Below are 115,343 nucleotides of genomic sequence, written 5' to 3' on the forward strand. Positions count from 1 at the left end.
AGATTCAGGTATGCATTCAGGTTTAATGAAGGATTCATGTTCATGCGTGATCACTCCTGATGATGGGATACGTTGCGTTATCTGCGGAATAACCAGGCTGCTACTGTTCAACTCATTAAGATCCTGCAAGAGCCGTAGCGGAAGGTTTGGGTTCTCTGAACATTACAAAGTACATCAGTGATGAAATAACGTATAGACAGCCTGTGATGCTGAAAGTGATCGCGTAACCCCAGTACGTTCCATATGTGGTGACCAGATAGGATTGAACAGGTCCCATGGTCGCCCAACCAATCATGAACGAGGTCTGCATCAGTGAATTGGCAATGCCGCGGCGTTTGTCCGAGATCCGATCCACCAGTATGGCTGAATGAATGGGATTGGCTGCGTTCATCAATGCTTGTCTGAACAAGAAACTGAGCGAAGCGATGAACAACAGATTAGTGAAGCCTGTTAATAGAAGGAAGGGCAGCGACATGACCTGGAAAATGACAACGGCTCTTACGCTTCCGACCTTTGCTGCCAGGGTAGGACCAATCAGCATGGATACAATCGTCATAATCTGACCAAGTGCAATCAGTAAGCTCATGCCGCTCAGAGAAACCGAGAACCGGTTGGTGAAATACAGATTCAAATACGGTACAACCAGTCCGGAACCTAATCCAATTAACAACTGAGTCACTATAAACTGACCAATCAGTCGGGAATCTTTTTTCTTGGTGATCGAATCATTCGTGTTGGCGGTATTCGTCAAACTTTCTTTTAGATTTGTATTGGGTTGAAGATCTGATTGTGCCGGAATGGTTGTCTGCGGAGCAGCCTTGCCTTCGGTTACAAATAACAGTGGAATAAACGCAGCCAGTGTTGCTGCACCACCGACAAATAAAACCGTCTGCAATCCGGTCACTTTGGCGAGTCCTGCCGTATGTAACAAATCTGCAAATACGCCGCCACCCAGGCTACCAAGAACCTGGGAAGCGAGCACAAGGGATGAATAATAACTGAACATCTTCAGCCGCTGGCTTTTTTTGACGTTTTCCGCCAGATAAGGAATGGCCAATACTTGGAATACCCCAGCGAAAAGGCCAGAAAATACCGCGAACCAAATCAGTCCTGTAGCTGAATAATCGAAGGAGCGTCCGATTAGAAAGATTCCGCTGAATAACGCCCCGGTAATGAGTAATCGCTTGCGGCTGAACAGATCACCGCATAGACCGATAGGAACAAACATAATGGCTGTTGCGAGTGATTGAATACTTACAATCTGGCCGTTCATTGTATCATTATAGCCCAGACCCTGAATGTACAGATTGTACAAGACAGAGAACATGCCATTTCCGATCTGATACAGAATGCTAGCCAGGAAAAACAGTTGAATATTGCGGGACCAGCCGCGAATTTCATCATTAATATGTTGTAAAACTCTCAAGTGGTTCCCCCCAGTCTGCCTGTGCAGTGATTCCAGTTTAACAGGAAAGGGGAATTTGCGGAAGAATTGACCACTGTTTATTTTGGTTCAGGGGCATCAATCACACGAGCAATGACGAATCCATCGTAACCTTTGCTACCGACGGTTTGCAGTGCTGTAGCTTCAAGCCGAGGGTGATCCGCGATCAACTGCAGGAATGATCGAACGCCTTGAACTCTAGGGTCTGTGCTGTCTGTGCGGATCACTTCACCGTCCCTGACGATATTATCACCAATAATAAGACTCCCCGGCCGAGTCAGTCGCAGGGCCCATCTCAGATAATCGGGATTACTCGGTTTGTCAGCATCGATGAAGATCATATCAAACGGTTCCCTGTATTCTTCCTGAACATCGGGAAGGGTGGTTAGGGCAGGACCAACTCTCAGGTCAACCTTGTGCATCAGTCCTGCTCGTGTGAGATTGGCTCGGGCCAAGTCTGCATGGTGTGATTCGGATTCCAGTGAGACGATGCGTCCGTGTTCAGGCAGCGCTCTTGCCATCCAGATGGTACTGTATCCACCCAATGTGCCGATTTCAAGTACACGGGATGCACCTTGGATTTGCAGCAGGAGCTGAAGCAGCTTTCCTTGATTTGGTGTTACGTCATGAGCAGGGAGTCCAGCTTCGGCATTGCTTTGCAGTGTATGTTCCAGCAGGGAATCTGATGGTACCAGCAGATCATTCATGTAGTCGTCAACTTGAGTCCAGGTATGCTGTAGTTCGGTCGTATTTATATTTTTCATCTTCACATGTTCCTTCCTTGTTTCTTGTATTGGATTTCATATTTCAACTATAAATGGAGTGGATATATAAATAAAATATATATTATGTATGATAATATAACTTTAGATTATGTATTTGACGGGGAAGAGGTGTAACATATGAATCTGCATGGATTACGATTATTTCATGCCATTGTGAGATATGGCGGGGTCACTCGTGCCGCAGAGGAACTGAATATTAGTCAGCCTGCGGTATCTTCTCAGGTGAAGAAATTTGAACGTGAATTAGGAATCCAGCTTTTTGTTTCGGAGGGAAGAAGACTGGTGCTTACGGATGCGGGGATACAGTTGACAGGATATGCGGAACGTCTGTTCATGCTGGAGCAGGATGTCGAGAATTTTGTGCAGGATTTTCGGGAGGGCAAGAAAGGACTGATCCGTCTTACGGCAACCTACTTGCCTTCGAATTTTCTGTTACCGGGCTGGATTGCGCGGTTTAAGCAAATGCACGAGGATGTGGAGATTGTTGTGAGCACAACCAACACCCGGATGGCTTTTGACCAATTACTTCGTTATGAGGCAGAGATTGCAGTGTATGGTGGAAGTGGCATTACGCATGCGGGTGTCCAATGGGATGAATTGTTTGACGATGAGATGTGGTTTGTTGTGCATCCTGACCATCCGTACGCGGGAAAAGAAATCGAGCTGCATGAGATGATGGCAGAACCGTTCATCATGCGCGAAGAAGGCAGTGCTACACGTGAGAGACTCGTTTCCCTTTGCACAACAAATAACATGGCCGCTCCCCGCATTGCGCTTCAGTTCAACGGGCTGAACGAAACGATCAGTGCGGTGAAGGCAGGTTATGGGGCCAACTTTATATCTTCTTTGGTTGTGAACGAAGATGTGCAGCAAGGCAGGCTGGCACGTGTGTTTGTTCGAGGTATACAGCTGAGAAATACGGTTGCTGTATGTACACGAGCCGGGGAGGCATTATCACCTGCTGCACAGCATCTTGTCAAGCTTATCCGCCAAGAGGCGTCTTTGATGAAATAAATAGCGTGATTGTACTTAAAATAACTTAAAATATGTGTTTAAAAAGACCAGTTTTCAGTACCCTAAAGCGGACTTTTGAACAGCCTTTTAAAAATGAATGGGTTGCTTCTTCAACTATTAACTTTCGCTTTGTTGTGATGTTCCCCATGCATGTAATCGGGCGTAAAGGGTTACGCCGCCAATGATCAGGACAGGAATCCAGACTGCAATCATGGGCACACGGTGGAATAACAATGCGGCTGCAATGACGCCGATCAAATAGATGACAACAGCACCTGCACGAAGGTAGGAGTCTGTGGACAAGGCTTTGGCTAACGATCGGATATTGGCATGTCGCAGCTTTTTGAGGATGCTTACGGTATCCTCAACCACAGCAGCCAAATTATTGGTGAGCACGGTTGTTGAGATGCCAGCAATTCCAATGCGGCGTGCCGCAGTTGTTTGCATCCCCATTGCAACGGCTAGGATGACAATTAACAGATAAGACAGTTGTTCTGAAAATGGACTAATCATGGCGATTGCGAACAGCAGGAGCAATATGCTTTCAATAGTAAATACGGCTGTGACCTTGGAGGACCAGCCATTTTTGGTCTGCACATGTCCAACCATATGTGCTGCAATGGCATTGCCGGCAATAAAACCAATGAGAGCAAGCAATGACCGAATTACAACAAATTCCTGAGCACGGGCAATGGCAATACCCAACAAAACAATATTTCCCGTCATATTGGCTGTGAGCACATGCCCCAGTCCCAGATATCCGATCAGATCCACCATTCCGGCAGACATGCAGAGAAGCAACATGGCGTATTTTTGGAGGGTGCTTTGATTCATCCTATCCGTCCTTTCAAAAAAACGTAGCCCCTCTAGTATACAGCCATAACCCATGCTTCTTCAAAATGAATTCATAGTGCAAGATTTAAGGTGCAGCGAGCCAATCAAACATATTGTTCACTGCTGACTCATGTATTTTCTCGTGAAAATGATGATCCTGCCCGCCATAAGCGTGAAATGTGACATCCGCACCTCCCCGCTTAAGCCAGTGATACATTCGGGTTCCGTGACTATAATTCACCTGTGTATCTGATGTACCATGCATGATTAGCACGGGACAAGATAACTTGTTCGCTTTCGACAAGGGAGAACGGGCGAGATAAGCTTCCGGCACTGCGCGTGGTGAGCCACCCAGCACCCGTTTCAATGTGCGCCTCAGGTCGGTTCGCTCATGGTAAGTGCGTTCCACATCGGCGACACCGCTCCAAAGAACTAACTTATGTACTTTGTCCGGTCCCTCATTATAGGCAGTTGCGGTATGTACAGCATTAATGGCTCCACGGGAGAACCCCATTAACGATATCCGAGTTGGGTCGACAAAAGGTAAACGCTGCATCAACCGATAAGCGGCATGCACATCTTCGGCATCTCTTCCGCCATACTCGTCACGCCCCTCACCGCCTTCGTTGCCACGATAGGATGGGGCGAACACGATATAACCTTTATGTACAAATTGCTCAAGCCAAACAGTATTTACCCCGCCATAGCTGCCAAGTCCGCCGCGACAATAGATCAGCACAGGCCACTGTTCCTGTGTGTGTGCGATATCATGCATTTTTGCAGCAGGGTAATGGCTGGCAAGTGGTTGCAAATGTAGAGATGTATGTATGGAAGTGAATTCCGGAAAGGCAGAGGAGACAGAGGCGGGATGAGAAGTTTCATATGTCGTGATATCTGGTAATGAACAACCTTGTGGCAGGTATAAATAAGCTTTAACCCGAAGTGTATCGGATGAATACGTCACTTGATAGAGCAGGAAAATCAACCTCTTTCATCGGTTATAACAGGCCAAATGACAGGGATGCTTCTATAGGATGCGCGTAAAATAAGTTCCCATACCTTCCAGGCAGAATAGCCAGCCCGAATGTGAGAAATTCGTTTATTGGCTCCATATGATTTATAATGGTTCAGGAGGCATATGCATTGACCGCTGTCCTCATTTTTATAAAACTAATTTTAGTGTGCAGAAAGAAAGGGAGAAAGCTATGATGAACGCTCCACATCCAATTGATCAATTCAAGAAATTCAAATATGAAATTACCAGATTTATGATGATCTATAAATTTGCTCTGGATCAAATGGAGACCAAGATTGAAGTCCTGAAGGAAGAATTCCAGTCTTTGCATGATTACAGTCCAATTGAGCATACAAAGTCCAGACTGAAATCACCTGAGAGCATTATGAACAAGATGTTCCGCAAAAATCATGAGTTAACATTTGAGAGCATCAAGCAAAATATCAAGGATATCGCCGGGGTACGGATTACATGTTCCTTTATCTCGGATATCTATCGCATTAAGGATATGCTGTGCAACCAGAGTGATCTGCGTGTACTGGAGGTCAAAGACTACATCGAGAATCCGAAGCCAAACGGCTACCAAAGCCTTCACCTTCTGGTGGAAGTGCCTGTGTACATGTCCAATGGTGAGGAACGAGCATGTGTGGAGATCCAGATCCGTACAATCGCGATGGATTTCTGGGCAAGTCTGGAGCATAAGATTTTTTATAAATACAATAAGGATGTTCCCGAGCATTTGACCAAGGAACTGAAAAGTGCGGCAGACTCCGCAAATGCACTGGATCAACAGATGGAACGACTTCACCGTGAAATTCAGGAGATCAAAGATGCCGAGAACGAGCGGGATGAAGAAGAACTGCGCCGTATTATTATTAACAATCAACAGTTCACACTGCCGTCCAATCTGCTCAAGCTGCTGGGTAGCGGGGAGTAGTATTTGATGAAAAGTACAACAGCTTCATTGAACACAAACTCCACATCTCGTGTACGGATGGCTTTAATTCTGGGGACATTGTCGGCCTTCGGGCCGTTGTCCCTGGATATGTATTTACCCGCATTGCCCACGCTGGCTGATGAGTTTGGTTCATCTACTTCGTATGCTCAACTCAGTCTGACGGCGTGTATGATTGGACTTGCGGTTGGACAGTTGCTTGCCGGACCTCTAAGTGATGTACGTGGTCGGCGAACACCGCTCATTGCAGGGCTTGTGCTCTATACTATCGCCTCCATACTTTGCCTGGTCAGCCCTACGATGGGCTCTTTTGTTGTGCTGCGGTTTATTCAAGGTGTAGCTGGAGCGGCAGGGATTGTCATCTCGCGCGCAATCGTCAGAGACGTTTACTCGGGCCCGGAACTGACACGGTTCTTCTCTTTGTTAATGCTGATAAACGGCGTAGCCCCGATTGCTGCACCGATCATTGGTGGACAATTGTTGACGTATACGTCGTGGCGCGGCGTATTTATTTTGCTTAGCCTCATCGGAATACTGACGCTGTTGGCTGTCATTTTCGGTCTTGGAGAGACATTACCTTCCAATCGTAGATCAAGCGGGGGATTGAAGCAGACCCTGATTACGTTTCGTCAAATCGCAGGGGATCGTCAGTTTATGGGTTATGCGTTGACCCAGGGGTTTGTAGCGGCTGGCATGTTTGCCTACATATCCGGTTCACCGTTTGTGCTTCAGAAGATATACGGGGTATCCCCACAAATGTTTAGTGTTTGCTTTGCCATAAACGGGCTTGGCATTATTCTGGCTAGTCAGGTTGCAGGCAGACTTGCAGGTAAGGTATCTGAGACCCGGCTGTTAATCGCGGGACTGTTAACTGCGGCGCTCGGAGGAACTTCACTGCTCATCGCGATTCTGGCTGGAGGTAATCTAATCTCTGTACTGATTCCGTTATTTCTGGTGGTATCCAGTGTTGGGTTGGTCAATACCGCGTCCTTTGCCTTGGCGATGGCCAATCAGGAGAAATCGGCAGGCAGTGCGTCTGCGCTTATTGGAGTGATGACGTTCCTGTTCGGAGGTATTGTCGCTCCCCTCGTAGGTCTCGGGGGAGAAGGCACAGCTGTGCCAATGGGAATCGTTATTGCGTGTGCTGATCTCGGTGCCTTGGTGATTTACTTCCTAATGGTCAGTAAAGGCAGGAAGCGCCAGAACGATCAAGTGTTCAGTTAAATGTACTGATTCTGCACACCATGCGTTTATGGAATCATAATAGTATAAAGATACATCTGGATAAAAGAACGAGCAAGAGCCTCACTTGGAAGGAATCATGCTTCCAAGTGGGGCTCTTGCTGTAGGTAAGGACAGGTTTAACAGAGCGCAAACAAAATCTGTGTATTGGACAGTATACCTGGCGTGAGGAATGGATAAAAGTACCCCACCACAAAACCAAACAGATTAATGGCAGGCCACATCAGGTAGACATCATTGTATGTGAAGACAAGGGACCATCGGTTGTAGCAAAAGTTGGGCAGCGCACGTTCTTCGTTATCTCGTGGTGCCGCTGCACCAGTCTGTGCAAATTGCACCGCTTGAGTGAGGCTTTGCGGTTGTTGCTGGAGGAAGAGCGGAAGCAGACCCGGGCTGCTTTTGATCAGGTTATACAGAAAAAGCATTTCTGCCGGAGGCTGACCTACCGGACGAGGATAGGCACTAAGCAGGGTGGGCAGATTGCCTTGAGTCAGCTGCGCAGGTACGCCCGGTGCTGTACCCGGGATTGTACCTGGAATGCCTCCAGGGATATATGGACCGGGTCCTCCACCTGGAATGTATGGAGGGTAGGAGCCTTGACCGCTAGGTATACCAGGAAACGTCGGACCACCCGGTGTGCCGCCACCGCCACCTCCTGGGAACAGTGGAGGCAATTGAAAGGAACGGTCTTCTCCATAACTTAGATAAGGGTTATATTCGTAATACATGTACAGAACATCCTTCCTGTCGTCGTATTCTGCATTCAGCATATGGCGGCATCCGCCTATATGTGAGTGCCGCCAAGAAGATTTTATATGATCTATATAGTTGAACTAATCATTTACACAAAACGGAGAGAATAGAAAAAACTGAAAAAGCGAAGCGGTCGCCTAAAAGCTTTCTGAAAGAAAGCTGCATCGGAAGCATACGCTATCCCCGGTTTTTCCCTTAGAGAAAAGGGAATCGAAAAAAATCTGGGGATAACAGCGATTGGAAGGTTGTTCTATCATCGTAGTGTCAGTGTAAATAATTCTTAGTTCAACTTTATAGCGCAGAGCAAAATCGAATTGACAACTGGACTGATAACAATTATCATTGTCAATGGAAATGGTCAAATGTACATACGGATATTATATGTATCAATAATAGTATCATTTTTTTGAACGTAGATATCTGTCACAATAACGAGGACTACGTTTCCATATTGAAAGGGGATAATAAATTGTTTAAGAGAAATAGAAAGATGATCATACTTCTGATTACGGTGATGGTCATGTCCATCTGGTTGGCAGCGTGTGGAGCGAAGCCGGCAGAGAACGGAGCAGCAGGAGAGAACGATACAGCAACGGAGACAGAGACGCAAACAGAAGCCCCGACAGAACGCACATTGACAGATGCAATGGGACACAAAGTAACCATCCCGGCTAATCCGGAGCGTGTCATCGCGTCTTATCTGGAAGACAATTTGGTAACACTAGGTGTTAAGCCAGTTGCACAGTGGTCGGTAGCCAACGGAATCCAGGAATATCTGCAAAAAGATCTGAATGGTATCCCAACGATTGCTTTTGATCTGCCTTTTGAAGCGGTAACAAGTTTTAACCCGGATCTGATTATTGTTGGTTCTGAAAGTGTGGTTGAAGGAGAAAAATACGAACAGTACAGTAAAATTGCACCTACTTATGTACTTGGCGATGAGATCAATAGCGACTGGCGTAAAACGTTGCTTAAAATCGGTGAGATTTTGAATAAGAGTGATGAAGCGCAAAAAGCGCTGGATGATTACGAAGTTAAAGCTACAGAAATCAAGGAAAAGATCAACAACGTTACAGGTGGAACAAAATCAGCAGCGGCCATTTGGTTGGTTAGCGGCAAGTTCTTTATTGTAAGTGACAACGTATCAAGTGGAGAAGTAATGTACAAAGAACTTGGACTTCTAGAGCCTGAAGTTGTAAAAGAAATCTCTGCCAATGCAACAGGTAACTGGTCTTCCATCTCTATGGAGAAGCTGGCGGAAATGGATGTAGACTACTTGTTCTTTGTTAATAGTGATGCAGGTACTGGAGCGGAAGCACTGAAAGATCCAGTGTGGCAAAGTATCCCGGCTGTGAAAAATGGCAATTTGTTTGAATTCACCCGGTCCAGCAGCTGGTTGTACAGCGGAGTTCAAGCGAACCTTCAAATTATGGAAGACATTCAGAACAGCATTGTTAAATAAGAATTAGTCGATATGAAAAAGCATGTTTCTACTTCCTGGTGCAATGGGCACCAGGGAGTTTTTTTTGTTAATTCAGCATTTTACGTTATATAATAAATATGAGTGTGTGATCGTGTCTTGAAGTGAAATTGACACTTGTTACACGAGCAGGGAAGGGGATATTTACATATGTATACATTGGATCCACGCGAAATAACGGGAAGAGACAACTATAAACTAATGAGTGGTTCGGTGGTGCCACGTCCAATTGCTTTTGTGACAACACGTTCAGATGAGAACGATGTAATCAATGCAGCGCCTTTCAGTTTCTTCAATGTGGTCAGTTCGGACCCACCGCTGTTATCCATATCCATTGCACGTAAAGACGGCATTATGAAAGATACTGCGCGTAATGTACTTGCTCATAAAGAGCTGGTCGTGCATATATGTGATGAAGCAATCATAGCAGAAGTAAATGAGACAGCAGCTATCCTTGAACCCCATGAAAGTGAGCTTGAACGGACGAAACTGACTACAGTGCCAAGTACAAAGGTCACCGTGCCAGGAATAAAGGAAGCACTTATCCGGATGGAGTGTGAGTTGTATCAGCACATTCCCATTACCAACGATGATGGCAAACCGATGAGTGATCTGTTGCTGGTACGCATAGTGCAGTATCATTTCAGCGAACAAGTCTACAATCCGGACAAGGGCTATATCCTGATGGATCATTTGAAACCAGTCAGCCGACTGGCGGGTAATGATTATGCCAAGCTCGGAGAGAGATTCACCATAATTCGACCTGAATAGTTATGAAAGATCCTATATGTAATTTGTGAAAGGGTTTAACCCTGTTGATAAAGGCGGACAACACATGCGAAACTCGCATAGGTTGTCCGCCTTTTGTTGTGATATGAACATAAACGGGACAGGAAGTGAATAGACTTGTACTATATCCTGCACATTTCTATATGAACCTATTTGATATATAGGATGTTTAAAAAGCCCACTTTTGATTACGAAAGACAAGACTATATAGGGGGTTAAGCCGATGAACCAGCTTGAGGAAAGTACAGGGGCAAGTATTATGGGAATAGGAACGGCGTGGCCTGCCCACCGTATTGAGCAAAAGGATGTATCTGCCCGTCTCGCGCAAGCGCTGGAACATGAGCCAGATGCGAGAAGATGGGCCAAACGAATCTTTAATCAGTGCGGTGTGGAAACTCGGTATACATGTGAACCGAATCTGCTTGAGCCTGTTGATTCTTGCCGATATTTACCCTTTACCAATGCGGAGGAGGTCCCGACTACAGCCGAGCGTATGGCAAAATACAAAGCTGCTGCTGTTCCACTTGGTCTGGAAGCGGCCGGACAGGCCCTTCAGGATGCAGACATATCCTCAACGGAACTTACACATCTCATTACGGTGAGTTGCACGGGGCAATTCCTGCCCGGACTTGATGTTCGGCTGATCCAGCAGCTTGAACTTTCACCGCAGATCAACCGGATTCCACTGGTGTTTCAAGGATGTGCAGCCGGTCTGAAGGCGATACAACTGGCGAATTCCATTGTAACGACAGATCAGAAGGCTACGGTTCTCATCGTGTGTGTGGAACTATGTACACTTCACTTTCAGCCATCTGCCAAACGGGACGACCTGTATGCTGCATCGTTCTTCGGAGATGGCGCCTCTGCCTGTGTTATTGGTGCGTCTGGAACAGACCGCAATGAATGTTTTCGACTGGCCCGAGGGCACTCAACGCTGCTCCCGGATTGTGCAGAAGAAATGATCTGGGAAGTGGGCAATACAGGCTTTGATCTCTACCTGTCACCACAGATTCCGAAGCTGCTTGGTTTGCATCTCGGTCCAGAGGTAGAGCGGTTGCTGGAGGGTAGCAGTTTACCGGAAATATGGGCGATCCATCCGGGAGGCAGAGGCATCGTGGACGCCGTTCAGAAGCTGTATCAGTTGACAGATGAGCAGGTCTCCTACAGCCGAAACATCCTGCGGGATTATGGCAACCTGTCGTCCGTGACGATTCTTTTTGTTCTTCAAGCCATCCGTGAGGATTACAGACAGAAGGAAGAACAATCCATTGGGATAGCGCTGGCTTTTGGCCCGGGACTGACAGCAGAGTTACTTCCTTTTACATACATCCCTGCCCCCATAGCGAACAGAACACCTGTGAATCATGGTATCCAATAGTTCATGAACCCGAGTGAAGGAGATATGCACCGCAAGTGGTTGAATGTGCTTATGATCTTACCCTTACCGATGAATATAATCGAATGACTAATCTGATCGCAGAGGAGCTTAGGTATGGGTTATCGCAGACTTGCTGCCTTCATCAGCCGATATCCGCGGTTCATTATTCTCTGCTGGGTATTTATCATCGGGATGTCAGCGGTCTGGGCGTGGAGATTGCCTGACGTTGTCCAGGACCACGGATTGAAAAGGGTCCACGGGGATGCGCAAGCGGTTGAGCTTGTTCTGGAGGATGAATTCGCTTCTCCTGCCAATCCGGTTATTCTGGTTTTTGAGAAAAAGGAAAATACCTCGCCGTTAGAGTTCCGTCAGTGGATCAGGGAGCGTCTGACACAGGTTCAAGTGTTGCCTGCGGTGACCTCTATCACGTTCCCTCTGGATGCTAGCGAAAGGCTGACGCTGCAAGATCACAGGGCATATGCCCTTGTGAAGATGGATGTGCCCCCGCATCAGATGGGTCCTCCCATTGAGCAGTTGCGCGCCGTGCTGGCTACAGACGGTCCGGGTACGGTCCAATTGACCGGCAAGGCCGTCGTACAGCAGGATGTGAATCATCTGAGCTTTCGTGACCTGGAACGGGCAGAGATGGTGGGGCTGCCGATTGCCCTGATCGTTTTGTGCTTCGCTTTCAGGGGGCTATATGCCGCGTTGATTGCTGTCATGATGGGGATCAGTGCTGTGATTACCGCTATGGGAGTCACGTCACTCCTTGGTTACCATCTGGAATTGTCCAACTTCATCATCAACGTCATTCCCATGGTGGGCATGGCACTCAGTATAGATTTTGCCCTGATCATCCTGAGCAGGTACAGGGAAGAAGTTCAGCGGGCCTATGAAGATGAAGGTGCAGCTAATGTTCTAGGAAGAAGTCTGGATATGCAGAGCAAGATTCTTCAGCGAACATTACGTACAGCAGGCAGAGCAGTGTTGTTCTCGGCAGCTTGCGTACTCCTTGGGCTGCTGGGTCTACTCTGGATCAGGCTGCCGATGTTTCTGAGTGTCTCCTTGGGGGCTGTCATTGTTCTGCTCCTATCGCTACTGTTAAATGTTACGCTGCTGCCAGCACTACTGTCACTGTCTGCGGATCGAGTCTTCAGGCAAAATTCAGTCCATTCGTTACCTAGAGGTTCAGTGTGGCACAGATGGTCAGCAATGGTCATGAAACGACCAGTCAGCATGGCAATCGGAGGAACGGTTGTGCTGCTCCTGTGTGTCTATCCAGTGACCCGGCTGGAACTGTCCGTCCCGGATGCCTCTTCACTACCAGCCAGAATGGAGTCCCGACAGGCAGCAGAGCTGTTGCAGCATGATTATGGTCAAAAGAATACCTCCACCATCGAGATCTTGATTGGCGGACAGCAGGAGCGGTTGACTGCCTCTCACTGGCAGATGGCCCACAACAAAGCCCGTCAGCTACTGCAGGACTCAGGCGTATTGAGCATTGTTTCACCATGGGGCCTATTACAGCCGAATCAAACTGGCTCGCAAAGTCTTTTTCGGATCCCACCGTCGTCGCTCACTCCTTCCATAGAAGGCAAACAGTCAACAAGGACGGCATGGCTACGTTCAACGGTCTCTGATCATTCCATACGATTGATAGCCACCGTGCACGGGGAGCCTGGTTCGGAACAGGTTGCAGACTGGCTGGAACGAATGAGGAATAACGATCATGCACCAGGTTCCAACAACGTAAAACTACGTTATGGTGGGGAGGCTGCCAAGCAGTATGAAATAATGCAGGAAGTTACAAGTCAACTGCCCAAAGTGCTGGTATTTGTAGTGGTCACCAATTATCTTGTGTTACTGGCGGCATTCCGATCGATGCTCATTCCAATCAAGGCAATTCTGATGAATCTGCTCAGCTTAGCTGCTTCATTTGGCATATTGGTGTGGGTGTTCAATGAAGGACATCTGGGTATGGAGCCGTCGGCCATTGCCATTATGATTCCTGTATTCATTGCAGGATTGGTGTTTGGCATATCCATGGATTATGGTGTGTTTATGCTGAGCCGTATTCAGGAAGTGTATAGACGAAGCGGAGACAGTGATGTGGCTGTCCAACAGGGATTGGCTTCTACAGGCCGTCTGGTTACCTCCGCAGCGGCCATTCTGCTTGCGGTGACTGTGCCGTTTGCTTTTGCTGAAGTCGCAGGTGTGAGGCAGTTAGGGATCGGAATCACGGCAGCGGTGTTGATTGACGTTACGTTGATCCGGCTAATACTGGTACCTGCATTGATGAAATTAATGGGCAGGTGGAACTGGTGGTTGCCAGGGCAGATAAAATGAAGGGTATTTCCGTAACCTGTCTTCAGGTTGGAGATATCCTTTTTTTGGCTAGAAATCGTGTGATTCCATTCAAAACAGGCAAACATGTTCAATTCATGGGTGACATAGATGTTCTATAATGGATGGGATTAATTCCATATGACAGTCTTATATCTACGTTATCCTACGAAAAACAGGAGGGACACAGGCCCATGTCTGATATTGAAGCCTATCTACAACAACAAACGAATCTTCGTGGTCGTTCCGCGTATCATGAAGATCAACCCCTGGAGTTATGGCGCAATCAGTTACGTACACGTGTGAAAGAACGGCTGGGCGGTTTTCCCACGATGGCGGCCGCACTGAATCCTGTCTTACTGGAGCGCATTACATGTGATGGATATATTCGGGAGCGAATTGAAATTACGACCTATGCAGGACTTCGCATGCCTGTGTATTTATTGATTCCGGGTGATGGAAGCATTACCGAAAACAAGAGACCTGCTATCGTTGCTTGTCATGGGCATGGCTACGGTAGCCGAGAGATATCGGGTATGGAACCGGATGGGTCGCCACGGACAGGAGAGCCCGGATTACACAAGGACTTTGCTGTAGCGCTTGTGAAGCGTGGTTATGTGGTTGCGGCTCCAGAGCTGCTCGGATTTGGTGATCGAAGATTGGAAGAGGACCGCGATGCGCCACCAGGGGCAAGTTCCTGTACGAAGATTGCTGCGCATCTGCTCATGGTGGGGAAGACCCTCGCCGGTCATAGGGTGTATGAAACAACACGTGTACTGGATTATGTATCGACTCGGCCAGAAGTAGATTCGGAGCGAATTGGAAGCATGGGTATCTCGGGCGGTGGGCTGGTGACTGCATTTACAGCCGCGTTGGATGAACGGTTCCGGGCAACTGTAGTAAGTGGCTATGCTAGTACATTCCAGGGCAGCATACTGGATCGGAACCATTGTCTGGATAACTATGTACCAGGTATCCTGCGTGAAGCGGAGTTGCCGGATCTCATCGGCCTGATTGTGCCTAGGCCACTTTTTATTGAAGCCGGAAGTGATGATCAGGTGTTTCCAATTCATGCAGCGAGAGAAGCGTATGCCCGTTTGACACACATATATGAGCAGGCGGGAGCATCAGAATCACTGGATGCGGATTTCTTTACAGGTGGACATGAGATTAGCGGAGCTAAGGCTTATGACTGGCTTGATCAAGTTCTGTGAAGCTGAGGCTTATTACCATCTATATAAGTTGAACTAATCATTTACACGATAACGGAGAAGATAGAAAAAACCTAAAAAAGCGAAGCGTTCGCCTAAAAGCTTTCTGAAAGAAAGCTACATCGGAAGCATACGCTATCACCGGATTTTCCCTTGAGAAAAGGGAATCGAAAAATCTGGGGATAACAGCGATTGGAAGGTTATTCTGTCTTCGTAGTGTCTGTGTAAATAATTTTTGTTCAACTAATATAATTCTGATTCGAGAGGAGAATTCAGTGATGAAATGGTCAATATCGGTAAAGCTTCTGCTCTGTTTTGTTCTGTTTGCGAGTACAATGGGCATCGGTCTGGGAAGCAATGAAGGGCAAGTCGCCGAAGCGGCAACGGATAATTACAGATTTGATTTTGGTTCGGGCGCCGTTGAGAGCGGTTACACAGGCGTGTCCGCAGGAGATGCCTATACGCCTACGAAAGGTTATGGCTTCAACACACCTGCACAGATGAGGAATGTGTCTGCCTCAGGAAGCGGGGTTAAGAGTGACGCTGTGCAGTTTCTGACGTACGGTACCAAGAGCACCAATACCTTCAATGTGAATCTGTCCAATGGACTATATGAAGTTAAAGTGGTCCTGGGCAATACTTCCAGAGCCAGCGTGGCTGCAGAAGGTGTCTACCAGATCATCAATATGACGGGCAACGGGGCAACGGATCAGTTTCAAATTCCGGTGACTGACGGGCAATTAAACCTGCTGGTTACGGAAGGAAAGACAGGTACGGCCTTCACACTTAGTGCACTCGAAATCCGGAAGTTGTCCAATCAGACCGTTACCAACCGCACGATCTACATTGGTGGTGATTCAACAGTCTGCAATTACTATCCGCTGGGTAGCAGTGTACAAGGAGGTTGGGGACAGCTGTTTCCGTCCTATGTGAACAATTCTACCTTCCAGGTTCGAAATATGGCGTCAAGTGGCCAATTTGCGAGAGGTTTCCGCGATGATGGTCAGATGGAAGCGATTCTGAAGTATATCAAGCCGGGAGACTATTTTATTCTGCAATTCGGAATTAACGATACCAATGCCAAGAACAATACAACGGAGGCGCAGTTCAAGGAGATCATGCGGGATATGGTGCGCCAGGCGAAGAACAAAGGAGCAACAGTTATCCTCTCCACGCCTCAGGGCCGGGCAACTGACTTTAATACAGCCAATGTACATCAAGCGGAGAACCGCTGGTACAATCAATCAACCCGTGCACTTGCTCAGGAAGAGGGAGTCATCCTGGTTGAACTGAATAAGTTAAGTTCTGCCTATTTCACTTCAATTGGTCCTGCGGCAACACTTGCTCTGTATATGACAGGGGATAGTCTGCATCCGAATCGTCAAGGGGCTGCGGAGCTTGCACGTATTGTGGCTGCGGATCTAAGAAGACAGGGACTGAATGGATTCTGACTTTACTACTTAATCAGTCTGCATAATCAGTGTTGATCCGTGTATGAAAAATAAAAAAATACCCCCGGGAACATGCCGCGAAACGGGCGGCTGATCCTTGGGGGTATTTGTTATGCCCAGGCTGGGGATTACTCCATCATGTCCTTGGCTTCATGGTTCACCTTTTTACCTTTTAACAAGGGTTCCAGTTCATCTTGAACGCTCTGCTCCCAGAGTGGCACATCTGTGCGATAGGCGGCCCGTCCGTTCAGATGTCCGGCGACAGGAGCCGTAATGAATACAAACAGAATACCTAGCAACAAACGGGCACTGATATAGTTATCGAAGTACCAGAAGTAGAAAAATGTAGCGCTTAGTACACAGAACACTCCAAGTGTCATACTTTTGGTTGCGGCATGGGCACGTAGATATACATCAGGCAGACGGATAAGTCCGAATGCACTGAGTGCACTGAGTAGTGCACCGAGCAGTACGAGTAAACCTATAGCGGTTTCAGTGGTTACCTTAACGATCTCCATCATTTTTGAATACCGCCCCCCGTTCAATATAACGTGCAAATGCCACTGTACTTAGAAAAGCCAGGATGCCAATCAGCAAGATGATATCCAGATAGGCCTGGGTTTGCAACATCATCGACAGTACGGCAACGATAGCAATCACATTGATACCAATGGTATCCAATGCTGTAATCCGATCAGCCATGGATGGTCCCCGAAGCACCCTGTACAAGCACCCTAGTATGGCTAAGGAGAGAATGAGCAATGAGATGAACAACAGTGAGGATAACATTAACGCGTCACCTCCATAATTGCTTTTTCGAATGTGTTTTGAATATTATCTCTCATTTTCTGTTCATCCTTGATATCCAGCGCGTGGATAAACAGTTTGCGTTGATTACCCGAGATCTCAAGTGGCAGAGAACCTGGTGTTAATGAAATAAGCAGACAGAGCAGGGTGACCTCCCAATCCGAGGACAATTGAGTTTTATACGTAAAAATACCGGGCCTTATGTCGAGCTTGGGCTTGATAATCTGGCGTATAACCTCAATGCTGGCTCGCACCAGTTCCTTGAACAGCAGTGCAATCAGTTTGAAGATGGCCCAGACTCGAACAATATAGAAGCGCTGGGGGAAGAATCTGCGCATCCCCCCGATGAGAAGCAGTCCGAGCAGGTAACCTATGAGAAAACCAACACCATTCCAGGCGTTGTTCAGAAACATCCATACAAAAGCAATGATAAGATTCAGTACAATCTGAAAGGCCATAGACATCTACTCCTTCAATACGGCATCAATATAAATATTGGGATGCAGTAGAATATCGCCTGCGCGGGAGGTCAATTGGAACATGCCTTCAGCCCCCACACCCATTACGATGATGAATACAAACAGAATTCCGGCAGGAATCAGCAGGCCGTTCACCGCGTAAGGGCGTCTTACAACCCCGGCAGGCGGTTCACCCCAGAAAGCTTGTATGAAGATGCGCAGTACCGAATATAACATTAATAAGCTGGAGAGCACCGCAATGCCGGTCAGACCATACAAGCCTGCCTGCAAGCCACCTTCAAAGAGAAGCAACTTCCCCGGAAAACCACTGAATGGCGGCAAACCTGCCAAGGCAAGTGCACTAATGAAGAACATCCAGCCGAGCAGCGGATAGCGATGGATCAGCCCGCCCATGTTGTCCAGTTTGGATGTTCCGGCAACCGCAATCAAGGCTCCTCCGAGAAGGAAGAGCAATGTTTTGATCAACATGTCATGCAGCATGTAGAAGAGCAGACCTTCCAGCGCAGGACGACTGGCCGAAGCCATACCAAAAGCGACAAAACCTACACCTGCGACCACGTTGTAGATGAGAATTTTGTTCACATCGCGGTAGGAGATCGCACCGATGACACCCAGGACCATCGTTGCACCAGCCATCCATCCGATCAGTGCATGGAAGAAATCAGGATCATGATAGAAGATCAGTGTGAATGTTCGCACAATGGCGTACAAGCCAACCTTGGTGAGCAATCCTGCGAACAATGCAGTGACAACAGCAGGTGGTGCCTCATAAGAGCCAGACAGCCAGAAGAACAGGAACAGTCCGGCCTTGATGCTAAATACGATCAGGAAGAGAACGGCAATTAAGGTAATGACCCCGCTCTGTCCCACTTCAGCAATTTTTACGGATAAATCTGCCATGTTCAGTGTGCCAGTAATGGAGTAGAGGAAGCCAATAGAAGCGACAAACAGTGCTGAAGAAACGATGTTAATCAAGACATATTTGATCGTTTCACGAAGCTGTCTTTCCGTACTTCCCAATACGATCAGTGCATAGGAAGAGATGAGCATCAGTTCAAAGCAAACAAATAGGTTGAACAAATCTCCGGTTAGGAATGAACCGTTAACTCCTGCGATCAGAAAATGAAAGAACGGATAGAAGTGGTGTTCTTCCCGCTCCTTGTTCACACTGCGGAACGCATACAGCAGACACGCCAGTGCAATGATGGAAGCGGCGACGACAAGTAGCGCCGATACCATGTCCGCAACAAGCACAATACCATAAGGAGGTGCCCATCCACCCATATTAAGCGTTAGAACTCCAGTCTGAGCTACCCGTGTAATGAGTATCGTTGAGATCACTGCTGTAAACAACAGTCCAATGACACTAATGATCCGCTGGATATTTGTTTTCCGGAAAAATAGCAGAGACAGAACACCTGTAATTAAAGGCAACAGAATCGGCAGAACGACTAGATTATTCATATGGGCGCCCCCTTACTTCTTCCATATCGTCTGTTTTTAACTTCAGATAAGATCGATAAGAGAGAACAAAGAAGAACGCAGTGAGTCCGAAATTAATTACAATTGAAGTTAGTATCAAAGCCTGAGGAAGAGGATCGACATAGCGTTCAGCCATCTCCCCAAGCAGGGGTGGGGCCCCTGTTTTGAGACGTGACATGGTGATCAAGAGTAGATGCACACCATGGGTTAGTATGGACATGCCAAGTACGATTCGGAGCAGGCTCCGCGACAAGATTAAAAAGACGGCAACCGCAAACAGAATGCCAACGGCTACACACATCAATATTTCCATATCAGCGATCCTCCCCGATCTGTAGAATGATGGTCATGGTGACACCCAGGACAGCGAGATACACGCCAAGATCAAACAGCATGGCCGTGGCGAGTTCTGTTTCTCCCAGCAAAGGAAGTTCGAAATAACCGAAGGTTTGGCTTAAGAATGGAACTCCGAATATAAATGAACCTGCACCTGTCAGTAACGCTATACCCAATCCGATCCCTGTTAGAACACGGAAGTCAACGGGTAACGCTTTGCGTATCGTATCCGTACTGAATGCCAGGGCAATCAATACGAGTGCTGCCGCTGTTACCAAGCCGCCGATAAAACCTCCGCCCGGATTGTGGTGTCCTGCAAAGAACAGGTGCATGGCAAATGTCAGAATGATGAACACAACGACCTTGGTGGTCGTTTGCAGCAATACATCATTACTCTGCAAGGGTACAGTATCCCAGGAGGATGAGCTCCGTTCCCGGTTACCATACTTTTTCGTATTGTCCGCTTCATCATCCAGAGCAGGTTCGGAATCCTGACTTTCGTCCTTCTTACGGAACTTCAAGCGAGCTCCCAGATCTTTTGCTTCGAGGTTCAGATTAATCATGGAGTAGATGGATAATGAAGCAACGCCAAGCACCATAATCTCCAATAACGTATCGAAGCCACGGAAATCAACCAATAAGACGTTCACGACATTTTTACCACCCGCAGACTCATACGCTTCCTGAAGGAAAAAGGTAGAAATGCTGTCCAGTGATGCTGTTCCGCTTGCAGCTAGAGCTACAAAGGTCATCACAACACCGACTGCAATCGCTACGATCATATTTACCGTGAGATAACTGCGGCTTGATTTGCCACGTTGCAATTCAGGCAGATGGTAGAAGCAGAGCAGGAACAATGCAACGGATACGGTCTCAACAATCATCTGTGTCAATGCCAGATCCGGCGCCCGGAAGAGTACAAACAGCAGGGTTACGATGTAACCAACCGCGCCCGTCATAATGACTGCCGACAGTCTGTTTTTGGCAAAAGGAATTGAAACCGCAGCACCGATGAGCGTGACCAGCAGAACGACCTCATAAAATGAGAAAGGTGCATTGCCCTGCAGATTCCAGGTGATATTCTCTCCTGAACGGAAGAAGGCATAGACCAACAAGGCGACCGTGAATGAAAAAATGTAAACCAGATAATTACGGACCGAGCCATTCATATAGGCTTCCGTCCATTTGCGTGCATAATGCTGGAGATTATCCAATACAACATGGTACATATTGTTAATGGTTAATCCTTGTGGATAGTGCTCATAAATATTCCTCCATCGTGGCAACAGCTTGTAGAGAGTGATTCCGAGAATCACAACTCCGATCGTCATAATCAGTTCCGGAGTCCATCCATGCCACAGGGAGAAATGTACATCGAAGCGCTCATTCCCATCTAAGAGCGATGGAAGCACAGCAGCCATTGCCGGTTCAATCAGTGATCCGGCCAGCAGATTCGGGAAAAGTCCGAATACAACGACAAGAACACCTAGAACAACGGGCGGAATGAGCATACCAGCGGGCGCTTCGTGCAGCTTCTCGGCAGGGATCTCGCTTTGGCTACGACCGAGGAATGTTTTGAACACGATAATAAGCGCATAGATCAGGGTAAACACACTTGCAAGCCAAGCCAATATTGGCAATAGAACACTCCAGGACCCAAGTCCAAAGATTCGCAGATGCGTGACTTCGACCATCGCCTGGAAGAATAACTCCTTGCTCAGGAATCCGTTGAACGGCGGTATACCTGACATAGCAAGTGATCCGATCAATGCTACGGTGAATGTAATTGGCATGAATGAAGCAAGTCCACCAAGCTTTCGGATGTCACGTGTACCCGTTTCGTGATCGACAATGCCTACGACCATGAACAGAGCGGCCTTGAAGGTCGCGTGATTAAACAGGTGAAGCAGTGCAGCGGTTATTGCCACGGTGTACATCGCAGAGGATTCGCCATATCCGAAGTAGAGAGCAGCAGATCCAACCCCTAAGAGGGACATGATCAGACCAAGTTGAGAGATGGTCGAATAGGCGAGAATCGCTTTGAGATCGTTTTTTTTCACCGCCAGGAATGATCCATAACACAAAGTTAGAAGACCAACGCCGGTTACGAGCCAGAACCAGAGTCCCTGTCCACCAAAGATCGGTGTAAACCGGGCCACAACATACAGTCCGGCCTTGACCATTGTGGCTGAATGCAGATAGGCACTGACAGGTGTAGGAGCTTCCATGGCATCCGGCAACCAGATATGGAACGGGAATTGAGCTGACTTGGTGAAAGCCCCAATCAGGATCAAGACAAGTGCAGGCAGAAACAGTGCGCTTTCCTGAAACTGACCCAATCCTGTAATGGTTGCACGAATACTGAATGTGCCGGTAATGAGATACATCATCATGAAACCGGTAAGCATGGCGAAACCGCCAAATACCGTAATCAGGAAAGATTTTTGTGCTCCTGAAGTGGAAGCTTTACGTTTGTAATGAAATGCAATCAACAGGAATGACGCAATACTGGTCAATTCCCAGAATCCGTAGAGCACGATCATATTATCAGACAGCACCACGCCCAACATGGCTCCCATGAACATCAACAGATACAGGTAGAAACGGTTCAGCGCTTCTTTCATATCCATGTAGAAGATGGAGTAGAGAACAACGAGGACACCGATTCCGGTGATTAGCAGTGTCAACATGAGGCTCAGACCGTCCAGATACAGGTTAAATCCAATGTCCAGTGAAGGAATCCATGGGATATTTCCGGCTACGGTATTGCGCTGTGACACAGCGGGTATGAGACTCGCAAAGTATACAAATAATAGTGCCGGGACAAGGAGAACCGGCCATCCCAAATGTAATTTACGGAAGAAACGATGCAGCATGGCAAGAAGAATGCCAGCGGCAAAAGGCAGAATAACAGCAACATGAAGCAGGCTCAACATTACACCCCCAATGTTTAGTATTTCGATTACTCTCTCTGTGACATACAGGCGCATGATCCTTTGAAGGATATGCTTGCTCTCTATATTCATAACCCAAGTATGTATATACAGAATCGTGTCTATTCTTTGAATGGAAGAAACACGGTGAAGATTTCAGTATAATATTGTATGGGCATGTATAATAAAAAAACACACAAGTTCCGATAAATATGAAAACGATTAGGTGACATTCCGTGTACTCTTTACAGCATAGTTATGTTGAAAAGCAAGATGGTTTCACCGTGTAATGGAGGAAGTAATGTCATTCAAAATTAGAACTGTGCTTACAGTCATCTTTGCTGTGTTATCCTTGCTGGTTACCCTGACGATTGGGTCTATTTTTAGCCAAAAGTCATTTGTTGCTGTCGAGACTGAGATTGGTCACTCGCTTACAGGCACGGCCTCACAGGCTTCGGACAAGCTGGATCGATTCATGTCCGCTCGCGCGGGTGAACTGGACCTGCTGGGCCGAATGGCTTCGTTGGAAGATGGATTTCAACCTGATGAGATTCAGATGCTGCTGGATCAGTTACAAGATAGCTTTCCCTCATTCTCATGGGTTGGATTCATGGACCCGAAGGGAAAAGTGTTAGCTGCCACGGATGGTATCTTGCTTGGGGAAAATTTATCAGAGCGACCTGTGTATCAGGAGGGAATCAAGGGTAAATTCATTGGAGATGTGCATAATGCAGTACTTCTTGCCAAGCTGCTTCCGAATCCAACGGAAGAGCCGTTGCAATTTGTCGATATCAGTTTTCCGCTGAAGGATAGCAAGGGACATATTCAGGGTGTGCTCGCTGCACATTTAAGTTGGGAATGGGCGAAGGAAGTCGAAGAGTCCGTGCTTGCCCCATTGAAAAGGGAAGAAAAAGACATTGAGTTCTTTATCGTAAGCAAAAAGGAACGTACAGTGCTGCTGGGGCCGAAGGAATGGATCGGTAAACCGTTGGCATTGCCCGGCATCGAAGAGGCCCAGCGCAACAAAAGCAGCTGGTCCATTGAAGAGTGGCCAGATGGTAAGGAATATGTGACAGGATTTGCCTACAGCCAGGGTCATCAGGATTATCCCGGATTAGGCTGGACCGTAGTCATTCGTCAAGTCAAGTCGACTGCTTTTGCTTCTGTATTTGACCTGATGTGGTTTAATGTGTGGGCGGGACTTGCCGTTACCGTGCTATTTGCACTGATTGGCTGGTTTGTCTCACGTCTGATCTCTGCCCCACTTGTGCGTCTTACCAGAGTAGCCAATCGACTGCGTGCAGGGGAAGAGCTTGAAATTCCTGCGATTAAGGGGATAAAGGAGATTGAAGTGTTGTCCCGTTCGCTTCGGGATATGCTGACCTCTCTTATGAATAAAAACTCGGAACTGGTCGTGATGCAGAATCTGGCGCATTTTGATCAGTTGACTAGTCTGCCGAATCGCACTGCCCTAGAAGTGTATCTGGAGGAGTCTCTGGAGACTGAAAGTGAAAATCACACGCTGACTTTTCTCTATCTGGATCTCGATGGATTCAAACGGGTCAACGATACACTTGGACATCAGACTGGAGATGTGCTGCTACAGAAAGTGGCCCAGCGACTGTCTGCTCTTGGTCAGGAGAAGGGTATAACGGTCCGATTGGGCGGAGATGAATTCCTGATTGTACTTCAGTCTGTTGGAAGTCATCCGAGGGAAGAAGCCATGGCTTATGCAGAAGCCATCATTCAAAGTCTGAACAAGCCGTTTATTATCGAATATGAGCGAATTCGAATTGGATGTAGCATTGGAGGTGCTGAATATCCAACCAACAGCGACAATCCAAGTGAGATTATCCGGATGGCGGACGAAGCTTTGTATGAGTCCAAACGTGCGGGCAAGAACAGAATGACATTTTATTCCGAGTTGAAGCAGGATCGTTAGCGTATAATAACATTAGCTGGGTTTATCCCAATCACCTTTGTACGAATGTGCGTATAGACAAGGAGGGGTGAAATGTCTGGAAAATATACAACTGTACCTTACGGTTATGAAACACCTGCGGCCAGCCGCAAAGGCACACTGACTTTTTATGACTCGTTTGAACATGTGACCGATGAGCAACTTGAACGCGCCGCTGCAACGGCGGACACCCGTTCATTCATACAGCTTGTGCTGTATCCTTTACACGAGAGCACGTTTAAACGAATGAGCAAGGATACGATACAGGCATATTACAAAAGAGAAGACCGCCTGCATGATTGGCGGCGGGAACATCCAACTTCACGTATACGTGTGGAGGGGCTTGAGGGCAAGAGAAAGAAATATACGCCTGTGGATAGCGCGCTGCGCCATATCACTGCGGAATATCCAGCCCCTCATTTTCTTTATTTGACGATAGAGATGGCAAATCTGTTTGCTTCATTTGATTCCTTCAAGGATTGGATCAAGGAGCTGCGTCTCATCATTGACGGACCATCAGGTGATCTTCATCCCAGGCTGGAGCAAAATCGTCATCGCTGGGAATGGGCGGAATGAAAAATAACGTATGAGAGCATCAGCCTGCTGATGCTATGCAAACCCAAAAAAAGTTGTGTTGTACAAACCGGGATTCCGGTGTACAGCACAACTTTTTTATTTATATTTTCTCTACGAAGGACGAAGCCAGATCAAGTGATGTTACGGTTTTATTTTTACCTGTTCGTTTGGCGGCATACAGACAGGCATCCACTTCCTCGAACAATTTGTCTTTGGTTAGATTGGGACTGTAGCTTTTGAGACCGATACTCACCGTGATGGAAGCTCCTTCAAGTTCCAGATGGCCCATCAGGGCAATCTTCTGACGAATCTGTTCCACCAAGGCATAGGCCTGCTCGAAAGATTGCTCAAACATCAATAAGGCGAACTCTTCGCCCCCGTACCGTGCTGCAATATCACTTGAGGTAATGGTTTCCTGAATGATCAGGGACACTTTCTCCAGAATGATGTCTCCAACCCGATGACCATACGTATCATTAATGGATTTGAAGTCATCAATATCGATCAGGGCCAGATGCAGACTCATGCCACTGTTGGCATACTCAAATGCTTTTTCATAATAATCCTTGAATGAGCTTTGATTATAAAGGTTGGTTAAACCGTCTGTTTTGGACTGTTTGGTCATGATGGCATTTCGCACAATAAGGTCCTGCTTGGCAAGCATGCTGGCCTGAAGATCATCAAGCACCTCAACGCCGCTGGTTACGATAACCTGTGCTACATATGTACCTAGGATTAGAAAAGCAGGAATGGATACCATGTCAAATGAAGACAGGTACAATCGGTAGGCCGGATCGAACAAAACTAGAAGGTAACCAGTCATCTGCATCAGAAAGACAATCCAGACTCTCTTTTTACTGAAGAACAGCACCGAAGCAAAGATGGGCAACAGACAGATTGCTAATATAATCCGAATGTCATAATTGACATGAATAATCGTCCAGGCGATAACCGTGCTGGCTATAGACATGGTGTAAAAGGAATATGAACTGAAGCGCTGATCAACCCAACTTGCGAACAAAATGCATGAACTGCTGACGGCCGTAGGCCAGAAAAGCACATTCATCAAGAAATCTATCGGTGTGCGATCATACTCCAGAAACAGGAAACAGCCAATCTGAATGGCGAAATGTGCAATGATGACTATCCAGTAGGCATGGAGCATTTTTTGAATCCATTTGGAATGTTTGAACTCGTACTCTGTTGGAATGTGGCTATTGTGCGTATGGAAACCTCTCATATATCACCGCTGACTGCATCATAATGGTACGACAGAATTACTCTCGTATAAGATAATTATAAATCACAATGAACAAAACGCAAATGTATTTAACTGTTATGTGAGAACAAGACTCACATAAGTTTCGAGTTGTCACAAACTTTTTATGGAGGACAAACAAAACTCAACAATACACTCATAGACTATATACATGGCTCCGTTCCATATGTAGGAAATCATTGATGAAGGGGAGGTGATCTTCATTCCTCTTGTCGTTCGTTCAACCGTTAATGCTACGGGAGCAATTACGTTTACAGGAAATACGCTTGGACTGAGTCGTTCGGAAACAGCGGGGGTACCCGGAACACAGGACAGTATTGGCGGTTTTATCACAACCAACACCAGCCTCCAGTACGGCACCTACCCACTGGGAACTACAAGCTTGTATCAGAGCAACAGTTCAGCAGCTATTCTTACACTGCCTGCTGGAAGTACCGTTCTGTATGCAGAATTGATCTGGGGCGGCAGTTACATCAATGGTACGGTCAATCTGAGTGCTGCCATCAACAATCCGGTTACGTTTATTACTCCAGCAGGGACTTCCAGTGTAACCCCTGATCCACTTACCTATAATCAATTCGATCTGGGGAATAATGCTGCTGGATATGTCCGCTCGGCCAATGTAACGACATTAGTTCAGAATGGTGGGGCAGGTACATACATAACCGGAGCCGTGGTAGGGACTATTGTTATTACAAATGATTCCACGGCCAATCATGCGGGATGGACACTTGGGGTTATCTATCAGAATCCCAATCTCCCTTTTCGCAACATGTCTTTGCGTGCAGGCGGTGTACTTGTTCAATCCACTTCACCACCGGTCGTAACGACACTGACAGGATTCGCAACCCCACTCTCTGGTGTACTCGGAGGAAGAGCGCTGTTCAGTGCGCAGGAAGGTGATGCGAATCGAACAGGAGATCAGGCATTATTCGGGCCAACCTCAGCTACATCGGTTGCTTTGTCCGGGCCCAATAATCTGGCTGCGAACTTTTTTGCTTCTCAGATTAACGGAGATACCGGAGCGCTTAATACAACCGGAACGTTTGGGACACGAAATCAGATCAACGGGGCTCCAGGTACCAATATTATCGGTGGACGTCAAGGCTGGGATATTACCAATGTGGATGTTTCTGCAAGACTGATCAATAACCAGTCATCTGCGGTGTTGACATTAACGACCTCGGGGGATGCCTACATTGTCAACGCCAATGCAATTCAAGTTGATATTAATGCGCCCAAGATCACATTGGCTAAGGCAACGGTCGCCGCCGGTGCAGTTGCCGGGGATAGTATTCTATATTCGGTTACCGTTACCAATGCAGGCACTGCGAGTGCGGCAAGTGTTGTTTTATCCGATTCACTTCCTGCAGGGCTTACCTTCATTCCAGGGAGTGTAACAGTCGCAGGGATACCCCGCCCAACCCTCGATGTGACCGCAGGCATTCCGCTGGGTTCGTTAACTTTATCCAGCAGTGTTGTTGTAACCTATCGAGCACTCATCGGTCAGGATGCAAGCATCCTGCAACTGGTGAATTCGGCCAATGCAGCCTTTACATTTCAAAGTGTAGCAGGGGGGCCAGTCATTACCGGAGTTATTCCGTCCAATAACTCCACCCTTACTGTTTATTCGCCAAACCTGTCCATTGTGAAATCGGCGAGTACCACCAATGCCACGGTGGGTGACCTGGTAACCTATACACTCCAAGTGAACAACGGAGGAAATGTTGCTGCCAACGTTACATTGAGGGATAACATACCAAGTGGTAGCTCATATGTAGCAGGCAGCTTTCGTCTGAATGGAAATGTGATTGCTGGCGCCAATCCAGTTACCGGCGTTAATCTGGGGAGCCTCGCGGCAGGAAGTGCCAATACCGTGACCTTTCAGGTGCTTGTAACAAGCTTGCCGACACCGCCGACTCTTGTGGATCAGGCTACGGCTTCTTATTCCTTTAATTCACCTGATGGTCGGACGATCACGGGAAACATCGCCTCGAATACCTTAACGATCCCGGTAACATTGCCCAATGTGACCACGGTAAAATCAGCATCCGTTACCGATGTTGCAGTCGGGGAGACCTTCACGTACACCGTAGTTACTACCAACAGCGGTATTCAGGTGATTAACAATGTGGTACTTACAGATGCGCTCCCTGCCGGAACAACCTTTGTTTCTGGCAGTGCAACCGTAAGGGGAACTGTCGTACCGTCTGCGAATCCGAGCAGTGGCATCTCTATTGGGACGTTGGCGGCCGGAAGTTCTGCAACGGTGACGTTTCAGGTGAATGTGCAGTCTCTGCCTGCTTCAGGTTCTTTAGTTAATCGAGCGGTAGTGTCCTATAGCTCTGGTTCTTTCACGGGCATTTCCAACTCCAATTCCATTACAACCCCTGTATACCAAGCCGTTGTCGGTATCAACAAGTCGGCAAGCCAAACCAATGCGACACTGGGGGATCAGATTGCATACACACTTGCGGTCACGAACAGTGGAAACATAGCGACTCAAGTGAGTGTGACCGATACGATTCCAGCGGGGCTGACGTTTGTCCCGGATTCGGTAACCGTGAATGGTACTGCACGTCCTGGAACCAGTCCATTAACCGGAATAACACTGGGCAGCCTCCTGCCGGGAGTTACGGCTACGGTGGTGTTTCGCGCTACACTCACCACACTTCCGACTCCCCCGACACTGGAGAATCAAGGGACTGCAAGTTATACGTACCAGCTTCCAAGTGGACGGAATCTCTCAGGCAGCAGCTTATCCAATATCGTTCGTATATCTGCATCGGCTCCCAATATTTCTATTAGTAAAACAGTAAACACACCGGATGCGACAGTAGGAGATGTGCTTACGTATACCGTTGTTGCAACAAACGCTGGAATTAGTGCAGTACAAAATCTGGTGATTTCGGATGCACCATCCGGCTCTGAATTTGTCCCGGGTAGTGTCACGATTAATGGATCTGCTGTTACCAGCGCAAGCCCCGTTGCGGGAATCGCAGTGGGTACATTGAATAGCTCAAGCAGTGTAACAGTGACCTATCAGACCCGAGTGAATTCCGTTCCATCCACGGGTTTGGTTAGTAACCGGGCCAATGCAGCATTTACATCAGGCAGTTTTAACGGTGTTTCTTCTTCCATATCGGTAAATACCCCCATATTTCTGCCAGTGATTCAAGTGGTGAAGTCAGCAAGTACAACAAGTTTGACGGTAGGAGATACGTTTAATTACACCATCCAAATTAACAATACAGGTAATATAGCTGCAACGGTTACCTTGACAGATCCCATTCCAGCAGGAGCAGTATTCAGCACCAATAGTGTCATTATTAATGGCGTACCTACACCTGGGGTCAGTCCGGAGTCGGGAATCAGTCTAGGAGAGATTGCTGCGGGCTCAGGTGCAACGGTCACCTTTGTTGCGACGGTTACCAGTTTGCCAGATGCAAGGCAGTTAATTAATCAGGCGGTTGCTTCGTTTGCCTACACACTTCCAAGTGGGAGAACGATTGCTGGTCTCTCGTCATCAAACACCATCACTATTCCAGTGTCTCTGCCCAATGTTACGATTGTCAACAGTGACAATGTAGAGTACGGCGTAGTCGGGGATGTCATTCGATACACATCTGTTATTCGTAATAACGGCACAGTAGCTGTTAATAATGTGGTATATGTCAATCCTCTTCCTTCGAATACCCCATTTGTACCCGGAAGTGTCATTGTGAACGGGACTTCGTTCCCGCTCTCCAATCCGACCGCCGGCATTCCAATCGGTACGTTGGCTCCAGGAGCCGAGGTTACCGTAACTTTTGAGGTGACGATTACCATGCCGATTCCTTCGCAGATTAACAATCAGTCGACGGTCAGCTTCACATCCGGTTCATTTTCAGGGTCATCATCGTCCAATACCACTCAGACTCCGGTCATACAACCGCAGATTTCACTTGTCAAAACGGCAAATACCGTAAATGCGACCGTAGGTGATACGGTTGTATACACGGTAACGGTCAGCAACACAGGCAATCTGGAGGCAAATGTTACCGTGACAGATACCATTCCTGCTGCGACTACTTTAGTACCCAACAGTGTGGTTGTATCCGGTGTGCCACAGCCAGGAGCGACGCCAGCAGCAGGCATTCCGGTAGGTATTGTAGCAGCGGGGGCGACGGCTGTTGTCACGTTTGCCGTTGTTGTGGATTCACTTCCATCTCCGCAGCAGCTTAGCAATTTTGCTACATCATCCTTTACATTTACACCTCCAGATGGGCGGACGTTGACTGGCTCAGCCACTTCGAATACACTCACGTTCCCGGTCTCGTCACCAAACGTCGCTGTTGTCAAAAGCACAGCTTCCACTGCGGCTACGGTAGGCGATACGGTGACCTATTCCATTCTGGTGACCAACAGCGGGATTGCACCGGTGAACAATATTCAGTTTTCGGACCCGATTCCAGCCGGAGCCTCCTTTGTTACAGGGAGTGTCACAGTGAATGGGGTTGCGCAACCTGGAGCCAATCCGGCAGGTGGGGTATCTCTTGGGACATTGGGGCCCGGAACGTCCGCAACGGTCACGTTCAGTATCCGTGTCGATGTGATCCCGCCAAGTGATCAGTTGAGCAATCGCTCTACGGTCAGTTTTACCTCAGGTACATTCTCAAGCACAACCTTTTCCAATACCGTGGTCACTCCGGTGTACCAACCTATTCTTTCAGCGCAAAAAACAGCCAGTACACAAAATGCTACCGTTGGGGATACGGTCAGCTACACGATAACCGTGAACAATCAGGGAAACTTTGGAGCCCAGATTAACCTGACAGATAACCTTCCAGCCGGAACCATCCTTGTTCCAAATAGCGTTATTGTAAACGGTCAACCGCTGCCAGCAGGAAATCCAGCAACGGGCATCCCCGCAGGCAATGTGGCTCCCGGAGCTACCACCACCATTACCTTTTCAGTGGTTGTTGATACGCTGCCAAGTCCGCAACAACTGGTGAATCAGGCTTCTGTAGCTCTATCATATACATTGCCGGATGGGCGGAACATCACGGAGTCTGTTCTATCCAATGTGTTGACCATTATCGTATCGGCACCGGATGTCGATGTCGTCAAATCCACAACTTCAACGGCGGTATCAGTTGGTGATATCGTAACGTATAGCATAGCTGTAACCAATAACGGAATTGCAACGGTGAACAATGTGGTTTTCACGGATGCAGTGCCGACAAGTACTGTTCTTGCGCCAACCGGCGTGTTTGTCGATGGTGTTCTGCGCCCTGGTGCCAATCCTTCTACGGGAATAACGCTTGGTTCCATCGCACCTGGTGTTACGGTAACCGTTGTATTTAGTGTGCAGGTCACGGGGCTCTCGGCAAGTGCAGTGTTAAACAATCAGTCCACGGTCAGCTTTACATCAGGGGCTTTCTCAGCGACCACATTCTCCAATACGGTTACAACTCCGGTCTTTCAACCTATTCTGGCTGCAGTCAAAACGGGAGATCAGACGGTAGCCACAGTAGGGGATACTGTTGTGTACAGCATCGCCATTACCAATACCGGGAACTATGGGGCATCTGTCACGTTAACGGATACCATTCCGGCAGGAACAGAGCTTGTTTCAAATAGCGTTATTATTAACGGGGCTTCTGCACCAGGTGCAGATCCGGCTTCGGGTATTCCGCTTGGTGTCGTTTCCACAACAACTCTAGTTACCTTCTCCGTTGTGATTGTGACGTTACCATTGAGCCAGTCCATTATCAATCAGGCTTCTGCGACATTTTCGTATACATTACCTGATGGAAGAACACTTGGAGGCACGATTACATCCAACGCACTTAACATTCAGGTAACTGCTCCGAACGTGAGTGTAGTCAAGACGGCTTCGGTAGTCGATGCCGTGGTAGGCGACACGATTGTGTATGAAATGGTTGTGACCAATGAAGGGATTGATCCTGTAAACAATATTGTGTTAACTGATCCTATCAGTCCAGCCGTAACATTTGTTGCTGGCAGCGTCCTGGTAGATGGTGTTCCACGGGCCTTGGCAAACCCGGCGCTGGGCATAGCCCTTGGTAGTTTAGCCCCTGGAGCATCGATAGCGGTATCGTATGCAGTACTGGTCAATACACTGCCAACACCACCGGAAGTAAGCAGTCAGTCTTCCGTAAGTTTCACATCGGGTGTTTTCTCGGGAGCAGCGTATTCCAATACAGTTGTAACACCAATCTATCAGCCGATTATTGCCGTAACTAAAACAGGGAGCACCTCCAATGCAACGATTGGTGACACCATCATCTATTCTTTCACCATCAACAATAGTGGAAATCTTGCAGCCAACTTGACCTTAACGGACAATATACCGGCTGGAGCCGTACTGCTTCCCAACAGTGTTCTGATCGATGGTGTTCCACAACCAGGAGCCGACCCGGAATCAGGGATTGTGGTTGGTACGATACCGCCTGGAGGATCGGTGAACGTAACGGTTACGCTTGAAGTTACGGTGGATTCATTGCCTCAGAATCAGCAACTGATCAATCAGGCCACTGCCAACTATACATTTAGTCCGCCCGATGGCCGTCTGTTGACGGGGACCGTATCTTCCAATGTTCTGGTTATTCCAGTATCTGCACCAAATGTTGTTGTTGCCAAAAGCACAAGTGCCATTGATGCTGTTGTTGGCGATGTAATCACCTATACGGTTGTAGTAACCAATAGCGGCATTGAAGTGGTGAATAATGTGGTCATGGTTGACCCGGTACCTGTCGGTACAGTATTTGTGCCAGGAAGTGTTACGGTGGATGGTGTGCCAAGACCAACAGGGAATCCGAATACAGGCATCACGCTTGGTTCGATTGCTGCGGGTGCTTCCGTTACGGTTACATTCAGAGTAGAGGTTGTGGTGATATGAGCCAATCTTCCGGTCCGTTGTCCCACTGGCTAAAGAATCAGTCCCTGGTTCGATTCAGCTCGGGTGCGACTGAACTGGAACAGGTATCCTATTCGAATACGGTTGTAACACCATGGATCGGCCCCAGGCTTGAAGTCAGAAAAGTGTGCAATGTCACAGAGGCTGCCCTGGGGCAGTCTCTTATCTACCGTGTTGAAATTGTTAACACCGGAAATCTTCCGGCACTAGTGCACCTATTGGATCAGCTATCTGCAGAGACGGCACTGCTTCCCAACAGTGTATTGCGTGATGGTATTCCATTACCGGGAGCATCACCGGAGAGAGGATTGCCTCCAGCTGAAATCGCGCCCGGAGCCACGTTGCGATACCACTTCCAAGTTGTAATCTTGCGATTACCTGAGGCACTGAAGCTGCTGAATCAGGCACAGGTTAACTATGAGTTTTTGACACCGGAGGGCAGAACGGTTACGGGTATGGAACAATCCAATATCGTGGAGGTCAATCTGGTCTCATCCCGGCTGGAGATCTCCTTTCAGGCGGATCACATCTATACCTTCTCAGGGGATATTGTCATGTACACCGTCATCGTGAGCAATCCGGGTTTTATTGCAGCCACGCATGCCCAAGTAACGATTTCTTTGCCACAAGGTATTGTTTTTATACCTGCGAGTGTCATCGTAGATGAAATGTTTGCGCCACAAGTAACGCCTGATACGGGCATACAACTTGGAGAGATTTTGCCCGGAAGCTCAATTCGGATACAATATCGGGTTCAGGTTATGGGGGAAAGCGATGCAAACGGAATAAGTGTAGCTGTACTGGCGTATATCTCGGCAGGACAGCAGGAGACGGTCTACTCCAATCAGGTTACTTTGGAAGTTATACAGCCCCAGGTCTCTGTGTTGAAAAGTGTGCTCCCGGTAACGGCCACATTGGGTGATGCCGTCCAATATAATATTACCGTCTCCAATGCAAGCAGTTATGCGGTGGATGGAACTCTCCTGGATGTACTGCCAACAGGTGTGACATTTGTCGAAGGCAGTCTGGGCTGGAATGGGGTTAAACGTCCCGGAACCAATCTTGTTAAAGGGCTTAATCTGGGGACATTGACAGCCCGGTCGGTTCTGAATATTCAGTTCGAAGCGAAACTTCCAGATCGAGATGAATCGATGCCTGATGACTACAGGTATGTGAATCATGCTAGCCTGATGTATACATTTCGATTGCCAGATTCACGATCAGTGCAGCGGATGATTACATCCAATGAAGCTGTGGTCGAATTGAAAGCGCCGATAATTCAGGCTTATGTTCAAGTGACACCCACATTGGTCGAGCAGGGAGGTACCGTCACTTTTCAGGTACGTGTGGGGAATACGGGTAATTTGCCGGCACGTGTACAACTTGGGAGCATTTTACCTGAGGGTGCCAGATGGCTTGGGCAAGCTACGGGTGAGATCCAATTGAGCATACCAGAGTATTCCACACCACGGGTTCTGCATGTGGGCGTGATTGAGCCTGGAACGGAAAAGAACATCTCGTATGTAGCGAAGTTAGCTTCTGAGAAGACGGGGACGCTACAAGGAGCCTTGATTGCTAGGTACACGTATGAATGGAATGGACAAAAACGGGCTGGCGAAACCCGATCGAATGAGTACAGCATCATTGTGGAGTATGGAGAAGAATAGGAGGTATCACGGTTAACGGTCACTTGCCTGAGGAATTTGTTCATTCTGGATGCCATGAGATTACACGAACGTAAATGAATGGTATACTAATTGAATATGAACTCGGCAATCAACCCGTGGAATCGGGACGTCGGAGTAGAGGAGGCAGCCACATTGGCAAAAGCAAAAGTAGCAAAAAGACCTACACGGGATGAGTTTGAACTTGAAGAGTTGGGAAACCAGCTGGTTGAAGCCTTTCGGGAACGTTCGGAAGTACTGTTGACGGTATGGGGCAAAGAAGATCAGGTGCAAGGAGTCATCGTCAAAATGGACTCCCGTACACGACTTGTGCATGTAGAGTATACCGAAGAAGAGTTCACAGCGAAGGTACCTTTTCTGGATATCATGCGTGTGCAATCTCCTCGGTACTGAACGAAAAAACAGCAATCTGAATAATTAAGGCATCCGCCCTGTCAAAGTCGTTCTTCCTGCATAAGATAACCCATACCTATTGCAGAGGAGGTACGGTCAATGAGCGAAGTATTAGGTGGAGAAACAAGAGGCTACGGATACGGAGGTTTCACTTCTGTAGGTGCCATTCTGGTTCTGTTCATCCTGTTGGTTATCATCTCCAAAGCGTTCTTGGTATAATTGCATATCTCTAAAGAATGAAAGAAGCTCTGCCATTGCGGCAGAGCTTTTTTGTTCGTTCAGTCCTTGGCGAATTTTGTAGAAAATCGGTGTAAGTCCTGCTTACGTTATGTTAGAATATAACCATCCCTAGAGAAAGAAAGAGGTGTTTTGATTATGAGCCAAGCGTTAACAGAATCTTTAAATGAACAGATGAATTTTGAGTTTTATTCCGCTCATGTATATCTGGCTATGGCAGCCTATTGTTCCAGCAAAAGTCTGGATGGATTTGCGAACTTCTTCATCGTGCAAGCGGAAGAAGAGCGATTCCATGGCATGAAAATATACAAATTCTTGAATGATCGTGGACAACGTGCCACACTTGCGGCTTTGCCAGAACCGAAGAATGAATATGCTTCGATGCTGGATGTATTTGAGCATGGTTATGCTCATGAACAGCAAAACACGAAAAAATTCTACAATCTGGCTGACATCGCTCTGAATGAACGTGAACATGCAACGATGTATTTCCTGAAGTGGTTCATTGATGAGCAAGTTGAAGAGGAAGCATTGTTTGACAACATTATTCAGAAGCTGCGCCGCATTGAAAAAGACAGCAATGCCTTCTACATGCTGGATGCTGAGTTTGGCAAACGTTCGTTCACTGCTCCTGCTGAATAAATGCACGTAGGGAGTCAATAAGATTCCAGCGTCAAAACACCATTTACATACAGCATGAGGTAATGATCCTGAAAGCAATGGGGGTTTAATCTCCTTGCAAGGGATGATGGTTTGATGCCATATGCTGATTGAAGACAAGGAAGCCTGCACTTGTGCAGGTTTTTTTTGCATGCATAGATATTTAATGATTGTATTGATTTGCTTGAATTGGAGTAAAGGTCTATCAAAATTCTGTATGTGGGTAATAGAGGATATGTCACAAATGATCTATCCTGACGGGACCTTATTTTGCGCAAATCTATCAAATTCGTATTAAATTTTAGGTTTATCTGACAAAAGTGTAACTCTACCGTAGCCTTTGGAGCAAGAACAGGAGCCACTATCTTTGATAGTATTAGGATTAATCGCCAAGGGATGAAGGTAGAAAAACATGGACACCCGGGGAAATATAACACATAAGGGAGACTTTAAATTATGCTACATATTCGTAAATCTATCATGGTCACACTTGCTATTTTACTAATCATTCCACTATTATTGCCGCAGTCCGTATCTGCCAAATCAGCTGCATCCAAGGATGGTGCAAGCAAAGCAAATTCCAAAATCATATACCTGACGTTTGATGATGGGCCAACCGCTCATACGGGTCAGTTACTGGATATTCTGGATCAGTATCATGCGAAGGCAACTTTTTTCATGCTGGGTCCTCAAATGGAGAAATTTCAGAAGGCTACCAAACTAATCGTAGCTGACGGGCATGGATTGGGCCTGCATGGTGTGACTCATGTTCCAGGCAAATTCTATAAATCTGCATATAGCGGATTAAAAGAGATGCAACAGGCCAATGTAAGTCTGAATAAGGTTGCCGGAGTTAAAACAAGTCTCGTGCGGACGCCATATGGTAGTAAACCTTATCTCAAATCGGCATTCCGTAATGTACTGCTGGGCCAGGGTGGATTTCATCTATGGGATTGGAATGTGGATTCGGAAGACTGGAAATACCAGAAAGATCACCAGAAAGTCTATAACAGTGTAATGAAACAGATCCACAATGTGCAAAAGAGCGGAACAACACCAGTTGTGCTTATGCACGACCAGGAAGCAACGCTGAAAGTATTACCGCAAGTATTGAAAACTTTGAAGGCAGAAGGGTATCGTTTTGAAGTATTAAGCAAAAAAGTGCAGCCGGTTAACTTCTGGAACGACAAGCGTTAATCTTTTGAATTTTTAGATTGGCTACAACGAAGGAGGTACACATCATGAAGAAACAACCATTATGGATCACCATTCCAGTAACGACAGCCGTTTTACTTGCTCTGGCAGGATGTGGCGGACCGGATTCAAATGCAGCATCATCAGAGAATAGTTCTTCACCAACGACAACAGTGGGTGAGCAGACCGAGACTGGCAGTGGTGGTGCTGATTTCTCTAATGAAAATGAAACAGGAACCAAAGAGAATACGGGCACAACAGATAATGAAGACACATCAGGATCGAAGGCAAATGACAACCAAGTTGCCACAGGTCAATCAGGTGTGAATGATGTGATCAAGCAAGTTCGCAACCAGTTGAAGATGAAGGATGCAGCGTTACCCACTTCATTCACATTGGACAAGGGTACATCTTTGGGTGCAGCAATACTGTCCAATACTGCTGATGCATTTAAGGTAAACTTCTACGCTACCACTCAGTCTGTTGCCGTTAATGATCAATCTTTAACTGCATCCGACAGTAAGATACCTGTACTGGCTTCCTATGAAGTGAAGACCTATAAGGACTCGAATCAGCCAGAAATTTTCCCTGAGACGGACCTGAAAGATATTCCAGCAGATATGGCTGTGGATCTGGGACATGGCATCAAAGGCATGAGTGAAGGTGCCGCAGGCAGTCAATATCTGACTTGGCAAGAAGGTAGATGGACGCTGGAAATTCGTTCGGTTTCCGAGGATGAAATGAATAATCCGGGCATAGCGAAGAAAATGGTGGAGTACCTGGAGTCACATACCTTGCCTGTACCCAAAGATAAAGGGTACATCAAGGTTGAATATCCAAGTGGTGGAAAGTCTGTTCATTTAACAATCTCATGGCAGGACGGTAACAAAATTCATCAGCTAATGACCGATCAAGTGCCATTAGAAGCTCTTGGTATGGTTGTATCTGTGAAATCTTGAGTATTCTACGGATATTCTGCAATGTAGAAGAGATGAGGGTGGGATTGTTACGATAGACCTAAAAAAAGCTTGGCCCAGCAAGAAATTGCTGGGCCAAGCTTTTTATTGGTTATCGCAGCTTATGCAGCCGGGGTACATGCTTATTTTTGTTTCAATGGGTTAAAGCGGTGCTTTCATTTGAACCACCCTTTTTCCTTGGAGCGGGTGATGGCCTCAATGCGGTTACTGGCATTTAACTTGTTGAGAATAATGGAGATGTAGTTACGCACCGTTCCCGTTGTGATGAACAGATGCCCGGCGATTTCCTTGGTGTTTTTCCCATCTGCCATGAGGCCTAGTACGGCGTTCTCCCGTTCTGTCAGGGGGTTTTCTTCTACATAAGCTTCATCTACCAAGTCGGGAGCGAAGATGCGTCTGCCATTCATAACTTGGCGGATCGACTCGGCAAGTTCTTCAATTGGACTGTCTTTGAGCAGGTAACCACGGACACCGCCCTTCAGGGCACGTTCGAAATATCCGGTCCGGGCAAAAGTGGTCAGGATAATGACCTTACAGCTCATTCCTTTGAGTTCTTCTGCGGCTTCAAGGCCGCTTTTCACGGGCATTTCTATATCCATCAGACAGATGTCTGGTGCAAGCTCCTGGACAAGGGCAAGGGCTTCCTGGCCGTTGCTGGCACGTCCGACGACTTCCATATCTTCCTCTAGATTGAGGAGGGAGGACAAGGCGCCGAGCATCATGCGCTGATCTTCCGCGATTACAATTCTAATCATGATTCTGCCTCCTTTATCGGTTTGCGAACAAGTTTCGGAACATGAATAATGATCGCTGTACCCTGGATGTCTGTCGCAGAGCGAATATCCAGACAACCGTTTACAAATTCAAGTCGTTCCTTCATGCCCAAAATTCCTGTTCCGCGCCGATCCTGTTTGCGAGTTCGTTCTATTCCAACACCGTTATCTTGTACGGTTAATACATTATCCGCTAGGGTTTCCTTAATGATGATGGTACAGGTTGTTGCCTGACTGTGTTTGACGACATTGGTGACAGCTTCTTTCAAGCACATACCGAGCACATTTTCATTCAATTGTGATGTATCCTGTAACTTCGGATTGCCTTCCAGCACAAATTCAATTGAAGCAGCCTTCAGAATTTGCTCCGCCCGGAACAGTTCATCGACCAATTGTGTACCACGCATGGTGGTGACCATTTCCCGGACCTCTTTCAGAGCTGTACTTGCCGTTTGTCTGAGGTCGTTCAATTCAATCTCGGCCTGATCGGGATTATTGCGGAGCAGCCGTCTCGCCAGATCGGTTTTCAGACCGATCAGAGAGAGCTTCTGTCCAAGTGTATCGTGCAGGTCACGAGCGATACGCTGGCGTTCTTCCATTTTTACGAGATCATCAAGTCGCTTGTTCGCATTCTCCAATTGGCCTTCCAAATGTTCAGTTTTGTTTTTGTTATACGTACTGATTGGAAGCAGGATGGAGGCCATTAAGCTGATGAATACAAACGGGAACTGACTCACGAGCAATGAACTCTGATTGATAAAACCATAATTAATGGTTAGGAAACTGGCTCCCAAGTTCACCGAGTATAGGGTGAAGAAACCGGCTTTATTTTTAATATTCCCAATAAAAAAAGCAAGAAACAATGAGAAGTAGGCATAATCATAGGCGATCGTCATCGTAATGGATATGGCAATGAGTAATCCAATCCACATGTATACCTGCCAGCCCTTGGTGATGAAGGCGAGCAGATAACAGACGAAAAAAACGAGAATGATAATAATGCCTGTTACCATCGTCCATAATTTGGAATATTGTGAAATGTAATAGAAGGGCAGGATGAAAAAGACGAGCCATACATAAGGATTTAACCCTGTATTTTTATAAAAAATCTGCATCCACTTTTGAATGTAATTCTCCTCCTTGCACTTGTACTCAACTTTAGCATGACTGTAGCATGACTATGGCTTGAACACAAGAAAACGAATCCGACAGAGTTAAGGCTTCTCTGTCAGACCCGCTGGATTGGTTACTCGGATAGGCGGTTGAACATACGGCTTGCGGGACAAGTTTTTGAGCTGTCTGAAGCTAATAAACTGTTTAGAATCTTCATCCCACAGACGGAAGCGCAGGGCAACCAGACTTGAACGTAGTGTAATAGTAGTTGCTTTTTGCAAAGGTGGTGTTGCGTTATGTGCTTCTTCCAAGAAATAGTTAGGTACACGTGGGCTCAAGTGATGCACATGGTGAAACCCAATATTACCACTGATCCATTGCAATAATTTTGGCAATTTGTAATAAGAACTGCCTTCAACAGCTGCTTTTACATAACTCCACTCATCTTCATGTTCAAAATACGTCTCTTCGAACTGATGTTGAACGTAGAACAGCCAGATACCAAAGAAACCGGAGAAGAAGAAGATAGGTGCCTGCACCATTACAAAAGCCTGCCATCCGACTAACCAGGACATGAATGCATAGAGCACTACGATCAATACGGTAGTCAGGTGTGTATTGATACGTTCTTTACGTCTAGCACCTTTGCGGTTAAAACGGTAAGCCAACAGAAACACATAAATGGGTCCGATACAAAACAATACAAACGGGTTACGATAAATCCGATAGAAGAGACGTCCCCAAGGAGAAGCTGCTTTGTATTCGTCAACCGTCATAACCCAGATATCACCTACACCACGTTTGTCAAGATTACTGCTTGTTGCGTGATGGATAGAATGCTCGTTTTTCCACTGCTGATAGGGTGTCACTGTTAATACACCAGTAATGGTACCGAGAATATCATTGGCGCGTTTGCTCTTGAAGAATGAACCATGACAGCAGTCATGGAAAATAATAAAGGTCCGAAGTACAAATCCGGATGCCACCAAAGCAATCGGGAAGGTCAGCCAGTAGGAAACCGATAAGCTAAAGTAAGCTGCAGCCCATAACAAGAAGAGCGGGAGCAATGTATTGATTAACTGGCGGATACTTAATCTGAGATCATTTTTTTCGTAAGGGGTAACTTCTTTTTTTAAGGCCATTTCTTTTGATCTGTTCATAAAATTGTGTCCTCCTTCAATCGTTATAACTGTAATCAGCTACAACTTGGCGTTTCCCGCTAGACTTTCCTGTAGGGAAGCGTTTTTATCATTGTAAAACAATCCGAACATGACAGTAAGTCATAAACGTCAGCCTTCTGTAATGACGAATATCAATGATGGACCATGACATTTGTCATGGGTGTATGATACTCAATAACTCTGTAGAAGACAGAAGAACAGGTTTTACTAATTCCTTTGCACAAATTACGCAACAATTTGTATTATGTATACAAATTTTGTTGTTAGCATGGTAAAATCTATCCTTGAGTGATTATGACAACTTATGAGACGGGTCGATTAGGTTGATTTCTGATGGATTGGATGGAATGCATAATGAAGAAACGAATTACGGATATCCTATTTATTATGGCAGGTGCATTTCTGTTTGCACTGGCGGTGAACCTGTTTGTCATCCCGAACGACTTGGCTGAAGGCGGCGTCACGGGTATCACGATTATTTTGTATTACCTGTTTGAATGGTCCCCTGGACTGATGAACTTGATCCTGAACGGTATTTTGTTAATTGTGGGATATCGGTTTCTTGATAAAACGACTACGGTATATACGATTATTGCGGTTGTATTCAACTCGTTGTTCCTGCATCTGACGGAGAGTTGGACGATTGCATCGAATGAACTCTGGATCAATACCATTTTTGCTGGAGTATTTGCCGGTCTTGGTATTGGCTTGATTGTTAGAGTGGGAGGCACAACGGCGGGAACAGTGATCCTGGCCCGACTTGCCAACAAATATCTGGATTGGAATATCAGTTACGGACTTCTGTTCTTCGATCTGATTGTGGCTTTCTCCTCATACTTCATCATTGGACCGCAAGGATTAATGTGTACAATTGTCTTGCTGTTTGTTGGAACCAAAACAATGGAGTTCATTATTGAAGGGCTCAATCCGAAAAAAGCAGTCATGATTATCTCATCCAAACAGGATGAAATCGCGAAGCAAGTCATTGAGAAAATGGATCGCGGAGTAACCGTCCTGTCCGGTCATGGCTATTACACGAAAAATAAGAAAGAAATTCTATACATTGTGATTAGCAAACAGGAAGTTTCTATGCTGAAGAAGATTGTACGAGCAGAAGATGAGATTGCTTTTATCACCATTCATGACGTGCGTGATGTTTTCGGTGAAGGATTTATTGAACTCTCCAAAACTTGATGAATATGTATATAAGGAAGAAAGAAGTTGCGGTGAAATATCACCGCAACTTTTTTGATAGGTTAATGGTGGTACCCGGTATTAATCTAGTTCAATAAGAAAGAACCCTTCTCCATAAGAGAAGGGCAAAAGAGTATTAATAATGTCTTCTTTTTTTGATTCCACAATATTCAACAGTGACATGACAGTGTTTTTTACACTTTGTAGGGACATATTTAACTTTGGTAACACAAGTTTTCGTAATTTTTTTGTAAAAACACTTTGGTCTTGGATGATGACATTTATGATGTTTTCTATACATATTAAAACCTCCCTGATCGTGATAAGGTATTCTATGAGCGTGGCACTGTTTCGGAAATGTATAAACGTCTATTATTGTATAATAATTCCTTTATTAGGCTTTTGTGTTACAGGTGAAGGTTGGTTCTTTCTAGTAAAAGAGTGCAATGACAAAAAGCTGTACACCTACCAAACACGATGATATATTGATTTTAATCAATTTGTTAATAAACCTAACTAACTATAAGAGGAGGCGATAACATGGCTGGCACACCGCAATTTATCCGCAATCTGAATGAAAATCTCATTATGGATGCCCTCATGACTCAGGGAACCATGTCGAGAGCGGATATCAGCCGCCAGACCGGACTTAGTAAACCAACGGTGTCTTTGGCGGTCGAACATCTGATTGACCGTAATCTGGTGAGGGAAATGGGGCGAGCTGACAACGCTCAGGGTCGCAAAGCAACCCTCATTCGTTTCAATGAAAGGGCTTATTATGTCTGTGGTATAGATATCGGCGCAACACGTATTCGGATTGCATTATCCGATCTGAATGGAGAGATCATTGCCTATCGAACATATCCCATGGTTGTTCAAAAAGCTTATGAGCGAGCAGAAGCGACGATGCTGGAGCTTCTTCGAAGCCATATGAACGAATTGCTTGATGAGAATCATCTGAACTGGGATCAGATTCAGTGCATCGGGTTTGGTATACCAGGCGTAGTGCTGCCAGATTCAGGGCGTATCAATCGTATTGTGGACCCGTTAGCGGGTCTGGAAGAAGCTTTCTCTCTAGAGTCGTTGTCAGGAGCTTTTCCTTGTGAAGTAATTCTGGAAAATGATGTGAACCTTGCGGCCCTCGGGGAGTATCGGAGTGGTGCAGCAGCAGAATATCCCTTGTTTGTTTTTTTCTCCATCGGTACAGGGACGGGTGCTGGCATCATGGTACATGGCCAATTGCTTCGAGGTTTAGGTGGCTTAACTGGAGAGATCGCAGAGATGCTGGTAGACGATGGCCGGCGTCTGGAGGAAGCGCTGTCCGCTGATGGTCTGATGCAACTGGCGAAAGATTATCTAGATCAGCATGATGAACTATTATTGGAGGCTGCTGATTCGGGTGCAGATATAAATGTAGATGTAGTTGCAAATGATCTTCACAGACACCTTACTCCCGAGAAGTTATTTGAAGCTGCGCGCAATGGAGAAGTAGAGGCGTTAGACATTCTACAACAATACAGCCAGAAGATTGCTTCCGCTCTGCGGCAGATTAGCGTTGTGCTTGCTCCAGATCTCATTGTGCTTGGCGGAGGTATAGGAGGGAACGGTGATGTGTTATTGCCTTTACTGAGGCAGATCATCTCTGAGCAATTCCCGGTGCAACCACAGTTAATCTGTTCCAAGCTTGGTGAGCAAGCTGTTGTTACTGGTGCAGTGCAGGTAGCCATACAACAAACGATGCTGAACCTTCAGCAGGAAGCCATGGATTAAGACATTGGATATACAACATGTGAGGAGGGAAAAGGCATGACAGAATCCGTGAAAAACGTAAGTAATAATTATCATTCCAATCAGGATGGTACGGTTGGAGGTGATCCATCCGGCTGGATTGCAGGTATTGACATTGGAGGCACCAAAACATTAATGCTCTTGTCATCACAAAAGGCTGGAAATGAAGTTCATGAACGAATCTTGCCTACGCTTGCCAGTGATCAGCCGGATGAGTTCTTCCGATGGTTATTCGCTGAATTGGAAACATTCTGCCGCGAAGTTGGATGCAGTCTGGATCAACTTAACGGTGCAGGTTTGGGATTCCCTGGTGTGATTCTGCAAGAGGAGGGAATACTGCGAAATGCTCCGGCTTTTCAGTGGCCTGAGCTAGATATTCGCCCTGTTATTGCGAAGTATTACAGAGGGAATATCATGTTGGATAATGATGTGAATATGGCCGCAATGGGAGAGTATGATCAAGGGGCAGCGCAGGGACATCAACACTGTGTGATGGTCACGGTTGGAACGGGCATTGGAGCTGCTCTTATCCTGAATGGACAGCTCTACAGCGGCCAGAATGGAGCAGCAGGTGAGATTGGGCATTTCATTGCAGGAGACGAAGGGCTTCATACCGGTTACGTTGCTGATGCGGATTCCTTTGGCGTATTTGAGCAAGTGACTTCAGGTACGGGAATTACCGAACAGGCGAGGCGTTATTTTGCTGCTGGAAAGGGAAATTCCTTATCCCTTATCATGAGTCTGGCAGGAGGGGAAGCGGAACAGATTGAAGCCAGGCATGTATTCAAAGCAGCCGAGTCGGGTGATCTTGCAGCCCTGGAAATTCTGGAACTGCCCATGCGTTATATGGCTAGAGGTCTGGCGAATATTACGGCTTTACTCAATCCTTCCATTATAGTGATCGGTGGTGGCGTGGCTGCATCCAACCCATCCTATTATCTAAATGAAGTGCGCACACGCCTCCAACGTTACAGCGTTCTGCCTACACTTTTAGCTGTAGCTGAACTGGGGAACAAAGCAGGGGCAATCGGGGCATTGGCTGCAATCAAGTCGAGTCTGACACGCACATAAAAATAGAGAATAGGCGAAGCAACTACAGAAATAAAGGATGGAGATCCGGATGAGAAGTAGACATATGAAGGCTTACACAGAGAAAACAAAAGCCGATTCCAATGATGCAAAACGTGTTTTACTCCAATTGCAGGGCCTATATCTGTTTATGGGGCTTGCCGGGGGAATGTTTAACCCGTACATTAACCCCATTTTGGTTGCACAAGGTTTTTCCAGTAAAGAAACCGGATTTATCATGGCGTTTGGCACACTTGTATCTATTATTCTTCAACCTATATGGGGAATTCTGGTAGATAAGTTTAAAAAGACACGGTTCGTACTGGTGATAAGCCTGCTTGTTCCTGCATCGTTAGCGTACTTCTACAATATTCAAGTGTACTTTATATTAATATTGATTTATACTTTATGCACTATATTCCAAGTGACTCAAATACCCGTTGCTGACTCCTATGCGGTTACCGCCGCGAGAGCAGCCAATACCTCATATGGCATGATCCGACTCTTCGGCAGCATAGGAACGGGAGTTGGTGGATTTGCCGCAGGGATGTATCTCTCCCAATTTTCCATTCACATGTTATGGCTGCCATTTCTTCTGTTTAACATTCTGAGCGCTATACTGGCAAGTACACTTCCCCGGCAGACGAGCATATCCTCGTCCTCGGTAACCTTCTCCGTAGGTTTGGCAAGATTGCTCCGAAACCGGACATTCCTTCTATTTCTAACAGGTTGTTTCCTGGTTAACCAAACGCTCACTGCGTTTAACTCCTTTTTTGTCATTTCATTTCAGATGGCTGGCGGTTCTGTGACCATGACGGGTACAGCACTGTTGCTGGCGTCAATTACCAATGTTCCATCCATGTTGGCAGCGGCATTCATACTCCGAAAATGGGGACATGAACGGACGATGCTGCTTGCGGCGGGGGCGTATATGTTACGTTGGGGAATACAATGGCTATGGCCGACGCCTGAGGTCATGATTGGCGTTCAGGTGCTGCATGGATTATCCTTTGGATTCTTCTATATTGCAGCAGTGGAATATGTGGCATCAGTTACGGGACGGGAAATGCAAGCCACGGGACAAAGTTTATTTAACATGGTGTTTGCTGGCCTGGGCGGAATCGTTGGTAATATGCTTAACGGATATTTACTCGATTCCGGCGGTCCATCACTGATGTATCTGACTTGCACGATCAGTGCGGCATTAGGATCAGTGATTCTGTATATCGTCAGCAGGCAGGCCAAAGAACAGAGAAGAGCATACTCATTAGAATAGAGATGGAAGGAGTTGGAGCCTATGAAAGTAAATCTGAAGCGGAATTGGCACACCAAGTTGATGTATTCGTATTTCCCCATTTTTCTGCTTACGATTTCCATTCTGATCTTTCTCTCCTTCCTGATTGTCAATGAACTCTCACGTAACGAAACACAAAAAGCCGACATGATCTCCACCCGTTATATCGTGGATACACTGGAGCGCTCGCTAAGCGACATTGAACTTCGTTTGCTTGAAGACATTGGTGCAAACAAGACATATAGTCGCTTTCTGGAAGCTGGACAGGGACAATTATCGAGTCAGTTCATTTATGATGCGGCAAGTGGGCTGGGACGTATGCTGGATCAGCAGGATATGATTCAATCCATTTATCTCTATCGCATGTCCGATTCCCAGATACTTACGCCCAGAGGCATGATGCGTTTGGAAGATTTCGAAGATCGTGCCTATATTGAGCAAGCCTTGAAAGATCGGGAGAACCTCGGTTGGAACCTGCCACGTGATTATAAGGAACGTTCCTTTGACATACCTTCACAGGTGATTAGCATGAATAAGTGGCTTCCGTTACCGTGGGGCGGGGAAGGTCTGCTTGTCATTACCATCCGCATGTATACAGTAGAACGGCAGATTGATAACATGACCAATGAAAAGTTATCTGTTCTTCAGGTTCGGGATAAGAGCGACAATCTGATCTATACCGCGCATCAAATGGACCCTTCAGCAGGTGAAATCCTTAATCGTGTGACTGCGGACAAGCTTGGTCTGGTCTTTGAGAGTGGTATTCAATCCGGACAACTGTATTCATGGGTATCCCTTGTTTCTTATGTGTGGATCGGTATTGGTTTATTAACGATTGTTGGTGCGGTGGCGGGACTAATCTACATTACTCGAAGAAATACACGCCCCATCCAGCTGATCATGAATCGAATTCAGGCGTTACAGCCACGTGCCGAGGAGGATGAAGCAACTCCATCCGTCAAAGATGAATTGGCCCTCATCGACCGTGCGCTGGAACATCTGATTGCTCAGACGGTTAACTATGAGAAACAACATCATGAAAACTTGCTGATTCATCGCAGACAGCTGCTTGTTGATCTGATGGAAGGAGAGCGAATGGATTCATTCCGTCAGCGACTTCGCCATCTGCAACCGCTGGAGGAACGATTCATGGAACCGAAGAGTGTTGCTGTCCTCATTGCGGAGATGAATGGTGACGATCTCTCGACCAATCAGAATATTCTGAAGATTGCGCTTATGAATGTAGTGGAAGAACTTGTGCAGAATGAGACCCAGTTCGGCGGTTGGGCTGAATGGTTTGGGAACCGCAGGCTTATTGTGGTGATTACATCGGATGAGCAGGAAGGACTGGACCGTGAATTGCTTATGGATCTGGCTAAGCAGATGCATATGTGGATTGCGGAACACTTCCGACTCCGGTTTACCTTTGGCATTGGACGAACCGTATCGGGCTGGGAGGAGATCACTCGATCCTATGCGAGTGCAGATGCGGGTTTGCAGCATAGACTTACTCTTGGTAAAGATGCCATCGTTCTCAGTGAGCAACTGCCGGATCGTATTGAGCTGCAATCGTACAAGTATCTGCAGATGCTCGCGGACTTTGTCCGTGAATTCAGGCTTACGGGTGATGGTTGGCGGACACAGCTGGATCAGATGTTTGTTGCGTTCAGCGAAGATCAGATTACAGATAATGATATTCGCATGTTGCTGCAGGCATTAATCCAGATGTTGTCCCGTGAATTCGGGGAGCTGTCTGAGCGGTTGCAAAGCCAATTTGCCGAGGAAATCCTGACTCGTCTTCGTAGTGATATCCAGCAGGTGGAGACACTCGAGGGGATTCAAGAGATTTTGCAGGAATGGCTTAAAGAGGTGTATCGCAATTATGTATCTGTAAATGAAACGAAAAGTCATCGCGCGATGATCAACGAGCTGCGGATCTATATTGAAGAGCATTTTGATGATCCGGATCTGTCGCTGAAACATCTGAGTGATCGGTTCCAGATCTCGGGCAAATATGCGAGTTATCTGTTCAAGGAAGAGTTTGAGATGAAGTTTGTTGATTTTCTGGTGAAACTGAGGGTCGAAAAGGCCTGTCGTCTGTTGTCTGCATCCGATATGGCTGTTCAGGATATCGCTCTGCAAGTGGGTTATGCCAATGCCATCTCTTTCGGCAGAGTATTTAAACGGATTATGGGCGTGACACCAGGGGACTACCGCAAGCAGGGTGGAAAACAAGGGGATCAATAACTGAATTACATCCGAGTATCGGGTGAAATCCAATAATCTTAGAGATATCTATGAAATCTCCTGTATGAGGGAATAAGGTTCGTAACTTATCGTCCTTTGCAGGCAGGAGATTTTTTGGCTGTTCAACCACGATCTTAGGCCAGTGTAGCTGGTATGTTGTTAAGGAATTTTACGAATGTCCTATACTAGCAGTATGACAATCCATAGATTAATAGGGCAGGAGTGAAGATGATGTACAAATACGGACAGCAAGTATGGGGATCAGTAGATATCAGTAAAAAGGTTACCATTACAGCAAACAACAACACATTTACATTTCATGTAGATGACTCGTCATATACGATAACTATACCTGTTGGTACCTATACGACAAGTCAACAAAGGCATGAATCCGAACTTATTCAGGCCATTTCGAAGGCAGGGGCGGCTCAGAGCATTCCTGTACGATTTATTTTGGGCGGAATGCATTATGATGAGAAGTATAATGTATTGATTTTGGAACATACGGACACAAGCAACGAACATGTGATGGATCAATTTGCGGGAAATGCCATCGATACGTTGTTTGGTCAAGTGAAGTTTAATCTTCCGCCAAGGAATTAGTGCGTCGAATCGTTCTACACGTGTTGCTAAACAAGGAGATCACATAAGATGTGGTCTCTTTTTCATTTTTTGAAGAGAGATTCAATGGAAAAAGGATTATTGCAAGCTGGGTGATGCCAGATTGTGTGTGAGAATTCAACGTAACACAACATATTGCGTTATTATAGTTAACATAAAGAGCGTGAAAATTGTATATTGTCAGGAAATATGTTTATATATCGCGGCATTTGACGTAAAAAACGTGAATTTTACATTTTGAAAATAGTTTATTGTCTAATCATCAGACCTTATGTAATGATTAGTGACATTCACAGGTGCAACGAAATGCACGGAACAAAGTGGAGTGGCAATCATGTGAATTCATTCAGAGAGTGTGCGAAAGGGGAAAGGTCAAATGAGATTATTTCAAAGACGTAAGGCTGGCAAGGCAAGTTCAATCCTCGCAGTGGTAACAGCATTCACTCTATTATTATCTGCATGTTCATCAGGAAGCGAATCAACATCTTCATCTGGAGAGTCGGGTGCGGGGGAAAAAACGACTTTGAAAGTTGAAATCTTCGATCGGGGAAACACTCCGGCGGGCTACACCATTTCGGACAGTTATCTGACTCGCTTCATTCAAGAGAAGTTTGGTGATCCAAACAACATCGATGTTCAGTTTGTTCCCGTACCACGCTCGGAGGAAGTACAGAAACTTAACGTTCTGATGGCGAGTGGCTCTGAAGTTCCTGATATTGTCTTTACCTACGATTCGGGAACATTCAACCGGTATGCAGAGCAAGGAGGTCTGACCGAACTTACGGATCTGATCAATCAAAGTGGTCCTAACCTGAAGAAGTTCCTCGGAGATGAAACGCTGGCCTACGGTCAATACGATGGACAACAGTTTGCGGTTCCAGGTAAACGTCTTGTACTTGGCAAGTACGCATCTTATGTTCGTCAGGATTGGCTGGACGCACTCGGATTGCCTTCACCTGAGACAGCTGAGGAGCTGCATACCACACTGAAGGCCTTTAAGGAAAAAGATCCGGGTAAGGTGGGCACAGGGCTTATCCCAATGGGGATGTCAATTGCTTCGGCTCAATACGAACCCCTGATCTGGTCATTTATTGAACCGTTGACGGAAGAGCAAAAATATACATTAACGCAACAACTGGGTTCCAATGACTATCCAACGTTGTTGCCTGGTTTCAAGGACGCTCTGAAATATATGAACACACTATATAATGAAGGATTAATGAGCAAGGACTTTGGACTCGATAAAGACAAGAAAAAGCTGTGGGAAGATGTATCTAACGGCAAAGTTGGATTCTACACCGAGGATGCAGGGGAGGTTTATATCTCCGGTACGTACAAAAACCTGCAAACCAATCAACCTGGTGCAGTGATGACACCGATTGATGCATTCAAAAACTCCGAGGGCAAATTCGCCAAACCGGCATATGCACCCAATGCGATGTATGTCATGATTCCGAAATCGAGCAAAAATGCGGAAGCAGCGATGAAGTATCTGGATTGGATGGCTTCGGGCAACAACTTGTTCGACCTGCAATTCGGTGTTGAAAATGAGAACTACGAACTTGTGGATGGGGTACCACTGATCAAAGATGATGCTTCTCCTGAAATTGCAGGCCGTATCTATAATTCCGGTGACATTGCCATTATCGTGAACGGTAAATACGTTGGGGATGACAAGAAAAATGAAGAGGCTTATGTCGTTCAGGTAGAGTCGAAGTATCGGGATGATATGCGCAAGTCGGTAGCGATCTCTAACACGGACACCATTCAACCGGTACGTTTCTCCAAACCGATTGACGCAGAAGCACGTTACGGTAACGGCTTAAAAGACAAGTTTATGGAGTTCTTCGTGAAAACAACCATTTCCAAACCCGCTGATTTTGAAGCCACGTATGACAGCATGATGAAGGACTACATGGCGAGCGGTGGCCAAGCAATCCTGGATGAACGTACAGAAGCTTACAAAGCGATGAAATAAGTAGAGTAGAGATCACATCTAATGTGTATGACAACAAAGAACAGGGATTTCATTAGGGCGATGGTAACATCGCCTTGATGAAGAATCCTGAATGACATGGGGGGAAGGTTTATGAAAACAAGCATCTATTTCCGCAGAAACTGGCAACTATATGCGTTGCTCCTACTGCCCATGATCTACTTCATTATTTTTAAGTATGGGCCAATGTATGGCGTGCAGATTGCCTTCAAGGACTTTAACTTCTTTCAAGGGATCGCCGGTAGTGAGTGGATTGGCTTGGATGCATTCAGAGAAGTGTTTCAAAATCAGGGATTCTACACGGCATTGCGTAACACGTTAGTGCTTAATATGCTGGATTTACTGGTTTCCTTCCCGGCACCACTTATATTAGCCATCTTATTGTTTGAGCTGAAAAAGGCCTGGTTCAAAAAGTTGGCACAGACTTTACTGTACATTCCTCACTTTATTTCGTGGGTGATTATTGGAGGGATCGTACTTCAGGTATTCGGTACACAATCCGGTTTCATTAACAATATTTTGATGAGCATGGGATTTGATCCATTGCCATTCCTTTCAGACAAAAACTATTGGCTTTTTACGTATCTTGCGGTAGGCGTGTGGCAGAGTGCAGGCTGGGGTACGATTCTGTATCTGGCATCCCTGACAGGGATTAACCGGGAGCTGTATGAAGCGGCAGAAGTAGATGGAGCAAGTCGGCTACGGAGAATCTGGCACATCTCCTTGCCAGGCATCAAAACAACGATTGTTACCTTATTGATCATCAATGTCGGCAACATGATCTCTATCGGCTTTGACCGACCGTTTATTATCGGTAACGTGGCTGTACGTGAATACTCGGATGTGCTCAGCACGTTTGTCTATCGTGTCGGTTTACAATCTGGTCAGGTTACGCTCGCAACAGCTGTAGGTTTGTTCCAGGCTTTAGTTGGACTTGTCTTCATACTCGGAGCAAATTATACGTCCAAGAAATTAACCGATGAGAGCATTATGTAGTGGATTGAATCACATATGATCTGTAAGGAGTGAGTGAGATGTCTGAAAACACGGCGAATCGAATATTCAACTCGGTAAACGTCATTCTTATTATCATTACGATGGTGCTGTGTCTTGCACCATTCATTCATATTATTGCGATCTCGCTCAGCTCAAACCGGGCGATTGGTTCAGGAGAAGTTTCCTTTTTCCCCAAAGAATTATCCTTTGAGGCGTATACCAAAGTATTTGCAGATGGATCGATGATTCGTTCACTCATCTATACGATTTGGCTGACCGTCCTGAGTACGGTGCTGAGCATGGTGATGACCATTGCAGCGGCATATCCACTGGCGAAGAGTAATCTGAAAGGGCGCAAGTGGTTCATGCTTGTCATTGTGGTGACAATGTTCTTCAGTGGCGGCATTATTCCTGAGTACATTCTGATCAAAAATCTGCATCTACTCGACAGCACATGGGGACTTATTCTGCCTGGATTGATTAGTCCGTTCTATATGATCATTCTCATTACCTTCTTCCGAGGTATTCCCGAAAGTCTGGAAGAAGCGGCGGGCATTGACGGTAGCAGTCACTTCGGAACACTTATGCGCATTATTTTGCCACTCTCTCTTCCGGTTATGGCAACACTGAGCCTATTCTACGCGGTAGGACGCTGGAATGGTTTCCAGGATGCACTCATGTATATTACGAAGCCTGAACTATACCCTTTACAATTGAAATTGTATCAGATGATTCAGCAAAACCAGATTACAGAATTGATGCAGAACGAAGGCATTGGTGCTGTTCAGGTTCTGCCTGAGAGTCTGAAAGCAGCCAGCGTTATATTCTCAACGTTACCGATTCTGCTTGTGTATCCGTGGTTGCAGCGGTACTTTATCAGTGGCGTAATGGTAGGTGCTGTAAAAGGTTAACAGTCTCGGGAGGTCGCATGATATGACACAACGAATAGTAGAAAAGATGTCGAAAGAGCAGCAGTATCTTATAAATCAGTCCATGGTGATGATGGATAGCTTCTATGACAAGGAACTGGATCTGCTACGTAGTTTCGAAGAAGAGGATTCATCGCAGCACAGCACACGAGCCAGTGCACATTATGCGCTAGGGTTGTTGATTCGAAATGAGCCTGGTGATGTGGAACGCGCGATACGGGTGTTCCACAAGGTGCTCGATGTTCAATATGACGCTCCGGATGAGATCTATCACGGAACCTTCGCGACCCGGCCCAATGATGTGCATCCACCAGCGGGTCACTATGCTTGGAAATCTTTTGCGCCAGGCACGGCCTATTTCCTGGAACGCACCTTTGAGAAGGTGTCTGCGCAGTTTATCCATAAACTACAGGAAGAGGGTTCTCGGCTAACAGAGGCAGCAAACCCCAAACAACTGAAACACCTTTTTTATTCGGCAGTGAATCAGGTTCTGCCACCAGTCTGGATCAGCTATGATCCCAACTGGCGCGAGTTTATCGCTTGTGTCTGTGTGGTTGTAACTGCCGAATTCGCCCAACTTATACCGGAGACACTCATGAAACGGATAGACCATGCGATGGAACTGGCTGTACAAGGGTCAATAGAACGCAGGTTATCCGACGTAATCCCAATGAACACCAATATTGAGTTAATGCATATTTTCATCACCCACTACTACGGCCATCGCTTGAACCGAACAGAATGGATTCAGCATTCGGATGAACAGGCAGAGGGATTCATGAAGGAGTTTGAACAGTACGATGGTACATTCGCTGAATTCAATACAACAACGTATTACGGGGTGGATCTGTCCGTGCTTGGCATGTATCGAAAGTATGGACTCACCGAACGTTTGATCGAAATTGGACACCGGATTGAACACGGGCTGTGGAGTAACATTGCGCTATATTATAATGCCAACCTGGAGAATCTCTCCGGCCCATTCTCTCGGGCGTACGACATGGAAATGCGAGAGCATAGTTCAATCGGTGTATTTATCTATCTCTTGCTTGGAGAAGGGTATGAATATCTGGCAGGAATCAACTGTGAGTCAGGCCATGATCCACTGATTGCGCTCCTTGGGGTGGATGTGCCCGTGGAAGCCGTGCCGTATTTCAAGGCTCATCAAGAAGATCGGCTTGTGCAGAAACAGTTCATGGAACTGTGTGAGCGCAATGATCCAACCTCCAATCGGAATTTGTGTACAGCCAAAGCTTGGATCGGTGAGGATCGGATGATCGGGGCCATGTCGGGAAGTGTGAATACGAATGGACAGATGCATCCAGCTACGATCCACTGGCAGACAGAGACGGGGGAGCATTATTATCTTCGCTTGATCCGCCGTGAGGTAGGCGAGGATTGGAACAGTCATCTGCGCGGAGTAACATTCGATGCGGATCTCACGCCAGATTCGTTAACCATTGATGTGGAGCTGGATACGGCGGAAGAGATCGATGTTTATTTTGAAATCAGGGGGCCATCCCTTCGTCAGCAGGATATTACATCAGCGTTATGGCAGTTCCCTGGACTTACGTGTACCGTGAAGGCTGAAGCGCCTGAACCATCCGTGTTAATGTACGTGAATCATGCGGAGATCATCTATCGTTATGTACCTGGAAAGACTGCGAACAAGATGAGATTTGAATTGACTCTCCGTGAAAACAACGGTATGAGGAATAAATAGGTATATAAGATGAACTGAACATTTCCACGAGAACGGAGAGTGCAGAACCGATCTGAAGAAGCGGAGCGTTCGCCTGAAAGCTTTCTGCAAGAAAGCTGCATCGGAAGCATAAGCTATCTCCGGATTTTTCCCTTTGGAGAAGGGGATCAAAAAAATCTGGGGATAACAGCGATCGGAAGATGGTACTGCAATTGGAGTGATCTAGTGTAAAGTTTATTGGTTCAACTTATATAGATAGAGATAAATGGAATATGAATGGGAGATAGAATGAGAGACAGGAGGACCAATGATGTATACGGACAAACAGGAATATTCGTTCTCAACATGTTGGAACATCAAACGTCATACGACCGGACAAGGCATGATTGAAGAGATCAAATCTCTTGGATTCAGACAGGTGGAATTGAATTATAATGTTACGGAAGAGATGCTGCAGACGATAGAACCGATGATTGAACGGGGCGAAATCGGTGTATCCAGTGTGCATAATACATTCCCGCATGTGGCTGATCCGGATTATGGGACGGATTCCGTCCTGCTCGGATTCGCTGATGAGCCGCGCCGCAAACGAGCGATTGAACTGTTACTCCGCTCTGCCGAGTATGCACATCGTTATGGAGCCAAGGCTGTTGTTGTACATCCGGGTGAGGTTCCGTTTGAATACAATATAGATGAAGCGTTGAAAAAGATATACCACGATCAGGGGCCGGACTCCCCGGCGTATCAATCTTTATGGCAAGAGATGCTGGAGAAACGGGAAGATGGCAGCGCACATTACCTGAGCCGGATTCAGGAGAGTCTGGAAGAGGTATGTGACTTGTCGGAGCAGCGGGGATATGGAGTGAATTTTGGTATTGAGACCCGTTCACGCTGTTATCAGATGCCGACTTTGCACGAAGCGGGAACGATTATTGAACGCATGAAGGGCGCGCCGCTTGGTCTTTGGTACGATATTGGTCACGGCATGATGATGGATCGAATGGGGTTGTACGATAATGTACGTGAGGCTAACGCGTTGATTGATCACGTGGTTGGCGTGCATATTCATGAAACCGTAGGGTTATCAGATCATTGGTGTCCATACATTCATAGCAAAGACATGACATTTTTTGATTCATTTTTGGATATTATCGACCGTTCTCTGGTGAAAGTATATGAATTAAAAGCCGCGTGTACACCGGAAGAAATCAATGAGAGTCATGGAATAATCACGGCTCGTATTGCTGAACGTCATGCGGCACGTCAGCGCGGATAAGGAGCACACGCATCAAGCGTGAATGCCCCTATAGGAAAGTAATTAACAAATAGAGCGGTTAAGAACAAACCTCAGGTTGCATTACAAGGGTGTTCTGCCGCTCTTTTGTTGTTCTTTTAAAGGGTGAATGTTTTTAGCGTTTCTCAGGGAGTGTTACGTCACCGAGAATACCTGCCTGATAGCCTTTGACTACAGCCCCGATTCTGGATTTAACACCAAATTTCTGTGTAATAGACGTGATATGATACTCCACTGTACGTTGGCTGATCGCCAGATCCTGTGCAATTTCCTTATTGGTCATCTCCAGTGCAATACGGTTAAGCACTTTGCGTTCTGTTGCAGTGAGTGATTCCTCCAGATTAGAGGATAACATGGTCTCTGGAACAAGCACATGACCCAACATACTTTGGTGAATGGCGTTGATAATCTGTCCATACGTTGCTTGTTTTGACAAGTAGGCATGGACGCCCAGATCATAAGCTTTTAACTGGAATTCATGATAGTTGTATCCAGATAGCAATATAATTTTGACGGATAACCCGTATTGATCTTTCAATCTTCTCACAACCTCGAACCCATCAAGCTGGGGCATGCGGATATCCATCACAACAACATCTGGTCGCAACGCCTCTACTTCGGATAAGAAAAGCAATGGATCGCTGAATGTCTTCAGTACCTGTATACCGGGTTCGCGGTTCAAGCGGTTGTTGAGACCTTCCATGACCAGGGGGTGATCATCAAGCAATATAACTGTAAGGGGTTCGCTCATTATTCAGTAGCTCCTTTCGTTAGAGGCAAACGAATGTTGATTGAGGTTCCTTTGCCAAGGCTGGAATGTATGGTGAATTCTCCACCGAGATGTTGAATGCTGCTTTGAATGGATATCAAACCGAAGTGCCCTGTTGGAGTATCAAATGTGGTATGAACATTAAACCCCAAGCCGTCATCCTCTATTTGGAGAAACAGGTCATTAGCCCTTGTATGTACCTGAATGGAGCAAAACGACGCTTGTGAATGCTTCATCACATTCATAATGAGTTCGCGGACCGTCCGAAAGACGGTGGACTTTAGAGGTTCGTGCTTCAACTCTTCAGAGAGGGCGTTGTAGTTTAATTCCATTCTGATACCACTTTTTATTTGAAGTGTACGGATGAGCCATTGCAACGCCTCCTCAAGATCACTTCGATCCATAATGTGAGGGTAGAGATCATCACACAATTGGCGTATATCTCTCTGGGAAGCATACAGGCACTCTAGCCAAACAGCCGTTTGATCCTTATGCGTCTCTCCGGTATCGTGTAATTCCTCCAAATCACGAGACAGGAAAATCAGGTTTTGAAGCAGTTGATCATGAAGGAAATAAGAGGTTTTCATACGCTCTGCCTGTTGGGCTTCCATCATAATATCATTGAACTGCCGATGGCGGCGTATCTGGTGTTCATGAAGATCTGTCTGGTCTACACGGTATTCATATCGCTTCTGCAGATCAGATAAGAGTTTGCCATTGACGAGCATTCGAATCGCTTCCAGCCTGCCTTTATCAATGATATCCTGCTCTTCTGCTGAAAAAAGGGTGCGATTTTCTTTGTGACCAATGCCTAGAAATCCTATCATCTCCGTCGTTGGTTCACCTGAAAGCTCCCAAACCTGTGCCAAGTCATATTTCTGTCGTAAAACTTCAATATCCAACGCCTCGTTATCGATATTCTGAATGGAAGCAAAAACCCCTGTACCTTCCTGAGAATATCTGTGCTTATCATCAATCCATATGACAATTACGCCTTCAATATCCAGCATCTTGTGGAACATCTCGGCAAACACGTGAATCATGTCCCGCATGTTTTGCTGCTCAGCCATTCGCATAGTCAACCGCAGTTGCTGGTGTTCCAACCAGTCTTTGTTAAGTTTGTTTTTCTTGCGTGAGCGGGTGAGCATGTACTGATACACCCAAGTAATCAGCAAAAACGAGACAAACAGTAAGCTGATATGAATTAACGAATGCAGGCGAGAAGCAGCCAGAAACAGTAAAAATACGATTAAAGCATATAGTCCATGAATCATCAATCTTGGCATAACCAGTTTGAGATCAAGCATACTCCGTTGTACAAGTACATAAGTGAACATCCATGATAAAGGAAGAAATCCAATTAATGTGTACTCTACAGGCAATAATGGTTCACCTTGAAGCAGGGTTGGAATAGCAAAACAGATGATGAAGGGAATCAGGCTAAAAATAATTCCTGTTAACATGAGCAATAGCTGGTTCTGCTCCTTGCGATTGTAGCTTTTACGATTAACCCATGTCATCCAGATTAAGATCAGAAGGGTTGCACAAAGAATAAAGTTAAGCAGATTGGTTGGACCAGACGGCGCAACAGGAGTACTGACGGTGGTAATGCCTTGATTGATCTGAACATCGGTCATCATCCACTGCTTGATGTACAGAAATACTAGGCCTGCAGAATAAGCAACTGCAATACCTCTGCTGATGAATAGTAACCACCGGAAACGATGCAGGCGGGTACGGAATACAAAAGACACATAAAAAGCAGTTAGACAGTAAGGTAACCATGCCGCACAAAAGGCCAAAATATAATTGGATATAGGCAACTGGGAAGTGTATATCGTCAGTATACATATGGCCATGGACAGGTTAAGGAGGTAGAACAGACGCATCACTCGTGAACCGGGTTGGCTAAACAAGGCATAGGTTCCGGTCAGCAACAGCAATAATTCTACAATGGATGAGAAGCCGATGTCGAACCATTCACGTGGTCCGGGCATCATTGTATGTTCGGATGTCTGACCGCGAAAATTCTCAACGCCGATGGTGTAGGCTTCAGTCACTAAGAATACGCCTTTTTGATGGAGTAACCGGACTTCTCTTTTGGGTGCCAAGGAGATAACGGTGTCACCCGATCTAATTCCGGATGTATAAGCTAACCCTTGCGGATCTACATCATGTACTGCCCAAGAATTGGAGGCATTTGGTGTCAACGAAAGTCCGATATAAGGATTTGAAAATGAAGAGATATGGATATATGTGGCTGTTAGTATAAAGCACAACATCGTGACAAACCAAACAGAACTAAATTTATATGTGGTGACTCTATGTAATGAATTTCTTAATCCCATGCGAGTAATCATCCGTTCTTATAAAATGCATCATTGGTAAAATGAAGTGGAAAAACAAGCCATGTAGCAATGACATGGCTTGCCGAGCATCACTCTATGTTAATGTAGCAGAGTGCCTAACATTTTGTACATCAAAACTGATGATTCCTGCCTGAGCATAGGCTGCTTCGATTTATAATCCACAGCACCGCTGCTGGATATGGATACTTCCGGACCGTAGAGACCTAGAGCAACCACAAACTGGACACCTTCTTCAGCCCAATGATCCTGTGAACTGCTGAGATCGGCAGTTACGGCAGGTGCGCCAAGTAGTTGTTGTGCCGTTCTTGATATGATCACCGCGGCCTCTTGCCTTGTTATGGCTTGGTCAGGATGGAACAATCCACGGGTATTACCTTGCACAATGCCCAGTTCAAGGGCTGTTTGAATGTAAGCGGCAAAGGGACTTGTTTGGGTATCTTTAAATTTTGGTGATTGAGCTGAAATGGACATTCCGCTTATGCCCACGACCTGTGCTACAAACTCCCCACGTCTAACAGGCTTCTCTGGTTCAAATAGGGATTGATCCTGTGGATACAGGCCAATCTGTGTTAAGCGATAGATGTACGGAGCATAGGGATGGTCTTCTGGCACATCTTCATAAGGCTTGGCTTCTGGCAATTTCTCGGACCAGCTATCTGACTTGTTGTAATAGAAATACGTGATTTCACCTGACTGATTTTTTTTTAAACCAGCAAGCTTACCGTCCTCATCCATGAACAACATGTCCTTAACGGGTGTTAAAGTGTGAGTGCCATAAGCATCTATAACCTGAAGACCTTTCTCTGTTGCTGAAATATCATATAACCATGCAGGCAGACGGATATCTCGATATAGTCCCTCGTAGGAACGGAGTGAAGACTTGGGTACGCTATAATCACTATAATGCGTCTTGTTGTTTGGATAAAAATGATCCATAAATGCTTGAAAAAGCGCTTCTCGCACATCTGGTCCATCACTGTTGGAGACGATAAATAGTCCGGTCATCTCGTTAGGCAAGAGCCATAGATTGGAGTGGAAGCCCGCAAGATCGCCTGCTTTACTCACGACTTTCCGTCCATGATTATATTGCGAATAGGTGGATTCGAATCCGTAACCTGTGCCGGGTATATCAGGGTGTATGGAGACATCCAACGTTTGCATGTCCTGGACGGATGCCGGTTCGAGTATACGTGCACCCTGGGACGAACCTTGATTGAGCTGCGCAAGCATAAAATGAGACATATCCCGTCCAGTCGTAATTAATCCGCCCTCAGGTGAGCTATCCGGTACATTGGGATATTGCGGTAATGCCTGCCCTTCAGCGCCATAAGGAGTTGCGAGTTTACTGAGCGAGTCTTTGCTTAGTGTAAAATGGCTATCCGACATACCGAGTGGCTGGAAAATATGCTGTTGTACATAAGTCTCAAACGGAAGTTTGGACTGTTTCTGAACAATGTAGCCCAAGAGTGCATAGCCGTAGTTGTCGTAACGGAAAACTTCTCCTGGCGTGCGGACAACGGACGGTTGGTGGTCTTTGACGAATTGCTCAAGCGGATAAGAACTTTCCAGTTCTCTGTCTGTAGCTGCTACATCTGTGAAATCAAACCCGCTGGTGTGGGTCATCAGATGTTTCAATGTTAACGCTGTTCCGGTATGGTTGGTCAGATGCAAAGCGTCTGTGTATGCGCTGATATCCTGATCAAGCTTTACGTTACCTTGCTCGGCCAATTGCATAATAGCGGTTGCTGTCAGCGTTTTGGAGATGGAGGCTACACGGAACAGGGTGGAGTCGGCATCGACGGGGATTTGTTTTTCCACATTGGCATAACCATATCCTTTATTCAACACAATCTGTTGATCGTGAACAACGGTGACTACCGCACCTTTCAGAGCAGACTTCACTTCAGGTTGGGCGAAGAATTGATTGATGAACGATTCAGTTTCCTGAGGGCTTACCTGAGGAAGAGGGAGACTGCTTTCAGCCGATACACTGGTTATTGTGGTGAAACTCAGAGATGCAACCAGGAGGATATTGGCTACGGCACGTTTCCAATTAGGATTCGATTTGTAGCTGTGTTGTTTTTGTCGAGTTGGACATGTTGCTACGTGAGATTTCATGAAATTCTCCTTTGAGTTGAGATATGTTCGTTCTCTTACATTTAAGTACATCTATAATCTATCAGTTTGAATGTAATGGCGATTCCGTAGTATGCACTTATTACGGCAGGACATCCGCAAACCTTTTTGCGTGATCCCGCAATGGCAGAGGGTGAATAGCGAGTTGCGAATGATCTTGAACATATGAAAAGATGATCTTGAATATATGAAAAAGAGGTATTTGTCATGATGGACCCAATGGGGGTCTCAACAAATACCTCTTTTTGTTTCGTCTTTTTATTTTCCATGTGAAGCGAACTAGTGCAAAGGAATTGTGATGTGAATTTTATAAAGCTACTCGTACATCCGTCGTTCAAGTTCGGCATAGGCAATCGCAGGATCATCACTGGAATTGTCAATATAAGCGACGGATGAAGCAGGGAGCGGCCAGGCTACTTCTTTACGGACGAGAGAAGCTGTGAAGGCATCCCAGTTTGCGAGTTTCCATTCATCCAATGGAGATTGTCTTGCTGTGATCCGTTTGTGATACAACGCTTCATTCTCAAGATAAATATAGGCCACACGCACATCCGTATCTTCCAGGGTATGTCCAATTCGTGCAAGTTCCTGAGCAATCCAATCCGGGGTACCGATTTCTTTGGTAAATGGCCCCACAACGATCGTATCGATACCCAACTGAACGTTATCCAGAGCGGCGTCCATCGTAATGCGGTACCCAAGATCACGGCACAACCTTTTGTATTCAGGCGAATCTCGGTCGGAGGGATCAAGTCCCTGAAGGGTCATGATCGCCTCAGCCGCGGGACGAAGCAGAATATCCATATCAAAGAAAGCCGCTTTATGTTTACGGGAAAGGGCTTTGGCAAGGGTGGTCTTGCCACTTCCGGCCCCGCCGAGAAAGAAAATTAGTTTGCTCATGAATGTAATGCCTCCTTTAATTGTCTTGAAAAATAGTATATGTAATTGAAAAATACACAAATATATAGATTCGTCATTAGAGTTCATGAATGAAAGAACTTCTTTATTTTAACATAAATAAAGTAGCTTGTTGGCTAGACAGAAAAGGAAGGATAAGGTAATATCATACCTAGTTGTTCTATGCATAGGTTTACGATGTATATGATCAGAAGAGATTTAAAAGTATGAAAAGAAAGGAGTGAGCGCGTTGCAGGTTAACAAACAAATGATTAAGGGTAGTACCGAGACACTAATCCTAACTTTATTGAAGGAACGACCGTTGTACGGATATGAATTAATCAAGGAACTACATCGTCAATCTGAGGGTGTGTTTAATCTGAAAGAGGGCACGTTATATCCTATTTTGCATGCCATGGAGATTGAAGGATGGGTAGAGTCTTACTGGATGGAGGTTGAAGGCCGTAAACGTAAATATTATTCGATTCGTGACAAGGGCATGGAGGCCTTAGAAAGTAAAAAAGCGGAGTGGAATTTGTTCCGTAGAGCTGTGGATCGGGTTCTTGGGGAAGGAGGCCTGACATGACGAATCGAGATGAGCGAATTCAGCATTATCTTGATCACATGTGTGTTCAGGTTAAAGCTCGCGAAGTACATAACGACCTGCGTAATGAGTTGGGGAACCATATGGATGAGATGATTTTGGATAAAGAACAAGAAGGTTATACAGAGGAAGAAGCAATTGCATATGCCATTGAACAGATGGGTGATCCCGCTGTCGTAGGCAAGAGTATGCACCGCTTACATCGTCATCGAATACATTGGGGTCTGTTAACGGGAATTGCCAGTTTGCTAATCATAAGCCTGCTGCTGACGTGGATTTATACGAAAAATATCTCAGTTGAAACCTTTCAGTTTTTGTATAAAAGTCATTTGTTCTACACTATTTTAGGTTTAGTACTGATGGTGTTTTTGATGTATTATGATTATCGAAAATGGAAAAAATCTGCCTGGTGGATCTATATTTTGTTAAGTGGTATGTTGTGGATTAATCCGTTGGTATCACCGATTGATTATGGTGTGCTACGGTTCTGGAGCATATTTGGGTTAACCATTGATCTCACGACGATATCGATGTGGGTATTGCCCCTCGCCATAGGTGCGATTATGCTGGATAAGCTGCGTACTAAGTGTGACGTACAATCCATCTCAACTTATATTCTTCTTGTGGCTTTGCCGTCTTTTAGCCTGTTACAAGCTTCAGATTGGGTACGATTGTTTCCATTCGGAACGGCAACTATTATCTTGTTTGCCTGGATTACACGAAAATGGCTTTATACGTTTGTAGGTGCTGCAATTGCGGGACTTGTCACTATGATGCAATTGTTTTTGAGTGGTGAGTACAGGCGGTTTGAGAGACTCACTGCCGTGTTTAATCCCCAAAATGACCCGCTAGGAAATGGTAGCTATAACCAATCAATTATGAGTATTCTTCATTCCGCCGGATGGTGGGGAAACGGTTTTGACACGTCTTTTGACCACTTTAAAGGATTTTATATGGACTATCCCGGTGTAATGCTTATTGATGTATTTGGTTGGCTAGCAGGCATAGTGCTGTTGCTTGGAATCGTATGGTTTCTTGCTAGTATGCTGAAAATGCTACCTCGTGTACTCGATGAATTTGGTCGTATGATCGTGTTCAGTATTACAATGATGTTTGTATTGCAAATGCTTTACTCGCTGGCGATGACTACCGGAAAGGTTCCGATTGTTAGCGTTACATTCCCTTTTATTGGATTTGGTTCTCATCTGATCTTAGAATACGCCATGATGGGTTTACTGCTTGGAGTATATCGACGTAAAGATACCATTTCATTAAGAAGCCAACCGAGACAGCCGATCAGGACCATATCAAAATAAAATAGACACGTGATCGGATGGTATAAGTAATATAATACGATGTTTAATCAAACGGATGTGCTCGTGCGTCAGACGGAAACCAGATATGACGCAGGTTCACCCAGCCCTGGCTGTTAAAAGATAGACCACGCACGGAAGGCAGATAAGCCGTCTCTACCGGTTTTTCAGATAAATGGAACAGTAAGTTCTGGCTGACCAAAAATTGTTCAATTCGGTCTAATGCAGAAGTTCGATCTGCTGCATTTGGTGAGGCGACGATAGTTTGCAAAATCTCATGAATCGTCATCCGAGCAGAATCTTCCAGATGCTCAGATAACGTGGAGTAGAGATCATACCTTCTCAGTTCTTCGTCTCTGTCCCGAATGAGAGAGAAGAGAATCAGATCAGATTCCAGCCGGAGATTTCCTTTGAACTGCTCCATCGTAGCGGTACGGACGGTACAGGAGAAACCGCACTGCTCCAGTATGGACGCCAGATGTTTAGCATCCCTGCGATATTGTGGAATGGTTGCAATGTGCAGGGGGATGGGACTAGCCGAAGTGAGTCGTTTAGTAATATCTCTATATCCCTCCGGGTCAACCATCCCGGTATTCACCGCACTAAAATCAGTCTCCATGACCTCAGAGTTATCTGCATGTCCGTCATCTCTATACATTCCAGCAAGGCATGACTGAAGGTGTGCTCTTACTTCCGGATCGTTTAACGGTCCGGCTTTTTGCGTATTACATGTGAGTAATTTATGAACCATCACACCTGCACTAATCTGAGTCCAATCTGCACCCGTAGACGAAGACGGATTATGAACAAGATGGAAGAACGGAGTTTCGATATCTTGACTATCATCCATTTTGGCCGAGGCACTCCACGGAATTTGCAGGATATCTACCCGGTCCATATGTGCTCTACCCTGAAAATACGATGAAAAGGCTTCAAGTCTGCACAAGTGATCATCCCAGGCGGTGACCTTGAACGGCCCCGTCCCAACAGGTTTTTGCATCCCATGCACATCACTCGAATGCTTCATCTTATGTTCGTTTGTTCTTGGTGAGGGTACAATCGCCGCACGACTTGTTGTAAGAAAGGACAAAAACAATTCGTGAGGTTTTTTAAGCCGGAAACACACGGTCAAGGGACTGACCGCTTCAATAGATAGAAGCTGTCTACTTACATCACGGTACAATGTCCGACGATCTGTAGATTGCAGCCGTTCAAATGTATGCACAATATCATGAGACGTCAGCATCTGACCATTGTGAAATGTAATACCTTTTCGTAAATAAAACGTCCAGGTCTGTCGGTCTGCACTGACATCCCAAGTATGAGCGAGACAGGGGAGAATCTGGTCTTTTTCACCACGTTGAACCAACCCGTCAAAGACATGGCTGGTCACAAAGGATTCAGCTAATAGATTAATGTACAGCGGATCAAGCGCATGAAGCTGTTGGCGCAGGGGCAACCGAAGCGTATCAATCTGCTCATTATTGGTGCCGGCTTCGGTATGATGTCCTGAATACCCAAGCAACCACTGGTTCAGATGATCCTGCATGGTAGTTGAGCTCGAGAATGCACTCACCTGCTCGGCAGCTTCCTGCAACTCCCGGCGATTCATGGCCTGCATCATATATTCTGCGGCGATTTGATCAGCCGGAACAAGCAAAGTCAGTGAAGAACGCCGACCCCGGCCACGCTGGGAAACCCAATGAATCCAATCATGGGCAACCATCTTTTTGACAATCGTTAATGTATTGCGGTGCGTACAATCAAGTAATTCAGCGAGGTCGGCAAGCGTAAGTTCATGTTCTGTATGGTGACCGTATTGGCGATGTAATAGTAGATATTGCTGATGTAATTTCAAAGTGATGATTCCCTCCTGGAGGTATACCTGGCGTAATTCTCTAAAATAAGAAGTTTTGTCGATTTTAATTTCTATTTATATTCCTATTTTATCATCTAGAATATAGCATAGAAAGGTTAATGGAGGTTTTTCCCATGATTGATAAAATAATGGCTTCACCGCAACGCGCTCTAATCACGCTACTGTCTGCATGGATGCTGGCGATCATTCACCAGTATTTATTCTATGGTAATGAGATTGGCGTATCGTATCCTATCTTTGTAATTCTCTTTTATGTGTTCATGTATCTGTTTGCACGGGATCGCATGAGGTCTTTCAAGTTCATTGATGCTTTTGTGGCGGCTGTAGTGCTATTGTTGTCGCTAACGTTCCTGTTATATGACAATGAACTGCTGTATGTTCTTAATTTTCTGGTTATACCTGGCGTAGTTATCTTACATATGACGTATCTGATGGGCAGAAAACAGAAGCAGTGGTGGGAGATCGGTTTGATTGGTACGGCTATTGACCACTTGCTGCCTCAAGCCATACGTCATTGGGGGACTATTGCTGCCATTGCTGTGAGAGCAGGAGGGCGTGGCATGGGCAAATCCCAAAAAACAGTTGTTTTCAAAGTACTCATTGGTCTTGTGGCGTCCTTGCCTATCCTCATTGTAGTCGTTGCATTACTGTCCTCCGCTGACGGGGTCTTTGATCAGTATTTAGCCGGTTTTCCGGAATGGCTGAATCAATTGGCTTTTACTCCAGGGATACCGAGAATCATCTGGATTGTCATCGCAGGTGTATTGCTGTTCGGTTATGCATGGGGATTTGTACAGCCAATGCAATATGAGGCAGAGAAGAGAGCGAACGCACATTGGAAAAATGGAGCAGTATCCACGGTTGATAAGCGTGATCACACCTATATATTCTCTCCTGTGGACCCGGCCACTGAAGGTCAGGTTACAAATAAGATTACACCCGAGCCCGAACGCACTCCGGTTCATCGAGAACCATTCAGATTGGACCCCATCATTGTAGGCACGATGCTGATTGTCATTAACTGTGTGTACGTTTTGTTTGTACTTGTACAATTTTCGTATCTGTTTGGCGCTGGAGAGGGACATCTTCCGGTAGATCTGTCTTACGCAGAGTATGCGAGAAGTGGATTCGCAGAGTTAATTCTCGTCACAGGTATTAACTTCTTTATTCTTATTGTTGCTTTGCAGTATACCCGTTCGAGTGGCAAAGCGGGTTCCATCGTGCATCAGGTACTTCTCCTGATTCTGGTCAGTTGTTCAGCAATTATGTTGTATTCCGCGTTTATGCGCCTAAATCTTTATGAGCAGGCATATGGATATACATACATCCGCTTTCTGGTACACGCATTCATGATCTTCCTCGCACTCCTGTTGCTGATTGCTGGCCTTCGTATACGGTACACGTCCATACCGCTGATCCGCTGGTATATTGTGCTTGCGCTCACTGCATATGTTGCTGTCAACTATGTGGGTATGGATAAACGGATTGCCGAGCTGAATATTGAACGTTATCATCAGACTGGCAATATTGATGCTACCTATCTGGCGAGTCTGTCAGCAGATGCAGTTCCGTTACTTCGAGCGTTTGCTCTAGAGGAGTGTCCGGATCTCAAGAGGGAAATGCTGGAACGTCAAGCATATCTGGATATGGATACATCAGATCGTTCCTGGCCTTCTTATAACGTAGCAAGACACAGAGCTGAGCTAGAGTTGTCCAAATTGAGAACGGAATAACTGAATAATAGTTGTTTTCACGTACGGATTTATGCAAAAACAATATGTAAGTGTTATAATATAAAAACTAACCTATAAAGGGGGTGAATCCCTTGTTTGAACTGCAGGAGATATTACCATATTTATTCTCGATTGGACTCATCTTCACCGTCAGTTATGCCTATATTGCCCATCTTCATTGTGGCATGACAGAGTACTGGGTGGAAGGTGGCGTCGGTGGTGGACTTGAACCTGTACTTCCCGCCCTGTGTTTGGACAGACAGCACAGACAGGAAGACTGGAGCCGCATGATTAGACGAAGAGAAGCGCCCGATGAAGATGAACCAGATTGTCATTCCTCGTTGAACGATTGGTCAACAAATCAACGAGGAGGATATATATGGAACATAAGACCAACAAGGGATTCACTTTTACTTCGGGCAAGGGACGGATCTATGGCCTGATTGTCATTTTGTTTGCAGTCATGCTGCTTGCCGGATGCAGCAACAACGTGTCGGAGATTACTTCATCGACACCGGGATTTTTTAATCACTACATTGTATTTCCACTGTCGTATCTGATTCAGCATATTGCCACGATATTTAACGGAAGCTACGGGGTCGCGATTATCGTGATTACGCTGGTCATTCGTTTAGCACTGTTGCCATTGATGATGCGTCAAGCCAAGTCCCAGCAGGGAACACGAGTCATCATGAACGCCATGAAGCCCGAAATGGATGCGCTCAAGAAAAAATATGAAGGCAAAAATGACCCTGCTGATAAGCAAAAGCTATCTCAGGAAACAATGGAACTATACAAGAAACATAAGTTTAATCCGCTGAACATTGGTTGTTTGCCGATGCTCATTCAGCTGCCTATACTTTCAGGTATTTACACAGCCATCCGACTTACACCGGAGTTGTCCTCCCATTCGTTCCTTTGGTTCAAACTGGGAGCGCCGGATTACGTGCTCGCTGTGGTGGTTGCAGTCATATATCTGATCCAAGCTAAAGTATCACAAGCCAATATGGCGCCTGAGCAGCGAAAACAGTTCGCCATTATGGGATATCTTTCCCCATTGATGATGGCATTCTTTTCTCTTACAGCTCCGGCAGCGATGCCGCTCTACTGGACAGTTGGGGGTTCGTTCCTGGTACTACAGACATTATTGTTCCGCAAAATGTACCCGGTGGAACACCCACAGGAGCCTGTGGTTGTGGAAGTGAGTCAGAAAAAGAATAAAAAATCTACCTCTTCCAAACCTTCTCGGAAACCTGCAAAGTTGTAGGAGATGATATGGGCGTAATCACAGCATCGTGAATATATTTAGTAATGAACGTGTTATACGTAGCAAAAGCCTAAGAAAGAAGCCGATCCTTTAGGATTTGGCTTCTTTTTTGCTGTATTCAAGAAACGATGTAGATTAAATTTACTCAGATTCTATTGAGCAGTTATTCATCTGTTCTGTCACGACATATCGCCGGTTCATCCGACAGCTGGAAACGGGAAACGAAATACCAGATGAGCTCGCGCCGTGAGGATACCTTGGTTTTGGCGAAAATGGATTTCAAATGATCCTGAACCGTGTAGACAGAAATATGCATCGCAGCAGCAATTTCCTTGGATGAATAGCTGCGGAGCACATATCCGAGCAGTTCCCGTTCTCGACTGGATAATCCATGGCTCTCGGCAAGCAAGGGCAGCAAATCCTGGGGCATCGCCTGCTCCAAACGGATGGCAATCTGATCCGGTCCCACGAGCTGTTGCATGAGACTGGCATGAAGTATGAGGTAACGCCCATCCGGAAGTTGAATGCAAACTTTGGAGGGCGAGTCGGGAGTGAGTTGAGTATCGTCAGCCCGTTCTGCCCGATTCTTGCGCTGCAAGTGCGAACTGACTGCACGTACCGGACGGGGCAGAACATCCGGCCCTATATGTTCCAGCATACGCAATTGGGACAGCCAATACTCCGCCGGGGCGTTCAGGGATAAGAGTTGGAACGTGTCTGAGGTGATCAAAATTCCGGGTTCTTCGGGACTTCCACTCGTGATCTCATCGATCAGAGTCAAGCTCGTGGACCGCAGCATCGATGCAATAGAAGCGGTCCAGGACTGAATCATCAACCGCTCCTCCTCTGTAAAGACAGCACATTCTGTCTTACGATATAGGGTCAAATATCCCCAGCAAGCGTCTCCACTGACCAATACAGCACGCAGTTCATCACCAAACCCCGCTGGCTGAAGAATGTTGATATAACGAGGGCTTTGTTCGAGCTGTAGGTTCATGGACGTATGAAGTGTAGCTGTATGTTCACCGCTGCGAATTAATTCAGCGTATTTATGTATATCTTCTTCCATGTATTCATTGATGAATAACCGATCATGAATGGCTTCAATGCCATCTTCAGTCACGGCTCCTGTGGAGAGAAGAGTCAGATGATCAACGGTGGTGAAACAGTATGCGTCGTAAGGTATAACCGAATGGATCTGCTTGAGAACAGCTTCCCGGTAGGTACGTGAGGTCCAGGTTCCTTTTTCAAGAGAAGTGATAAGTCTGTGGTTCTGATCAATACGTGATGTCAACAAGATATCTCCTCTCTCTGTGCGCATATCCCAATGTTCTGGGATTGTAGGCTCGCCGTATCCTTCTATAATGAAATTAGACGAACAACGAGTCAAGTCTAACTTCAAATCAAGAGGAGTGCGGTGTCCATGAATCACAATCCATCACCGATGAGCTGGGAAACAGCAGATGTTCATCGTTACGAGCAATCGATAACCCTGAAAATTCCGGGTTATTCTCATATGCATGATCTAATGGAACGGCTGCTTGCAGCATCGTTTGCGGATAACAACGATATTCATATACTTTTAGCCGGAGCGGGAGGGGGAAAAGAGATTGCACTGCTTGGATCACGTCATGCCGGTTGGACATTAACTGGAGTAGATCCATCACAGCCCATGCTGCAACTTGCGGAGAAACGAGTCGCGGAAGCAGGCATCGGTTCCAGAGTGAAGTTGCAACCTGTCACGGTTGAAGAATTGCCGGAGGATATTTTATATGATGGGGCGACAAGCATGCTCATGTTACATTTCCTTCAGGGCATGGAGGCCAAGAGAACGTTTCTTACCAGTCTCGCAGCGAGACTTAAACCGGGTGCACCACTGATCATTGCGGCTGTAAATGCCAATTTTCGTTCACCAGCACATCCAATCATGATGCAAGCTTGGGAGGATCACATGTTGAGTGTGGGTGTGCTTCCTGAAGAGTGGGAGCGCTTTGCTGCTTCCCTGGGCCGTGAATCTGATCCAATATGCTCTGAAGAGATGACTCAGCTACTGACCGAATGCGGTTTCTCACATATTACACGTTACTTCGGGGCGTTCTGGGTGGAGGGATATTATGCAATTCGAAACTAACGTGAAGCCTATGAAAGATCAGATCTGGGTCGTTGGCGGTTATGGTCAAGTGGGGCAGATGATATGTACTCAACTGGGGAAATTGTTCCCGGGTAAAGTATGGGCTGCCGGTACACGCATGAACCGTGCGGAAGAATTCAGCAGGTCTACAGGTGGTGCTGTGCTACCGCTTCAACTGGATGTAACACGACCTGTAGAGCCATCCATGTTAAGGCCTGTGAAGCTGGTCATTATGTGTGTGGATCAGAGCGATACCCAGTTTGTTGAAGCCTGCGCACAAGCCGGAGCCGATTATATTGATATTTCTGCAAAATATGATTTTCTCGTCCAGGTTGAACAACTGCACACCACAATGCAACGTTCCCAATCGACAGCGATCCTCAGCGTTGGATTATCACCCGGAGTGACTAATTTGCTTGTGCGCGAAGCGACCATGCATATCGATCAGGTAGAGGAAGCAGACATTACCGTAATGCTGGGACTTGGAGAGAAGCACGGAAAAGCTGCCGTGGAGTGGACCGTTGATCAGATGAATGCCACTTACCAAGTGATGCAAAAGGGCAAATCTGCTGAGGTACAAAGTTTCGGAGATGGCAAAAGGATTGATTTTGGAGCAGAACTGGGGAACCGGAAGGCATACCGATTTAACTTTTCGGATCAGCATGTGCTTGCTCGAACGTTACGTATTCCAACCGTATCTACCAGACTCTGTCTGGACTCCCGCTGGATCACAAGTTCCATGGCGCTCTCCAAAAGTATAGGATTGTTTTCCTTGCTCCGTATCCCGTCTATTCGGAATGGAACAGTCAAGGCATTTGGCCTTATTCCAGGAGGAGAGCCGATGTATGCAGTCAAGGTCGATGCCATAGGTTGGGAAAATGGTGAGCACGTCCGCGTCGAACAACTGCTCGTTGGCGATAAGGAAGCAGATGCGACAGCGGCCGTGGCAACAGCCGTGGCGGAACGCGTATATAGAACAGAGTCAGAGTTACCTCATGGTGTGTTTCATATTGAACAGTGTCTCTCTTTGCAGGACATTCAGGATGCACTTCCTACGCCGCTAAGCGTGACGACCATGATTACCTGAGTTCATGTTCTTTTGTTAGGACCCTCCGATCTGCTATGATGGAACAATAATCATGGCATGATGGAGGGAGGGAGATCATGAACTGCGTTGCTGTATTACCTTATTACAAAGTGCAGAGAAAAGTGACGGGTCTCGCCCAAGAGATTGAGATGAATGCCCGCTCCATGATTCTGTATTCCGATAAAATCGTGACCAAATACCGCGAGTTCAACATCACGGAGGTGTTTGATATGTCATTTCGCCGTATGGGTGATGAAGGTGGATTTTTCTATCTGCACACAAGCACAGGAGTATATCCTTATATGGTCGAAATCGACCCCAAACCTTTTATACAAAGTTTCAGAAAGATGACGATCCAAAAATTAAAATGACTTGACCTTGCCGTTACGTAAAGGCTTACCCTCGGATATGGAATGAACGATAACCAATCCAGAGGAGCCGTGAACGTAATGAGTATATTGATTCAGCAAGCTACAATTCTAACGATGAAAGATGCCGATGCCCCCTTTATGGGGGATATTCGTGTTGAAGGAGATCGCATTGTACAGATTGCGAACCACATTCCTCCTCAACCTGAAGAGGAGATTATCGATGGTCGCAATAAGGTTGCCATGCCGGGCCTCATCAATGCACACCAACATACACCAATGAGCCTGCTCCGGGGATTTTCGGATGATCTGAAGCTGATGGACTGGCTCGAACGTAAAATGTTGCCTGCCGAAGCACGGATGAACACGGAAGACATCTATTGGGGGGCCAAGTTATCCATCGCCGAGATGATCCGCTCAGGTACCACTGCCTTTGCGGATATGTACATTCATATGAACGAGATTGCAGAAGTCGTGAAGCAAACAGGTATCCGGGCATCGCTGACACGCGGGATGGTATTCCTGGAGGATGATGGCGGACGCAGGTTGCAAGAGGCGATCGATCTTGTACAGCGCTGGTCTGGAGCGGCCGAGGGACGGATTACAACGATGTATGGACCGCACTCCCCCTACACTTGTCCCATGGAGCCGCTCCGTGAAGTCATTGCCATGGCTGTCACGGAGGATATCCCGCTGCATATCCATCTGGCTGAGACGAAGGAAGAAGTCGTGAAGATTCGTGAACGTTATGGCATGACACCGACGGAGTATTTGGAAGAGGCGGGGATGTTCGAACAGGCACATGTGTTGCTTGCACATGGTGTGCATCTCAATCGCAGGGACATCGGTAGATTGAAGGGCATGCGAGGCGGTGTAGCACACAATCCGGTCAGCAATCTGAAGCTTGGGTGTGGAATTGCTCCGATTACCGAGATGTTGGCCCAGGGGATTAACGTGGGGATCGGAACCGATGGAGCGGGAAGTGCGACAACCATGGATATGTTCGAGGAGATCAAAGCCGCGACCTGGTTGCAAAAGCTGAATTATGGCGATCCCACGCGCTTGCCAGCTAAAGAAGTTCTGCACATGGCTACACGCGGAAGTGCTAGTCTGCTGGGTTTACAGGATGAAGTGGGTGTACTTGAGGTGGGGCGCAAAGCTGATCTAATCCTGATCGATCTGGTGAAACCACATCTTCAACCTGTACATGAAGTAGAATCGTTACTGGCTTACAGTGTAAATGGGGCGGATGTGGACACAACGATTGTGAACGGTCAGATCCTCATGCAAGGCAGGAAGTTGTTAACGATTGATGAGGATGAACTTTACCGTGAGGTGAAGGTTAGAGCCAAGCGGATTGTAGAGGGAATATAATCAAATTTCTGGACACCTACACTTTTTTGGAATGATTCATTTCAAGGAAGTGTAGGTGTTTTTTTACATAGAGTTCTTTTTCAATAACCTCTTATAGGCCGATGATTCAGTTCATTATCAGTTCATACTGATTTGTTACGATATGAACATCAAATAGATAGATATCGTGCGTGATCAGGAGAGGAAGAGATCCATATGAAAATATTAGAAGTTAAAAATGTGAAGAAATCATACACCTTATATGGAAAAGAAAAAGTTCCCGTACTCCACGGTTTGAACCTGAGTTTTGAGACAGGGGAATTTGTCTCCATCCTCGGCGAATCTGGCTGTGGTAAGTCGACACTGATGAATATCATTGGTGGTATGGACTCCGACTATGAAGGGGACGTCGTTGTTCGTGGCAAGAACTTAAGTGCCATGACAGAGAAGGAAATGGATGATTATCGGAAGAATAATATCGGCTTTGTCTTTCAAAATTTCAATCTGATCCCACATCTGTCTGTCCTCGAAAATGTGACGATTGCGATGCAAATGACAGATACCAATGAGAAGGATCGCAACCAACGTGCTGTTGGTATTTTGACAGAGGTCGGACTGAAAGATCATCTGAACAAACGTCCTAACCAGTTATCTGGTGGTCAGAAGCAACGGGTTTCCATCGCACGGGCGTTATCCAACAATCCGGATATTATTCTTGCAGATGAACCGACGGGTGCTCTGGATCGAGAAAACGGAGATCAAATCCTCGCTCTGCTCGACAGTATAGCCAAAAAGGGAATGCTGGTGATTGCCGTAACTCACTCGCAGAAAGTCGCTGACTCCGGTACACGTATTGTGAAGGTTGAAGAGGGGCGCATTAGTGATGATATTCACCTGAAAGATCCTTCTACGGCTGTTTACGAGAGTGGTCAGGATTCTTCCCGGAGCCTGAGCTTGCTTGCTTCATTCAAGATGGCACTTAAAAATATGAAACTCAACGGCAAGCGTAATGTATTGGTAGCATTGGGTGGATCTATAGGTATACTAAGTGTACTTCTTATGCTCTCCTTGGGGAATGGGATAACGACGTATATGAATGACGAAATCAATTCAAGTATGGACCCTTTGCTCGTGGATATAACCAAGCCGAGTGAAGAAGCCAAAGACATGCAAGGCCCCGAGGCCCTGATGTCACCAGGTGAACCGTTCACCGAAGCTGATGTTGAGACGATTCGTGATTTTCCTAATGTGGATCATGTAGAGACAATTACGACCATTACAGGCCAATCGACGATGGTGAATAAAAAACAAAGTGTGGGACTTACGCAATTAACGACATTAACGGATGCTTTTGATCCAGCACTGATGACAACGGGGGTCCTCCCGGCAGAAAATGAGATGTTGTTACCCCTCGATGCGGCAAATAAATTAAGCGGAAATGACCAAGCTGATTCCATGATCGGCAAGTCCGTGCTTCTATATATCAATGAGATGGACAGCAATAATAAACCAGTGACTTTGGAGAAAGAAGTAACCATCTCAGGGATCTATGAAGCGGCAGATCAACGATCTCCAATGCAACAATCCCCGGGATACATTTCATCAGAGACGCTGGAGCAAATGTATACAGACAAAGGAATAACAATCGGGCCGATTCAGGTTAACGCCTATGCAACCGATATGAAATATGTAAATGATATCAATGAAGCTGCTGTGGGTGCTGGTTTCGCAGGCTCTCAAATGGCCAAGGTCATGGAGAATATCACCACATATGTAAGTATGGCTTCCATTGTACTCGCGGGTATTGCAGGCATTTCGTTGATCGTATCCGGTATTATGATACTGGTTGTACTCTATATTAGTGTCGTGGAACGGACGAAAGAGATCGGAATACTGCGGGCGATTGGAGCAAGAAAGAAGGATATCAAGCGAATATTCTTCTCCGAATCTGCCTTATTAGGCGTATTTAGTGGTATTATTGCGGTAATCTTTGCAGTGATCATCAGTTATGTGTTAAATATTCTACTGGACAATGCGTTTGGAGCAAAACTGATTAATCTCTCGGGATATTACATCTTGTTCGGTCTTGTGGTAAGTACGGCGATTAGTATCGTGGCCGGTTTGATGCCATCATCAAAAGCGGCGAAGCTGGACCCGATGGAATCCTTGCGATACGAATAAAACGAATGGCGGAAAGGATAATGGTTACATGAACATGATTCTGGTGGTGGACGACGATTCCCATATCCGCAAATTAATCCGAATCTATCTTGAAAAGAATCAATTTTCCGTGCTGGAAGCAGCAGACGGTCAAGCAGCGTTAGACATTCTATCTCATACGAAAGTTGACCTGGCGATTGTGGATGTAATGATGCCGCGAATCGACGGCATTGAACTGACAGAAGATATCCGGTCTTTTCTGGATATTCCGATCCTGATGGTGACTGCCAAGGGAGAATCCAAGGACAAAGTCAGAGGATTTAATGCCGGGTCAGACGATTACATGGTTAAACCTTTTGATCCTGTGGAGTTAATCCTGCGTGTGAAATCGTTATTGAAACGATATAACAAAAGTTCATCAAATATCATTCAGATCAGCGGTGTAACGATTGATTTGGGCAATCTGATGGTCGTTGCAGATGGTCAAACCATCGAATTGAAAAAGAAGGAATGTGAATTGTTGTTTTCTCTGGCGAGTTCGCCAGGGAAAATATTCACACGTACACAGCTTATCGATGATCTATGGGGCATGAATTATGAAGGCGATGAGCGTACGGTCGACGTGCATATCAAACGGTTAAGGGAACGGCTTGAACCTGTACCTGAACTTGTGATCTCAACGATAAGAGGACTTGGATATCGACTGGAGCGGGCATGAACATGTTGAGGAAGAGCCTGCGACTTCGAATTGTAGCTACGTTTATCGGGATTGTTCTGGTGAGTTTAATTCTCTCCTTTATGATCAATAACGGGTCCCGCGAAAAGGCGCCGAATCGTTTTATGGTTACCTTTGCTGAAGACATCGCTACAATGATTAACCTGATTGATGATCCGGAAAAAGTGAAATCTAGCTTGGGTATTTTTGCCCGCTACGGCTTGAATATTACTCCCGTGAATCAACAAAGTGAAGTGTTGTCTTCCTTGCCAGAGGATAAAGTTCATTCGTTATTTGAGGCGGGGACAACCGATGCAATATTCATGTCCAGTAAAGATGGAATTGCGACCATAGGTGTTCCCGGAACAAACGAGGGGATCGGCACTTTCCTGATACAAAGCGATTTCTCCTCTCTTTTTCACACACTGCGAAACACGCTTTTAACCTCACTATTAACGGTACTGGTCATTGGTAGCCTACTGATCCTATTCATGTCCGGGTACATTGTGAAACCGATTAAGAGGTTAACGGTCGCTGCGAAGGAGATGTCGTCAGGTGACCTGTCGGTTCGGTTGAAACATAATAATCAGGATGAGTTTGGGGAACTGATGGAGAGCTTTAATCATATGGCCAGTGAGTTGCAAAAAATCGATTCAGTTCGTGATGATTTTGTCAGCAACGTCTCTCATGAAATGCAGTCTCCGCTCACTTCGATCAGGGGATTTACCAGAGCGCTACAGGATGGTGTTATTCCTTTAGAAGAGCAGAAAGAGCATTTGGATATTATCTATGAGGAAACGCTGCGCTTATCGAGGCTCAGTGATAATCTGCTTCGGCTAGCCTCGCTGGATTCGGAGCATCATCCGGTTCATTTCACCACGTTCCAGGTCGATGAACAATTAAGAAGGGCGATTTTACTGGCAGAGCCGCAGTGGGCGCAGAAGGATATACAGATCGAATTGGACTTGTTGCCCTGCGAGATCACAGTGGACAAAGATTTGTTTGATCAGGTCTGGCAAAATTTAATAAATAATGCGATCAAATACACCGGTCCACAAGGTACCATTCATGTCGAAATTGAGACGTCATCTTCATTTGTGAAGGTATTGATTAGAGATTCAGGACAAGGTATACCTGAGGAAGCTCTCCCGTATATCTTTGATCGATTCTACATGGTGGACAAAGCGCGAAGCAGCTCGCTTCGAGGGAATGGATTGGGTTTGTCCATTGTGATTAAAATTTTGAAATTGCATCAATGTACAATTAATGTAGAGAGCGAAATAGGTAAAGGCACACAGTTTATTGTCACGATTCCCAGATCGGTTATTACATCTTAAGGCAAGCCAGAATAGAAAGCAGCAATATGAGAGCAATCGGCTCCTGTGCATTCAGGATTCATATTGCTTCATATTGCTTTTTTTTTGATATTAGGATACTCGACAAAATTTCATATATAGTTTTGTTTAGCAGTGGATCATTTGATAAAATAGAAGAGACGTTATGTGAATCTATGAACTTAATTAATTTATCATACACAGAATGGAGCCATCCAATGAAATATCGCAATATGGAAGATTGTATTAACGATCTGGAGCAGCACGGTCATTTGATTCGGGTCAAAGAAGAGGTTGATCCTCATCTGGAGATGGCAGCCATCCATATGAAAGTGCACGAGGCCAAAGGCCCGGCATTGTTATTCGAAAATGTAAAAGGCTCGAAGTTCCAGGCCGTATCGAATCTCTTCGGCACGGTGGAACGAAGCAAGTTCATGTTCCGCGGTACACTCGAAGGCGTACAACGGGTCATGGCAGTTCGTGATGATCCCATGAAGGCGCTTAAGACGCCATTCCAGCATGTCCGCACAGGTCTAGCTGCGTGGCAGGCGCTGCCAAAACAGAAATCTATTAGCCTGCCGGTGTCCGCGCAAGAGATTCAAATCTCGGATCTGCCGCTCATCAAACACTGGCCTATGGACGGTGGGGCATTTGTGACGTTACCACAGGTTTATTCGGAAGATCCGGACAAACCAGGAATCATGAATTCAAACTTGGGGATGTACCGGGTTCAACTGGATGGCAATGATTTTGAAATGAACAAGGAAATAGGGTTACACTATCAGATTCATCGCGGAATTGGTATACATCAAGCCAAAGCGGTGAAAAAGGGAGAACCACTGAAAGTGAGTATTTTCATTGGCGGTCCACCTGCACATACACTTTCAGCGGTTATGCCTTTGCCTGAAGGACTAAGTGAGATGACATTTGCCGGCCTGCTCGCTGGACGTCGCTTCCGGTACAGCTACAAGGACGGATATTGCATCAGCAATGATGCTGATTTTGTCATCACGGGTGATATCTACCCAGGAGAGACAAAACCCGAAGGTCCGTTCGGCGATCATCTGGGTTATTACAGTCTGACACATGAATTCCCGCTAATGCGTGTGCATAAAGTCTATGCCAAACCGAATGCCATCTGGCCGTTTACGGTTGTTGGTCGACCACCGCAAGAGGATACGGCTTTTGGCGATTTGATTCATGAGATTACTGGAGACGCGATCAAACAGGAGATTCCAGGTGTCAAAGAAGTACATGCGGTTGATGCGGCAGGGGTCCATCCATTACTGTTTGCAATCGGCAGTGAACGTTACACGCCGTATCAGGCGGTGAAGCAGCCGACAGAGTTGCTTACGATTGCCAATCGTATTTTGGGTACGGGTCAGCTCAGTTTAGCGAAGTACCTCTTCATTACCGCAGAGGATCAGCAACCTTTGGACACCCATAAGGAAGTTGAATTCCTGACCTATATCTTGGAGCGCATGGACATGCAGCGGGATATTCATTTCCATACCCATACGACCATTGATACATTGGATTACTCGGGTACAGGACTGAACAGCGGCAGCAAGGTCGTTTTTGCAGCATATGGCGACAAGGTTCGAGAGTTGTGCACGGAAGTTCCGGAGTCTTTGAAAAACATTCGTGGATATGAGAATCCGCAGCTCATCATGCCGGGTATCGTTTCGATCCAGACATCGGCCTTCACGAGTTATGCGGATACAGCACAGGAGATGCAGGCATTAACGTCTCTATTGAAAGAACAAGGAGGTCTGGACTCGTGTCCGATGATCATTCTATGTGACGACAGTTCGTTCCTGAGTGCTAACCTCAGCAACTTCTTATGGGCAACCTTTACTCGCAGCAACCCTTCACATGACATGTACGGGGTTAATAGCGGATATGACCACAAGCATTGGGGCTGTGATCAGGTGATCATTGATGCGCGTACCAAACCTCACCAGGCACCGCCACTGATTCCTGATCCTTCGGTGGAGAAGAGCATTGAACGTTTATTTGTTAAAGGTGCTAGTCTGGGTTCGATCAAAATCTAATTTGAGATGTCTTGAAGAAGTTCAAACGGAGCGTTTGAACTTCTTTGGCTTACTCTGATACGGCAATGAGGCGCAATAGTGTGTAAAAGTTTAAAACCGGGACTAATTTGGATATTGGAGTGAGGATAAAGTCTTAGGCGTTCGTATTTACCATTGTGATTAAGGTCGTTTGAACTATGTATGAAATGAAGAATTATAACGATATAAAGAAGTATAGGTATTTTTGTGGCCCCGTTCCGTTGGGTGCTGTTACTATAATGAATTGTTCAGGGGGAATACCGATTTGAGAATCCATATTATGAACCTGCAAGACGGAGACCGTCTAACTGCGGATACATTCAGCGATGCAGGATTACACGTTCTCGGGAAGGGAACTGTGATCAAAGGTGAGGATATCACCTTGCTTATGCAGCACCGTGTAGATTATGTAGATATTGAATCACGCGAAGAGGAAATAACTGAAGCAGAATTTTTTGCTGCAGCCGCCAAGCATGCTTCCGGGTTAAGTACAAGCACGAAGGAAGAAGCGCCTGAAGAAGAGATGAAGTCCCAGTTTATTCAGACTGTACATAATTATCAAAATGCTTTTCTCGAAGCTCTGACCGTTGGCAAGTTCAACGCCACTATGGTGGATGATGCACTGCAACCAATGGTTGAGGGACTCGATGAGCAGAAAGATGTCGTTCATCTCCTGATGATGCTGGAGCGGGATGACGTCAATAACTATACACATTCAATCCAGGTAGGGTTGTTGTCCTTCTACCTTGCGAATTGGCTTGGATATTCTCAGAAGGAGAGTTATCAGATTAGTCGCGGTGGTTATCTGCATGACATCGGAAAGTGCAAAGTATCCCACCGGATTCGGAACAAAACAGAACCGTTGACGGCTGATGAGCAGCTTGAGATGCAGCGTCACACCATATATGGCCATGAAATTATCAAAAATTCGATGACGGATGAAGCGACAGCACTGGTTGCTCTGCAGCATCACGAACGGGAAGATGGGTCGGGTTATCCGATGCAACTTGAGAAAAGTGAAATTCATCCATATACACAGATTGTATCTGTAGCGGATATCTATATAGGCATGAGATCCGGGAACCACGGAGGCAGCAATCCAAACCTGATCAACAACCTTAGAGATATCTATGGAATGGGATTTGGTAAATTGAATGAAAAACCGGTTCAGGCATTGATGCAACATTTGCTTCCTAATTTCATCGGGAAACAGGTACTGCTCAGCAATGGAGAAAAAGGTGTTATTGTCATGAACAATACATCTGATATTTTCAAACCGCTCATCAAAGTGGAGTCTGAAGAATATCGCGATCTCTCCAAAGAGCGTACGCTTGCCATTGATGAATTGCTTATTTAATCTAAATATGATCTGTATTCCTTACTTATATTGAGGACGGGCCTCCTGTACTAAGACAGGGGACCCGTTTTTTGTTATATCATCCTAGATGTGTTGTTCGACCAAGGAAGCAAGCGTATACTTTGCAAAGACCTTATTTTTCCTGCCAAGGAGCGATCGCCATGATTGAAGTGACAACCGAGATTACGATACATGCCTCGATTGAACGATGCTTTGACTATGCCCGGGATATTGATATACATACTCAGACCGTCTGGCAACATACGAGAGAGCGAGCAGTCGCAGGAGTAACCACAGGAAGAATTGGAGCAGGGGATACAGTTACATTTCAGGCTACTCATTTTGGTATCAGACAGAAGCTGAAGTCCCGAATTGTGCAGTTTGAACGACCTTTCCTCTTTGTGGATCAGATGGAGAAAGGGGCTTTCAAGAGCATGCGACATGAACATCATTTCAGCGTAATTGGGGATCAGATGACTTGCATGAGAGACACACTTCGATTCGAAGCTCCACTTGGATTGCTGGGATGGGCAACGGAGCGACTTGTGCTGAAGAGATACATGCAGGCATTTCTAGAGGATCGTAATCGTAAGCTCAAAGATATGCTTGAGCAGTAGCCAGAATTGAAGGGATAGAGGAGAGAAGACGTTTGATGGATAATGAATATTTTGTAGGTTGGGGCACACTTGCCTTGATTAATGCCGGACTGGCTCAGGGAAAAAACAGAAGTGGTCGGAACTGGTTTCTGATTTCCCTGTTATTTGGTCCGTTGGCAACCCTCTTTATTGTAGTGTGGAATAAACTGGACTAATTCAACGATCGAGATTCCGATGCATATAACGATCGATCATCCAAAACACAAGGGCTGCTGCACTAACCCCAGCACCTAACCAGCATACGGCTGTCCAGCCCGCCCATGCATACACTTGGGTAGAAACGATGGAGCCGGTTGCACTGCCGATGGAATAAAAGATCATATAAGCTGCCGTCAGGCGGCTCTGTGCTTCGGGGCGAACTTCGTAGATCAGGCTCTGGTTGGTAACATGTACGGCCTGCACGGCGAGATCAAGCAGGATAACACCCAGGATCAGGAACCAGAGGGAATGATGGACATAACCGATGGGCAGCCAGGACAAGAGCAGAATGACAAGGGCAACACCGGTTGTTTTCTGCCCAAGGCCCCGATCGGCGAGTTTACCTGCACGGGCGGCAGCCAGTGCTCCAGCCGCTCCAGCCAGACCGAATGCACCTATGACCGTATGAGACAGGGACAGTGGAGGGGCACTAAGTGGCAGTACCATAGAAGTCCACAAGATGCTGAAGGCTGTAAAAATCAGCATGGCCAGCACACCTCGTACTCGTAACACACGCAACTCACGGTACAGTTGCAAGACGGAACCGAGTAATTGGATATAGCTTTGTTTCACTTGCGGGGATTGCTGCCTTGGGAGAACAAAAAATAAGGCGACAATTCCGAGTAATGTAAGGCTGGCAGAGAAGAGATATACCGATCTCCACCCGAGCCAATCGTTCAGCGTACCTGCAACCGTTCGTGCAAGTAAAATGCCAATGACGATTCCGCTGGTTACCTGACCGACAATGCGACCACGTTCGGAAGGGGCTGCCAAGTGTGCAGCAAAGGCAACGAGCGTTTGCGTAATGACGGCTAATAAACCAACGACAGCCATGCCCGCGAATAAAAGTGAGCTGGATTGTGCGGTTCCTACGAGAACCAGTGCAAGCACGGATAAGAGCATTTGAATGATGATCAGCTTGCGGCGATTTAAGAGGTCACCAAGCGGAACGAGAAGGAACAGCCCCAAGGCATAACATATTTGAGTCACTGTGATGACAATCCCTATGGATGATGGAGAGAGGCCAAACTCATGAGCAATGGAGTCCAGCAAAGGCTGAGCATAATAGATATTGGCGACCGCAAGTCCGCTGCACACGGCAAAGAGAAGAGCAACTAACCGTGACATGGCAGGACGATCCTTATTGGATAATTGTGCATCTGGAGAAGAAGTTTGCATGAGTAGTTGTCACCTTTCTATTATGTACTGATTGGTATGTTATGTTTCGGGATAACCATACTTTATTTGCGTGAATTCTGTCAACAGAGAATTGGGTGAGATTTTCAATTTGGTTAAAAACGCTTTATAGATGAGTTTGTTTAATTTTAATAATTTTAAGTGAGTGGTCTTTGACTTATCCATTGTTATGAGGTTAAAATATATAAACATACTGATCGATACATAAAGAGGTGAATTGTATGGTTAGACAACGGGAATTTGATACGGATAAAGCACTTGATGCAGCTATGCATAAGTTTTGGGACAAGGGATTCGAAGCGTCATCTTTGAGTGATTTGACGACCGCAATGGGCATTCAACGTCCCAGTCTGTACGCGGCTTTTGGCGATAAAAAGGAATTATTTGAAACAGCACTTCGCAGGTATACCACTCAGCATGCGGCTCAAGTCAGAGCCAGACTTCAACAGGGTTCCTCTGTGCGGGAAGCCTTTCGTGGATTGTTTGAACATATAGGAGCAGAGGGAAGTATAAACGAGCCTAGTCACGGCTGTTTTTGCATTAATACGATGGTTGAGCTGGCTCCACATGATCCCAAATTCGCTGTCCTTACACGGGAGCATCAGATGTACCTGGGTGTTCTTTTCAAAGAAACGATAGAACGAGGGCAACAGAGCGGGGAGTTGTCTACTGACATGAACGCAAATGCGGTCGCACAGTCTCTGGTAGTATCCATGATTGGACTGACTGTACTGATGAAATCAGGACCGGACCGTTTGTTTGTAGAGCAGAGCATCCAGGTTACGCTGTCTTTGTTACAGTAATTGGAATGATACTTTTGAAAGTGATACAGAGTCCCTCATTTTACAAGGATGATGGAAGTTGTTTCCCTTCTCTTATCTGTGTCTGAGGGCATTGAGCAGATCAGGCCGAAGTTGCTACAATACAGTAAGACTTGAGCAGATAGAGGAGGAGATCAGGAATGGATACGAAGTTGCGCTGTGCCGTTTTGGATGATTATCAGAACGTTGCGCTGACGTTGGCAGACTGGAGTTCGTTGATGGATCGGGTGGAGATTCAAGCATTCAACAACTATATGGGCTCGGAAGAAAAAGTCATTCAGGAATTACAGGATTTCGATATTGTGGTCCTGATGCGGGAACGTACACCATTTCCGGAGAGGGTTATTTCGCAGCTCCCTAAGCTAAAACTTCTGATTACAAGTGGTATGCGCAATGCGTCCATAGACCTTAAGGCTGCCGAGAAGAACGGGATCATTGTGTGTGGAACCGAGGGAAGCTCTAATCCGCCGACGGAGCTTACATGGGCACTAATTCTGGGGCTGTCCAGACAACTGGTTACGGAAAATAATGCACTTCGCTCCAATCGAAACTGGCAGAGCACTGTAGGGTTGGATCTGTATGGGAGAACACTTGGATTGCTCGGTTTGGGCAAGATAGGCACTCGCATGGCTGAGATTGCACAAGCATTTGGCATGAATGTGATGGCCTGGAGTGAGAATCTAACACAAGAGAAAGCAGAAAAACAAGGTGTCATCTGGTCCGAGACCAAGGAGCAATTGCTTGCAGAGAGCGACATCGTATCCATTCATCTGGTATTAAGTGATCGTACGCGCAATCTTATAGGACAAGCCGAGTTGCAACAAATGAAATCGAGTGCGCTGCTCATCAATACGTCGCGAGCGGGCATTGTCGATCAGGAAGCTATGGTGGAGGCATTGCAGAGTGGTGTGATTGCTGGTGCAGGTCTGGATGTATATGAGCAGGAACCGCTGCCAGTTAACCATGTGATGCGAACATTGCCCAACGTTCTGGCCACACCGCATCTGGGTTATGTAACTCGTGGCAATTATGAGATCTATTATAATCATGCCGTGGGAAATATAGAGATGTTCTTGAAGGGAACACCGATCAGGCAACTGCTTTCTTAGAATGAACGGTGCTGAATAAGGCGTAGCTTTAGATATATGGGATTATAGACAAATAAGGTGCTGCCAGGAAAGAGTTAGACCTGAGCAACACCTTTTAGTATATCTATGTAGCAGGACACCGCATAAAGGGATATTCGTAAAATATATTCTATCCTAATGCCCCATCCCCCTCACCAAACTTAACTGTGTGGTCCTCGCTGGGAAGAATGAATCATGGCTACGCTTGATTCACGAACGATTAAGCGCGGTTCAAATTGGATGTGTTCGTAATCGGTCGTATTCATCTCCCGAATTCGTTTTAATAACAGTTCGGTAGCAAGTCTGGCAACTTCTTCGCCCATAATGGACACGGAACTAATCTGTGGAGACGAGACAGTGGTCCATTGATTGTTATCGACACCCACAACAGCCACATCTTCAGGTACACGAACCCCTAACTCCTTGAACCGATTAACCAATCCGATGGCAACCATATCATTAATGGCATAGACGGCATCAGGCATATGCGTAAGTCCATAGAAATAATCTGCAGCATTGGCGCCTGTATTTAATGAAAAGTCCTCACCAAAGTAGACGAGAGAAATGTCCACATGGCCTACAGCTTGCTCATAAGCACGGAAGCGCTCTTCAATAATGTCCTTCGGTGCTCCTGCATAAGCGATTCGAGTCCGGCCGATTTTGAACAGATGTTCCATCACCAGTTTGCCTTCAGGTTGAGACAGAGAGACGATATCTGCCCTCATTCCCGGTTCCAGTTTCTTTCCGTAGTTAATCATAGAGATGGGGAGCGGCGCTTTATCAATCAGTCCGGGTAACGTTTTGGGATATGCCAGAGGCATGAAGATCAATCCATCCACATGCAATTTTTTCACATTACGTATCGTTTCCAGCTCGGTTCGGGCATTGCCTGCCGTATTGATCTGCACGACATGGTAACCATGCTGCTTCGCCGTTTGCTCAACAGACCAGGAAATCTCTGGAATGATGGCGTTACGTATGTCGGGTACAACAAGCGCGATCTGGTGCGTTTGCCGGATTTTCAGACTCTGTGCGGACGTGTTGGGGACAAATCCCAGTTCTTCAATAGCCTGCATCACCTTATCTCGTGTTTTACTGCTGATGCCTTCTGAATTGTTGATGGCCCGGGATACGGTAGCGATGCCCACGCCGGCACGCTCAGCCACATCTTTGATCGTCAGTTTCTGTTCTTTCCTCAATGTACGGTTACCTCACTTTATCGGAAACGATTCCGAATATTTAGGGATATGTATGCACTTCGCGATAAGTATATAACTTAATTATAACATTTGAGCCATGAAGTATCCCGTGATTGGACCACATTTATGCCGAAGTATGATTATATTTCATTCCGTCTGCAATATTATTTGTCAGGATATATCTTAATAACTTGGATTACACCGGTTACACAATACCGCTAAAATAACTTTAATAAAAGTGTAAGCGCTCTTAATTAAACTCGATATGATCACGAAATAGACATATTAGTGGAGAAATATGTTTGACAGCGTATCTAAAATGTGACATATTTAATTTACGGAAACGTTTCCGATTATATCACAAATTATGATCTGGGAGATGAAATGAATGAAAGCATTACGTTGGCATGGAGTCAAAGATTTACGTCTCGAAAATATTAATGAACCTCATCCTGAAGAAGGTAAGGTCAAAATAAAAGTGGAATGGTGCGGCATCTGCGGCAGTGACTTACACGAGTACACAGCAGGTCCGATTTTTATTCCGGCTCAAGCACCGCATCCGCTAACAGGGGAACAAGCGCCTGTAGTTATGGGGCATGAATTCTCAGGACAGGTTGTTGAAGTAGGGGAAGGTGTTACACGTTTCAAGGCGGGCGATCGTGTTGTGGTAGAACCCATCTATGCATGTGGACACTGCGAAGCTTGTAAACAGGGCAGATACAATCTGTGCGATCAGATGGGTTTCCTCGGACTCGCTGGAGGCGGAGGAGGATTCTCCGAGTATGTAACTGCTGAAGAAAACATGGTACATGCCATTCCGGATTCAATCTCGTATGAGCAAGGTGCGTTGGTTGAACCTTCAGCTGTAGCACTTCACGCTGTACGCCAAAGCAAGCTGAAAGTGGGAGATACGGCAGCCGTGTTTGGCGCAGGGCCAATCGGGCTACTGGTCATCGAAGCGCTTAAAGCTTCGGGAGCGTCGGATATTTATGTGGTGGAGTTATCGGATGAGCGGAAAGCAAAAGCCGAAGAGCTCGGTGCCATTGTGATTGATCCAATGCAGTTTAATGTCGTGGAAGAGATCCATCAGCGTACACAAGGTGGCGTTAACGTAGCCTATGAAGTAACCGGTGTTCCACGTGTTCTGCAACAAGCCATCGATTCAACACGTATTGGTGGAGAATTGATGATCGTCAGTATTTTTGAACAGGAAGCGCCGATTCACCCGAACTCAATTGTCATGAAAGAACGTACAGTTAATGGCATTATTGGTTATCGCGATGTGTTCCCGGCTGTTATCAGTCTGATGGATAAAGGTTTCTTCCCGGCTGACAAGCTGGTGACCAAACGAATTTCGTTGGATGAAGTGGTAGAGCATGGATTTGAAGCACTGTTGAAAGAGAAAAATCAGGTTAAGATATTGGTAAAAGCTGAATAGAAATCACAGACAGTAAGAACAAGTAGACAGCACATCAACAGATGTGATTGTCTACTTTTTTTGTATAAATAGGGCGGAATTTGTTGCATGTGCGGGTGGTTTTACATAGTATAAAAAGATACAAATTGTATCATCTTGGTGTGAAGGTAATGATGATGAAAAAATGAAGGAGGAAGCGGACATGCAGAGACATACAAAATGGACAGCCGTAATTTTGACCATTGTCGCAGGAATGAGCTGGATGCTTATGGGAAACTCCAAGCCGAAAAACACCACGTCAACGAGTCAACCCCCTGCGACGGAACGTGGGCTTGCCAAGGTGTCGAATGCACCGATCAGTTCAGCGGATGTAACATCGAAGATCGAACTGCTAGGCAGACCTTTTACCAAAACACCATATGCTAATAACGTCTGGGACATGCAACTGTACAACGGCAAGATATATTTGGGCCACGGGAACAGTAGCAATCTGGGCGTAGCTCCAAATTCAGGTCCTATTCCAGTTATTTATTATGATACAGCGAATGCAAAATTTAAGACCCAGTCGGTGACTAACAGCAACCCGGGCATCTTGCCATCAACGAAGATGTATGTGGATGAGGAGCAGATTGACATTTACAGAGTGCTGAACGACAAGTTATATATTCCTGGCAATGATTCGGATAGTGAGAAGTGGGAATTGGGCAATTTCTATCGTCTGGATGGAGAGGTATGGACCAAATATCGTAATCTTCCACTCGGTGTACACGTATACGATTTGGCATCTTATCAGGGTAAGATGTTTGCCGCGCTGGGGACAGATTCCAAACCAACGATATTAATCTCTCATAATGAAGGTGAAACTTGGCAGAAATATGCGACCATTAACACGTTTGGTTTCCGGGCCTATACCATGTTCCATCTTAATGGCAAGTTATATGCATCTGGCATGATGTATCCTGCCAATAAAATATGGAATGACAAAACTAATATTCTGGAGATTAACGAAAAGCTTGAGAAACGGGATGTTGTCATCTATGGCAGCAAAATGTTGCCTGGACTAACCTATCAAACGGGCACGATTCCTTATAATAAAATAGGCAAAAATGTTAACTTTAATAACAAGTTGCTCTATATAGCGGGAGGCGTGTTCAATGATGGGCAGCTGCTGCCCAAATCTTTGAATGTCATGACCGACATTAATCAGGCAAGGCGTGTTAATCTGCCAGATGCCAAGGCGCTCCCAACCGATGTGCTGTTGCGTGATGGCAAGGTGTATGTGCTTACGTATACTCGCCAAAGTGCCAATCTGTATATCAATCGGGTCTACCAATCCACGGATCTGACCACATGGAATGAGATTTTACGTTTTAATCAGGACACGTATGCCAAGTCATTTGAAGAGAACGAGGGTGATTTCTACTTTGGTCTGGGTACTGATCCCGATGTGTTATCGACTTCGTCAGGGAAATTGCTTCGAGTGAATCGCAATGATATCCCCGTGAATGCTAATTAAATTGGAAGGAAGATTATGGATTATATACTATGCTACATCCACATTATTGGTGACCGGGAAAATACCTTAAGATGCAGTAGAGTGCATGTCAGACTGCTTCGGTAGTGTGATCAAACAGAGGCTGCTGTTAAGGTAGCTTTCTTTTTTTATGTAAAAAGATTAGTATGAACGATTAACTTCGAAAATTTGAAAATAAAATTAAGAAACTATAAAATGGATAGAGAAATAACCTTAAACCAGTCAACTGGATTACAAATGTTATGATATACAAAAGCATGTCGCATTTCACATGAATGCGAAAGTTTCACACTTCCAATTGCAAAGGAGCAATGTACTATGAACGTACCTTCAGCATTATTCAAACCTTTCACCTCGGACAAGCTAACATTGTCTAATCGAATCGTTATGGCACCCATGACTCGCGGATTCTCACCAGAGGGTGTACCTGGACCAGAAGTTGCTGAATACTATCGTCGCAGAGCAGCAGGTGGAGTGGGGCTCATCATAACGGAAGGTACAGGCATTAATCATCCATCTTCGGTTAGTGGAGCCAGTATTCCATTATTCCATGGTGAAGATTCGTTGCAAGGATGGGCTAAAGTAGTGAAAGCAGTACATGAAGCGGGTGGCAAAATCATGCCACAATTGTGGCATGTGGGTACAGCACGTCGTTCCGGTGACTTGCCTAACGCAGAAGCTGAGCCTGTAAGTCCCTCAGGGGTTAGCATGGCAGGTGAACCATCACGTGAACCTTTAACGGAAGAGGAGATTCAAGGGCTTGTACAGGCATATGCCCAAGCGGCAGCGGATGCACAGCGAATCGGGTTTGACGGCATTGAACTGCACGGAGCCCATGGGTACTTGATTGACCAATTCTTCTGGGAGCAGACGAATCGACGGACCGACAAATATGGTGGTGATTTGGTACGGCGAACTCAATTTGCGGTTGAAGTAATTGAAGCTTGTCGTGCGGCGGTTGGTCCTGATTTCCCAATTGTGCTCCGGTTCTCCCAATGGAAGATGGGGAATTATGAGGCACGTCTGGTGGAGACGCCAGAACAATTGGAGCAATTCTTGGCACCACTCAGTGCTGCTGGCGTGGATATATTCCATTGCTCTACACGCCGGTTCTGGTTACCGGAGTTCGAAGGTTCCGAGCTGAACCTTGCGGGTTGGACGCAGAAAATCACTGGCAAACCAGCCATTTCGGTTGGATCGGTAGGTCTTGAAGCTGAATTTGTGGACAGAGCAACCGAGAACCAGGGAACAGGGGATGCCCATCTGGATCTATTAAATGAGAAGCTGGAGAACAATGAATTTGACCTGATTGCCTTGGGTCGTGTTCTGCTTAGTGATCCCGAATGGCCTGCCAAAGTTCGTGAAGGTCGCATATCCGAAATCATTCCATTTACAACGGAAGTGTTGCAAACACTCCATTAATAGAAGCCTAGGAACGTTTGGTGAAAGGTGAACCAACGCTGAACGACAACGATTTACAACGAAAAGTAAATAAAACGAACAAATAGGCCGCCTTTGGGCGGCTTTTTGAGCTACCTATACTAATAATTTCAACATATGAAAAATTCACAATAGTAAAACACTTTCCTGCGCCGTTGCTCCTATTGATTATCCCCACACGTCCCGCACGCGCTTGGTCACAACACCATTAAGTTCCATATTTCAGGTTCTATAGCAACCATTTTTTTTCGCTGCATATATGTCAGCACAACGATTCAATCCTCAGAAGCGCTCATTTTGAAAATCATTCACCTTGTGATAAGGTTAGGCCTGAACCTTTGAATTACCAAGATGACATTACATAAGGAGGATGAATATCCTTGCACAATTATAGGTACAACTCGAACAATAAATGGAGAAAACCACTGCATATGCTGTGTCTTCTGCTGGGAATCGTTTTGCTTTTATCGGCATGTGGCCAAGCACAGAAACCTTCCTCCGCAACAGACTCGAATACCGGCGGCTCAAACGCTGGCTCCAACTCAGGGCAATCTTCCTCATCGCCGGAGCAGAATACCGCTCCACCGCAGGAAGAAGTACCAGAGGAACCGCAAGAAGAAGTCGATCCGGTGCAGGAGCAGCTCAGTTCATTAACGTTAGAAGAGAAGATTGGACAGATGATACTGGCCGGTGTTCAAGGGACAACGTTGGATGATCAAGCCAAACAGATGATTACCGATCAAAAGGTAGGGGGCATTATTTTCTATGCCAACAATGTATCGACACTCGAGGGAACAGCCAAGTTTGTACAATCCATCAAGGAAGCGAATCAATCCAATCCGGTACCGATCTTCATGAGTGTGGATCAGGAGGGTGGCAAAGTCAGTCGTATGCCAGAGACGGTGGAATCCATTCCTTCCAGTAGAAAAGTAGGCGAGACGAATGATAGCGCGCTTGCTGAAACGATGGGGGAATTGCTGGCGAGACAGGTTCAACTTGCAGGTTTTAATGTGGACTTTGCTCCTGTGCTGGATGTGAACAGTAACCCGAAGAACCCGGTCATTGGAGATCGTTCATTCGGCAGCTCGGCAGAACTGGTGTCACGTATGGGGATTGCTGAGATGAAAGGTCTACGAAGTGAAGGCATTATTCCGGTAGTGAAACATTTCCCGGGGCATGGGGATACGTCCGTGGACTCCCATCTTGACCTTCCTGTCGTGAACAAAACGGAAAAACAACTGGCTGAGCTGGAATGGATTCCGTTCCAGGCCGCGGTGAAGGAACAAGTTGAAGCAGTCATGGTTGCACACATTTTGTTCCCGAAGCTTGATCCGGATCATCCGGCTTCCTTATCGGATGTCATTATTGGTGAACATTTGCGCGGCAAATTTAAGTATGACGGTGTCGTCATCACAGATGACCTGAGTATGGGAGCAATAGCGAAGAACTTCAAGTTGGATGAAGCTGCCCTAGCAACGGTTAAAGCAGGAAGTGACATTCTCTTGGTAGCTCATAGTTATGAAAGTGCCAAGACGATTTTTGACACGCTAATAAGTGCAGTGAAGTCAGGCAAGATCACCGAGTCCCGAATTGATGAAAGTGTATATCGTATCCTGGCATTGAAGCAACAATACAAGTTATCGGATGATCAGAAAGCTTCTGGAGACCTGAAGCAATTGAATGCAGATATTGTGGATTGGCGTAAGCAAATCGATGCTAGATAATAAATCCTGTGTTATGATTTTGCCAGAGGTGAGATCCAATAATGTATACCATTATGATAATAGAGGATGATCCCAAGATTGCGGGATTATTGAAATCACATATTGAACGCTATGGGGACCGGGCCGTTCTGGTCGAGGATTTTGAGATGATTGTGCAACAGTTTGAGCAGGTACAGCCACATGTGGTACTTCTGGATATCAACTTGCCCAGTTACGATGGTTTCTATTGGTGCCGCCAGATTCGTACGCTGTCCACATGCCCCATTTTGTTTATCTCCGCGCGGAGTGGGAAGATGGATCAGGTCATGGCACTGGAGAACGGGGCGGATGATTATATTACGAAACCATTTGAGCATGAGATTGTTATAGCGAAAATTCGAAGTCAGCTACGCCGGGTATATGGGGATTATGCTGCACGTGACGAAGAACGCAAGGTGGAACTGGACGGCTTGGTCGTGTACTTGGAAAGACTGGAGATTCAGCTTGGTGATCGCAAAGTGCAGCTGACGAAGAAGGAAACGATTCTGCTGGAAACGTTACTGCGCCGCAGTCCCAAGCTGGTGAGCAGAGAGACAATCTTGGAGAAGCTGTGGGATGACTCTTTTGTGGATGACAATACACTCAGCGTTAACGTTACTCGGGTGCGTAAGCGATTAGCCGAGCTTGGTATTACGGATGCACTGGAGACGGTCAGAGGTTCGGGTTACCGATTGAACAATAACTGGAAAGCTTCTTCTCCATCATGAGATTGTTTATACGAGAACATCTCGCTTTAACTTGCTGGGTTGTTGCCATCTTGTTCACCGTTGTTGCAGTGTTCTGGTATGACGGTTACAACGATTGGGTCACGGCTGCTTATGCCGTAACGCTGGGATTATTTTTGTACGTTGGATATTTGGTGTATCGTTATTATTCACATCGCTCCTTTTATACCCGGATGTCACGATCGATGGATTCGCTGAAGGAATTTGTACCATTGAACGAAACAAGTCCATTATCACTGGCGCTGGAAAAGTTATTGGATTCACAATACGGCCAGTATCACGCACATCTGCATCGGCTGGAACAACGGCAGCAAGAATATCTGACATTCATGAACCAGTGGGTCCATCAGATGAAGACACCGTTATCCGTCATCGAGTTGACCGTGGAAGGTCAGGAAGATGACGACCCTAGGCTCATAAGCATTCGAGAGGAAGCAGACCAGATGAGACGGGGATTGGAGACTGTGCTGTATGTTGCGCGGTTGGATACCTTCGAGCAGGATTTCAGTGTGGAACCTGTGATACTGAAGACCGCTGGGGAAGAAGCGATCCATGAGCTCAAGCGATTCTTTATTCGCAATCACGTCTATCCAGAGATGCATATAGATTCTGCGCTGGTTGTACAATCCGATGCCAAGTGGATTCGTTTTGTCTTGGTACAGTTACTGTCGAACGCAATCAAGTACTCTGCGGGCAACGGACAAAAGATTCATCTGCGTGCGTATGAAGCGGAACGCTCTATCATGCTGGAAGTGCAGGATCAGGGCATCGGGATTCCGAAGTCTGATCTGAATCGGGTATTCCAACCTTTCTTCACCGGGGAGAACGGGCGGCATTTCAAAGAGTCCACAGGCATGGGATTGTATATAGCAAAAGAAGTGTTAACGCGGATGAATCATCAGATTGATCTTGAATCCGTGTACGGCGAAGGAACGACTGTCCGAATTACATTCAACTCCTGAAGTGACAGGTTGAAAATAAGATCGGGACGTTAGGTCTGTATTTTTGTTGAAGAAGTGTGAGTGGAGCATGAATTACAGCGTAAGTGTAAGTATAGACGTCTATTGCCTGATCGGGCGAAGGCGTCTTTTTGATTTTCATGATGCAACCTTACAACATTGTCATGTTGATGAAAGGTTAAACCATAGGAGAATGGCCGAAACTTCGATAGACTGTAGTCAGAAGAGTACAGGAAAGGCCACGCACAATACGCATGCACACAGCATGAAAGTAACTTAATTTTGAATTCATACATTACTAAGGAGTTGTAACCATGGAGATTTGTTCTGTGAAACAGATCAGTAAAATCTACAAAGGCATCGTATCTTATGAAGCGTTATCAGGTATTGACCTCAGTATTCAAGAAGGTGAGTTTGTTGGCATCATGGGACCATCGGGTAGTGGCAAAACAACACTGCTGAACATGATCTCAACCATTGATCATCCAACATCAGGAGAACTGCTGATTGCAGGGAAGAATCCGTTTGAATTGAATCAGGACGAACTCGCGCTGTTCCGGCGCAAAGAGCTTGGTTTCGTTTTTCAATCGTTCAATCTGTTAAATACCCTGACAGTTAAGGAAAACATTGTGCTGCCACTGACTCTTGACGGTGTTTCGCTAGCAGAGATGAACACACGTGTGGAACAACTGGCAAGCAAGCTGGGGATCGAGGGTATTCTGAACAAACGGACATATGAGATATCAGGAGGACAGGCACAACGTACGGCCATAGCCAGAGCGCTTATCCATTCCCCGAAGTTGATTCTGGCCGATGAGCCAACAGGTAACCTGGATTCGAAGGCGGCAAGAGATGTCATGGAGATTCTCGAAACTCGCAATCAGGAGGATCAGGCTACGATGCTGCTGGTCACTCATGATGCAGTAGCTGCAAGTTATTGCAGTCGGGTTGTCTTTATCAAGGATGGCAAATTGTACAATGAAATTCACTACGGCGATAATCGTGCAGCCTTTTACCAGAAGATTATTAATGTATTATCCCTAATGGGAGGTTCAGGACATGAATTTTCGCCAGTTCGCCATTAATAACGTTGTTCGCAACAAACGAATTTATCTGGCTCATTTTCTGAGCAGTACATTTTCCGTCATGATCTTTTTTACTTACGCATTGCTTCTGTTCCATCCTGATTTGAAAGCAGGGTTAAAGGGATCAAGTGGTACGGTTACTTTGCTTGCAAATCAGGGGTTTATGATTGCGGAGATCATTATATTCATCTTTTCGTTCCTGTTCCTGCTCTACTCGGTAGGTTCATTTCTAAAGACGCGTAAGAAGGAATTTGGTATCTTCCTGATTCTTGGCATGACACGCAAACAGATGAATCGGCTTCTGTTTATGGAGAATATGTGTATTGGATTAGCTTCGATCATTACGGGCATCGGACTCGGGCTCATTTTCGGCAAATTGATTCTGCTCATCTGTGGCTCCATGCTGGCTGTTGAGAACAGTCTTCGGTTCTATTTTCCGCTGAAAGGCATCGCCTTGACGGTTGGAGCATTTCTGCTATTGTTCGTTGTCATCGCGATGTCGTCATCCTTGCTCATACGGAAAGGTTCACTCATTGACCTTGTGAAATCAGAGGAAAAACCGAAACCGGAACCCAAAGCATCACGCTTACTCGCCTTGCTGTCGGTGCTGTTCATTGGCGGGGGTTATGCAGGAGTATTCACTTTTGTATGGGTAAGCTTCTCCTTTCCATTATTACTTGCAAGTGTCGTGGTTGTTATAGTAGGTACTTACTTTCTGTTCACACAGCTCAGTGTATACATCATTCGGGCACTGAAAAGAAATCCAAGGTTGTTTTTCCGTAAAACCAATCTGCTCTTCTTATCTGAACTTACCTATCGAATGAAAGATAACGCCATCATGTTTTTCATGGTAAGTATCATCTCGGCTTCTTCATTTACGGGAATTGGCACCATGCTTGCTATTGCTGACCCGGGGTTGTCGTCCATGTCGAATCCGTACGCATTCAGTTATATGAATAACTGGTATACTCCAAACTCCGAGCGACATATTCGGCAGATTGAAGAAACGTTGATTGATCATCAAGTTCCCTACGTGAAGGGCAGTTATGCTCCTATAGGTGAAAATAATAATGGGAATATTATCAAACTGAGTGATTATAACCGTCTTGCGAAGGCACTGGGGTATGAAGAACGTACGTTGAAACAAATCGATGAGTCATTTATGACACCAAGCAATTTGGCGATGCGCAAGGAGTACCGTGAACAGGTTGAAAAAGGAGCCTCGGGAGGAAAGATCAATCTGGAGGTTGATAATCAGCACATACCTGTCCAGCTATCGACACCTGGTACCGATATTGTGATTCCTTTTCAATATGAAATTTATCTCTACGTCGTAACCGACGAATTGTTTAATAAGATGAGACCAGCGTACAACGAGGAAGTAGGCATGCCTGAAGGTTTCTATTCGAGTCGAACGATACAATTTATCGTTAAAGATTGGATGGGTACACGCAGCTTTGCTCCTGAATTGATCAAATCCATTCAAGATGATCATTCCGACAAAGGTTATTATGAGGTCAGCGCGCTTGTGGTGGACTGGCTTAATTCCAAACAAACAAACGGGATCATTCTGATCTTGAGCGGTCTGATTGGCATTGTTTTCTTCACCTTTGCAGCAAGTTTCACGTATTTCAGACTTTACGCAGATCTAGAACGGGATGAAGCGCAGTATCGCATGATTGGCAAAATGGGACTGAGTCGTCCCGAACTCCGTAAGATCGTAACAAGGCAGCTATTGCTTATGTTCTTCCTGCCGATTCTGGTGGCGGTCATCCACAGTTCGGTTGCCTTTGTGGCGTTGCAGCAACTGGTTGATTTTTCGGTCTTCGGATACAGCCTGCGCATCTTCTTGGTGTTTGCTTCCATGCAGATTTTGTATTTTGCACTCGTGCGCTGGCGGTATCTGCGTCACATGTATTCCAAATTAGTCTAAAATAGCATAGCCCAACAGACACCGGACTCATCGCTCGGTGTCTGTTGACTTTTCTAGCTAAGGCACAGTACTATTTCATTAGATACAGAATGTATCATTACATAGTTTCTCAAGCAGTTAGAAGGATGGAGTTACAGAAATGTCAGGCCGGTGCCTGAGAGGGAGGACATATCATGAGTATCACGATGTCTCGTGGACAAGCTTACATTCAACGTTTGAATGATGAGCGGAATGTATGGCTGGACGGAGAGCGTATCCAGGTAACCCGACATCAGGCCTTTCAGGGAACACTTCAAACCATTGAAGGATTGTTCAATCTGGTGGATGACCCGGAGACCAGGGAAACCGTGGCCTATTGGGACGAACAGACGGGAGGTTACGTGCATCGCTCTTTTCTTGTGCCTCGTTCAGTTCCTGACGTGAAGAGCAGGGCGGATGCTTTTCGGCTATGGGCCGATCGGACGTATGGGGTGATGAGCCGATTGTCTGATTATGCTCGATCCCGGCTGACCGGTTGGTATGCAACACGACATGAGATGACATCACATGACCCGGCATTTGCAGACAAAATATCGACTTATTATGAACAAGCCAAACGAAAAGATGCATTCCTGACGATTGTCCAGCGGGACCCTCAGATTAATCGTTCCTTGCCTGTTGGGGAAGATGAGGATGCCATGCTGCGAATTGTCCAAAGCAATACGGAGGGTGTAGTGATCCGCGGGGCCAAAATGGTGGCAACAGCAGCGCCTTATGCCGATGATATCATTGCTTATCCCGTTCAACGAATTCCGGGCCACCTGCCAGAGCTGGCCCATATGGTCATTGTAGCCGCGGACAGTCCGGGCTTGCACATGATGTGTCGTGAATCTTTTGCCACAAAAGATTCAGATAAATCACATCCACTCAGTGCGCAGTATGATGAGATGGATGCTGTATTATTTTTTGACGATGTATTTGTGCCCTGGGAACGTGTATTGCTGCACAATAACCCTGAAGCCGTATGGCAGATTCGCTGCAATACAGCATCGGCCAGTCTGGCCTACCATCAGAGTGTCATTCGATTACACTCGAAACTGGAATTCATTACAGCTGTGACCTCAGCCATTGCCAAGGAGATCGGGGTGGACTCCTTCCTGAATGTGCAGGAACAACTCGGAGAGCTGATCAGTCAGATACAGACTATCGAGGGACTGATTATTGCTGCTGAAGCACAGTCCAAGCCGGACGCATTTGGCAACTGGCTGCCAGAATTCAAATATATTGAAACCGCACGCAATCTGGGCAATCGTTATTACCCTCGCGCGGTGGAGATTTTGAAGACCATTGCTGCGGGTGGTCTGATTCAGATTCCTTCAGGTACGTTTGAGATGAATGAAATGATGGGTTCTATGGTAGGCAAATATCTTGGTGGAGTAACGATGCAAGCCCCGGAGAAGATTCGACTCTTTCAACTCGCATGGGAACTGACCGGAAGTCCACTCGGAGCAAGGCATGATCTATATGAACGTTTCTACGCGGGTGATCCCGTGCGCAATCGGGCGAACCAATATGTGCAGTATGACAAGGAACGTTTATTGGGAAAAGTTGAACCGTGGCTTCGTTCGCTTAAGGACTGATCTGATAATCTAATACAAATGGTCCGAATGAAGATTGAAAAGCCTGAATGAAGAACGAAAAGCTTGAATGAAGGCTGAAAACAGCTCTATTTTAGTTAATGCCTTGGCCTAAGCCAGGGCTCTATTTCTATTTATTTAGATTATCTTTAGAAATGATTTAGGTTGAATTAAGAGACGTAGTATATAGTAATAATGTAGAGATAGGCATACAGTATAGGAAATGAGAGGAATAACATGAGATACACCGTATTAATTGCAGATGACGAACCAGAGATTGTTGAACTGCTTCAACTATATCTGGAGAAGGACTACACCATTAAGACTGCGGTGAATGGAGCCGAGGCGCTACAATGCATACGTTCAACACAGATCGATCTGGTCATACTGGACATCATGATGCCTGTAATGGATGGATTGCAGTTGATCAAACAGATCAGATCCACACATAACATGCCTGTTCTGTTCCTATCCGCTAAAAGTCAGGATCACGATAAAATCCTTGGGCTTGGACTTGGGGCAGACGATTATATAGCGAAGCCGTTCAACCCGCTTGAGATTGTCGCCAGAGTAGAGGCGTTGCTCAGAAGAGTCAATCAATTTGATGCAGCGGAGATCCCCGCAGCGAAAGAACAGAATCTGGTATTAGGTGATCTGACCCTGGATCGATCCCAATGTATCCTTTTTCGTTCAGGAAATCCTGTAACATTGACCTCTACAGAGTATAAAATTATGGAATTGTTGCTTGATCAACCTGGCCGAGTGTTCACCCGTAAAAAAATATACGAAGCCGTCTGGGGCGACTATTATGCGCACGAGGACAGCACGATTATGGTACATATCAGCAACATTCGGGAGAAGATCGAGCGTGACTCCAGACAACCGGAATATCTCAAAACGATAAGGGGACTGGGATACAAAATTGAAGCGCCCATGGAAAGCTAGAGAAAAGCGACTGTTGCAGACATCCCTGACACTGGATTTCTTGCTGTTCAACTTCTTTTTGTTGTTACTGGTATTAATCGTGTACCTTATGGTGTCACTGGATGTTGTGGACTTTCGCATTTCGGATCAGGTCGTTGATCCGGATCTCAATGTTGAAGCCCACGTGTATGTGGCAGAGTTGGAGAATGAATTTTACTCCGGTGGAGGTTCGGTTTCTCAAGGTAAAGACACAGAGATTCAACGTCTCAAGGACAGCGGCGGCTGGATTGAGATTCTGGATGCGAATCGCAACGTCATTCGTCATGTGGGAGAAAAGCAAGATGTGTTCACACAATACAGTGAAGCCGATCTGTATGATGGACTGGAAAATCGGAGTGACCAGGAATACTATTATTCGATCACTCCTCTCTCGACAGAAGGAGCGGCAGCGTATGTGTTGCTGAAGATCCCGCGTGATCTGGTCAGCGTAAGGATTAATGATAATCAGTTGATTACCAATCTGAAACATCCATTATCCTTTTACATTATGATTGGCATCGGTTTGGTTTTATTATTGATCTTTGTCTATAGCTATTGGGTCGCACGGAGAATCAAAAAACCACTCAGCATCCTCTCCTCGGGTCTTACGCAGATGATACAAGGAAATTATAGTACACGGATGTCGATCTCAGCCGAGAGGGAATTTGTCCAGATCGGTGAGACCTTTAACTACATGGCGGACGTCATTGAGAACACCTCTGCGGAGAAACGTTACGCTGAAGAGAGCAAACAGCGACTGATTGTAGATTTATCACATGATCTGAAGACACCGATAACATCTATACAGGGATATGCGCAGGCTTTGGTGGAAGGACGTGGAGAGGACAAGGACAGGCAGCAAAGATATCTGGGATACATCTATAACAAGTCTGTTCAAGTTGCACGCATGATACAGAATATGCTGGAGCTGCTCAAGGTGGATTCGCCCGATTTTCGCATGCATATTCAGAGAAGAGAGATTGGAGAATTCGTGCGCGAGATTATGGCAGATACCTATGGGGAGATTGAACAGAAACAGTTTGTCCTCCATGTACTTGTTCCTGATCAGGAGATCTACGCGAGGTATGATCCGGAGCTGTTATCCAGAGTCATTCAGAATCTGATCACCAATGCTCTGTCTTATAATCCACTCGGGACAGAACTGCGCGTCGAACTCATTCCGCTTCATACCCATGTGGTGATAGAGGTGGCAGATAACGGAGTGGGCATACCTCAAGAACTATGGGCAACGATCTTTGACCCGTTTGTACGAGGGGATGAGGCGCGGACAGCGACCGGAGGCACCGGACTTGGTTTGTCCATCGCACGACGTAATACGGAGAAAATGGGTGGACGGCTGATCCTTTCCCGGCGTGGGCGAGAGACCACCGTGTTTACCATTGAGATTCCAAATTAAATAAGAGAAGAAATGTCCATGTGGAGGGAAATATTTTGTTCAAAGTAAATACGTTTGTCCGGTTCAGTATTGCACTGGCGCTGATATTGGTTAATATCTATTTATTATCACGTGTAAGCTTCATCTTTCAGCCGCTCGTCACCATGATCACGGTCATTACCGTGCCGATGATGTTGTCGGTGTTCTTTTATTATCTGCTAAGGCCGCTTGTGAATTATATGGAGAAAAAGAAAATAAATCGCACGCTAAGTATTTTGCTAATCTATCTGGTTATTGCTATTCTGGGAGTGTTCTTCATCATTGGTTTATGGCCATCGTTACGTGAGCAACTGATCAATCTGGTTGATAACGCACCAAGTCTAATTAATTCATTAAGTGAACAGCTGAGAGAGCTGGAGCAAAATGGTGCCATTCAGGCCTTGTTCCCTGAGGGCTCGACACCTTTCTCCCAGATCACGGAGTATATCAACAAAGGATTTAACTTTGTAACCAACTATGTAAGTGGATTCTTCTCACTCGTTTCCAGTTTTGCGATCATCTTGTTTACACTACCGATCCTTTTGTTCTATATGCTGTTACAAGGCGAGAAATTTGGTCGTAAACTGGCACATATCGCTCCAAAACGTTTCCAAAATGACAGCCGTGAAGTTGTACTTGAGATTGATCAGGCGCTGAGTGGTTTTATTGTAGGTCGAGTCTTGGTAAATCTGGCGCTGGGTGTACTGATGTATATCGGTTTCCTGATCATTGGACTGCCGTACGCATTACTGCTCACGGTAATCGCGGTCATCATGAACTTTGTTCCATTTATCGGAGCGATTGTGTCGTCCGTGCCTATTGTGATCATGGGTCTCGTGGTATCACCATCGGTTGCCATCTGGTCTCTGATTATTATTCTCGTCGCTCAGCAGATTCAGGACAACCTGGTTGCACCGTACGTATTCGGCAAAAAGCTGGATATTCACCCGTTAACGACGATTATTCTGGTCTTGGGTGCAGGGGACCTGGGTGGAATTATTGCCATCCTGATTATTATCCCGGTTTATATGATCGTTAAAATTCTTCTGGTTCGAATCTATAACATGTTCTTCAAGGACAAATGGCAGAATGCATAGAATTTAAATTATTCGAAGGAGTGGAGCACATGTCTGAAATTATCGAAAAACAATACAATGAACCTGAATATATCGCACCTCAATCTGTTCAAATGGGTACCATTCACATCTCGAACGATGTGTTATCCAAGATCGTGGGGATGGCCGCTCAATCAACGGCTGGCGTATCCTCCATGTCGGTTGGACTGACTGAAGGGATTGCCAAGAGTATCAGCGGCAAGAGCCTGCAAAAAGGGATTGACGTACATGTCAAAGACGATCAGGCAACCATTCAGCTGCGCATCAACATTCAATATGGCAACAAGATGCACGAGGTCTGCCGTGAACTTCAACATAATGTTCAACAGGCTGTTGAACAATTAGCAGGCGTCATGGTCGATGAAATCAAAGTGCAAGTTGTTGGCATATCCATGCCGGAGACGGTATAAACCAATGAAAAGAATGTAAGGAATAACGATAGTAAGGTTAAGCGATTAACAAAAACAGCACCTTCCCAATTAACAACTTAACTGGGAGGGTGCTGTTTTATGTTTGCGGTAGTAGGTGGGCGCTTCACCCATCACTTTTTTGAACATTTTGGAGAAAAGCAATTGATCCGTATAGCCCACAGAACGGGCAATATCACCAATGGTCAGACCGGGATCAAGCGTCAGTTCGGCTGCCCTGCGCATCCGATAATGAACCAGATACGACTGGATGCTGCTTCCCATCTTGTCCTTGAAGAGAGAGCACAGGTAACTGCGCTGCAAACCGACATGGGCCGCGATGGATTGAACGGTAATGGCATTGGCATAGTTCATTTCAATGAAGTCCATTACTTGCGTAACGTACGTTTCCTTCGAATAATCCGGCATGGGTTGAAGATGCTCTGAATTAGCCTGATCAATCAAAATGGAGAAGAATTGATACAGCAAACCAGTCATGCTGATCTCCCAGCCTTTGTGGGTATGGCGCGAATTAATCATTCGATGCAGACAGGATCGCATCTCGTCATCCTCATTGCCCAGCTCAAAAATCGGGTGATGCTCCGACAGACAAGCTTGCTGTAAAAAGGTTTGGCTATTGCTGCCTTGAAAAGCAACCCAGCTGTATTCCCAGGGATCATCCTGATCTGCTTCGTAATGAACAACAGAATGCGGAACGATCAGAAAACCTTGACCTTTGTGCAGGGTGTACGTTTTGCCACCCACTTCGAAGGTGCCTTTGCCATTCAAAATATAATGAATTTTGTAATAGTCTCTCATGGCAGGGCCAAAGTGATGACCTGGTGTACAGGCTTCCGTGCCATAATGAAGGAGCTGAAGCTCCTGAAAATGATTGCTTTTAAACATATACGTAATCAAGGGTATTCACTCCTGTATGATTCGTCTCATCTTGCATTTTAACATATTAATTAGCTGAAAAGATCAATGATTTAACATTAGCTTGTATAGATAACAGTCATTTTTCCATATGGTTATAGTGAAATGCCATATCGTTTTGCTCGAGAAATGTCTAAGATTAGAAGCAGCAAGGCAAACCCTACAGGAAAGTGAGAATAACAATGCCCTATACTGCGAGTGAACAACGATATGATGAGATGAAATATGTACGTTCCGGTAAATCCGGAATTAGACTGCCGCAAATTGCACTGGGTTTATGGCAGAACTTCGGTGGCAACCGTACGTTGGATATTCAGGAAGAGATGATTTTGCGTGCCTTTGACCTCGGAATTAACCACTTCGATCTGGCGAATAACTATGGTCCCCCTCCAGGATCAGCGGAAGAGAACTTTGGTGTGATTTATAAAAAACATCTGCGTCCTTATCGGGATGAGCTGCTCATCTCCTCAAAAGCTGGCTATCACATGTGGAGTGGACCTTACGGCGAATGGGGTTCCCGTAAAAACCTGATTGCCAGTCTGGATCAAAGTCTCAGCCGGATGGGACTGGATTATGTGGACATTTTCTATCATCACCGTCCAGATCCGGACACGCCGTTGGAAGAAACGATGACGGCGCTGGATCATATCGTGCGCCAAGGTAAAGCACTGTATGTGGGCTTGTCCAATTATAATGCAGAACAGACACAAGAAGCGGTAACCATTCTTCGTCGTCTGGGTACGCCATGTCTGGTTCATCAACCAAACTACTCGATGTTGAATCGCTGGATTGAAGACGGTTTGCAGGACGTACTGGATGAGCAGGGCGTAGGTTCCATTGCGTTCTGTCCACTCGGCCGCGGTCAGTTGACCAATAAATATGTCGACAAGATCAAGGAAGAACGCGCCAATCCAACAGGCAATTTGAAAAAAGAAGCATACACAGACGAACGGATTGCCAAGTTCGATGCGCTTCAGGCAGTTGCCAAGCGAAGAGGGCAGACGATCTCCCAACTGGCTCTGAACTGGATCTTGCGTGGTAACCGTGTAACCTCCGCACTAATTGGTGCAAGCCGTGTGTCCCAGATTGAAGAAAACGTGGCTGCACTCCAGGTACCGGATCTGACAACGGAAGAGTTGAATGAGATCGAAAGCATTCTGGACGGAATGGGCAATTATCCGTGGTAATATACACAGTATAGCTGTGTGAAAATTATAGTTAGCTAAAACTAATGTAATATAAATTAAGAATGAAATGGTGCCTACCTGATCAATCAGGAAGGCGCCATTTTGTATATGTCATTTTCTTTATAGGATAAGATCTATTATAATAGTTCATTAATTGACCTATGTTTATTTTTTCAGAATGAACCTAGTTCATAGCACCTGGTCCTAGGATTTAGGGTATAATATATAGAAGCTTTACAATTGAACTACGAAGGAGAGGCTCCATTTGAACTTTGAACAGTGGATTTCGCCTGAAAGCTATAACCTGACATCCGAGATGGAGAATCATCCATCAGACCGGATTGCACTTAGATGGCTCAGCGATCAACGAGAATTGGAAGAGATCACGTATGGTGATTTATTCAAGCAGGCGAATCGTCTTGCTGGAGGTTTGCGTGAACTTGGACTAGAGAAGGGTGATCGGGTGTTGGTCATGGTACCACGCCGTATTATTGCCTATGTCATTTATATTGCTTGTCTGAAACTGGGGATTGCCGTTATTCCTTCCTCCGAGATGTTGCGGGCAAAAGATCTGGAATATCGTCTGCGTCACTCTGAGGCGCGGGCTGTTATTGTATGGTCCGAGACGACCTCGGAAGTGGAAAAGATGGACGCGGATCTGCCGTCACTGGCACATCGCATCGTGGCATCACCGAATGAAGAAGTTGGCGTACCTGCTGAAGGTTGGGTGAATGTGCATCGGTTAATGCAGAATCAACCCGATGAGATGGCTGCGGTGGAGACTCATCGTGATGATACGGCTATCCTTGCTTATACTTCGGGCACAACAGGTAATCCCAAAGGAGTTGTACATAGCCACGGTTGGGGATATGCCCACCTGCGGATCGCTTCTTCATTATGGCTGGATATTCAACCTTCAGATACCGTATGGGCAACGGCTGCACCTGGCTGGCAAAAATGGATCTGGAGCCCGTTCCTGTCGGTACTCGGAAGAGGCGCGACTGGACTGGTCTACAATGGATCTTTCCAGCCCAAGCGTTACCTGGAACTGATGCAGGAACATCAAATTAATGTCCTTTGCTGTACACCAACGGAATATCGGTTGATGGCCAAAGCCGATGATCTTGGACATTATGACCTGTCTCATCTGCGCAGTGCTGTTTCAGCGGGTGAACCGCTCAATCAGGAAGTCATTGAAATCTTCCAGCGTCACTTTGATCTGACTATTCGAGACGGATATGGACAGACCGAGAGCACGTTGTTAATCGGCAGTCTCAAAGATGCCCCTGTACGCATTGGCTCCATGGGTCAGTCGATCACACCTGGATTGATTGAAATCATTGACGAAGACGGACAGCCTGTTCCTGCCGGTGAAGTAGGAGATATCGCGGTACACAAAGAGATGCCAGCTTTGTTCCGGTCCTATTATCAGGATGAGGGACGGAAGGAAGCGAGTCAGCGTGGCGATTATTTTGTAACAGGAGACCGTGCACGTAAAGACGAAGAAGGTTACTTCTGGTTTGAAGGGCGCAGTGACGACATCATCATCAGTTCGGGCTACACGATTGGACCATTTGAAGTGGAAGAAGCACTCATGAAACACGCCAGCGTGAAGGAATGCGCGGTGGTTGCAAGTCCGGATGAGATCCGCGGCAATATTGTCAAAGCTTTTGTCGTGTTGAGAGACGATTCACTGGCTTCACCAGAACTGATGCGTGAATTGCAGCACCATGTCAAAGAAATTACAGCACCTTATAAATATCCACGCAAGATAGAATTTGTTACGGATCTGCCAAAGACCAACTCTGGTAAAATCCGCCGGATCGAACTGCGCGAACAAGAAAAACGTAATGGTTAAATGAGATTAGATAACGAATGATCATGCGTAGTGAAAGAGAAGGAATCGATTCTGCAGAAGCGAAAGCGGTCGTACAATATATGAAACAGGAGTGAACACAACCATGAGTCAATTTGAACAAACCTTTGAAAAGTCATTGGAACAATACGCAGAACTGGTTGTTAAAGTTGGCGTGAATATTCAAAAAGGACAGGATCTGCTCGTCACTGCACCGATCGAAACGCTTGAATTCACACGTCTGATTGTGCAAAAAGCCTATGCGGCTGGTGCAAACTATGTACAAGTGGACTTCGATGACGACAACATTACCCGCAGTCGTTTTGAACATGGTTCCAATGACAGCTTTGACTACTATCCAGCCTGGAAAGCGGATATGATGGAGAAGTTTGCAGAAGCAGGCGGCGCTACCCTGACGATCAAAGTTCCAGATCCTGAACTGTATAACGGAATTGACTCCGACAGCGTTTCCCGTGCTACCAAGGCAGCTGCACACGCACGTCGCGGATATGCCAAATACACACGCAACCATGAAATTAGCTGGTGTCTGATCAAGGCCCCGACCAAGGCTTGGGCGAAAAAAGTATTTGCCGACATCCCGGAAGAAGACCGAATCAACGTGATGTGGGAAACCATCTTCAAAATGAACCGTGTAGATGGAGGAGACGCCGTACAAAATTGGAGAGAACATCTGGATACCCTGAATACCATGAGTGATCTCCTGAACAAAAAGAACTATAAGAGCCTGCACTACCGTGCGCAAGGTACAGACTTGAAAATTGAATTGGTCCACAACCACATCTGGGGTGGCGGTGGTAGCGAAAATAAACAAGGCGTGTACACGGTCGCCAATATGCCAACTGAAGAAGTATTCACCATGCCTAAGCGCAGTGGAGTGAATGGATATGTCAGCAGTACCATGCCTTTGAACCTGAACGGGCAACTGGTAGACCAAATGAGAATCACATTCAAGGATGGACAGGTTGTAGCGTTTACGGCAGCATCCGGTGAAGAACATTTGAAGAACCTGTTTGCCACCGATGAAGGTGCACGTTATCTGGGAGAGGTCGCACTAGTACCACATGACTCCCCAATCTCCAACCTGAATCGTATTTTCTACAATACGGGTATTGATGAAAATGCATCTTGCCACTTGGCTGTGGGAAGTGCGTATCCATTCAACATGAAAGATGGCACAACCATGTCGAATGAAGAGTTACTGAAGCATGAGTGCAATGTGAGCTTGACTCACGTTGATTTCATGATCGGTTCCGCTGAGCTGGATATCGATGGTGAGTTACAGGATGGTACAATCGAGCCGGTATTCCGTAAAGGCAACTGGGCATTTTAATTTAGTTTTATAAGTTGAACTAAAGGTTATTTACACAGACACTACGATGACAGAATAACCTTCCAATCGCTGTTATCCCCAGATTTTTTTGATTCCTTTTCTGAAGGGGAAAATCCGGGGATAGCGTATGCTTCCGATGCAGCTTTCTTTCAGAAAGCTTTTAGGCGAACGCTTCGCTTTTTCAGGTTTTTTCTGTCCTCTCCGTTATCGTGTAAATGATTAGTTCAATTTATATAGTAGCAGTAATAGTGCTTAACGAGAAAGTGACTTCAACCTGAAGTCACTTTTTTTGTTTGCTCGTATCGCGAATTACACGGGTCTTACAGGCACACATATCTCGCAATAATGCTGATTAAGCAGTTCCCAACGATATCTTTCTATAACCGGCTTGTCGTCCATCTGATAACCACTTGTTTGTAAATGAGGGATGATCACATTCCATGCCTGCTGAATAGCTTCTGCCGTATGTCTCACCTTGCAGATGAGATAATCTCCGCCTAATAACTCACCAATCTCAACAAACTCATCTTCCAGACGTTCAGATTCAGTAACAACAATAGAGGCATCATATCTGCAGTTCTGAGGAGGTGTGCTTGCCGGGTCATCCTGGGGAATACCGAATAAAATTGCTGCTTCATTAAGCAGTTGGTTTTTGTCTGCCCATTGTTTCAGCGTATTCATCGCTTGAGCATTGGCTGGACCGTAAGGACCGACTTGTCGAACATAGGCGATACGATATGACGGGAGGTTTTCGATATACATTTCCATGAAAATCTTCCTCTCTGTATGATTTCTCTTACATGTTGGATGTTAACATGGTATAAAAGAATTTGCTTAGGTAATTGTTGAATCCCGGCGACGAAACTCATAGAATAGTGATAATATGTTGGAAGACTGTTCCAATAGAGCAAAACGAGAGGGGAGGCGTTAGACATGGATATTACTTATGCTTTCACGGATGAACGTTTCAGGCAAGTTGTGTTGGATCGTTTTTGTGATCAGCGGGATTTCATTCAGGAGAGTGACGTTTGTGAGGTTGAGATATTGCAACTTTCCAATCACAATATTAGCAATTTTAATGGAATCGAGTATTTCAGGGGTCTTCAAGAGTTGGATTGTGTCTATAATCAATTGACAAGTCTGGATCTAGCTCAGAACCACAAGCTGAGGACGTTACGTTGCAGAGAGAATCAGCTTCTTACACTGGACCTCCGTTCCAATTCGGAATTGCAAGTGCTGGATTGCAGTTTTAATCGACTTCGAAAATTAGATCTTTCTCATAATTCCAAACTTATAACGGTGGAGTGTCATTGGAATATGTTGTCGGAGCTGGCTTCGGAGCACCTACAGCAGTTGAAGGAACTTAGTTGCAGTTATAATGCTCTTTTTTCACTTGAACTTGAACACAATAAGCAACTGCGGCGACTTGATTGCGCCAACAATTACATGTTGGAACTTGATGTAACCGGTTGTCCAAACTTGATTGAACTTCGTTGTAACCACAACCATATCAAACAGTTGGACTTTCGTTCAAATATGGTTTTAGAGAGTGTCCGTTGTTTTAACAACCATATTAGCAAGCTGGATATTCGCCATAACGTACAACTAAGAGAGTTGTACTGTTCCGAGAACAAATTAACCGAGTTGAACTATAGCGCTAATCCCAAGCTGGAGAGACTGCAATATGCAGACAATCTGATTTTTGAATCCAATCATGAAGTTCAGGGGATGGGTGTGTTTCAGTATGACGCATCGATGTCCAACTATCAGATGCGCTTACATATTCAGGATAAAGAACTGGTAGTCACTGCACAGGTTTCAACCAAGACAGAGATGGAAGCCTTATCCCCATATATGGAAGCGACGTGGAAACGATGGGACATGCTTGGTGAGCAAGCGCTTAAAACCATTGCCGAGACTCATCCGGACGAAGATATCAGTGCATTGATTTTGGCTGATGCAGAATTTCAGGGAGATCAATATTTCCGATTGGGTTATGATGCGGGGGATACACCTGCTGGTCGACTGTACATATATGCGGAGTTTGACGATGAATTTCACATGTTGGATACATTGATCTATGAAACGTATTAAAGCCACGAGAACGTGGCTTTTTTGCTGTGTCATTTAACTACTTTTATGTTATTCAGCGTGCATTTTGTTGAAGCTAACATATTCGTTAATTGGTTTACGGTAACCGCGTGGGCGTTGTTTGGCTTCCGACTTTTTGCCGATGGTGATCAGCATAACCGGTACGTAATGGTTAGGAATTTCCAAACTCCGTTGCAGTTCTTCCGAGTCAAAGCCAATCATTGGACAAGTATCCCAACCGCGATCCTGAGCGATCAGCATCAATTGCATGGCAGACAGGCTGGCATTGCGAATCGCATCCTCACGTTGGAAGAATCTGCCGCGAGATTCGTAAAATTCAGTGACACTTTGGGATTCCTGCTCGTATTGAAACGGAGTGAGTGCGCCCAGGTTTAGCAAGCCTTCGTTAATAGTGCGGATATGATGATGCGCGTTGACGTCGCCCAATACCACGATGACCGCAGAAGCTGTTTTTACCTTATATTGCTGGGAAGCTTCATAGACTTTCTCTTTCTGTTCCTCGTCTTTAATCACAAGATAGTGCGTGTGTTGCAGGTTAAAGGCAGATGGTGCAAATTTGTTCAGGGCAAACATCTCTTGCAGTTCCGAATCTGAAATTTCAATTCCTTCTTCAAAAATAACGGCCGATCTACGGTTTTTGACTAGATTCTCGAACTCACTCATGGTAGTTTCCCTCGCTTATGTATGATTTATAAACTGACTATAACACACTTAGTTACTTTATGTAAGTATTATTTTAGAATAAGACAAGGATTGTCTGCCATACGCTAAAATAAAACACTAGAGGTGATTCATGAAAGCATTGATCGCAAGGTTTATGGGAGGACATGACCCTCATGAATTTCGGGTATATGTGATCCAATCTTCGACGTTAAAACGTTTTGTAGTAGTGGAGATTATTCTAGGCCCTATCGTGTACAATGTCGCACTTTATTTGTGCCATAATGCAATACTTGCTGGAGTAGGCTCTTGGGCTGGAACAGAAGGTCTTAAAAGATTGCCACTCGTCTTTAGAAAAATCGTTGGGACATGATGAAGTGTATAAATGAAAGATTGAAGCAGAAGAGGGCCAGTTGCGGCCCCATTTTCTCCTTCAGCCATGTTATCTATGGTCACGCTTCTTTTTATCTAATCAGATAACTGTCTACGCTCTGGGTTCCAACCTGCCTTATTTGGCACGTTCCAAATACTGCTCGAGCGTAAGATTCTGGTTGGTAATCTCACCAGCAATATATACTCCGACATAACGTACATGCCATGGCTCATAGGAGTAACCAGTCAATTTCTCTTGGTCTTTGCCATAACGAATGATGAATCCGTATTTGTGGGCATTGGCTTTTAGCCATTTGCCTTCTTTGGTGTTGCCAAAGCTTTGCTGAAGATCATAACCAGCCGAAGCGCTGGAGATATCCATGGCTAGACCAGTCTGATGTTCGCTTTGTCCTGGCCGAGCACTTGTTTTATTGGCAACAGCTTCACCTTTGATACTGGCATTACGGTCAAAGATTGATTTCTGGGTCGCATAAGAGCGATAGCCAGACACCGCTTTGATATCAATGCCGTCTTTTTTGGCAGCCGCAAATAATTTTTCAATAGCGGTTGCAGCTACTTTACGCATTTGTTTCTTCGGACTGGAACCTGAGAAGCTAAAAGGAACATTAGGTACAACCAAATCTTGTGGTGCATAAGTTGAAGGCAGATTTCTCTTTTTATTGACAAGTACAACCGTACTGGACACATTGGTCACAGTTGCCACATTTTTAATCGTTTTGATCGTACGACCAGGTGCATTATCATGCAGAAATTGAGTGAAGCTAGAGCTTGCCGCAGACGCGACGGGATTCAGGCTAGAAGTGATGGGAAACGTAGTAAAGGCAGAACCTGCTACAACAGAGCCTACGAGAATTGTAGATATGATGGATTTACGAGTAAAAGATTTCATGATGTGTGTTCCTCCTCGGAATATATGAATCTATATACCGAGTATACTAGAGGATTATATCCATAGGTTCTCCAATTGTTTCCGAGTTGTAAACAAAGTTTGCTATATAAGTTGAACTAAAGAATATTACACTGGACACTACGATGACAGAACAACCTTCCGATCGCTGTTATCCCCAGATTTTACGAATTCCCCTTATAAGGGGGAAATCCGGGGATAAAGGCGAACGCTTCGCTTCTTTAGGTTCTTTCTGTCCTCTCCGTTCCGTGTAAATGTTTAGTTGAATTTATATAGAGTCTTCTTTTGCAACTCTCCTAGAGGCAGTATACATGAAAAAGCCGTTGCATAAGATGCAACGGCTTGTGTTGTGAAGAGAAGAGAGATAATGCTAGATTACTGAAATTATGCTAGAGACTATGTTATAACATGCAAGCGTCAGATCCACCGGAGCTTCCCACAGTTACGGCCCGTGTATCACGAACGCGAACGTTGGCGCTGAGCACACCAGAATCACTGCTTAATTTGAAAGAAGGATAATTTTCTTCCGTATCCAGCTTCATGTGTTGTTCTAGGTTCAGCTGCTGCTTCGGATCAACATAGAACGGAACCAGATTGGTTTCAATCTGCGCGTCGAGAGCCGCAAGTTCATCAACAATGATAATAGCGATAACTCCGTTACATCCGCAACCTTCCAAGTCATAGATCACTTTGAAATATCCGGGTTGGTCATTCAGGCTTTCCGTCAATCGTTTTGCAGCCAAATCTGTAATTTGAATATACATATAGGTACACTCCTTTATATGTGGTCATGGTTGTAAGGGTAAAAAGAATTCATTCAGCTTCTATTCACATTATACCACTTTGTCAATAATCAAAGCATTTATTTTCTTGACTGATCAGTCTGGAAAGGGTATTCTTTATTTAATGAATAGGGAGGTGAGGTCTGAAATTGGGAAGAGCCAAGGAGTTTGACACGGAGACCGTTCTAAGAAAAGCAACGTCTGTATTTGGAGCGTACGGTTATGAAGGTACATCTTTGAGCTTACTGCTGAGTGAACTTGGCATTGCGCGGCAAAGCCTGTATGACACCTACGGAACTAAACATGATTTATTTGTCTCTGCTCTTAAATTCTATATTCAGCAGAAGACAGAGGCGGGGATCAGACTATTAAACGAATGTACAAGTGTGAGGCAAGGCGTGACCGAGTTGTTCAACGAAGCGGTTAACGTGTTGACAGACAACGAACGTCGTAATGAATGTTTCATCATTAATAGCGCGGTTGAACAGGCACCACAAAATCACGAAATCGCAGCTTTTATTCAAACCACTAATCAACAAATGGAAGATGTTTTTCATACTGCGCTGTTACGAGGCCAGAAGAGTGGCGAATTGAGGCACTCAGAGGAAGAATTGCCCGGGCTTGCCCGTTTTCTGAATTATTCCCGACTCTCATTGACCTTTACGGCGAAGAGCGGTGCAAGCGCAGAAGCGCTGCAAGATTTTGTACAGATGACCCTAAGGGCTATGGATTAACGTTTTACATGGTTTGAGTAAGATTCTTTATGGTTTTTTGAAAATGAACGCTTAGGGCGTTTATTTTTTGACTATTATAGACCGATTGGTCTGGAAAAAGAACACCAAACAAACTGAAGGAGGAAATAAGGATGACACAATCTCAGCAGATGGAAGCGGGCAATAGTATACCGCATCGGATCATGCATGGTTTTACTCAATTGCTACTGGAAGGAAAACTGGAACAGTGGTTGGAGCTATATACATCTGAAGCTATCTTCGAATTCCCATATGCACCAGCAGGATATCCTCAGAAACTGGAAGGCAAAGCGGCAATTACGAATCATCTTCATAATCTACTGGGGATGATTGAAATCCAGCAGTTTTCTGAACCGGTGATCTTGGCTGATTCCACGAAACAACAGTTTGTGGCTGAATTTACTTGTAAAGGGCGTTCATTAGTTACAGGCAAGCCATACAACCAAACTTACATCTCTGTAGTG

General features: G+C 45.8%; 96 protein-coding genes (2 of these 96 cut by a window edge). 67 read left to right on the forward strand and 29 right to left on the reverse strand.

Annotated features, from left to right (window positions below; translation table 11 throughout):
* The 3 genes from J2X75_RS30295 to J2X75_RS05150 form a co-directional block, all read right to left on the reverse strand.
* Positions 1-54, reverse strand: partial view of an AbrB family transcriptional regulator gene (locus J2X75_RS30295; protein WP_397383489.1) — the 5' portion only. It extends 336 nt beyond the left edge of the window; 54 of the gene's 390 nt are visible here — the first part of the coding sequence; the start codon lies at positions 52-54; its stop codon lies beyond the left edge, outside the window.
* A 61-nt stretch (positions 55-115) separates the two neighbouring features.
* A complete protein-coding gene (locus tag J2X75_RS05145) occupies positions 116-1,426 on the reverse strand; it encodes an MFS transporter (protein ID WP_310334718.1) in 1,311 nt (436 codons plus the stop codon).
* A gap of 77 nt (positions 1,427-1,503) precedes the next feature.
* A complete protein-coding gene (locus J2X75_RS05150; protein WP_310334720.1) occupies positions 1,504-2,208 on the reverse strand; it encodes an O-methyltransferase in 705 nt (234 codons plus the stop codon).
* 138 nt (positions 2,209-2,346) lie between these two features.
* Between J2X75_RS05150 and J2X75_RS05155 the strand changes: the two genes are divergently transcribed.
* A complete protein-coding gene (locus J2X75_RS05155; RefSeq protein WP_310334722.1) occupies positions 2,347-3,243 on the forward strand; it encodes a LysR family transcriptional regulator in 897 nt (298 codons plus the stop codon).
* A 117-nt stretch (positions 3,244-3,360) separates the two neighbouring features.
* On the opposite strand, the gene J2X75_RS05160 is transcribed toward J2X75_RS05155, so the two are convergent.
* Together J2X75_RS05160 and J2X75_RS05165 are read right to left on the reverse strand one after the other, a co-directional pair.
* Complete coding sequence (locus J2X75_RS05160) at positions 3,361-4,077, reverse strand: YoaK family protein (protein ID WP_310334723.1); 717 nt, start codon at positions 4,075-4,077, stop codon at positions 3,361-3,363.
* 85 nt (positions 4,078-4,162) lie between these two features.
* Positions 4,163-5,062, reverse strand: coding sequence for an alpha/beta hydrolase family protein (locus J2X75_RS05165; RefSeq protein WP_310334724.1), 900 nt, complete (start codon positions 5,060-5,062; stop codon positions 4,163-4,165).
* Positions 5,063-5,285: 223 nt separating this feature from the next.
* Between J2X75_RS05165 and J2X75_RS05170 the strand changes: the two genes are divergently transcribed.
* Both J2X75_RS05170 and J2X75_RS05175 read left to right on the forward strand, forming a co-directional pair.
* The gene (locus J2X75_RS05170) at positions 5,286-6,029 is read left to right on the forward strand and encodes a GTP pyrophosphokinase (protein WP_124114270.1); all 744 of its coding nucleotides are present in this window, start codon (positions 5,286-5,288) and stop codon (positions 6,027-6,029) included.
* Between the two features lie 6 nt (positions 6,030-6,035).
* The gene (locus J2X75_RS05175) at positions 6,036-7,271 is read left to right on the forward strand and encodes a multidrug effflux MFS transporter (RefSeq protein ID WP_310334725.1); all 1,236 of its coding nucleotides are present in this window, start codon (positions 6,036-6,038) and stop codon (positions 7,269-7,271) included.
* A gap of 137 nt (positions 7,272-7,408) precedes the next feature.
* Here J2X75_RS05175 and J2X75_RS05180 read toward each other — a convergent pair whose 3' ends face one another.
* Complete coding sequence (locus tag J2X75_RS05180; protein WP_310334726.1) at positions 7,409-8,059, reverse strand: hypothetical protein; 651 nt, start codon at positions 8,057-8,059, stop codon at positions 7,409-7,411.
* Positions 8,060-8,532: 473 nt separating this feature from the next.
* On the opposite strand from J2X75_RS05180, the gene J2X75_RS05185 reads away from it, so the two are divergent.
* The 6 genes from J2X75_RS05185 to J2X75_RS05210 all read left to right on the forward strand — a co-directional run bounded on the left by J2X75_RS05185 (position 8,533) and on the right by J2X75_RS05210 (position 16,694).
* Positions 8,533-9,504 carry an iron-hydroxamate ABC transporter substrate-binding protein gene (locus tag J2X75_RS05185; RefSeq protein ID WP_310334728.1) on the forward strand — a complete coding sequence of 324 codons (972 nt, stop codon included), beginning with the start codon at positions 8,533-8,535 and terminating at the stop codon, positions 9,502-9,504.
* A 168-nt stretch (positions 9,505-9,672) separates the two neighbouring features.
* Positions 9,673-10,293 carry a flavin reductase family protein gene (locus J2X75_RS05190; RefSeq protein ID WP_307537237.1) on the forward strand — a complete coding sequence of 207 codons (621 nt, stop codon included), beginning with the start codon at positions 9,673-9,675 and terminating at the stop codon, positions 10,291-10,293.
* Positions 10,294-10,534: 241 nt separating this feature from the next.
* The gene (locus J2X75_RS05195; protein WP_310334730.1) at positions 10,535-11,689 is read left to right on the forward strand and encodes a type III polyketide synthase; all 1,155 of its coding nucleotides are present in this window, start codon (positions 10,535-10,537) and stop codon (positions 11,687-11,689) included.
* Between the two features lie 114 nt (positions 11,690-11,803).
* Positions 11,804-14,035, forward strand: coding sequence for an MMPL family transporter (locus J2X75_RS05200; protein WP_310334732.1), 2,232 nt, complete (start codon positions 11,804-11,806; stop codon positions 14,033-14,035).
* Between the two features lie 191 nt (positions 14,036-14,226).
* The gene (locus tag J2X75_RS05205) at positions 14,227-15,246 is read left to right on the forward strand and encodes a dienelactone hydrolase family protein (RefSeq protein WP_310334733.1); all 1,020 of its coding nucleotides are present in this window, start codon (positions 14,227-14,229) and stop codon (positions 15,244-15,246) included.
* A gap of 332 nt (positions 15,247-15,578) precedes the next feature.
* The gene (locus J2X75_RS05210) at positions 15,579-16,694 is read left to right on the forward strand and encodes a rhamnogalacturonan acetylesterase (RefSeq protein WP_310336656.1); all 1,116 of its coding nucleotides are present in this window, start codon (positions 15,579-15,581) and stop codon (positions 16,692-16,694) included.
* Between the two features lie 128 nt (positions 16,695-16,822).
* Here the strand turns inward: J2X75_RS05210 and mnhG are convergent, their stop codons facing one another.
* From mnhG to J2X75_RS05240, 6 genes are read right to left on the reverse strand one after another with little or no spacing between them, the layout of a single operon-like run.
* The gene (mnhG, locus tag J2X75_RS05215) at positions 16,823-17,215 is read right to left on the reverse strand and encodes a monovalent cation/H(+) antiporter subunit G (protein WP_074094788.1); all 393 of its coding nucleotides are present in this window, start codon (positions 17,213-17,215) and stop codon (positions 16,823-16,825) included.
* On the reverse strand, positions 17,199-17,483 hold the full coding sequence (locus tag J2X75_RS05220) for a Na(+)/H(+) antiporter subunit F1 (RefSeq protein WP_017688855.1): 285 nt from the start codon (positions 17,481-17,483) through the stop codon (positions 17,199-17,201). The genes mnhG and J2X75_RS05220 overlap by 17 nt, the downstream gene beginning before the upstream one ends.
* Positions 17,483-17,959 carry a Na+/H+ antiporter subunit E gene (locus tag J2X75_RS05225; protein WP_105598383.1) on the reverse strand — a complete coding sequence of 159 codons (477 nt, stop codon included), beginning with the start codon at positions 17,957-17,959 and terminating at the stop codon, positions 17,483-17,485. The genes J2X75_RS05220 and J2X75_RS05225 overlap by 1 nt, the downstream gene beginning before the upstream one ends.
* Positions 17,960-17,965: 6 nt before the next feature.
* Positions 17,966-19,444 carry a Na+/H+ antiporter subunit D gene (locus J2X75_RS05230; RefSeq protein ID WP_310334737.1) on the reverse strand — a complete coding sequence of 493 codons (1,479 nt, stop codon included), beginning with the start codon at positions 19,442-19,444 and terminating at the stop codon, positions 17,966-17,968.
* Positions 19,437-19,775, reverse strand: coding sequence for a Na(+)/H(+) antiporter subunit C (locus J2X75_RS05235; RefSeq protein WP_036670645.1), 339 nt, complete (start codon positions 19,773-19,775; stop codon positions 19,437-19,439). Before J2X75_RS05235 ends, J2X75_RS05230 begins: the two co-directional genes overlap by 8 nt.
* Before the next feature lies 1 nt (position 19,776).
* The gene (locus J2X75_RS05240; RefSeq protein WP_310336658.1) at positions 19,777-22,731 is read right to left on the reverse strand and encodes a Na+/H+ antiporter subunit A; all 2,955 of its coding nucleotides are present in this window, start codon (positions 22,729-22,731) and stop codon (positions 19,777-19,779) included.
* 301 nt (positions 22,732-23,032) lie between these two features.
* Here J2X75_RS05240 and J2X75_RS05245 point away from each other — a divergent pair, with 301 nt between their 5' ends.
* Together J2X75_RS05245 and J2X75_RS05250 are read left to right on the forward strand one after the other, a co-directional pair.
* A complete protein-coding gene (locus tag J2X75_RS05245) occupies positions 23,033-24,673 on the forward strand; it encodes a sensor domain-containing diguanylate cyclase (protein WP_310334740.1) in 1,641 nt (546 codons plus the stop codon).
* 72 nt (positions 24,674-24,745) lie between these two features.
* Positions 24,746-25,267: a hypothetical protein gene (locus tag J2X75_RS05250; protein WP_310334742.1), complete on the forward strand. Its 522-nt coding sequence runs from the start codon at positions 24,746-24,748 to the stop codon at positions 25,265-25,267.
* A gap of 100 nt (positions 25,268-25,367) precedes the next feature.
* Here the strand turns inward: J2X75_RS05250 and J2X75_RS05255 are convergent, their stop codons facing one another.
* On the reverse strand, positions 25,368-26,507 hold the full coding sequence (locus tag J2X75_RS05255) for a GGDEF domain-containing protein (protein WP_310334743.1): 1,140 nt from the start codon (positions 26,505-26,507) through the stop codon (positions 25,368-25,370).
* A gap of 232 nt (positions 26,508-26,739) precedes the next feature.
* Between J2X75_RS05255 and J2X75_RS05260 the strand changes: the two genes are divergently transcribed.
* The 7 genes from J2X75_RS05260 (at position 26,740) to J2X75_RS05290 (ending at position 38,596) form a co-directional block, all read left to right on the forward strand.
* Positions 26,740-33,450, forward strand: coding sequence for a DUF7507 domain-containing protein (locus J2X75_RS05260; RefSeq protein ID WP_310334744.1), 6,711 nt, complete (start codon positions 26,740-26,742; stop codon positions 33,448-33,450).
* Positions 33,447-35,135 carry a DUF11 domain-containing protein gene (locus J2X75_RS05265; RefSeq protein ID WP_310334745.1) on the forward strand — a complete coding sequence of 563 codons (1,689 nt, stop codon included), beginning with the start codon at positions 33,447-33,449 and terminating at the stop codon, positions 35,133-35,135. The genes J2X75_RS05260 and J2X75_RS05265 overlap by 4 nt, the downstream gene beginning before the upstream one ends.
* A gap of 153 nt (positions 35,136-35,288) precedes the next feature.
* On the forward strand, positions 35,289-35,546 hold the full coding sequence (locus J2X75_RS05270; protein WP_036608707.1) for a YolD-like family protein: 258 nt from the start codon (positions 35,289-35,291) through the stop codon (positions 35,544-35,546).
* A 99-nt stretch (positions 35,547-35,645) separates the two neighbouring features.
* Positions 35,646-35,765, forward strand: coding sequence for a hypothetical protein (locus J2X75_RS05275; protein WP_017688846.1), 120 nt, complete (start codon positions 35,646-35,648; stop codon positions 35,763-35,765).
* Between the two features lie 156 nt (positions 35,766-35,921).
* A complete protein-coding gene (locus J2X75_RS05280; protein WP_017688845.1) occupies positions 35,922-36,425 on the forward strand; it encodes a ferritin in 504 nt (167 codons plus the stop codon).
* A 474-nt stretch (positions 36,426-36,899) separates the two neighbouring features.
* A complete protein-coding gene (locus J2X75_RS05285; RefSeq protein ID WP_310334747.1) occupies positions 36,900-37,640 on the forward strand; it encodes a polysaccharide deacetylase family protein in 741 nt (246 codons plus the stop codon).
* Positions 37,641-37,684: 44 nt separating this feature from the next.
* A complete protein-coding gene (locus J2X75_RS05290) occupies positions 37,685-38,596 on the forward strand; it encodes a hypothetical protein (RefSeq protein ID WP_310334748.1) in 912 nt (303 codons plus the stop codon).
* Between the two features lie 173 nt (positions 38,597-38,769).
* On the opposite strand, the gene J2X75_RS05295 is transcribed toward J2X75_RS05290, so the two are convergent.
* From J2X75_RS05295 to desA, 3 genes are all read right to left on the reverse strand, one after another.
* Complete coding sequence (locus J2X75_RS05295; RefSeq protein WP_036608692.1) at positions 38,770-39,369, reverse strand: response regulator transcription factor; 600 nt, start codon at positions 39,367-39,369, stop codon at positions 38,770-38,772.
* A complete protein-coding gene (locus tag J2X75_RS05300; RefSeq protein WP_310336659.1) occupies positions 39,366-40,514 on the reverse strand; it encodes a sensor histidine kinase in 1,149 nt (382 codons plus the stop codon). The genes J2X75_RS05295 and J2X75_RS05300 overlap by 4 nt, the downstream gene beginning before the upstream one ends.
* A gap of 87 nt (positions 40,515-40,601) precedes the next feature.
* On the reverse strand, positions 40,602-41,660 hold the full coding sequence (gene desA, locus J2X75_RS05305; RefSeq protein ID WP_091016855.1) for a Delta(5) desaturase DesA: 1,059 nt from the start codon (positions 41,658-41,660) through the stop codon (positions 40,602-40,604).
* 375 nt (positions 41,661-42,035) lie between these two features.
* Between desA and J2X75_RS05310 the strand changes: the two genes are divergently transcribed.
* From J2X75_RS05310 to J2X75_RS05360, 11 genes are all read left to right on the forward strand, one after another.
* Complete coding sequence (locus J2X75_RS05310) at positions 42,036-42,875, forward strand: YitT family protein (protein ID WP_310334754.1); 840 nt, start codon at positions 42,036-42,038, stop codon at positions 42,873-42,875.
* A 540-nt stretch (positions 42,876-43,415) separates the two neighbouring features.
* A complete protein-coding gene (locus J2X75_RS05315) occupies positions 43,416-44,645 on the forward strand; it encodes an ROK family transcriptional regulator (RefSeq protein WP_310334756.1) in 1,230 nt (409 codons plus the stop codon).
* A gap of 36 nt (positions 44,646-44,681) precedes the next feature.
* On the forward strand, positions 44,682-45,734 hold the full coding sequence (locus J2X75_RS05320) for an ROK family protein (RefSeq protein ID WP_310334757.1): 1,053 nt from the start codon (positions 44,682-44,684) through the stop codon (positions 45,732-45,734).
* A gap of 49 nt (positions 45,735-45,783) precedes the next feature.
* Complete coding sequence (locus tag J2X75_RS05325; protein ID WP_310334758.1) at positions 45,784-47,007, forward strand: MFS transporter; 1,224 nt, start codon at positions 45,784-45,786, stop codon at positions 47,005-47,007.
* 21 nt (positions 47,008-47,028) lie between these two features.
* Entirely contained in the window at positions 47,029-49,272 is a 2,244-nt protein-coding gene (locus tag J2X75_RS05330; RefSeq protein ID WP_310334759.1) for a helix-turn-helix domain-containing protein, read from the forward strand.
* A gap of 228 nt (positions 49,273-49,500) precedes the next feature.
* On the forward strand, positions 49,501-49,875 hold the full coding sequence (locus J2X75_RS05335) for a hypothetical protein (protein WP_310334761.1): 375 nt from the start codon (positions 49,501-49,503) through the stop codon (positions 49,873-49,875).
* A 394-nt stretch (positions 49,876-50,269) separates the two neighbouring features.
* Positions 50,270-51,871: an extracellular solute-binding protein gene (locus J2X75_RS05340; protein WP_310334763.1), complete on the forward strand. Its 1,602-nt coding sequence runs from the start codon at positions 50,270-50,272 to the stop codon at positions 51,869-51,871.
* A 111-nt stretch (positions 51,872-51,982) separates the two neighbouring features.
* Complete coding sequence (locus J2X75_RS05345) at positions 51,983-52,885, forward strand: ABC transporter permease (RefSeq protein WP_017688833.1); 903 nt, start codon at positions 51,983-51,985, stop codon at positions 52,883-52,885.
* Positions 52,886-52,923: 38 nt separating this feature from the next.
* The gene (locus tag J2X75_RS05350) at positions 52,924-53,796 is read left to right on the forward strand and encodes a carbohydrate ABC transporter permease (protein ID WP_124114304.1); all 873 of its coding nucleotides are present in this window, start codon (positions 52,924-52,926) and stop codon (positions 53,794-53,796) included.
* A gap of 22 nt (positions 53,797-53,818) precedes the next feature.
* Positions 53,819-55,537, forward strand: coding sequence for a hypothetical protein (locus J2X75_RS05355; protein WP_310334766.1), 1,719 nt, complete (start codon positions 53,819-53,821; stop codon positions 55,535-55,537).
* Between the two features lie 289 nt (positions 55,538-55,826).
* The gene (locus J2X75_RS05360) at positions 55,827-56,792 is read left to right on the forward strand and encodes a sugar phosphate isomerase/epimerase family protein (RefSeq protein ID WP_310334769.1); all 966 of its coding nucleotides are present in this window, start codon (positions 55,827-55,829) and stop codon (positions 56,790-56,792) included.
* A 133-nt stretch (positions 56,793-56,925) separates the two neighbouring features.
* Here the strand turns inward: J2X75_RS05360 and J2X75_RS05365 are convergent, their stop codons facing one another.
* The 4 genes from J2X75_RS05365 to J2X75_RS05380 form a co-directional block, all read right to left on the reverse strand.
* The gene (locus tag J2X75_RS05365) at positions 56,926-57,561 is read right to left on the reverse strand and encodes a response regulator (protein ID WP_310334771.1); all 636 of its coding nucleotides are present in this window, start codon (positions 57,559-57,561) and stop codon (positions 56,926-56,928) included.
* On the reverse strand, positions 57,561-59,639 hold the full coding sequence (locus J2X75_RS05370; protein ID WP_310334773.1) for a sensor histidine kinase: 2,079 nt from the start codon (positions 59,637-59,639) through the stop codon (positions 57,561-57,563). The genes J2X75_RS05365 and J2X75_RS05370 overlap by 1 nt, the downstream gene beginning before the upstream one ends.
* A gap of 387 nt (positions 59,640-60,026) precedes the next feature.
* Entirely contained in the window at positions 60,027-62,066 is a 2,040-nt protein-coding gene (locus J2X75_RS05375; RefSeq protein ID WP_310334774.1) for a serine hydrolase domain-containing protein, read from the reverse strand.
* Between the two features lie 333 nt (positions 62,067-62,399).
* Positions 62,400-62,984 carry a P-loop nucleotide/nucleoside kinase family protein gene (locus J2X75_RS05380; RefSeq protein ID WP_310334776.1) on the reverse strand — a complete coding sequence of 195 codons (585 nt, stop codon included), beginning with the start codon at positions 62,982-62,984 and terminating at the stop codon, positions 62,400-62,402.
* A gap of 247 nt (positions 62,985-63,231) precedes the next feature.
* Here J2X75_RS05380 and J2X75_RS05385 point away from each other — a divergent pair, with 247 nt between their 5' ends.
* Together J2X75_RS05385 and J2X75_RS05390 are read left to right on the forward strand one after the other, a co-directional pair.
* Entirely contained in the window at positions 63,232-63,567 is a 336-nt protein-coding gene (locus tag J2X75_RS05385; RefSeq protein ID WP_167483549.1) for a PadR family transcriptional regulator, read from the forward strand.
* Positions 63,564-64,901 (forward strand): FtsW/RodA/SpoVE family cell cycle protein, encoded by a 1,338-nt coding sequence (locus J2X75_RS05390; protein ID WP_310334781.1) that lies wholly within the window; start codon positions 63,564-63,566, stop codon positions 64,899-64,901. The genes J2X75_RS05385 and J2X75_RS05390 overlap by 4 nt, the downstream gene beginning before the upstream one ends.
* A gap of 43 nt (positions 64,902-64,944) precedes the next feature.
* Here J2X75_RS05390 and J2X75_RS05395 read toward each other — a convergent pair whose 3' ends face one another.
* The gene (locus J2X75_RS05395) at positions 64,945-66,756 is read right to left on the reverse strand and encodes an ABC transporter substrate-binding protein (protein WP_310334782.1); all 1,812 of its coding nucleotides are present in this window, start codon (positions 66,754-66,756) and stop codon (positions 64,945-64,947) included.
* A gap of 134 nt (positions 66,757-66,890) precedes the next feature.
* Here J2X75_RS05395 and J2X75_RS05400 point away from each other — a divergent pair, with 134 nt between their 5' ends.
* The 3 genes from J2X75_RS05400 to yidC all read left to right on the forward strand — a co-directional run bounded on the left by J2X75_RS05400 (position 66,891) and on the right by yidC (position 69,777).
* Positions 66,891-68,510 carry a DUF4153 domain-containing protein gene (locus tag J2X75_RS05400; protein ID WP_310334783.1) on the forward strand — a complete coding sequence of 540 codons (1,620 nt, stop codon included), beginning with the start codon at positions 66,891-66,893 and terminating at the stop codon, positions 68,508-68,510.
* A gap of 92 nt (positions 68,511-68,602) precedes the next feature.
* Positions 68,603-68,953 (forward strand): hypothetical protein, encoded by a 351-nt coding sequence (locus J2X75_RS05405; RefSeq protein ID WP_310334785.1) that lies wholly within the window; start codon positions 68,603-68,605, stop codon positions 68,951-68,953.
* On the forward strand, positions 68,890-69,777 hold the full coding sequence (yidC, locus tag J2X75_RS05410; protein ID WP_310334787.1) for a membrane protein insertase YidC: 888 nt from the start codon (positions 68,890-68,892) through the stop codon (positions 69,775-69,777). Before J2X75_RS05405 ends, yidC begins: the two co-directional genes overlap by 64 nt.
* Before the next feature lie 163 nt (positions 69,778-69,940).
* On the opposite strand, the gene J2X75_RS05415 is transcribed toward yidC, so the two are convergent.
* Entirely contained in the window at positions 69,941-71,071 is a 1,131-nt protein-coding gene (locus tag J2X75_RS05415) for a helix-turn-helix transcriptional regulator (protein ID WP_310334789.1), read from the reverse strand.
* Positions 71,072-71,200: 129 nt separating this feature from the next.
* Here J2X75_RS05415 and J2X75_RS05420 point away from each other — a divergent pair, with 129 nt between their 5' ends.
* The 11 genes from J2X75_RS05420 to J2X75_RS05470 all read left to right on the forward strand — a co-directional run bounded on the left by J2X75_RS05420 (position 71,201) and on the right by J2X75_RS05470 (position 83,165).
* Entirely contained in the window at positions 71,201-71,908 is a 708-nt protein-coding gene (locus J2X75_RS05420; protein ID WP_310334790.1) for a class I SAM-dependent methyltransferase, read from the forward strand.
* A complete protein-coding gene (locus J2X75_RS05425; protein ID WP_310334792.1) occupies positions 71,892-72,995 on the forward strand; it encodes a saccharopine dehydrogenase family protein in 1,104 nt (367 codons plus the stop codon). Before J2X75_RS05420 ends, J2X75_RS05425 begins: the two co-directional genes overlap by 17 nt.
* Before the next feature lie 77 nt (positions 72,996-73,072).
* Positions 73,073-73,366 (forward strand): hypothetical protein, encoded by a 294-nt coding sequence (locus J2X75_RS05430; protein ID WP_307537158.1) that lies wholly within the window; start codon positions 73,073-73,075, stop codon positions 73,364-73,366.
* Positions 73,367-73,444: 78 nt separating this feature from the next.
* Positions 73,445-74,737 (forward strand): amidohydrolase, encoded by a 1,293-nt coding sequence (locus tag J2X75_RS05435; protein ID WP_310334794.1) that lies wholly within the window; start codon positions 73,445-73,447, stop codon positions 74,735-74,737.
* A gap of 195 nt (positions 74,738-74,932) precedes the next feature.
* Positions 74,933-76,897, forward strand: coding sequence for an ABC transporter ATP-binding protein/permease (locus J2X75_RS05440; protein ID WP_310334795.1), 1,965 nt, complete (start codon positions 74,933-74,935; stop codon positions 76,895-76,897).
* A gap of 28 nt (positions 76,898-76,925) precedes the next feature.
* A complete protein-coding gene (locus J2X75_RS05445) occupies positions 76,926-77,594 on the forward strand; it encodes a response regulator transcription factor (RefSeq protein ID WP_310334796.1) in 669 nt (222 codons plus the stop codon).
* A 2-nt stretch (positions 77,595-77,596) separates the two neighbouring features.
* Positions 77,597-78,928 (forward strand): sensor histidine kinase, encoded by a 1,332-nt coding sequence (locus tag J2X75_RS05450; RefSeq protein ID WP_310334798.1) that lies wholly within the window; start codon positions 77,597-77,599, stop codon positions 78,926-78,928.
* A 215-nt stretch (positions 78,929-79,143) separates the two neighbouring features.
* The gene (locus J2X75_RS05455; protein ID WP_310334800.1) at positions 79,144-80,979 is read left to right on the forward strand and encodes a UbiD family decarboxylase; all 1,836 of its coding nucleotides are present in this window, start codon (positions 79,144-79,146) and stop codon (positions 80,977-80,979) included.
* A gap of 283 nt (positions 80,980-81,262) precedes the next feature.
* Complete coding sequence (locus tag J2X75_RS05460; RefSeq protein WP_124114347.1) at positions 81,263-82,354, forward strand: HD-GYP domain-containing protein; 1,092 nt, start codon at positions 81,263-81,265, stop codon at positions 82,352-82,354.
* 161 nt (positions 82,355-82,515) lie between these two features.
* Positions 82,516-82,971 carry an SRPBCC family protein gene (locus J2X75_RS05465; protein ID WP_310334804.1) on the forward strand — a complete coding sequence of 152 codons (456 nt, stop codon included), beginning with the start codon at positions 82,516-82,518 and terminating at the stop codon, positions 82,969-82,971.
* A gap of 32 nt (positions 82,972-83,003) precedes the next feature.
* Positions 83,004-83,165 (forward strand): hypothetical protein, encoded by a 162-nt coding sequence (locus tag J2X75_RS05470; RefSeq protein ID WP_155985038.1) that lies wholly within the window; start codon positions 83,004-83,006, stop codon positions 83,163-83,165.
* Between the two features lies 1 nt (position 83,166).
* Here the strand turns inward: J2X75_RS05470 and J2X75_RS05475 are convergent, their stop codons facing one another.
* Positions 83,167-84,387 carry an MFS transporter gene (locus tag J2X75_RS05475; protein WP_310334805.1) on the reverse strand — a complete coding sequence of 407 codons (1,221 nt, stop codon included), beginning with the start codon at positions 84,385-84,387 and terminating at the stop codon, positions 83,167-83,169.
* A gap of 239 nt (positions 84,388-84,626) precedes the next feature.
* On the opposite strand from J2X75_RS05475, the gene J2X75_RS05480 reads away from it, so the two are divergent.
* Both J2X75_RS05480 and J2X75_RS05485 read left to right on the forward strand, forming a co-directional pair.
* A complete protein-coding gene (locus J2X75_RS05480) occupies positions 84,627-85,208 on the forward strand; it encodes a TetR/AcrR family transcriptional regulator (RefSeq protein WP_310334807.1) in 582 nt (193 codons plus the stop codon).
* Positions 85,209-85,366: 158 nt separating this feature from the next.
* On the forward strand, positions 85,367-86,335 hold the full coding sequence (locus J2X75_RS05485) for a D-2-hydroxyacid dehydrogenase family protein (protein WP_310334809.1): 969 nt from the start codon (positions 85,367-85,369) through the stop codon (positions 86,333-86,335).
* Between the two features lie 179 nt (positions 86,336-86,514).
* On the opposite strand, the gene J2X75_RS05490 is transcribed toward J2X75_RS05485, so the two are convergent.
* Positions 86,515-87,552, reverse strand: a complete 1,038-nt coding sequence (locus J2X75_RS05490) for a LacI family DNA-binding transcriptional regulator (RefSeq protein ID WP_310334811.1) — start codon at positions 87,550-87,552, stop codon at positions 86,515-86,517.
* Between the two features lie 388 nt (positions 87,553-87,940).
* Here J2X75_RS05490 and J2X75_RS05495 point away from each other — a divergent pair, with 388 nt between their 5' ends.
* From J2X75_RS05495 to J2X75_RS05555, 13 genes are all read left to right on the forward strand, one after another.
* On the forward strand, positions 87,941-88,990 hold the full coding sequence (locus tag J2X75_RS05495) for a 2,3-butanediol dehydrogenase (RefSeq protein WP_310334814.1): 1,050 nt from the start codon (positions 87,941-87,943) through the stop codon (positions 88,988-88,990).
* Positions 88,991-89,171: 181 nt separating this feature from the next.
* Positions 89,172-90,485 (forward strand): hypothetical protein, encoded by a 1,314-nt coding sequence (locus J2X75_RS05500; protein ID WP_150367455.1) that lies wholly within the window; start codon positions 89,172-89,174, stop codon positions 90,483-90,485.
* Between the two features lie 336 nt (positions 90,486-90,821).
* Positions 90,822-91,925 (forward strand): NADH:flavin oxidoreductase, encoded by a 1,104-nt coding sequence (locus J2X75_RS05505; RefSeq protein ID WP_091031250.1) that lies wholly within the window; start codon positions 90,822-90,824, stop codon positions 91,923-91,925.
* Positions 91,926-92,323: 398 nt separating this feature from the next.
* Positions 92,324-93,667 carry a beta-N-acetylhexosaminidase gene (gene nagZ / locus J2X75_RS05510; protein WP_310334819.1) on the forward strand — a complete coding sequence of 448 codons (1,344 nt, stop codon included), beginning with the start codon at positions 92,324-92,326 and terminating at the stop codon, positions 93,665-93,667.
* Positions 93,668-93,708: 41 nt separating this feature from the next.
* The gene (locus tag J2X75_RS05515) at positions 93,709-94,413 is read left to right on the forward strand and encodes a response regulator transcription factor (RefSeq protein ID WP_091031246.1); all 705 of its coding nucleotides are present in this window, start codon (positions 93,709-93,711) and stop codon (positions 94,411-94,413) included.
* A complete protein-coding gene (locus J2X75_RS05520; protein WP_176872664.1) occupies positions 94,410-95,393 on the forward strand; it encodes a sensor histidine kinase in 984 nt (327 codons plus the stop codon). The genes J2X75_RS05515 and J2X75_RS05520 overlap by 4 nt, the downstream gene beginning before the upstream one ends.
* A gap of 311 nt (positions 95,394-95,704) precedes the next feature.
* Complete coding sequence (locus tag J2X75_RS05525; protein WP_310334821.1) at positions 95,705-96,475, forward strand: ABC transporter ATP-binding protein; 771 nt, start codon at positions 95,705-95,707, stop codon at positions 96,473-96,475.
* Positions 96,450-98,408: an FtsX-like permease family protein gene (locus tag J2X75_RS05530; protein WP_310334822.1), complete on the forward strand. Its 1,959-nt coding sequence runs from the start codon at positions 96,450-96,452 to the stop codon at positions 98,406-98,408. Before J2X75_RS05525 ends, J2X75_RS05530 begins: the two co-directional genes overlap by 26 nt.
* 173 nt (positions 98,409-98,581) lie before the next feature.
* Complete coding sequence (locus tag J2X75_RS05535; protein WP_310334823.1) at positions 98,582-100,027, forward strand: 4-hydroxyphenylacetate 3-hydroxylase family protein; 1,446 nt, start codon at positions 98,582-98,584, stop codon at positions 100,025-100,027.
* Between the two features lie 234 nt (positions 100,028-100,261).
* On the forward strand, positions 100,262-100,969 hold the full coding sequence (locus J2X75_RS05540; RefSeq protein WP_310334824.1) for a response regulator transcription factor: 708 nt from the start codon (positions 100,262-100,264) through the stop codon (positions 100,967-100,969).
* Positions 100,947-102,404 (forward strand): sensor histidine kinase, encoded by a 1,458-nt coding sequence (locus tag J2X75_RS05545; protein WP_310334826.1) that lies wholly within the window; start codon positions 100,947-100,949, stop codon positions 102,402-102,404. Before J2X75_RS05540 ends, J2X75_RS05545 begins: the two co-directional genes overlap by 23 nt.
* Before the next feature lie 35 nt (positions 102,405-102,439).
* Entirely contained in the window at positions 102,440-103,519 is a 1,080-nt protein-coding gene (locus tag J2X75_RS05550; RefSeq protein ID WP_091031174.1) for an AI-2E family transporter, read from the forward strand.
* Positions 103,520-103,548: 29 nt separating this feature from the next.
* Positions 103,549-103,947 carry an Asp23/Gls24 family envelope stress response protein gene (locus tag J2X75_RS05555; RefSeq protein WP_047842725.1) on the forward strand — a complete coding sequence of 133 codons (399 nt, stop codon included), beginning with the start codon at positions 103,549-103,551 and terminating at the stop codon, positions 103,945-103,947.
* Between the two features lie 69 nt (positions 103,948-104,016).
* On the opposite strand, the gene J2X75_RS05560 is transcribed toward J2X75_RS05555, so the two are convergent.
* Complete coding sequence (locus J2X75_RS05560) at positions 104,017-104,862, reverse strand: AraC family ligand binding domain-containing protein (RefSeq protein WP_310334831.1); 846 nt, start codon at positions 104,860-104,862, stop codon at positions 104,017-104,019.
* A 200-nt stretch (positions 104,863-105,062) separates the two neighbouring features.
* Between J2X75_RS05560 and J2X75_RS05565 the strand changes: the two genes are divergently transcribed.
* From J2X75_RS05565 to J2X75_RS05575, 3 genes are all read left to right on the forward strand, one after another.
* Positions 105,063-106,067 (forward strand): aldo/keto reductase, encoded by a 1,005-nt coding sequence (locus J2X75_RS05565; protein ID WP_310334833.1) that lies wholly within the window; start codon positions 105,063-105,065, stop codon positions 106,065-106,067.
* A 316-nt stretch (positions 106,068-106,383) separates the two neighbouring features.
* Positions 106,384-107,925 carry an acetate--CoA ligase gene (locus tag J2X75_RS05570; RefSeq protein ID WP_310336660.1) on the forward strand — a complete coding sequence of 514 codons (1,542 nt, stop codon included), beginning with the start codon at positions 106,384-106,386 and terminating at the stop codon, positions 107,923-107,925.
* Between the two features lie 103 nt (positions 107,926-108,028).
* Complete coding sequence (locus tag J2X75_RS05575) at positions 108,029-109,273, forward strand: aminopeptidase (RefSeq protein WP_310334836.1); 1,245 nt, start codon at positions 108,029-108,031, stop codon at positions 109,271-109,273.
* Between the two features lie 309 nt (positions 109,274-109,582).
* On the opposite strand, the gene J2X75_RS05580 is transcribed toward J2X75_RS05575, so the two are convergent.
* Positions 109,583-110,041 carry an AraC family transcriptional regulator gene (locus J2X75_RS05580; protein ID WP_310334838.1) on the reverse strand — a complete coding sequence of 153 codons (459 nt, stop codon included), beginning with the start codon at positions 110,039-110,041 and terminating at the stop codon, positions 109,583-109,585.
* Between the two features lie 165 nt (positions 110,042-110,206).
* On the opposite strand from J2X75_RS05580, the gene J2X75_RS05585 reads away from it, so the two are divergent.
* Positions 110,207-111,367 carry a leucine-rich repeat domain-containing protein gene (locus J2X75_RS05585; protein ID WP_310334839.1) on the forward strand — a complete coding sequence of 387 codons (1,161 nt, stop codon included), beginning with the start codon at positions 110,207-110,209 and terminating at the stop codon, positions 111,365-111,367.
* A gap of 48 nt (positions 111,368-111,415) precedes the next feature.
* Here J2X75_RS05585 and J2X75_RS05590 read toward each other — a convergent pair whose 3' ends face one another.
* On the reverse strand, positions 111,416-112,048 hold the full coding sequence (locus tag J2X75_RS05590) for a nitroreductase family protein (protein WP_091016769.1): 633 nt from the start codon (positions 112,046-112,048) through the stop codon (positions 111,416-111,418).
* 130 nt (positions 112,049-112,178) lie between these two features.
* Here J2X75_RS05590 and J2X75_RS05595 point away from each other — a divergent pair, with 130 nt between their 5' ends.
* Positions 112,179-112,418 carry a hypothetical protein gene (locus tag J2X75_RS05595; protein WP_307537098.1) on the forward strand — a complete coding sequence of 80 codons (240 nt, stop codon included), beginning with the start codon at positions 112,179-112,181 and terminating at the stop codon, positions 112,416-112,418.
* 135 nt (positions 112,419-112,553) lie between these two features.
* Here the strand turns inward: J2X75_RS05595 and J2X75_RS05600 are convergent, their stop codons facing one another.
* Positions 112,554-113,327: a M15 family metallopeptidase gene (locus J2X75_RS05600; RefSeq protein WP_310334842.1), complete on the reverse strand. Its 774-nt coding sequence runs from the start codon at positions 113,325-113,327 to the stop codon at positions 112,554-112,556.
* Between the two features lie 419 nt (positions 113,328-113,746).
* Positions 113,747-114,109 (reverse strand): iron-sulfur cluster biosynthesis family protein, encoded by a 363-nt coding sequence (locus tag J2X75_RS05605; protein ID WP_017688778.1) that lies wholly within the window; start codon positions 114,107-114,109, stop codon positions 113,747-113,749.
* 167 nt (positions 114,110-114,276) lie between these two features.
* On the opposite strand from J2X75_RS05605, the gene J2X75_RS05610 reads away from it, so the two are divergent.
* Positions 114,277-114,861 (forward strand): TetR/AcrR family transcriptional regulator, encoded by a 585-nt coding sequence (locus J2X75_RS05610; protein WP_310334846.1) that lies wholly within the window; start codon positions 114,277-114,279, stop codon positions 114,859-114,861.
* 131 nt (positions 114,862-114,992) lie between these two features.
* Positions 114,993-115,343 carry the 5' portion of a nuclear transport factor 2 family protein gene (locus J2X75_RS05615; RefSeq protein ID WP_310334847.1) on the forward strand. It continues 96 nt past the right edge of the window, so only the first 351 of its 447 coding nucleotides appear in the window; its start codon is at positions 114,993-114,995; the stop codon falls past the right edge of the window.

This window comes from Paenibacillus sp. 2003 (genome assembly GCF_031455635.1).
Classification (GTDB): Bacteria; Bacillota; Bacilli; order Paenibacillales; family Paenibacillaceae; genus Paenibacillus; species Paenibacillus amylolyticus_B.

Coding starts and splice junctions, on each gene's coding strand:
- J2X75_RS05210 (WP_310336656.1), top strand. CDS start 15,579: ATGGGCATCGGTCTGGGAAGCAATGAAGGGCAAGTCGCCGAAGCGGCA.
- J2X75_RS05290 (WP_310334748.1), top strand. CDS start 37,685: ATGAAGAAACAACCATTATGGATCACCATTCCAGTAACGACAGCCGTT.
- J2X75_RS05450 (WP_310334798.1), top strand. CDS start 77,597: ATGTTGAGGAAGAGCCTGCGACTTCGAATTGTAGCTACGTTTATCGGG.
- J2X75_RS05565 (WP_310334833.1), top strand. CDS start 105,063: ATGCCCTATACTGCGAGTGAACAACGATATGATGAGATGAAATATGTA.
- J2X75_RS05220 (WP_017688855.1), bottom strand. CDS start 17,483: ATGTTATCCTCACTGTTGTTCATCTCATTGCTCATTCTCTCCTTAGCC.
- J2X75_RS05505 (WP_091031250.1), top strand. CDS start 90,822: ATGAACGTACCTTCAGCATTATTCAAACCTTTCACCTCGGACAAGCTA.
- J2X75_RS05585 (WP_310334839.1), top strand. CDS start 110,207: ATGGATATTACTTATGCTTTCACGGATGAACGTTTCAGGCAAGTTGTG.
- J2X75_RS05310 (WP_310334754.1), top strand. CDS start 42,036: ATGAAGAAACGAATTACGGATATCCTATTTATTATGGCAGGTGCATTT.
- J2X75_RS05605 (WP_017688778.1), bottom strand. CDS start 114,109: ATGTATATTCAAATTACAGATTTGGCTGCAAAACGATTGACGGAAAGC.
- J2X75_RS05495 (WP_310334814.1), top strand. CDS start 87,941: ATGAAAGCATTACGTTGGCATGGAGTCAAAGATTTACGTCTCGAAAAT.
- J2X75_RS05520 (WP_176872664.1), top strand. CDS start 94,410: ATGAGATTGTTTATACGAGAACATCTCGCTTTAACTTGCTGGGTTGTT.
- J2X75_RS05160 (WP_310334723.1), bottom strand. CDS start 4,077: ATGAATCAAAGCACCCTCCAAAAATACGCCATGTTGCTTCTCTGCATG.
- J2X75_RS05365 (WP_310334771.1), bottom strand. CDS start 57,561: ATGAGCGAACCCCTTACAGTTATATTGCTTGATGATCACCCCCTGGTC.
- J2X75_RS05275 (WP_017688846.1), top strand. CDS start 35,646: ATGAGCGAAGTATTAGGTGGAGAAACAAGAGGCTACGGATACGGAGGT.
- J2X75_RS05355 (WP_310334766.1), top strand. CDS start 53,819: ATGACACAACGAATAGTAGAAAAGATGTCGAAAGAGCAGCAGTATCTT.
- J2X75_RS05285 (WP_310334747.1), top strand. CDS start 36,900: ATGCTACATATTCGTAAATCTATCATGGTCACACTTGCTATTTTACTA.
- J2X75_RS05185 (WP_310334728.1), top strand. CDS start 8,533: ATGATCATACTTCTGATTACGGTGATGGTCATGTCCATCTGGTTGGCA.
- J2X75_RS05230 (WP_310334737.1), bottom strand. CDS start 19,444: ATGAATAATCTAGTCGTTCTGCCGATTCTGTTGCCTTTAATTACAGGT.
- J2X75_RS05500 (WP_150367455.1), top strand. CDS start 89,172: ATGCAGAGACATACAAAATGGACAGCCGTAATTTTGACCATTGTCGCA.
- J2X75_RS05440 (WP_310334795.1), top strand. CDS start 74,933: ATGAAAATATTAGAAGTTAAAAATGTGAAGAAATCATACACCTTATAT.
- J2X75_RS05225 (WP_105598383.1), bottom strand. CDS start 17,959: ATGGCCTTTCAGATTGTACTGAATCTTATCATTGCTTTTGTATGGATG.
- J2X75_RS05335 (WP_310334761.1), top strand. CDS start 49,501: ATGATGTACAAATACGGACAGCAAGTATGGGGATCAGTAGATATCAGT.
- J2X75_RS05175 (WP_310334725.1), top strand. CDS start 6,036: ATGAAAAGTACAACAGCTTCATTGAACACAAACTCCACATCTCGTGTA.
- J2X75_RS05530 (WP_310334822.1), top strand. CDS start 96,450: ATGAATTTTCGCCAGTTCGCCATTAATAACGTTGTTCGCAACAAACGA.
- J2X75_RS05295 (WP_036608692.1), bottom strand. CDS start 39,369: ATGATTAGAATTGTAATCGCGGAAGATCAGCGCATGATGCTCGGCGCC.
- J2X75_RS05330 (WP_310334759.1), top strand. CDS start 47,029: ATGAAAGTAAATCTGAAGCGGAATTGGCACACCAAGTTGATGTATTCG.
- J2X75_RS05190 (WP_307537237.1), top strand. CDS start 9,673: ATGTATACATTGGATCCACGCGAAATAACGGGAAGAGACAACTATAAA.
- J2X75_RS05425 (WP_310334792.1), top strand. CDS start 71,892: ATGCAATTCGAAACTAACGTGAAGCCTATGAAAGATCAGATCTGGGTC.
- J2X75_RS05235 (WP_036670645.1), bottom strand. CDS start 19,775: ATGGAAATATTGATGTGTGTAGCCGTTGGCATTCTGTTTGCGGTTGCC.
- J2X75_RS05420 (WP_310334790.1), top strand. CDS start 71,201: ATGAATCACAATCCATCACCGATGAGCTGGGAAACAGCAGATGTTCAT.
- J2X75_RS05575 (WP_310334836.1), top strand. CDS start 108,029: ATGAGTCAATTTGAACAAACCTTTGAAAAGTCATTGGAACAATACGCA.
- J2X75_RS05535 (WP_310334823.1), top strand. CDS start 98,582: ATGAGTATCACGATGTCTCGTGGACAAGCTTACATTCAACGTTTGAAT.
- J2X75_RS05430 (WP_307537158.1), top strand. CDS start 73,073: ATGAACTGCGTTGCTGTATTACCTTATTACAAAGTGCAGAGAAAAGTG.
- J2X75_RS05515 (WP_091031246.1), top strand. CDS start 93,709: ATGTATACCATTATGATAATAGAGGATGATCCCAAGATTGCGGGATTA.
- J2X75_RS05475 (WP_310334805.1), bottom strand. CDS start 84,387: ATGCAAACTTCTTCTCCAGATGCACAATTATCCAATAAGGATCGTCCT.
- J2X75_RS05205 (WP_310334733.1), top strand. CDS start 14,227: ATGTCTGATATTGAAGCCTATCTACAACAACAAACGAATCTTCGTGGT.
- J2X75_RS05180 (WP_310334726.1), bottom strand. CDS start 8,059: ATGCTGAATGCAGAATACGACGACAGGAAGGATGTTCTGTACATGTAT.
- J2X75_RS05435 (WP_310334794.1), top strand. CDS start 73,445: ATGAGTATATTGATTCAGCAAGCTACAATTCTAACGATGAAAGATGCC.
- J2X75_RS05455 (WP_310334800.1), top strand. CDS start 79,144: ATGAAATATCGCAATATGGAAGATTGTATTAACGATCTGGAGCAGCAC.
- J2X75_RS05380 (WP_310334776.1), bottom strand. CDS start 62,984: ATGAGCAAACTAATTTTCTTTCTCGGCGGGGCCGGAAGTGGCAAGACC.
- J2X75_RS05280 (WP_017688845.1), top strand. CDS start 35,922: ATGAGCCAAGCGTTAACAGAATCTTTAAATGAACAGATGAATTTTGAG.
- J2X75_RS05590 (WP_091016769.1), bottom strand. CDS start 112,048: ATGAGTGAGTTCGAGAATCTAGTCAAAAACCGTAGATCGGCCGTTATT.
- J2X75_RS05170 (WP_124114270.1), top strand. CDS start 5,286: ATGAACGCTCCACATCCAATTGATCAATTCAAGAAATTCAAATATGAA.
- yidC (WP_310334787.1), top strand. CDS start 68,890: ATGGAACATAAGACCAACAAGGGATTCACTTTTACTTCGGGCAAGGGA.
- J2X75_RS05155 (WP_310334722.1), top strand. CDS start 2,347: ATGAATCTGCATGGATTACGATTATTTCATGCCATTGTGAGATATGGC.
- mnhG (WP_074094788.1), bottom strand. CDS start 17,215: ATGATGGAGATCGTTAAGGTAACCACTGAAACCGCTATAGGTTTACTC.
- J2X75_RS05245 (WP_310334740.1), top strand. CDS start 23,033: ATGTCATTCAAAATTAGAACTGTGCTTACAGTCATCTTTGCTGTGTTA.
- J2X75_RS05580 (WP_310334838.1), bottom strand. CDS start 110,041: ATGGAAATGTATATCGAAAACCTCCCGTCATATCGTATCGCCTATGTT.
- J2X75_RS05390 (WP_310334781.1), top strand. CDS start 63,564: ATGACGAATCGAGATGAGCGAATTCAGCATTATCTTGATCACATGTGT.
- J2X75_RS05485 (WP_310334809.1), top strand. CDS start 85,367: ATGGATACGAAGTTGCGCTGTGCCGTTTTGGATGATTATCAGAACGTT.
- J2X75_RS05320 (WP_310334757.1), top strand. CDS start 44,682: ATGACAGAATCCGTGAAAAACGTAAGTAATAATTATCATTCCAATCAG.
- J2X75_RS05445 (WP_310334796.1), top strand. CDS start 76,926: ATGAACATGATTCTGGTGGTGGACGACGATTCCCATATCCGCAAATTA.
- J2X75_RS05195 (WP_310334730.1), top strand. CDS start 10,535: ATGAACCAGCTTGAGGAAAGTACAGGGGCAAGTATTATGGGAATAGGA.
- J2X75_RS05465 (WP_310334804.1), top strand. CDS start 82,516: ATGATTGAAGTGACAACCGAGATTACGATACATGCCTCGATTGAACGA.
- J2X75_RS05400 (WP_310334783.1), top strand. CDS start 66,891: ATGATTGATAAAATAATGGCTTCACCGCAACGCGCTCTAATCACGCTA.
- J2X75_RS05150 (WP_310334720.1), bottom strand. CDS start 2,208: ATGAAAAATATAAATACGACCGAACTACAGCATACCTGGACTCAAGTT.
- J2X75_RS05375 (WP_310334774.1), bottom strand. CDS start 62,066: ATGAAATCTCACGTAGCAACATGTCCAACTCGACAAAAACAACACAGC.
- J2X75_RS05345 (WP_017688833.1), top strand. CDS start 51,983: ATGAAAACAAGCATCTATTTCCGCAGAAACTGGCAACTATATGCGTTG.
- J2X75_RS05525 (WP_310334821.1), top strand. CDS start 95,705: ATGGAGATTTGTTCTGTGAAACAGATCAGTAAAATCTACAAAGGCATC.
- J2X75_RS05340 (WP_310334763.1), top strand. CDS start 50,270: ATGAGATTATTTCAAAGACGTAAGGCTGGCAAGGCAAGTTCAATCCTC.
- J2X75_RS05540 (WP_310334824.1), top strand. CDS start 100,262: ATGAGATACACCGTATTAATTGCAGATGACGAACCAGAGATTGTTGAA.
- J2X75_RS05250 (WP_310334742.1), top strand. CDS start 24,746: ATGTCTGGAAAATATACAACTGTACCTTACGGTTATGAAACACCTGCG.
- J2X75_RS05595 (WP_307537098.1), top strand. CDS start 112,179: ATGAAAGCATTGATCGCAAGGTTTATGGGAGGACATGACCCTCATGAA.
- J2X75_RS05265 (WP_310334745.1), top strand. CDS start 33,447: ATGAGCCAATCTTCCGGTCCGTTGTCCCACTGGCTAAAGAATCAGTCC.
- J2X75_RS05360 (WP_310334769.1), top strand. CDS start 55,827: ATGTATACGGACAAACAGGAATATTCGTTCTCAACATGTTGGAACATC.
- J2X75_RS05600 (WP_310334842.1), bottom strand. CDS start 113,327: ATGAAATCTTTTACTCGTAAATCCATCATATCTACAATTCTCGTAGGC.
- J2X75_RS05350 (WP_124114304.1), top strand. CDS start 52,924: ATGTCTGAAAACACGGCGAATCGAATATTCAACTCGGTAAACGTCATT.
- J2X75_RS05255 (WP_310334743.1), bottom strand. CDS start 26,507: ATGAGAGGTTTCCATACGCACAATAGCCACATTCCAACAGAGTACGAG.
- J2X75_RS05200 (WP_310334732.1), top strand. CDS start 11,804: ATGGGTTATCGCAGACTTGCTGCCTTCATCAGCCGATATCCGCGGTTC.
- J2X75_RS05315 (WP_310334756.1), top strand. CDS start 43,416: ATGGCTGGCACACCGCAATTTATCCGCAATCTGAATGAAAATCTCATT.
- J2X75_RS05570 (WP_310336660.1), top strand. CDS start 106,384: ATGGAGAATCATCCATCAGACCGGATTGCACTTAGATGGCTCAGCGAT.
- J2X75_RS05325 (WP_310334758.1), top strand. CDS start 45,784: ATGAGAAGTAGACATATGAAGGCTTACACAGAGAAAACAAAAGCCGAT.
- desA (WP_091016855.1), bottom strand. CDS start 41,660: ATGAACAGATCAAAAGAAATGGCCTTAAAAAAAGAAGTTACCCCTTAC.
- J2X75_RS05480 (WP_310334807.1), top strand. CDS start 84,627: ATGGTTAGACAACGGGAATTTGATACGGATAAAGCACTTGATGCAGCT.
- J2X75_RS05555 (WP_047842725.1), top strand. CDS start 103,549: ATGTCTGAAATTATCGAAAAACAATACAATGAACCTGAATATATCGCA.